112 protein-coding genes and 1 other RNA gene (2 of these 113 cut by a window edge) are annotated in these 114,640 nt (G+C 55.0%); 49 read left to right on the plus strand and 64 right to left on the minus strand.

All coding sequences use genetic code 11. The annotated features are described in order from the left end of the window. The 3 genes in view from glcF to OU789_RS11930 are tightly spaced (at most 22 nt apart) and all read right to left on the minus strand, a layout consistent with a single transcriptional unit that may run on beyond the window. Positions 1-1,176, minus strand: the 5' portion of a protein-coding gene (gene glcF / locus OU789_RS11920) for a glycolate oxidase subunit GlcF (RefSeq protein WP_274655800.1). It extends 135 nt beyond the left edge of the window; the window shows 1,176 of its 1,311 coding nt (coding positions 1-1,176); it begins with the start codon at positions 1,174-1,176; its stop codon lies off the left edge, out of view. Between the two features lie 3 nt (positions 1,177-1,179). Further along, positions 1,180-2,316 carry an FAD-binding protein gene (locus tag OU789_RS11925; protein WP_274655801.1) on the minus strand — a complete coding sequence of 379 codons (1,137 nt, stop codon included), beginning with the start codon at positions 2,314-2,316 and terminating at the stop codon, positions 1,180-1,182. A 22-nt stretch (positions 2,317-2,338) separates the two neighbouring features. After that, positions 2,339-3,772, minus strand: a complete 1,434-nt coding sequence (locus OU789_RS11930; protein WP_274655802.1) for an FAD-linked oxidase C-terminal domain-containing protein — start codon at positions 3,770-3,772, stop codon at positions 2,339-2,341. 89 nt (positions 3,773-3,861) lie between these two features. Here OU789_RS11930 and OU789_RS11935 point away from each other — a divergent pair, with 89 nt between their 5' ends. Both OU789_RS11935 and OU789_RS11940 read left to right on the plus strand, forming a co-directional pair. After that, the gene (locus tag OU789_RS11935; protein ID WP_274655803.1) at positions 3,862-4,566 is read left to right on the plus strand and encodes a DUF599 domain-containing protein; all 705 of its coding nucleotides are present in this window, start codon (positions 3,862-3,864) and stop codon (positions 4,564-4,566) included. After that, positions 4,563-4,919, plus strand: a complete 357-nt coding sequence (locus tag OU789_RS11940) for a hypothetical protein (RefSeq protein WP_274655804.1) — start codon at positions 4,563-4,565, stop codon at positions 4,917-4,919. Before OU789_RS11935 ends, OU789_RS11940 begins: the two co-directional genes overlap by 4 nt. On the opposite strand, the gene OU789_RS11945 is transcribed toward OU789_RS11940, so the two are convergent. Genes OU789_RS11945 through OU789_RS11960 form a run of 4 tightly spaced genes read right to left on the minus strand, consistent with a single transcriptional unit; the run spans position 4,920 to position 11,663 of the window. After that, on the minus strand, positions 4,920-6,998 hold the full coding sequence (locus tag OU789_RS11945; RefSeq protein ID WP_274655805.1) for a hypothetical protein: 2,079 nt from the start codon (positions 6,996-6,998) through the stop codon (positions 4,920-4,922). Continuing rightward, entirely contained in the window at positions 6,998-9,781 is a 2,784-nt protein-coding gene (locus OU789_RS11950; RefSeq protein WP_274655806.1) for a DUF4159 domain-containing protein, read from the minus strand. Before OU789_RS11950 ends, OU789_RS11945 begins: the two co-directional genes overlap by 1 nt. Then, positions 9,781-10,659: a DUF58 domain-containing protein gene (locus OU789_RS11955; RefSeq protein WP_274655807.1), complete on the minus strand. Its 879-nt coding sequence runs from the start codon at positions 10,657-10,659 to the stop codon at positions 9,781-9,783. Before OU789_RS11955 ends, OU789_RS11950 begins: the two co-directional genes overlap by 1 nt. Next, entirely contained in the window at positions 10,656-11,663 is a 1,008-nt protein-coding gene (locus tag OU789_RS11960; protein WP_274655808.1) for an AAA family ATPase, read from the minus strand. The genes OU789_RS11955 and OU789_RS11960 overlap by 4 nt, the downstream gene beginning before the upstream one ends. Before the next feature lie 60 nt (positions 11,664-11,723). Between OU789_RS11960 and OU789_RS11965 the strand changes: the two genes are divergently transcribed. The 3 genes from OU789_RS11965 (at position 11,724) to OU789_RS11975 (ending at position 13,506) form a co-directional block, all read left to right on the plus strand. Continuing rightward, positions 11,724-12,344 (plus strand): DUF1285 domain-containing protein, encoded by a 621-nt coding sequence (locus OU789_RS11965; protein WP_274655809.1) that lies wholly within the window; start codon positions 11,724-11,726, stop codon positions 12,342-12,344. 95 nt (positions 12,345-12,439) lie between these two features. Then, complete coding sequence (locus tag OU789_RS11970; protein ID WP_274655810.1) at positions 12,440-12,817, plus strand: VOC family protein; 378 nt, start codon at positions 12,440-12,442, stop codon at positions 12,815-12,817. After that, positions 12,817-13,506 (plus strand): helix-turn-helix transcriptional regulator, encoded by a 690-nt coding sequence (locus tag OU789_RS11975; protein ID WP_274655811.1) that lies wholly within the window; start codon positions 12,817-12,819, stop codon positions 13,504-13,506. Before OU789_RS11970 ends, OU789_RS11975 begins: the two co-directional genes overlap by 1 nt. A gap of 14 nt (positions 13,507-13,520) precedes the next feature. On the opposite strand, the gene polA is transcribed toward OU789_RS11975, so the two are convergent. Then, positions 13,521-16,322 (minus strand): DNA polymerase I, encoded by a 2,802-nt coding sequence (polA, locus tag OU789_RS11980; protein WP_274655812.1) that lies wholly within the window; start codon positions 16,320-16,322, stop codon positions 13,521-13,523. A gap of 76 nt (positions 16,323-16,398) precedes the next feature. Continuing rightward, positions 16,399-16,578: a zinc-finger domain-containing protein gene (locus OU789_RS11985; RefSeq protein WP_274655813.1), complete on the minus strand. Its 180-nt coding sequence runs from the start codon at positions 16,576-16,578 to the stop codon at positions 16,399-16,401. A 107-nt stretch (positions 16,579-16,685) separates the two neighbouring features. Here OU789_RS11985 and OU789_RS11990 point away from each other — a divergent pair, with 107 nt between their 5' ends. Continuing rightward, the gene (locus tag OU789_RS11990) at positions 16,686-17,624 is read left to right on the plus strand and encodes an ABC transporter ATP-binding protein (RefSeq protein ID WP_274655814.1); all 939 of its coding nucleotides are present in this window, start codon (positions 16,686-16,688) and stop codon (positions 17,622-17,624) included. Positions 17,625-17,629: 5 nt separating this feature from the next. Here OU789_RS11990 and OU789_RS11995 read toward each other — a convergent pair whose 3' ends face one another. Together OU789_RS11995 and OU789_RS12000 are read right to left on the minus strand one after the other, a co-directional pair. Then, positions 17,630-18,010 (minus strand): HIT domain-containing protein, encoded by a 381-nt coding sequence (locus tag OU789_RS11995; protein WP_263952232.1) that lies wholly within the window; start codon positions 18,008-18,010, stop codon positions 17,630-17,632. Positions 18,011-18,039: 29 nt separating this feature from the next. Next, the gene (locus tag OU789_RS12000; RefSeq protein WP_274655815.1) at positions 18,040-19,617 is read right to left on the minus strand and encodes a DUF5928 domain-containing protein; all 1,578 of its coding nucleotides are present in this window, start codon (positions 19,615-19,617) and stop codon (positions 18,040-18,042) included. Between the two features lie 145 nt (positions 19,618-19,762). Between OU789_RS12000 and OU789_RS12005 the strand changes: the two genes are divergently transcribed. Next, complete coding sequence (locus OU789_RS12005) at positions 19,763-20,581, plus strand: sulfotransferase family protein (protein ID WP_274655816.1); 819 nt, start codon at positions 19,763-19,765, stop codon at positions 20,579-20,581. Between the two features lies 1 nt (position 20,582). After that, positions 20,583-21,560 carry a threonine ammonia-lyase gene (locus OU789_RS12010; protein WP_274655817.1) on the plus strand — a complete coding sequence of 326 codons (978 nt, stop codon included), beginning with the start codon at positions 20,583-20,585 and terminating at the stop codon, positions 21,558-21,560. A 5-nt stretch (positions 21,561-21,565) separates the two neighbouring features. Here the strand turns inward: OU789_RS12010 and denD are convergent, their stop codons facing one another. The 3 genes from denD to nth form a co-directional block, all read right to left on the minus strand. Continuing rightward, a complete protein-coding gene (gene denD, locus OU789_RS12015) occupies positions 21,566-22,552 on the minus strand; it encodes a D-erythronate dehydrogenase (RefSeq protein WP_274655818.1) in 987 nt (328 codons plus the stop codon). A 66-nt stretch (positions 22,553-22,618) separates the two neighbouring features. Then, positions 22,619-23,605, minus strand: coding sequence for an adenosine kinase (locus OU789_RS12020; protein ID WP_263952227.1), 987 nt, complete (start codon positions 23,603-23,605; stop codon positions 22,619-22,621). Beyond that, positions 23,598-24,245, minus strand: coding sequence for an endonuclease III (gene nth, locus OU789_RS12025; RefSeq protein ID WP_263953266.1), 648 nt, complete (start codon positions 24,243-24,245; stop codon positions 23,598-23,600). The genes OU789_RS12020 and nth overlap by 8 nt, the downstream gene beginning before the upstream one ends. Before the next feature lie 117 nt (positions 24,246-24,362). Here nth and OU789_RS12030 point away from each other — a divergent pair, with 117 nt between their 5' ends. From OU789_RS12030 to OU789_RS12040, 3 genes are all read left to right on the plus strand, one after another. Continuing rightward, entirely contained in the window at positions 24,363-25,226 is an 864-nt protein-coding gene (locus OU789_RS12030; protein WP_274655819.1) for a bifunctional helix-turn-helix domain-containing protein/methylated-DNA--[protein]-cysteine S-methyltransferase, read from the plus strand. Positions 25,227-25,329: 103 nt separating this feature from the next. Further along, entirely contained in the window at positions 25,330-25,989 is a 660-nt protein-coding gene (locus OU789_RS12035; protein ID WP_274655820.1) for an OmpA family protein, read from the plus strand. Positions 25,990-26,100: 111 nt separating this feature from the next. After that, on the plus strand, positions 26,101-26,868 hold the full coding sequence (locus OU789_RS12040) for a FadR/GntR family transcriptional regulator (RefSeq protein ID WP_263952225.1): 768 nt from the start codon (positions 26,101-26,103) through the stop codon (positions 26,866-26,868). Here the strand turns inward: OU789_RS12040 and OU789_RS12045 are convergent. Further along, positions 26,865-27,110 (minus strand): hypothetical protein, encoded by a 246-nt coding sequence (locus OU789_RS12045; RefSeq protein WP_263952224.1) that lies wholly within the window; start codon positions 27,108-27,110, stop codon positions 26,865-26,867. The two genes, OU789_RS12040 and OU789_RS12045, sit on opposite strands and share 4 nt — an antisense overlap. A 133-nt stretch (positions 27,111-27,243) precedes the next feature. Between OU789_RS12045 and OU789_RS12050 the strand changes: the two genes are divergently transcribed. From OU789_RS12050 to OU789_RS12080, 7 genes are all read left to right on the plus strand, one after another. Next, positions 27,244-28,425 (plus strand): NnrS family protein, encoded by a 1,182-nt coding sequence (locus OU789_RS12050; RefSeq protein ID WP_274655821.1) that lies wholly within the window; start codon positions 27,244-27,246, stop codon positions 28,423-28,425. A 171-nt stretch (positions 28,426-28,596) separates the two neighbouring features. Then, complete coding sequence (locus OU789_RS12055; protein WP_263952222.1) at positions 28,597-29,049, plus strand: c-type cytochrome; 453 nt, start codon at positions 28,597-28,599, stop codon at positions 29,047-29,049. A 14-nt stretch (positions 29,050-29,063) separates the two neighbouring features. After that, positions 29,064-30,428 (plus strand): cbb3-type cytochrome c oxidase subunit I, encoded by a 1,365-nt coding sequence (locus OU789_RS12060; protein WP_263952221.1) that lies wholly within the window; start codon positions 29,064-29,066, stop codon positions 30,426-30,428. Then, positions 30,428-31,234 carry a CbbQ/NirQ/NorQ/GpvN family protein gene (locus tag OU789_RS12065; RefSeq protein WP_274655822.1) on the plus strand — a complete coding sequence of 269 codons (807 nt, stop codon included), beginning with the start codon at positions 30,428-30,430 and terminating at the stop codon, positions 31,232-31,234. The genes OU789_RS12060 and OU789_RS12065 overlap by 1 nt, the downstream gene beginning before the upstream one ends. 3 nt (positions 31,235-31,237) lie before the next feature. Then, positions 31,238-33,181, plus strand: a complete 1,944-nt coding sequence (locus OU789_RS12070; protein WP_274655823.1) for a nitric oxide reductase activation protein NorD — start codon at positions 31,238-31,240, stop codon at positions 33,179-33,181. Positions 33,182-33,501: 320 nt separating this feature from the next. Continuing rightward, positions 33,502-34,716, plus strand: a complete 1,215-nt coding sequence (nirK, locus tag OU789_RS12075; protein WP_274655824.1) for a copper-containing nitrite reductase — start codon at positions 33,502-33,504, stop codon at positions 34,714-34,716. A 27-nt stretch (positions 34,717-34,743) separates the two neighbouring features. After that, positions 34,744-35,475: a formylglycine-generating enzyme family protein gene (locus OU789_RS12080; RefSeq protein WP_274655825.1), complete on the plus strand. Its 732-nt coding sequence runs from the start codon at positions 34,744-34,746 to the stop codon at positions 35,473-35,475. On the opposite strand, the gene OU789_RS12085 is transcribed toward OU789_RS12080, so the two are convergent. Beyond that, positions 35,472-36,344, minus strand: a complete 873-nt coding sequence (locus tag OU789_RS12085; protein WP_274655826.1) for a LysR family transcriptional regulator — start codon at positions 36,342-36,344, stop codon at positions 35,472-35,474. The genes OU789_RS12080 and OU789_RS12085 overlap by 4 nt on opposite strands. A 144-nt stretch (positions 36,345-36,488) precedes the next feature. On the opposite strand from OU789_RS12085, the gene urtA reads away from it, so the two are divergent. The 5 genes from urtA (at position 36,489) to urtE (ending at position 42,446) form a co-directional block, all read left to right on the plus strand. Further along, on the plus strand, positions 36,489-37,751 hold the full coding sequence (gene urtA / locus OU789_RS12090) for an urea ABC transporter substrate-binding protein (RefSeq protein ID WP_446719183.1): 1,263 nt from the start codon (positions 36,489-36,491) through the stop codon (positions 37,749-37,751). Positions 37,752-37,823: 72 nt separating this feature from the next. Continuing rightward, positions 37,824-39,776 carry an urea ABC transporter permease subunit UrtB gene (gene urtB, locus OU789_RS12095; RefSeq protein ID WP_446719176.1) on the plus strand — a complete coding sequence of 651 codons (1,953 nt, stop codon included), beginning with the start codon at positions 37,824-37,826 and terminating at the stop codon, positions 39,774-39,776. A 3-nt stretch (positions 39,777-39,779) separates the two neighbouring features. Continuing rightward, positions 39,780-41,012, plus strand: a complete 1,233-nt coding sequence (urtC, locus tag OU789_RS12100) for an urea ABC transporter permease subunit UrtC (protein WP_263952214.1) — start codon at positions 39,780-39,782, stop codon at positions 41,010-41,012. Continuing rightward, positions 41,009-41,749 (plus strand): urea ABC transporter ATP-binding protein UrtD, encoded by a 741-nt coding sequence (gene urtD, locus OU789_RS12105; RefSeq protein WP_274655829.1) that lies wholly within the window; start codon positions 41,009-41,011, stop codon positions 41,747-41,749. The genes urtC and urtD overlap by 4 nt, the downstream gene beginning before the upstream one ends. A gap of 1 nt (position 41,750) precedes the next feature. After that, positions 41,751-42,446, plus strand: a complete 696-nt coding sequence (gene urtE / locus OU789_RS12110) for an urea ABC transporter ATP-binding subunit UrtE (protein ID WP_263952212.1) — start codon at positions 41,751-41,753, stop codon at positions 42,444-42,446. Here urtE and OU789_RS12115 read toward each other — a convergent pair. Further along, the gene (locus OU789_RS12115; protein WP_274655830.1) at positions 42,443-43,069 is read right to left on the minus strand and encodes a response regulator; all 627 of its coding nucleotides are present in this window, start codon (positions 43,067-43,069) and stop codon (positions 42,443-42,445) included. The genes urtE and OU789_RS12115 overlap by 4 nt on opposite strands. A gap of 248 nt (positions 43,070-43,317) precedes the next feature. Between OU789_RS12115 and OU789_RS12120 the strand changes: the two genes are divergently transcribed. The 4 genes from OU789_RS12120 (at position 43,318) to OU789_RS12135 (ending at position 47,053) form a co-directional block, all read left to right on the plus strand. Beyond that, positions 43,318-43,731 (plus strand): Hpt domain-containing protein, encoded by a 414-nt coding sequence (locus OU789_RS12120; RefSeq protein WP_274655831.1) that lies wholly within the window; start codon positions 43,318-43,320, stop codon positions 43,729-43,731. A 151-nt stretch (positions 43,732-43,882) separates the two neighbouring features. Continuing rightward, on the plus strand, positions 43,883-44,911 hold the full coding sequence (locus OU789_RS12125) for a TRAP transporter substrate-binding protein (RefSeq protein WP_263952209.1): 1,029 nt from the start codon (positions 43,883-43,885) through the stop codon (positions 44,909-44,911). Positions 44,912-45,032: 121 nt separating this feature from the next. Then, positions 45,033-45,596 carry a TRAP transporter small permease subunit gene (locus tag OU789_RS12130; protein ID WP_263952208.1) on the plus strand — a complete coding sequence of 188 codons (564 nt, stop codon included), beginning with the start codon at positions 45,033-45,035 and terminating at the stop codon, positions 45,594-45,596. Beyond that, positions 45,596-47,053, plus strand: coding sequence for a TRAP transporter large permease (locus tag OU789_RS12135; protein ID WP_274655832.1), 1,458 nt, complete (start codon positions 45,596-45,598; stop codon positions 47,051-47,053). The genes OU789_RS12130 and OU789_RS12135 overlap by 1 nt, the downstream gene beginning before the upstream one ends. Positions 47,054-47,087: 34 nt before the next feature. Here OU789_RS12135 and OU789_RS12140 read toward each other — a convergent pair whose 3' ends face one another. After that, the gene (locus OU789_RS12140; RefSeq protein WP_274655833.1) at positions 47,088-47,756 is read right to left on the minus strand and encodes a GntR family transcriptional regulator; all 669 of its coding nucleotides are present in this window, start codon (positions 47,754-47,756) and stop codon (positions 47,088-47,090) included. A gap of 162 nt (positions 47,757-47,918) precedes the next feature. Between OU789_RS12140 and OU789_RS12145 the strand changes: the two genes are divergently transcribed. Continuing rightward, complete coding sequence (locus tag OU789_RS12145) at positions 47,919-49,325, plus strand: FAD-binding oxidoreductase (RefSeq protein ID WP_274655834.1); 1,407 nt, start codon at positions 47,919-47,921, stop codon at positions 49,323-49,325. Here OU789_RS12145 and hemC read toward each other — a convergent pair. Next, positions 49,322-50,269: a hydroxymethylbilane synthase gene (hemC, locus tag OU789_RS12150; RefSeq protein ID WP_274655835.1), complete on the minus strand. Its 948-nt coding sequence runs from the start codon at positions 50,267-50,269 to the stop codon at positions 49,322-49,324. The genes OU789_RS12145 and hemC overlap by 4 nt on opposite strands. Positions 50,270-50,384: 115 nt before the next feature. On the opposite strand from hemC, the gene hemE reads away from it, so the two are divergent. Then, positions 50,385-51,416 carry a uroporphyrinogen decarboxylase gene (hemE, locus tag OU789_RS12155; protein ID WP_274655836.1) on the plus strand — a complete coding sequence of 344 codons (1,032 nt, stop codon included), beginning with the start codon at positions 50,385-50,387 and terminating at the stop codon, positions 51,414-51,416. On the opposite strand, the gene hemF is transcribed toward hemE, so the two are convergent. The 4 genes from hemF to clpS are packed head-to-tail and all read right to left on the minus strand — an operon-like array spanning position 51,413 to position 54,560. After that, positions 51,413-52,303, minus strand: coding sequence for an oxygen-dependent coproporphyrinogen oxidase (gene hemF, locus OU789_RS12160; RefSeq protein ID WP_274655837.1), 891 nt, complete (start codon positions 52,301-52,303; stop codon positions 51,413-51,415). The two genes, hemE and hemF, sit on opposite strands and share 4 nt — an antisense overlap. A gap of 36 nt (positions 52,304-52,339) precedes the next feature. Further along, positions 52,340-53,146, minus strand: coding sequence for an SDR family NAD(P)-dependent oxidoreductase (locus tag OU789_RS12165; RefSeq protein WP_263952200.1), 807 nt, complete (start codon positions 53,144-53,146; stop codon positions 52,340-52,342). A 51-nt stretch (positions 53,147-53,197) separates the two neighbouring features. Further along, positions 53,198-54,199 (minus strand): class I SAM-dependent methyltransferase, encoded by a 1,002-nt coding sequence (locus tag OU789_RS12170; RefSeq protein WP_274655838.1) that lies wholly within the window; start codon positions 54,197-54,199, stop codon positions 53,198-53,200. A 16-nt stretch (positions 54,200-54,215) separates the two neighbouring features. Next, the gene (gene clpS / locus OU789_RS12175) at positions 54,216-54,560 is read right to left on the minus strand and encodes an ATP-dependent Clp protease adapter ClpS (protein ID WP_263952196.1); all 345 of its coding nucleotides are present in this window, start codon (positions 54,558-54,560) and stop codon (positions 54,216-54,218) included. 367 nt (positions 54,561-54,927) lie between these two features. Between clpS and OU789_RS12180 the strand changes: the two genes are divergently transcribed. After that, positions 54,928-56,448, plus strand: a complete 1,521-nt coding sequence (locus OU789_RS12180; RefSeq protein ID WP_394358466.1) for a D-alanyl-D-alanine carboxypeptidase family protein — start codon at positions 54,928-54,930, stop codon at positions 56,446-56,448. Positions 56,449-56,523: 75 nt separating this feature from the next. Here OU789_RS12180 and ccoS read toward each other — a convergent pair whose 3' ends face one another. From ccoS to ccoN, 8 genes are all read right to left on the minus strand, one after another. After that, entirely contained in the window at positions 56,524-56,682 is a 159-nt protein-coding gene (ccoS, locus tag OU789_RS12185) for a cbb3-type cytochrome oxidase assembly protein CcoS (protein WP_263952195.1), read from the minus strand. 3 nt (positions 56,683-56,685) lie between these two features. Next, entirely contained in the window at positions 56,686-58,878 is a 2,193-nt protein-coding gene (locus tag OU789_RS12190) for a heavy metal translocating P-type ATPase (protein WP_274655839.1), read from the minus strand. Beyond that, positions 58,875-59,342, minus strand: a complete 468-nt coding sequence (locus OU789_RS12195) for a FixH family protein (protein ID WP_274655840.1) — start codon at positions 59,340-59,342, stop codon at positions 58,875-58,877. The genes OU789_RS12190 and OU789_RS12195 overlap by 4 nt, the downstream gene beginning before the upstream one ends. Then, positions 59,339-60,772, minus strand: coding sequence for a cytochrome c oxidase accessory protein CcoG (gene ccoG, locus OU789_RS12200; RefSeq protein WP_263952191.1), 1,434 nt, complete (start codon positions 60,770-60,772; stop codon positions 59,339-59,341). The genes OU789_RS12195 and ccoG overlap by 4 nt, the downstream gene beginning before the upstream one ends. 257 nt (positions 60,773-61,029) lie before the next feature. Further along, complete coding sequence (ccoP, locus tag OU789_RS12205) at positions 61,030-61,896, minus strand: cytochrome-c oxidase, cbb3-type subunit III (protein ID WP_274655841.1); 867 nt, start codon at positions 61,894-61,896, stop codon at positions 61,030-61,032. 2 nt (positions 61,897-61,898) lie between these two features. Further along, on the minus strand, positions 61,899-62,093 hold the full coding sequence (locus tag OU789_RS12210) for a cbb3-type cytochrome c oxidase subunit 3 (RefSeq protein ID WP_263952187.1): 195 nt from the start codon (positions 62,091-62,093) through the stop codon (positions 61,899-61,901). An 8-nt stretch (positions 62,094-62,101) separates the two neighbouring features. Beyond that, entirely contained in the window at positions 62,102-62,827 is a 726-nt protein-coding gene (gene ccoO / locus OU789_RS12215; RefSeq protein WP_274655842.1) for a cytochrome-c oxidase, cbb3-type subunit II, read from the minus strand. A gap of 13 nt (positions 62,828-62,840) precedes the next feature. After that, positions 62,841-64,436, minus strand: coding sequence for a cytochrome-c oxidase, cbb3-type subunit I (gene ccoN, locus OU789_RS12220; protein ID WP_263952183.1), 1,596 nt, complete (start codon positions 64,434-64,436; stop codon positions 62,841-62,843). A 186-nt stretch (positions 64,437-64,622) separates the two neighbouring features. On the opposite strand from ccoN, the gene OU789_RS12225 reads away from it, so the two are divergent. Next, positions 64,623-65,462, plus strand: a complete 840-nt coding sequence (locus OU789_RS12225) for a universal stress protein (RefSeq protein WP_263952182.1) — start codon at positions 64,623-64,625, stop codon at positions 65,460-65,462. A 50-nt stretch (positions 65,463-65,512) separates the two neighbouring features. Here OU789_RS12225 and fnrL read toward each other — a convergent pair whose 3' ends face one another. Next, complete coding sequence (gene fnrL, locus OU789_RS12230) at positions 65,513-66,259, minus strand: transcriptional regulator FnrL (protein ID WP_263952181.1); 747 nt, start codon at positions 66,257-66,259, stop codon at positions 65,513-65,515. A gap of 64 nt (positions 66,260-66,323) precedes the next feature. Here fnrL and hemN point away from each other — a divergent pair, with 64 nt between their 5' ends. Beyond that, positions 66,324-67,679, plus strand: a complete 1,356-nt coding sequence (gene hemN, locus OU789_RS12235; protein WP_274655843.1) for an oxygen-independent coproporphyrinogen III oxidase — start codon at positions 66,324-66,326, stop codon at positions 67,677-67,679. Between the two features lie 5 nt (positions 67,680-67,684). On the opposite strand, the gene OU789_RS12240 is transcribed toward hemN, so the two are convergent. From OU789_RS12240 to OU789_RS12260, 5 genes are all read right to left on the minus strand, one after another. Beyond that, positions 67,685-69,286, minus strand: coding sequence for an ABC transporter ATP-binding protein (locus OU789_RS12240; protein ID WP_274655844.1), 1,602 nt, complete (start codon positions 69,284-69,286; stop codon positions 67,685-67,687). Further along, positions 69,283-70,389 carry an ABC transporter permease gene (locus tag OU789_RS12245; protein WP_274655845.1) on the minus strand — a complete coding sequence of 369 codons (1,107 nt, stop codon included), beginning with the start codon at positions 70,387-70,389 and terminating at the stop codon, positions 69,283-69,285. The genes OU789_RS12240 and OU789_RS12245 overlap by 4 nt, the downstream gene beginning before the upstream one ends. Position 70,390: 1 nt before the next feature. Beyond that, positions 70,391-71,488 (minus strand): microcin C ABC transporter permease YejB, encoded by a 1,098-nt coding sequence (locus tag OU789_RS12250; protein WP_274655846.1) that lies wholly within the window; start codon positions 71,486-71,488, stop codon positions 70,391-70,393. Positions 71,489-71,497: 9 nt separating this feature from the next. Beyond that, positions 71,498-73,402, minus strand: coding sequence for an extracellular solute-binding protein (locus OU789_RS12255; RefSeq protein ID WP_274655847.1), 1,905 nt, complete (start codon positions 73,400-73,402; stop codon positions 71,498-71,500). Positions 73,403-73,572: 170 nt separating this feature from the next. Further along, positions 73,573-74,094, minus strand: a complete 522-nt coding sequence (locus tag OU789_RS12260; protein ID WP_263952174.1) for a c-type cytochrome — start codon at positions 74,092-74,094, stop codon at positions 73,573-73,575. Positions 74,095-74,214: 120 nt separating this feature from the next. Here OU789_RS12260 and OU789_RS12265 point away from each other — a divergent pair, with 120 nt between their 5' ends. Then, positions 74,215-75,060, plus strand: coding sequence for a prephenate dehydratase (locus OU789_RS12265; protein ID WP_274655848.1), 846 nt, complete (start codon positions 74,215-74,217; stop codon positions 75,058-75,060). Positions 75,061-75,166: 106 nt separating this feature from the next. Beyond that, positions 75,167-75,562, plus strand: coding sequence for a VOC family protein (locus OU789_RS12270; protein WP_274655849.1), 396 nt, complete (start codon positions 75,167-75,169; stop codon positions 75,560-75,562). Here the strand turns inward: OU789_RS12270 and OU789_RS12275 are convergent. Both OU789_RS12275 and nudC read right to left on the minus strand, forming a co-directional pair. Further along, entirely contained in the window at positions 75,551-76,027 is a 477-nt protein-coding gene (locus tag OU789_RS12275; RefSeq protein ID WP_274655850.1) for an SRPBCC family protein, read from the minus strand. The genes OU789_RS12270 and OU789_RS12275 overlap by 12 nt on opposite strands. 42 nt (positions 76,028-76,069) lie before the next feature. Beyond that, positions 76,070-77,032, minus strand: coding sequence for an NAD(+) diphosphatase (gene nudC / locus OU789_RS12280; RefSeq protein WP_274655851.1), 963 nt, complete (start codon positions 77,030-77,032; stop codon positions 76,070-76,072). A 201-nt stretch (positions 77,033-77,233) separates the two neighbouring features. Here nudC and OU789_RS12285 point away from each other — a divergent pair, with 201 nt between their 5' ends. The 6 genes from OU789_RS12285 (at position 77,234) to recR (ending at position 83,550) form a co-directional block, all read left to right on the plus strand. After that, positions 77,234-79,213, plus strand: coding sequence for a bifunctional 2',3'-cyclic-nucleotide 2'-phosphodiesterase/3'-nucleotidase (locus OU789_RS12285; RefSeq protein ID WP_274655852.1), 1,980 nt, complete (start codon positions 77,234-77,236; stop codon positions 79,211-79,213). Between the two features lie 103 nt (positions 79,214-79,316). Continuing rightward, positions 79,317-79,415, plus strand: an RNA gene (gene ffs, locus OU789_RS12290) — signal recognition particle sRNA small type. 167 nt (positions 79,416-79,582) lie between these two features. Then, complete coding sequence (rsgA, locus tag OU789_RS12295) at positions 79,583-80,632, plus strand: ribosome small subunit-dependent GTPase A (protein ID WP_274655853.1); 1,050 nt, start codon at positions 79,583-79,585, stop codon at positions 80,630-80,632. Positions 80,633-80,762: 130 nt separating this feature from the next. Beyond that, on the plus strand, positions 80,763-82,547 hold the full coding sequence (locus OU789_RS12300) for a DNA polymerase III subunit gamma/tau (protein WP_274655854.1): 1,785 nt from the start codon (positions 80,763-80,765) through the stop codon (positions 82,545-82,547). A gap of 58 nt (positions 82,548-82,605) precedes the next feature. Then, complete coding sequence (locus tag OU789_RS12305; protein ID WP_263952166.1) at positions 82,606-82,950, plus strand: YbaB/EbfC family nucleoid-associated protein; 345 nt, start codon at positions 82,606-82,608, stop codon at positions 82,948-82,950. A 3-nt stretch (positions 82,951-82,953) separates the two neighbouring features. Beyond that, positions 82,954-83,550 (plus strand): recombination mediator RecR, encoded by a 597-nt coding sequence (gene recR / locus OU789_RS12310; protein ID WP_263952165.1) that lies wholly within the window; start codon positions 82,954-82,956, stop codon positions 83,548-83,550. Positions 83,551-83,616: 66 nt separating this feature from the next. Here recR and OU789_RS12315 read toward each other — a convergent pair whose 3' ends face one another. Then, positions 83,617-84,375: a DUF1013 domain-containing protein gene (locus OU789_RS12315; protein ID WP_274655855.1), complete on the minus strand. Its 759-nt coding sequence runs from the start codon at positions 84,373-84,375 to the stop codon at positions 83,617-83,619. 139 nt (positions 84,376-84,514) lie between these two features. On the opposite strand from OU789_RS12315, the gene OU789_RS12320 reads away from it, so the two are divergent. Next, positions 84,515-85,171: a ribonuclease T2 gene (locus tag OU789_RS12320; RefSeq protein WP_274655856.1), complete on the plus strand. Its 657-nt coding sequence runs from the start codon at positions 84,515-84,517 to the stop codon at positions 85,169-85,171. Here the strand turns inward: OU789_RS12320 and OU789_RS12325 are convergent. Further along, positions 85,164-86,153, minus strand: a complete 990-nt coding sequence (locus OU789_RS12325) for an NAD(P)H-quinone oxidoreductase (protein ID WP_274656040.1) — start codon at positions 86,151-86,153, stop codon at positions 85,164-85,166. The two genes, OU789_RS12320 and OU789_RS12325, sit on opposite strands and share 8 nt — an antisense overlap. A gap of 15 nt (positions 86,154-86,168) precedes the next feature. Continuing rightward, a complete protein-coding gene (locus tag OU789_RS12330; RefSeq protein ID WP_274655857.1) occupies positions 86,169-86,873 on the minus strand; it encodes a COQ9 family protein in 705 nt (234 codons plus the stop codon). 114 nt (positions 86,874-86,987) lie between these two features. On the opposite strand from OU789_RS12330, the gene rpsU reads away from it, so the two are divergent. After that, on the plus strand, positions 86,988-87,194 hold the full coding sequence (gene rpsU, locus OU789_RS12335; RefSeq protein WP_263952161.1) for a 30S ribosomal protein S21: 207 nt from the start codon (positions 86,988-86,990) through the stop codon (positions 87,192-87,194). 92 nt (positions 87,195-87,286) lie between these two features. On the opposite strand, the gene OU789_RS12340 is transcribed toward rpsU, so the two are convergent. Then, positions 87,287-87,730 (minus strand): hypothetical protein, encoded by a 444-nt coding sequence (locus OU789_RS12340; protein WP_274655858.1) that lies wholly within the window; start codon positions 87,728-87,730, stop codon positions 87,287-87,289. A 155-nt stretch (positions 87,731-87,885) separates the two neighbouring features. After that, complete coding sequence (locus tag OU789_RS12345; RefSeq protein ID WP_263952159.1) at positions 87,886-88,344, minus strand: Lrp/AsnC family transcriptional regulator; 459 nt, start codon at positions 88,342-88,344, stop codon at positions 87,886-87,888. 136 nt (positions 88,345-88,480) lie between these two features. On the opposite strand from OU789_RS12345, the gene ald reads away from it, so the two are divergent. Next, positions 88,481-89,596, plus strand: a complete 1,116-nt coding sequence (gene ald / locus OU789_RS12350; RefSeq protein ID WP_274655859.1) for an alanine dehydrogenase — start codon at positions 88,481-88,483, stop codon at positions 89,594-89,596. Between the two features lie 58 nt (positions 89,597-89,654). On the opposite strand, the gene mscL is transcribed toward ald, so the two are convergent. Then, a complete protein-coding gene (gene mscL / locus OU789_RS12355) occupies positions 89,655-90,095 on the minus strand; it encodes a large conductance mechanosensitive channel protein MscL (protein WP_263952157.1) in 441 nt (146 codons plus the stop codon). Between the two features lie 154 nt (positions 90,096-90,249). Between mscL and OU789_RS12360 the strand changes: the two genes are divergently transcribed. After that, a complete protein-coding gene (locus tag OU789_RS12360) occupies positions 90,250-90,978 on the plus strand; it encodes a glutathione binding-like protein (protein WP_274655860.1) in 729 nt (242 codons plus the stop codon). Positions 90,979-91,176: 198 nt separating this feature from the next. Next, complete coding sequence (locus OU789_RS12365) at positions 91,177-92,376, plus strand: hypothetical protein (protein ID WP_274655861.1); 1,200 nt, start codon at positions 91,177-91,179, stop codon at positions 92,374-92,376. 97 nt (positions 92,377-92,473) lie between these two features. Here the strand turns inward: OU789_RS12365 and OU789_RS12370 are convergent, their stop codons facing one another. The 7 genes from OU789_RS12370 to pyk form a co-directional block, all read right to left on the minus strand. Then, a complete protein-coding gene (locus OU789_RS12370; protein ID WP_274655862.1) occupies positions 92,474-92,923 on the minus strand; it encodes a YtoQ family protein in 450 nt (149 codons plus the stop codon). A gap of 59 nt (positions 92,924-92,982) precedes the next feature. Next, positions 92,983-95,394 carry a phenylalanine--tRNA ligase subunit beta gene (gene pheT / locus OU789_RS12375; protein ID WP_274655863.1) on the minus strand — a complete coding sequence of 804 codons (2,412 nt, stop codon included), beginning with the start codon at positions 95,392-95,394 and terminating at the stop codon, positions 92,983-92,985. Positions 95,395-95,443: 49 nt separating this feature from the next. Continuing rightward, the gene (pheS, locus tag OU789_RS12380) at positions 95,444-96,517 is read right to left on the minus strand and encodes a phenylalanine--tRNA ligase subunit alpha (RefSeq protein WP_263952151.1); all 1,074 of its coding nucleotides are present in this window, start codon (positions 96,515-96,517) and stop codon (positions 95,444-95,446) included. Between the two features lie 129 nt (positions 96,518-96,646). Further along, positions 96,647-97,012, minus strand: a complete 366-nt coding sequence (gene rplT / locus OU789_RS12385) for a 50S ribosomal protein L20 (protein WP_263952150.1) — start codon at positions 97,010-97,012, stop codon at positions 96,647-96,649. Positions 97,013-97,024: 12 nt separating this feature from the next. After that, the gene (gene rpmI / locus OU789_RS12390; RefSeq protein WP_263952149.1) at positions 97,025-97,225 is read right to left on the minus strand and encodes a 50S ribosomal protein L35; all 201 of its coding nucleotides are present in this window, start codon (positions 97,223-97,225) and stop codon (positions 97,025-97,027) included. A 117-nt stretch (positions 97,226-97,342) separates the two neighbouring features. Next, positions 97,343-97,567, minus strand: a complete 225-nt coding sequence (locus OU789_RS12395; protein WP_274655864.1) for a hypothetical protein — start codon at positions 97,565-97,567, stop codon at positions 97,343-97,345. 32 nt (positions 97,568-97,599) lie between these two features. Continuing rightward, the gene (pyk, locus tag OU789_RS12400) at positions 97,600-99,048 is read right to left on the minus strand and encodes a pyruvate kinase (RefSeq protein ID WP_274655865.1); all 1,449 of its coding nucleotides are present in this window, start codon (positions 99,046-99,048) and stop codon (positions 97,600-97,602) included. Between the two features lie 211 nt (positions 99,049-99,259). Here pyk and OU789_RS12405 point away from each other — a divergent pair, with 211 nt between their 5' ends. Continuing rightward, positions 99,260-99,595 carry a DUF1244 domain-containing protein gene (locus tag OU789_RS12405; protein WP_274655866.1) on the plus strand — a complete coding sequence of 112 codons (336 nt, stop codon included), beginning with the start codon at positions 99,260-99,262 and terminating at the stop codon, positions 99,593-99,595. A gap of 45 nt (positions 99,596-99,640) precedes the next feature. Here the strand turns inward: OU789_RS12405 and OU789_RS12410 are convergent, their stop codons facing one another. From OU789_RS12410 to dgcN, 3 genes are read right to left on the minus strand one after another with little or no spacing between them, the layout of a single operon-like run. Continuing rightward, entirely contained in the window at positions 99,641-100,504 is an 864-nt protein-coding gene (locus OU789_RS12410) for a D-amino-acid transaminase (RefSeq protein ID WP_274655867.1), read from the minus strand. Positions 100,505-100,513: 9 nt separating this feature from the next. Continuing rightward, complete coding sequence (gene dgcA / locus OU789_RS12415; protein ID WP_274655868.1) at positions 100,514-101,479, minus strand: N-acetyl-D-Glu racemase DgcA; 966 nt, start codon at positions 101,477-101,479, stop codon at positions 100,514-100,516. Between the two features lie 9 nt (positions 101,480-101,488). After that, complete coding sequence (gene dgcN / locus OU789_RS12420) at positions 101,489-102,490, minus strand: N-acetyltransferase DgcN (RefSeq protein WP_274655869.1); 1,002 nt, start codon at positions 102,488-102,490, stop codon at positions 101,489-101,491. 278 nt (positions 102,491-102,768) lie between these two features. On the opposite strand from dgcN, the gene OU789_RS12425 reads away from it, so the two are divergent. Continuing rightward, on the plus strand, positions 102,769-103,734 hold the full coding sequence (locus tag OU789_RS12425) for an L-malyl-CoA/beta-methylmalyl-CoA lyase (RefSeq protein WP_274655870.1): 966 nt from the start codon (positions 102,769-102,771) through the stop codon (positions 103,732-103,734). A 120-nt stretch (positions 103,735-103,854) separates the two neighbouring features. Continuing rightward, a complete protein-coding gene (locus OU789_RS12430) occupies positions 103,855-104,817 on the plus strand; it encodes an acetyl-CoA carboxylase carboxyltransferase subunit alpha (RefSeq protein ID WP_263952141.1) in 963 nt (320 codons plus the stop codon). Positions 104,818-104,877: 60 nt separating this feature from the next. On the opposite strand, the gene OU789_RS12435 is transcribed toward OU789_RS12430, so the two are convergent. Genes OU789_RS12435 through OU789_RS12450 form a run of 4 tightly spaced genes read right to left on the minus strand, consistent with a single transcriptional unit; the run spans position 104,878 to position 108,446 of the window. Then, the gene (locus OU789_RS12435) at positions 104,878-106,068 is read right to left on the minus strand and encodes an MFS transporter (RefSeq protein WP_274655871.1); all 1,191 of its coding nucleotides are present in this window, start codon (positions 106,066-106,068) and stop codon (positions 104,878-104,880) included. 52 nt (positions 106,069-106,120) lie between these two features. After that, the gene (locus OU789_RS12440) at positions 106,121-106,873 is read right to left on the minus strand and encodes a lysophospholipid acyltransferase family protein (RefSeq protein ID WP_274655872.1); all 753 of its coding nucleotides are present in this window, start codon (positions 106,871-106,873) and stop codon (positions 106,121-106,123) included. Beyond that, positions 106,873-107,778 carry a cell division protein FtsX gene (locus OU789_RS12445; RefSeq protein WP_274655873.1) on the minus strand — a complete coding sequence of 302 codons (906 nt, stop codon included), beginning with the start codon at positions 107,776-107,778 and terminating at the stop codon, positions 106,873-106,875. Before OU789_RS12445 ends, OU789_RS12440 begins: the two co-directional genes overlap by 1 nt. Then, on the minus strand, positions 107,775-108,446 hold the full coding sequence (locus tag OU789_RS12450; RefSeq protein ID WP_263952136.1) for a cell division ATP-binding protein FtsE: 672 nt from the start codon (positions 108,444-108,446) through the stop codon (positions 107,775-107,777). Before OU789_RS12450 ends, OU789_RS12445 begins: the two co-directional genes overlap by 4 nt. Before the next feature lie 163 nt (positions 108,447-108,609). On the opposite strand from OU789_RS12450, the gene OU789_RS12455 reads away from it, so the two are divergent. Beyond that, positions 108,610-109,647, plus strand: a complete 1,038-nt coding sequence (locus OU789_RS12455) for a zinc-ribbon domain-containing protein (RefSeq protein WP_274655874.1) — start codon at positions 108,610-108,612, stop codon at positions 109,645-109,647. 19 nt (positions 109,648-109,666) lie between these two features. Here OU789_RS12455 and OU789_RS12460 read toward each other — a convergent pair whose 3' ends face one another. From OU789_RS12460 to argH, 5 genes are all read right to left on the minus strand, one after another. Further along, positions 109,667-112,258, minus strand: coding sequence for a DUF4175 domain-containing protein (locus OU789_RS12460; RefSeq protein WP_274655875.1), 2,592 nt, complete (start codon positions 112,256-112,258; stop codon positions 109,667-109,669). A gap of 70 nt (positions 112,259-112,328) precedes the next feature. Then, positions 112,329-113,594 (minus strand): diaminopimelate decarboxylase, encoded by a 1,266-nt coding sequence (gene lysA / locus OU789_RS12465; protein ID WP_274655876.1) that lies wholly within the window; start codon positions 113,592-113,594, stop codon positions 112,329-112,331. Positions 113,595-113,700: 106 nt separating this feature from the next. Beyond that, complete coding sequence (locus OU789_RS12470; protein ID WP_274655877.1) at positions 113,701-113,925, minus strand: hypothetical protein; 225 nt, start codon at positions 113,923-113,925, stop codon at positions 113,701-113,703. Between the two features lie 33 nt (positions 113,926-113,958). Further along, positions 113,959-114,108: a hypothetical protein gene (locus OU789_RS12475; RefSeq protein WP_263952130.1), complete on the minus strand. Its 150-nt coding sequence runs from the start codon at positions 114,106-114,108 to the stop codon at positions 113,959-113,961. 14 nt (positions 114,109-114,122) lie between these two features. Beyond that, on the minus strand, positions 114,123-114,640 hold the 3' end of the coding sequence (gene argH, locus OU789_RS12480) for an argininosuccinate lyase (protein ID WP_263952129.1). 886 nt of this gene lie beyond the right edge of the window; only the last 518 of its 1,404 coding nucleotides appear in the window; its start codon lies beyond the right edge, outside the window — the gene reads right to left on this strand; the stop codon is at positions 114,123-114,125.

Below are 114,640 nucleotides of genomic sequence, written 5' to 3' on the forward strand. Positions count from 1 at the left end.
GTTCCCTGCGGCAATAACGTCAGGCTTTTTCGCCGCGAGTGTTGCCACTTTCCGCTTCTTGAGTTCGCCGGAAATTTCAGGCTGCATCAGGTTGTAAGTCCCAGCAGAGCCGCAACACAGGTGTGGATCAGCAGGCTCGACAACTTCATACCCCGCATTTTTCAACAGGGTTTTCGGGTGTGTCTTAACTTGCTGACCGTGTTGAAGCGAACAGGCCGAATGATAGGCAACGCGTAATCCCTGTTCTTGTTGTTGGGGAAGGTCGAGCGTCATCAACAGCTCACTCACGTCCATCGCCAATTCCGAGACCTTCGCCGCATCTGTTGCAAGCGGATCGTTGCGGAACATATGGCCGTAATCTTTGACCGTTGTGCCACAGCCAGAGGTATTGATCACAACCGCATCGAGCCCCTCACCATTTACCTCGGCCATCCAAGCGCGGATGTTATTGGCTGCTGCCGCGTGGCTCTTGTCTTCTTGCCCCATATGGTGCGTGAGCGCGCCACAGCATCCCATACCTTTGGCAATCACAACATCACAGCCTAACCGCCGCAGAAGTCGGATTGTTGCATCGTTGATATCCGTGTTCAGCGCCTTTTGCGCACAGCCCGTCATCAGCGCCACACGTTTTTTGCGCACGCCAATCGCCGGAAAGACCTGTTCATCATCATTGCGCGAAACAGGGGGAATCTTCTTGGGCGCCATCTTTAGCATCGCCTTGAGCCGCGCATCGGGCATTAAGAACGCGAAAGGTCGTCCGATTTTGGCTCCTAGCAACGCCAACCGGAACCGCGTTGGATAGGGCAATATCTGTGCCAACATCCACCGCAAGGCGCGATCCATGAATGGGCGCTTGTAGGTTTGTTCAATATAGGCGCGCGCTTGATCGACAAGGTGCATATAATGCACGCCCGAGGGACAGGTCGTCATGCAGGCAAGGCAACTTAAGCAGCGATCAATATGCTTCACCGTCTTCGCATCCGCTGGTCGACCGCTTTCGAGCATATCCTTGATAAGATAAATTCGCCCGCGCGGAGAATCCAACTCATCGCCCAACACCTGATAGGTCGGGCAAGTGGCGGTACAAAACCCGCAATGGACGCAGGCCCGCAAAATCTCGTTGGCCCGTTCAATCGCGGGGTCTTTAAGTTGTTCGGGGCTGAAATTCGTTTGCATAGATTACCCCATCAGGCCTGTGTTAAATATCTGTTTCGGGTCAAACCGGTCCCGCAGGCCTTGCGCCATACGGGTAAGAATTTCGTTTTGCGGCTCAAAAACAGAGAGCGCGTCGCGCGTTTTGGCACTCGCACGCACAAGAGTCGCGTGCCCGTCATACGGAGAAAGCCGCGCGCGCAAGTCTGTTCCTTCTGGCAGCTGCACCCAAAGTAGCCCTCCGCCCCAATCCAGCAACGCCTCGCCGCCAGCCTCCTTAGCCAGCCGCGGCGCATCACTTGGCTTACACGACACCCTCCAGACATCGCCCTGACTGCCGTGAAATGCCTCTACATTTCGGACCCAGTTCCAACCGGCCTTTGTGCGCGCGGGGTCGTCTTCAATCTGACTTTCACCGAACTCCGCAAGAAGCTTTTGCAACGCCTTTGCGCGATAGGCCACGGACTCGGCAAATCCCTCCACGCGCAGCATCGTTACCGGATGTCCGTCCAGCCCCGAAGGCGTATGCGCCGCACCGCTTACCTCGTAAGGCGAGCCAAGCGCGCGCGACATGGCCGCAACCGCGTCTGCAACAGATAAGCCGTTGATAAGAAGAACAGCGCGCGCCTCCACTTCGGGCAGAACCTTGAGCGAAACTTCAGTCAAAACACCGAGCGTTCCGAAACTTCCCGCCATCAGCTTCACGAGATCATAGCCCGTGACATTCTTCATCACGCGACCACCGTTTTTGATGACCTTCCCGCCGCCATCAACAAAGCGCACGCCAAGCAAATGATCACGGCACGCCCCAACCGCAACGCGGCGCGGACCAGAAACGTTAGCCGCGACAATCCCGCCTATCGTCGGCTCCCCTGTCGTACCCATCAATCCGCGATGGTCCATCGGTTCGAACGCAAGTCGTTGTTTTTTCTCGGCCAAAAGCGCCTCAATCTCGGCAACAGAGGTTCCGGCTCGCGCCACAAGTGTAAGCGCGCCAGGTTCATAAAGCGTGACACCGCTCAAGCCAGAGGTCGACAATTGCTGCCCTGTTAGCCCCGATGTAATCCCACGCGTTCCGCCGCCCGTGACGCACAACGGCGTTTCCGCACTTGCAATAACTTCGGCCAGCGCAGCTTCGCTCTCTGGTTTTAAAATATCGGTCATTCTTGAATGTATCCTTGAATAATCAAGCAGAGCGGCGCGATTGCGTTACGTCGAGAGGGAAGACTTTGGCCGCATTCAGCAGCCACTTCGGGTCAAACACATCCTTCACCAGAAGCTGCGCCTCAAGATCATCGGCAGTATATTGGCTCGTCATCAAATCACGCTTTTCAACGCCAACGCCGTGCTCACCCGTCAAACAGCCACCAACCTCAACGCATAAGCGCAAGATGTCTGCCCCTAATGCTTCGCATTTTTCAAGGTCGCCATCCTTGTTTGCGTTGAACAGGATCAGCGGGTGCATATTGCCGTCGCCTGCGTGAAACACATTGGCAACCTCAAGCCCGTAGCCTTGGGAAAGCTCGCGAATACGGCCCAACACAAGCGGCAATTCCGACACAGGGATTGTCCCGTCTAGGCACATGTAGTCGTTGATCTGCCCCATCGCGCCGAACGCCGATTTCCGCCCAAGCCAGATCGCAGCGCTTTCTTCGGCAGAGCCGCTCTCACGGAATTCTACCGGATTATGCGCCGAGGCAATGTCTTTGATTAGGCCAAGCTGATGATCAATTTCGGCGTCGCTCCCCTCAACCTCGACAATCAGAAGCGCCTCGCAATCAGGATAGCCCGCTTTTGCGAATTTCTCGACAGCGCGGATACAAGGGCGGTCCATGAACTCAATCGCAACGGGCAAGATACCCGTCTGAATAATGTCACTCACACAAGCACCAGCGACTTCGTTGCTGTCAAAACCAATCAACACGGGGCGCGCACCCTCGGGCTTGTGCAAAATCCGCAATGTTGCCTCTGTGACCACGCCAAGCTGCCCCTCGCTACCACAGATCAGGCCGAGGAGATCAAGACCCGCCGCATCCATATGCGCGCCACCGATCTCAACGATTTCGCCCTCCATGGTCACGAGCTTCACCCCCAAAAGATTATTCGTCGTGACGCCGTATTTGAGGCAATGCGCGCCACCCGAATTCATCGCGATATTACCCGCAATGGCGCAGGCAAGCTGGCTGCTCGGGTCAGGGGCAAAGAAAAATCCGTTCTCCTCCACGGCGCCAGAAACACTCAGGTTCGTGCGACCCGTTTGAACGCGGATGAAGCGGTTGTCGTAATCAGTTTCAAGCACCTCGTTCATGCGTGCCACGCCAAGGATCACGCAGTCGGCCGTTGGAAGCGCTCCGCCTGCAAGCGAAGTTCCGGCACCCCGCGGCACAACAGGCACATTGTTTTCCGAGCAAATCCTAAGGACTGCCGCCACCTCTTCGGTGCAAGTGGGCAGCGCTACGCACATAGGAGGGCACTTATATGCCGTCAGCGCATCGCATTCATAGGCACGCGTTTCGTTCTCGTCATGAATGACTGCACCTTCTGGCAGCGCCTCGGCAAGGAGTGCCACGATGCGGGATTTTCGCCCTAGGACGTCCTGATTTGGCTGGGGCATTTGCATGGAATCTGGCTCCTCCGCTGGATTGGTAAGAAAATATAACCAATTTTTCAGACTAGCAAGCCACAATCCCCGCCGTTATGCTCGCTCTCATGGAACTACTTGTCAGACTTGAATATTTTGACCTTCTAGACGCCTTTGCGGTGTTGTTTTTTCTCGTTAGCTGGGTCGCAATCGGCTGGCATATCGAGAATCCGCCGCGCTCGAAGCCCTCTGTATCCAGCCTCATGGCGAATTACCGTCGCGAATGGATGGTGCAATACGTCACGCGGCAGCCCCGCATTTTCGACGCAACAATCCTTTCCACACTTCGTCTTGGGACAACCTTCTTTGCGTCTGCCTGTATGATCGGGATCGGCGGTGGGCTCGCACTCATTGGCAATCAGGAACAATTGCGCGGCCTTGCGCAGGACCTGTCGCTTGAAAGTGCGCCAGCGCTTGTTTGGGAGGTGAAGATCCTGTTGATTTTGCTGTTGCTGGCCAGTGGGTTTCTCAAATTCGTCTGGTCGCACCGTTTGTTCGGCTACGCAGCCGTTGTGATGGCTGCTGCGCCAAATGACGAGGATAACCCGCTTGCATTGCATCGCGCCCAACAATCCGCAGAGATTAACATTACCGCCGCACGCAGCTATAATCGCGGTTTGCGGAGCGTATATTTCGCGCTTGCGGCCCTTGGATGGATGCTCGGTGCGATACCGCTCATTGCGGCAACTGTATTTACCAGCCTTGTCCTTTGGCGGCGCGAATTTGCTTCTCATTCGCGTGTTGTTCTGTTGGACAAGGAGGTTCGGAAATGAAGCGCTTACTTGGACTTTTGCTTGCAACGCTGGCTTCCCCCGTGATGGCCGATCCAATCGAGATCACCGAGGTCGTTGCCCAAAAAGGTACAAACGGCTGGCGTTTTGACGTGACTATCCTACATCCAGATACAGGCTGGGATCATTACGTTGATGGCTGGGTTGTTCGGACCGAAGATGGCACAGAGCTTGGCGCCCGCCCGCTGGCCCATCCGCATGAAACCGAACAGCCCTTTACCCGCTCGGTCTCTGGTGTCGTCATTCCCGAGGATATCGAAACGGTTTATATTTTTGCCAACTGCTCGCAGGATGGAGAGACAAGCCCGCCATTTGCCGTGAAGCTTAGCCCGTAATTAACGCCGCCCTTCGCGCAACCAGCCCCATAGGGTGAGTGCGGAGGCAAGCAACAACACAAGCCACGCGGGCGCAAACGGGTGAACTGTAATATCTGTGGTCAAGAAAGCCTCGCGCTGCCAAAAGCCCGCCCAGTTCGTCCCTGCTGCAGGTCTTCCCTCTCGAACGAACCTGAAATCCGGCACACCCTCTTCTGCTCGGAAACTGCCGCCGCGATTTTGCGATGAGAGCGGCTCGAGCGCTTCGGCGGACGCCACGGTCTCGATGAATTCGCGTGGCGCTGTAGGCCCTAGGGCGACAACGGCGGAATGCTCGCCTTGGGTCAGGCGATAAAGGCCCAACTCATCGCTTGAATACCGCGCCTCGAACCGCCCTGGTCGGGCTTGAGAAAGGGAAAGCGCAATTTCCTCTCCACTCGGCGTTGTTAGAGTTACTGGCGGGAGAGTTTCAGCCGCGTCTGGCTCAAGCGTGCGGCGCGTGATTGTCATCTCTTGGCCGATTGCTGTGGCCCAAAGCCCCTCCTCCTCAAGCTCTGGCTCTTTCATCATCCAATGGGCAAGGCGGCGCAGCAATTCCAACTGCGGTCCACCCCCGTCAAAGCCACGATGCCAGAGCCACGCGTGATCGCTTGCAAGGAGCGCAATGCGCCCCTCGCCTACCCGATCAAGCATCAGAAGCGGCGCGTCATTTGCGCCCGTAAGGATCGTTTGCCCACCAAATGGAGCGACCTCAACCATACGAAGCCAGCGTCCCCAATCAGGCGTTTCGCCAGCTTGAAGCCCTTCGGTGACGGGGTGCATCTGCCCGAGTTCACTCACGCGCGGCAGGAACTCTTCCTCGATCAAGCGGGACGTCGGCGCTCCGGGAAGGACTTCTGACAGCGACGAGTAAAACAGGCTGTCCACAGACGCAAAATCAGGTCCAGCCGCCACAAGAACCGCACCACCGCGCAAGGCATAATCGCGCACGTTATCAAGATAAACAGACGGCAAAATACCCCGCCGCTTGTAGCGATCAAAAATGATGAGATCGAAATCATCGATCTTTTCAAGGAACAATTCCCGCGTTGGGAACGCGATCAGAGAAAGCTCGCTTACGGGAACGCCGTCTTGCTTATTTGGGGGGCGCAGGATGGTGAAATGGACAAGGTCCACCGAGCTGTCAGATTTCAAAAGGTTGCGCCATGTGCGTTCGCCCGGATGCGGTTCACCAGAAACAAGCAACACACGGAGCCGATCACGCACGCCGTTAATCTGAAGGACGGCGCTGTTGTTTCGGTCTGTTAACTCACCCTCGGCGGTGGGCACTTCGAACTGCACTACGTTCATCCCCGCGTGATTCAAAACCAGGGGTACCTCAAGCTCCTCGCCCACAGGCACCTGATAACTTTCGGGCGCGCCACCGTCGATTGACACGATGAGCTCCGCCATATCACCGACAGCGGCAGGAATGTTGCCTTGATCCTCGACCTTGAGCGTGAGCAAAACAGGCTCGCCAATGATCCCGAAGGCCGGAGCATTGGACACAGAAAAGCGGCGGTCCCAATCCTCTTCACGGCCGGTTAAGACAGTTTGAAATGGCGCGGGCAAAGCGAATGTCGCCAACGCTTCTTCTGTCGGAATATCATGGGCGCGGCCATCAGTGATGGCGATGATCCCCGCGATACGCGATTGAGGCAGTTCCGCGAGCGCAGCCACGAGTGCCGAGAAAATCGGCGTACCGCCATCTTGCTCGGCCTCCTCAAAGGTTACGACCTTAACTTCGGTGTTAGGCAAAGCCGCAGCCTTTGCACGAACCTCTGCAAACGCAGCCGCGGTTTGATCCGGTCGATCAGAGATACGTTGGCTCGCCGAGTTATCAACGAGCACGAGCAACAGATCAGAAAGCGCCTCTCGGTTTTCGCGCTGGATCGACGGGTTCAGAACCGCCACAAGCAGTATTGCAGCCACCAATCCGCGCAGCCACCACCCCGAAAGCCCACGCAGCGCGGCGATCACGAGTACAACCCCAGCAAAAACGGCAAGCACACCAACAAGCCAAACCGGTAAAAGCGGATCAAACAGGATCTGTTCGCGCATCACTGACCCAGCCTTTCCAGCAGGTCGGGCACATGCACCTGATCGCTTTTGTAGTTACCCGTCAGCACATGCATCATCAGGTTCACACCAAACCGAAATGCCAGTTCGCGCTGCCGTTCGCCGCCACGCCCTCTACCAACGGTAAACATACGGTTGCCGTTTTCCGTCATGGCCCAAGCTGCGGCCCAATCATTTCCGCCAATCACAACAGGTGTCACACCATCGTTGAGATTGCGGAAGGGCATCCCCTCGGCGCGTTCGGCATCGGCGGGGGCGGCCTCGACCCAGACATCCGGCCCGTAGTAGCGACCGGGAAGGTCACTCAATAGATAGAATGTCCGGCGCAACACGTGATCATCAGGAACAGGCTCAAGCGGTGGAATATCAAGCTGCCGCGCCAGTTGCTGCAGCTTTCGCGCATTTTCTGATGTACCGCGATACGACACGCGATCCGCGTCCCGCGTATCAAAAAGGATAAGCCCGCCTTTCTGCATATAGCGGTTCAATTTGGCGTAGGCTGCGGGCGTGGGGAGCGGTTGTTCCGGCGTGATCGGCCAATAAATCATCGGATAGAACGCAAGCTCATCCTCCTCCAGATCAATCGCAATCGGCTCCGCTGGCTCAATAGATGTCCGCAGGTTCAGCACAAGACCAAGCCCGTACAGCCCCGCATAGGACACTTCATCAACTGCTGTGTCACCTGTTTCCACATAGGCCATCACAACCTCTCGGGTCGCGGCATAGGCCTTGGGGTCAAGGGGGGGCAACTCTTCCTGCGCTCGCGCATCTTCTGCGGCAAACAGCATAACCGCTGCGGCAGCGAAAGCGCCATGCACCACCTCACGGCGAAGCTTGCCGGAAAGCATCAGCGCTGCCAGCGCATCCGCCAAAAGCGCGACAAGCGCCGCCGCAAGAAGTATGCCCTTCAACGGCTGCGGGCGTTCAACTGCAACGCCATCAACGGGAATTCGCGTGGGCCAATCCATCGGCAAGAGCTGCTCTGTATCAACACCGACATTGCGGGCGATCTGGCGGTCTTCGCTGGTATAAACGCCAGGCGGTACTTCCGCACTCAGCGGCGCCTCTGCCAATTGTTCACCTTTGACGCCAGCAAGTTCCGCAGAGGGCAAGCCGATTTGGCCGAACCCATCAAGAACCTGCTTCGGGGTCCAGACCGTACCTTCCAGTTTCTGCTCCTCAATCGGCATCCCCTGACTGGAAATCGCCAGCCTTTCCATCATCTGAACAAACAATCCCGAGAGCGGCAAAGTCGACCAACGCGCGCTCGCGGTGACGTGGAACAAGACGACGTGACCGTTGCCAAGCTCTTTGCGCGTAACCAGTGGCGTGCCATCCTTGAGCGATGCGAGAACACGGGCAGAAAGCGTCGGGTCTGGCTCTGCGATCACCTGCGCGGTTATGGCAACATCATCAGGCACTTCTAGCCCGAAAAAGGGCGACTCGGCAGCAAAGGGCGCAAGTTCACGCGGTTGCCCCCAACTCATCGCGCCCCCAACTGTCCGCCCTCCTGCACGCAAGCGAACGGGCATCAGCGGGTCTTCTTCTGCGCGGCTCAGGTCACTTGCCGCAAGGCGTGGCCCCGCAAACCGAACAAGCAAACCGCCCTTTTCAACCCACTCAATCAACGCGGCATTGTCTTCATCCGCAAGTCGGGCAATATCCGCAAAAATGACGACATCCGGATTGGCCAGAAGTGTTTCGGCAACTGCGCCATCAATCAGATCAGTGGACGGCACCAAAGCTTGGCGCAAGTAATGCAGCGGATCGAGAACCGCGAGCGCCTCCTGTTCGGATTGCGCAGAGAAAAGAGCGACCTCGCGCCGCTTCAGCGCATCATCCGAAAGCCAGACCGCACCAGCGTGGTTTTGCCCAGTTAGCGTTAGACGGGTTATGCGATTGCGAATTTCGGGGGGGAGCTCAAGCACAACCTCGGTTTCCATAGAACCGCCATCAAATTCCACAGGTGTTTGCAAAAGAACGCGCTCAACGCCGCTCGGGTCCGGCCCGATCACGGCAACGGAGAGCCCCTCCGCAGAAACGGCAACATCCCTCAAAACAGGAACAGTAATAGCACGATCTTGGAATTCTGCGGGGCCAAGCGCGAATATTGGCGCGCCAGTTTCATAAACGCGCACGGGGCCAAGCTCCTCCAGCGCGGCCAATACCTCCTCACGCCCTTGCCAGTTCCGCCCGTCCGACATCCAGAACACATCTAGCTCGTTGCCTTCGATCCCCTCGATCCGTTGGAGAACCTGATCGACACCAACCTCATAGGGGTGTGGAACAAGCGACGGCACAGCCGCAAGCCAATGCTCCGCTGTGTTGAATTGCGGCGCTTCGGTGGTCCCATCCGTTAATTGAAGAACAGCAACACGCCGCCCAGCGCGGCTTGCGGCCTCAAGTTCGGCTTCTAGTGTCGTGCGCGTGCGGCTCCAACCAGCCGCGCTCGCCCATGTGGAGTCCATCACAACCAGCAAATCACCGCGCCCTTCCGCTGGCGGCGTCTGGGGATCAAGGACGGGGCCGGCGAAACCAACAATAACCGCCGCCAACGCAAATATTCGCAGCGCAAGCAGCCACCATGGCGTTCTGTCGGATTGGGCTTCGTCGTCCTTTAAGCCCAGCAACAAACCGACCGCCGGGAAGCGTTGCAAAACAGGAGCAGGCGGCACCGCGCGCAAGAGCCAGATCAACAACGGCAGCGCCAGTAAACCCAACAAAAGCCAAGGGTAGGCAAAGCTGATGGGAAGCAGACCAGCCATCAACTCCCCCTTTCAAGCGCTTGGTAGATCCACATTAGCGCCGAAGCCGCAGAGGTATCGGTAAGGTGGGTTTCGAAAAGCCAGCCGGCTCGTTTCGCCAAATCCTTAAGGTCGAACTGTCGCTCTTTCAAACGGTCAGAATACTGGGATTTCAGCGCATTTGCTTTTTGCGTTTCGAACCGAATAGAGCCTCCGATGCTCTGGAATACCGTTCGGCCTTCAAAGGGAAACTCGACCTCCATAGGATCAAGAACCTGAACCATCGCGCCGCGCAATCCTCGCGCCATTGCGCGTTCGATCACCAGCTCGAGCGAGGCAAGATCGCCTAGGAAATCTGAAACAAGGACAAGCTGCGAATTGGATTGTAACTCCGGCGCATCGGGCGCGCCGTATTCCGCTTCTGACCCCATAACAAACAGTGTTTCCGCCATACGAAGAAGCGCGGCTTTATTTGCGCTTGGCGGGTTAGCATCACCCAGCAGGCCAACACGTTCGCCGCCGCGCTGAAGCAAGATCGCCGTCGCCATAACAAGCAGTCGCGCACGACGCGCCTTTGTAGTGAGGTCTTTGGAACTGGCGAAATTCATGCTTTGCGAGGGGTCTGCCCAAAAGCGCACCGATTGCATCGCTTGCCATTCGCGTTGGCGAACGAAATGGATGTCGGACCGCGCCGAACGCCGCCAATCAATCAGTCGCACCGGATCGCCCGGCATTGCAGGCCGGTATTGCCAAAATTCATCGCCTGCGCCGCTACGGCGGCGGCCATGCTCGCCCATCTGGATCGTCGCCGCCAGATGCTCTGCCTCGGCCAGTAAGCCGGGGAGCGGGGCGGCGAGCTCTTCGGCCCGCTGCCTGAATCTGAGCGGCTCGGAACTCATGCCGCGCGCGTCTGCGCACCTATCACGTCTGCAGCCTTCCCGATCACTTCTTCAAGCGTCACGCCCTGCGCCCGCGCGCCAAAGCCAAGCGCCATGCGGTGTTGCAACACGGGCTCAGCCATGCGCAATACATCCTCCGCCGTCGGGGCAAGACGCCCTTCAAGCAAGGCCTGCGCTCGAACAACCATCATCAACGCCTGTGCCGCGCGCGGACCAGGCCCCCACGCAACTGCGTCCCGCACAAACTCCGGCGCGGTTTCATCCTCAGGACGACAGGAGCGCACGAGGCTAAGGATCAATTCAACCACAGACTCGCCTACAGGCATCCGACGCAGCAAGGTTTGCGCCGCAACAAGATCGGCAGCCGTAAACACTTGTTCTACCTGCCCATCCTCAATGCCCGTCGTGGCAAGGACGATCTCTCGCTCTGTGTCGCGGTCTGGATAATTAACGTTGATTTGAACAAGGAAGCGATCAAGCTGCGCTTCGGGGAGCGTATATGTCCCCTCCTGCTCGATCGGGTTCTGCGTTGCCAGAACGTGGAAGGGCGCATCAAGTGCGCGCTCCTGCCCTGCGATTGTAACCTGCTTTTCCTGCATCGCCTGAAGCAATGCGGATTGAGTGCGCGGGCTGGCGCGGTTGATCTCGTCAGCCATAAGAAGCTGACAGAAAATCGGCCCCGGTACGAATTTGAACGCACGTTCTCCGGCGGCATTGGTATCCAGTATTTCAGAACCGAGAATATCCGCGGGCATCAAGTCTGGCGTGAACTGAATTCGATTACCCGTGAGGCCCATGATCGTCGAAAGCGACTCGACAAGGCGCGTCTTCCCAAGCCCCGGTAAGCCAACCAAAAGCGCGTGCCCCCCACAGAGCAGAGCAGCAAGCGCCAGATCAACCACCCGCTCCTGCCCGATGAATCGCTGTGTCAGGCTCGCTTTTGCCTTCGCAAGCTGCGCAGAGAGGGCTTCGATTTCGGCAACAAGATTCTCGGTATCGGACATGGAATGACTCCGGCTTAAACTATATACTGCATTAAAGGCCAAAAACGCGGTGGTGTACAAATGACAAAAGCAAAACCAGATGAAAAGATTGTGAAATCTGCGTCATCGGACGCGCCTAAAGCCACTGCTGCGTCGCTTGAAACGGCTGCGCGCGCCGCAACGAAAAAGGGGCCCGCGCCAGTTCATCTCTGGAATCCACCGTTTTGTGGCGACCTCGATATGAGGATCGCGAGGGATGGAACATGGTTCTACCTCGGGACCCCAATTGGCCGCGCGGGACTTGTGCGGCTATTTTCCTCGATCATCCGCAAAGATGGGGATGATTACTTCCTTGTGACCCCCGTTGAGAAGGTCGGGATTCAAGTTGATGACGCGCCCTTCGTGGCGATTGATTTCAACGCCGAAGGGAAAGATGAGGCACAAGTTTTGACCTTTGAAACCCATGTAGGCGATACGGTTGTAGCGAGCGCCGAAAATCCGATCCGCGTATCCTTTGATCCTGACACAAAGGAGCCATCGCCCTACATCCTTGTCCGCGCGAACCTTGAGGCGCTGATAGATCGCAAGAGCTTTTATCGGTTGATTGATCTTGGCCAACACCATGATGTTGAAGGGAAAAGCTGGTTCGGACTGTGGTCTTCCGGTACATTCTTCCCGATTATGCCATCAAAAGACATTTGAAAAACCTGTATTTCGCCAAACGCTCCTGACACTATGCTGTCAGGAGGGGTATGTCAGAACATGGGTATCGGAAATTTCAACAAAGGATAATTCAAATGTCTGATACCGTAACAAATGCCCTCGTATGGTGCGAAATCCCTGTGACTGACCTGAACACAGGCGTGAAGTTCTATAGCGCTGTCTTCAACACCAAACTCGAGCCAACAGAGTTCGATGGCGGAGAGATCGCCTTTTTCCCTCATGAGGGGGACACAGACTCATCGGGCCACATTTACGTGGGAAAACCAGCCGAGAAGGGAACAGGCGGGACTATCCACCTAAATGCGCCGGATAATCTGGAAGCCACAGTCGCACGCGCTTTTGACGCTGGTGGTGAAATTGTTGGCGAGCCCGTGACAATTCCATCGGGGCGTTTCCAATACATGCTCGACCCAGACGGCAATTCCATCGGCATCTTTGAATTGGCCGCCTAATGAGACGCGCCGACCGCCTTTTCCAGATTGTGCAGTATCTGCGGGGCGGTCGGCTACTTACGGCACACGTCTTGGCCGAACGACTTGAGGTCAGCGAGCGCACGATTTACCGCGATATTGCCGACCTCATCGGCTCCGGCGTCCCGATTGATGGCGAAGCTGGCGTCGGATACCTAATGCGCGAGGGGTATGACCTACCGCCTCTGATGTTCAACACCCAAGAGATCACCGCACTTGTCGCAGGGGCACGCATGCTGCGCGCATGGGGCGGCGCATCGATGGCGTTGGCCGCAGAAGAAGCCCTTGCCAAAATCGAAGCGGTCTTGCCAGATGACGCGCGGAAAGAAGCGGAGAACGTTCAAATTTTCGCGCCCAATCCGTTCTGGTTTACTGATGAAGAGCGCGCTCAGATCGACCGAATTGAAGCCGCCGTTAACACTCGCATGAAACTCGAAATGCTCTATGAAACCGCCGACGGCACCCGAAGCACCCGAGTTGTCCGCCCGCTCGGGTTGTGGTTCTGGGGGCGTGTCTGGACGCTGGTCGGCTGGTGCGAACTTCGGAATGATTTTCGGATGTTCCGACTTGATCGCATCTTACACCTAACCGAGGGCGCCCCGTTTGAAACGGAGCGCGGCAAGACCATGGCGGATTTCTACCGCATTGAAAAATGTAAGCCGTCGCCTTAGCTCGGCAACCTAGCTTAATGCGCCTCGGCCCAGTTCGCGCCCTGCCCTGCATCAACCAAAAGCGGCACATCAAGTTTGACCGCTGGGAGCGAGGCGCTTTCCATCACATCCCGCACCACTTTGATCGTGTCATCGACAGCCGCTTCATCCACCTCGAAAATCAGTTCGTCATGAACCTGTAGCAACATCTTGGCCGGCAGGCCGTTAATTGCATCGGGCATACGGATCATTGCGCGGCGGATCACATCGGCGGCGGTCCCCTGAATGGGCGCGTTGATCGCGGCACGTTTGGCAAAACCGGCATGCGGCCCCTTGGCATTGATTTCCGGCGTGTTGATTTTGCGGCCAAAGAGCGTTTGAACATAGGTGTTCTCTTTGGCGAACTTCACGGTTTCGTCCATATAGGCGCGAATGCCAGGGAAACGCTCGAAATAGCGGTCAATGAACCCTTGCGCTTCTTTGCGCGGAATACGCAAGTTGCGCGCGAGGCCAAAACCAGAAATGCCGTAAATCACACCAAAGTTGATACCCTTAGCCTGTCGGCGAATATCGGGTGTCATTTCGTCAAGCGGCACGTCAAACATCTCGCTTGCGGTCATCGCGTGAATGTCGTGGCCATCCTTGAATGCCTGCTGAAGCGTTTCGATACCCGCGATATGCGCCAGAATACGAAGCTCGATCTGGCTATAGTCGAGACTAATCAGGCGCTTTCCTTCATCAGCGATAAACGCCTCACGGATACGGCGGCCTTCTTCGGTTCTGATTGGAATGTTTTGCAGGTTCGGATCGGTCGAAGCCAATCGCCCTGTGTTGGCGCCCGCGATGGAATAAGACGTATGAACCCGCCCTGTTTCTGGGTTGATGTGAGTTTGAAGGGCGTCAGTATAAGTTGACTTGAGCTTGCTCAACTGCCGCCAATCCAGAACACGCGCGGGCAAATCATGGCCCTCCGCGGCGAGGTCTTCGAGGATATCCGCGCCAGTAGCATAGGCGCCGGTTTTCCCCTTCTTCCCGCCTTCAATGCCCATCTTGTCAAAGAGGATTTCTCCAAGCTGTTTCGGAGAGCCGACATTGAACGTCTCGCCCGCCATCTCGTGAATCTCCGCCTCAAGACCAGCCATTTTCTGGGCAAAAGCGTTGGACATTCGGCTAAGGGTATCGCGGTCAACCTTAATGCCATTCATCTCCATCTCGGCCAAAACCGGCACCAACGGACGTTCTAGCGTTTCATAAACGGTGGTGACCTTCTTGCGGTGAAGTTGTGGCTTGAACAACTGCCAGAGGCGCAGAGTGATATCCGCATCCTCGGACGCATATTTCACGGCCTCCACCACCGGAACCTTGTCAAAAGTAATCGCGGATTTGCCTGTTCCCAAGAGCGATTTAATCGGGATTGGAGAATGATCAAGATAGCGCTGCGAGAGCGTATCCATGCCATGATTATGCACGCCTGCATTCATTGCATATGACATCAACATCGTGTCATCAATCGGAGCAACATTGACACCGTAGCGCGCAAAAATTTTGGCGTCGTACTTCATGTTCTGGCCGATTTTCAGGATCGACGGGTCTTGAAGCATAGGTCGCAGGAGGTCGAGGCAATTCTCCATCGGCATCTGACCATCTGCGAGCGTATCATCGGCAAAGAGGTCATCGCAGGCATTGGCACGGTGCGCGAGCGGAATATAGCAGGCCTCTCCTGCTTCGACACACAGCGAAATACCAACCAGATCAGCGGTCATTTCGTTCAGGCCGGTTGTTTCAGTATCAACCGCAACCCAACCACGCCCATATATTCTGTCGATCCAACGCTCAAGCGCGGCCGCATCAGAGACGCACTCATAGCTTTCGGGCTCAAACGGAATGGCCTCAACCGGTTGCGCCTCTTCGGCTTCGGCAACCTCTTTGGGCGCGGGTGGCTCAACACCGAGATTATCGGCAATGCGCTTGGTGAGTGTGCGGAACTCCATCTCGGTAAGGAAGCCAAGGAGCGCCTCTGGCTCAGGTTCCCGCACCTCAAAATCATCAAGGGTGAAATCGAGGTCCATATGCGTATCGAGCTTCACGAGCCGTTTGGAAACTTCGATCAACTCGCGATTATCAATCAGAGTCTGGCGGCGCTTGGGTTGTTTGATTTCTTCGGCGCGGTCCAACAGCGTTTCAAGGTCGCCATACTCGTTGATCAAAAGCGCGGCTGTCTTGATCCCGATCCCCGGCGCCCCAGGCACGTTATCAACCGAATCCCCTGCGAGCGCCTGAACATCAACAACACGCTCAGGCCCAACACCGAATTTCTCCTCAACACCCTCGCGGTCAATGCGGCGGTTTTTCATAACGTCGAGCATTTCAACGCCGCCGCCTACAAGCTGCATCATATCCTTGTCGCTTGAAATAATGGTACAGCGCCCACCGGCCTCATCGGCTTGACGGGCGAGCGTGGCGATAATGTCATCGGCCTCGAAATTTTCGATCTCGATACAGGCAATGTTAAAGGCGCGCGTAGCATCACGCGTGAGCGGGAACTGCGGGCGCAGGTCTTCTGGCGCTGGCGGGCGGTTGGCTTTGTATTTGTCGTAGATGTCGTTGCGGAAGGATTTTCCGGAATGGTCAAAGATTACCGCAACGTGCGTGGGCGCGTCGGGGCCTTTGTTGTCCTCGACCTGCTTGAACAGCATGTTGCAAAATCCGGCCACTGCGCCAATCGGCAGGCCATCGGATTTGCGGGTCAGCGGCGGCAGCGCGTGGTAGGCGCGAAAGATGAATGCCGAACCATCAATGAGGTGAAGATGACACCCCTTGCCAAAAGCCAAACCCATGCTACGCCCTTCCCGAATTCAATGCCGGAAAAGTTTTACATGTTTGACCGCGCTACGCCACCCGAAACAGGCGGGTTTAGGAGTCTGCGGGGCCACCTTTGAGAATGAACTTCTTGTCGCAATAGCCGCATTCGACAAAGCCAGTCTCTTCGGGAATACTCAGCCACACGCGCGGATGGCCAAGTGCTCCTTCGCCGCCATCACAGGCAACGCGGGATTTCTCAACGATCTCGGTTTCGGGGGCTTCAATTGTCATAGTGGCTCCGTATGGCTTGTCGAAGGCGCGCTTCGGGCTTAAGTCTGGCGCATGATAGCGATCCACGCCATAGGGGCAAGATCGAAAACCCGACGAAAGAGCGCCAAATGGTTGAGAATGCCATCGAAATTTCCGGTCTTAAAAAGACCTATGCCGCACATGGCAACCAACCTCCGAAAACAGCGCTCAAGGGAATTGATCTGGCGATTCCAAAGGGAAGCATTTTTGGACTACTCGGCCCCAACGGCGCGGGGAAATCGACACTGATCAATATCCTTGCGGGTTTGGTTACGAAAACCGAAGGGCAGATCAACATCTGCGGCTTTGATCAAGACACCAACCCACGCCATTCCCGCGCTTCAATCGGGGTAATGCCACAGGAACTGAACGTCGATCCCTTCTTTTCGCCGCGCGAGGCGCTTGAGGTTCAGGCGGGTCTTTATGGCATTCCTAAGTCGAAACGAACAAGCGATGAGATCCTCGCTATGATCGGCCTCACCGATAAAGCGGATGCCTATGCGCGCACGCTCTCAGGCGGGATGCGCCGCAGGCTCCTTTTGGGCAAAGCGCTGGTGCATCATCCTGATGTGCTGGTTCTTGACGAGCCAACAGCGGGCGTTGATATCGAAATCCGCCAGATGCTTTGGGATAACGTCCGCAAGCTGAATGAACAGGGCGTGACGATCATCCTGACAACGCATTACCTCGAAGAGGCGGAGGATATGTGTGACGAGATCGCCATCATCAACCACGGCGAGGTTATCGTTCAGGATAAGACACCCGCTCTCCTTGGGCGGCTCGATCGCAAGACTTTGGTGATCACCCCCGAGATCGAAGTAACCGGCCTTGCCGCACCCGAAGGTACAGAGCTGGAAAAACGCGCGGACGGAAGCCTTGCCTTCACCTATTCAAGCGGAACAACCAGCGCCAACAGCATTTTTGGCGCGCTGAGCCGCGAGAATGTAACGATCAAGGATGTCAGAAGCGAAGAGCCGGACCTTGAGGAGGTTTTCGTGAGCCTCACAAGTAGCAAGTCCGGCTCCTGATTTATTTAAGCTGGGTTGAGCATCCGGCCAAGCGGGCGTCCAGCAAGGATATGCACGTGCATATGCGGCACCTCTTGCACGGCGGCCTCGCCCGAGTTCGCAATTAGACGATAGCCATTGCCACCCTCGCCTGGTTGCACGCCAAGCTCTTTGCAAATCTCGCCAACCGTACGGTTGAAATCAATAATTTCGGCGTCGCTTGCCTCAAGCGCGAAGTGGTCGAAGCAAACGTATGGCCCTTTCGGAATCACCAACACATGGTCGGGCGCCTGTGGGGTGATATCGCGAAACGCAAAGCTATGCTCTGTTTCAGTAACCTTAGTGCTTGGAATCTCACCGCGCAGGATTTTGGCAAAAATATTTTCGGGATCGTATGCGTATGCCATGGTTAGGCTCCTTCTTGCGGTTCTGTTTGTTAGTCGACAAACAAGTGTTCGGTTTTGGCAATATCTAGAGCGCGTTCCATCGGGATATCAAGGAAATCCGACAACGCTTGCGCGTTTGCTTCGGGCAAAGCGTCCTCTCGAAGCCGATAGTGATCAGCGAATTCCTCATCGCGAATGCGGTCAACTTCGTGGTGAATATCTTGCCGGATTGTGGGAAGTAATCGCGCAAAAGTCTCCTCTGCTGCCTGCTCTCCAAGAAGCCCTACTCTAATGGCGTGCCCATGTAAGTAGTCGTCGGTAAAGCTACACTCGATCTCGAGCAGCTTTGTTTTGCTGCGGTCGGCATAAAAATCATGGATGAGCTCAATGTTGCTCGTATCCATACAGATCACCATGCGATCAGTTTCATAGTAATCAAACAACATCCGTGTCAGCGCGCGCCGATGGCGGGTACGTTTTTCAAGCGACGCTTGGATGCCGCCAAGATCCGGCAGTGGGGTATGCTCTTCGTTAAAGAGATAATCGACAACAGGATAGTTGGTACTATTGCGAATGCTTTCGGCCAGCCGCTTCGCCACGTGCCATTTTTTGCACGCGATGATCATCAATTCCCGACCGCGCCCGAGTGTTGCCTCAGACTCCCAGAACCGAGGCGCAAACCGCCGCCCTTCGCGCCCACGCCCTGTCAGGAAACGAAACAGGTTCTGCCCCTCGTTCGAAACGATGAAATCCTCCCGCTCGCTCGCATAAAGCGCCCCGAGGCGTTTTTTGAGCTCATCAGCTTCGGGGCTAATTTTACGTGCGAACAAGAAATCCTGCCCGAGCAGCATGTCATAGTGATCGTTATAAAACGTAACGGGCATGCCGTAATCTGAGAACATCAGGAACGTCAGCGTTCGACATTCGATTTCCTGGGCAGGCACCAAATGCCGCACAAGCGTTTGGAAAAAGGTTTCGTCCGGAATCCATGTTGTTTTGAAAAACCGCATCACATCTTTGCGCTTGCGGGTGAAGTCGAGAATCCACTCGATGGTCCGCCGCCGCAGACACCACCACTGGCTCCCGATCTGCACCTGTATATCGGCCGGAATTTCGCGCTTAAGTCCCAGCTTCTTTTGAAGATCCAAACAGGCATAGAATGCCCGCTTGTTGTTCCGCTCGTTGAAAAAATGGCGATAGAGAAGCCTGTCTTCTTTGAGGCCCGTTTTGATCCAGTCGCTCTCGAAAAAATCATAGCATTCAATGAAATCCGCATCCCGATCATCAAGATAGGTATGGGCATAGGCAGCGGATTTGATCGCCATACAGTCGCCGGACAGCATGTAAAAATGGGTCGCGCGCGGAAAGGCCACCGTGGCGCTTTCGATGGCATTAAGCGTGGCTTGCACCAAAGACCATTCGCCCCAGCCACATTTGATCCGCTTCTTTGCAAAAACGACATTCGGATTTCCATCCAGCGCGTTGCGAAGCTGTTGATATGCCTCTGAGCTGGCGCTTGCATCAAAATGGATCGCCATATAATCGCCAGCCGCCGTAAGCTGGAGTGCCTGCTGGATAATGGCATCCGGGTCTTTATGACATAAAAGTATGAAGGCTATTTTTGCCATATTGCGAACCTGCGCATGCGAAAGTCTTGATTGTTTTCCTGTTTAACGCCAAGAGACGTTGAATAAACAGCATTTCTTTGATCTCATAAGCGAAATTAATCTCGGTGTGTTGGCAAACGCCGAGAGTTTACGGAGGCATTTTCATATGGGCTTTCCCGGTGTCTGGATGACCGAGAGCGAGAGCGTCGTGTATCGCGTGGTGCCTAAATGCGCCTGCTCAACCATTGGTCAGATCATGTATTACTCTGACAATGGCGAATTTTTCGACGGTGACATTCATGACGCAACCAGCGGCATGCACAAATGGGCGTTCGAAGATAGCCAAGCGCTGATCGAAACGAATATCACCACCCACAAGAGCTATACCTTTACCTGTGTGCGCAACCCTTACACGCGCATCCTCTCGTCTTTCTTTGACAAGATTTGCGGTATCCAGCGCAACGGCAAACGCTATCGCGGCAATCTGGTGCCTCTGCTGGCCCAGAAGTACGGAATCGAAGTTGGCAGCCCTGAAACAGGGTTTGAGTTTGATCAGATCAAAAGCTTCCGCCGTTTCCTGCTTTTTGCACGGGACACCATTCGCTGGCGTCGACCGATGGATCCGGACATTCATTGGTCTGCAACATCTGGGCATGTCTCGACGCTGATTCAGAATGGCGGTCAGTACGACGCCATTGTCCACACCGAAAACTTTAACGAGGGGATGCAGCGGGTGATCGACGCAATCGAAACGCCGCATGCCGTCAATCTTGCCGAAATTCCACGTTTTAATGAGAGCGAAGGCCACGGCCCCAAACGTTTGCATCCGGTCGAAGATTACTTCGACGACCTGTCGATGCATCTAATGTTTGAGATCTACAAACGCGATTTCCGCCTGTTCAAATATGATTTCGAGAACCCCACAAACAAAATGCCAACGGGTGAGATCGACCTTGACGAAATCCATGCAAAGCTCGGTCAATAATATGCCAAACGCCCCAACGCTCGACGAAATCAAAGCAGCAAGCGAAACCCTCGCCGGCCAGATCATCCGCACACCAGTCGTGCGCCTAAGCCACGACCGCATCCCTGCGCTTCCCAATGGGGCGACAGTTTCCTCCAAGCTTGAATTGTTTCAGGAAACCGGGACCTTTAAGGCGCGCGGTGTGTTGCTGGCCATCATGGCCGCAAGTAGCAAAGAAAAAGAGGCTGGCTTTGTAGCGGTGAGCGGCGGCAATCATGCCCTCGCTGTTGCTTATGGTGCGAAAAAATTCGGCATCCGCGCCCGTGTCATCATGCCCAAAGCCACCGATCCTGCCCGCATCGAAGGATGCCGTTCGCTTGGCGCGGAGGTTGAGCTTGCTGAAGATATAGCCACGGGCGTGGCGCGCATGGAAGAGCTCGCGGCAGAAGGAGCCACGGCGCTACATCCGTTTGAAAGCCCGTATATGACCCTCGGAGCCGCGACCTGCGGGCTCGAGATTATGCAAGACATCACCGAACTCGACGCGGTTGTCGTCCCAGTAGGTGGCGGCGGCTTGATCAGCGGCATTTCGCGCGCTGTTAAGCTCATCAACCCGTCCTGTGAAGTAATCGGAGTAGAGCCGTTTGGCGCGGACACTATGACCAGAAGCTTTGCCGAAGGCACACCGCAAGCCATCGAAAAGGTACAAACAATCGCTGACAGCCTTGGCGCGCCTTCAGCACAGCCCTACTCATTTTCGCTCGCCAAAGACCATGTTGACCAGATGATATGCGTTGACGATCAGGCGCTCATCAACGCGATGGGGCTGCTTTATGATGGGCTGAAAATCGTGGCCGAACCCGCTTGTGCAGCGACGACAGCAGCGGCAACCGGACCATTGCGCGAGCATCTTGCAGGCAAAAACGTGGCGCTTGTGGCTTGCGGTTCAAACATTGGCCCCGCGCGTTTTCACGAGCTTCTGTCACAGCGCAGCGTGTAACAGCATCAAGCGATCTTGCCGCCGAGCTCGTCTTCGATATGGGCTTGGATGATCTCATCAAAATTGCTCTCTGCTTCAAACCCGAGCGCCAAAGCGCGTTGCGGATCAAATGCGCGGGGCCATCCTGCAACGATATGCGCGATCTTTTCGTCTGGCTGGTATTTGATCAGTCTAGTGGCTTTGGCCCCAGCAACGCGTTCAAGCGCGTCGATCTGTTCCTGCACCGTCGCCGCAACGCCCGGCATGCTTAAACACCGCCGACCGCCAAGCGGCCCCGTGTCGATTGCTGCTGCATGAAGCAGAAACCCGACTGCCGCGCGAGGGCTGGCGTGCCAATGCATGACGTCGCGATCGACAGGAAGAATGGCTTCTTGCCCCACCAATGGTTCGCGCAAAATATTAGAGAAGAAACCACTCGCCGCGAGGTTCGGTTTTCCTGGGCGGATACAGATCGTCGGCAAACGGATACCCACGCCATCAACCAGCCCTTTGCGTGAGAAATCATTCAGCAGCAGCTCGCAAACCGCTTTTTGCGTCCCATAGCTTGTTAGTGGTGCCATGAGGAAATCATCGCCAATCACATCAGGGAAAGGCGCGCCAAAAACAGCGATCGAGGACGTAAAGACTAGGCGCGGCACATATGGAGCCTCAATCGATTGCCGCTCAATCGCGCGCAAGAGATGCTGAAACCCTTCGAGATTTATCGCATAGCCCTTGTCGAAATTTTCTTCCGCTTCGCCCGATACAACCGCGGCAAGGTGAAATATCACATCTGGTCGTTCCTGCACCAACCTCGGGGCCGTTGCGGGGTCCGCGATATCGACCTCAAGCGTGCTTACATCTCCGGCAAAAGCCGCAGGAAAATCTGGGCGCACGACATCGGCCAACGTAAGTTTGGTGAGCTCCGCCCCTGCGAGGCCACCGTCTGCCACCAATCGATCAACTAGCTTGCGGCCGACCATTCCGGCCGCACCAATTATCAAAACGTGCATATCGCCTCCCCGCGCTTCTCCTCACGAGTGCGCAGTGTAACGGCAATTTGCGAAAGGGAAAGCGGCCTAGAGACCTGCTGCGGAAAAGAGCGCCTTTACGTCTTCTTGTGGCCGTGGGCCAACATGGCTGATGACCTCAGCGGCGGCGATACAACCCATTTTACCAGCGACGTCGAGGCTCTGTCCGGTTGCGATGCCATAAAGGAACCCGGCGGCAAATTGATCGCCCGCGCCGGTTGCATCCACCGGCACCACGCGATTTACCGGAATCACAGCCTGATCTTCTTTGTGGAGCACAACAACTTCGGATCCAGAGCGGGTGCACGCCACCAACCCGCATTCTTGAACCGCATGGCGAAGCGCCGATTCCAGATCATCGGTTTGGTAAAGCTCAAGCCACTCTTGCTCGTTGCCCAGCACGAAATCCAACTCACGCGATAGACGACGGAAATCCTCACGATGGCGCGTCACGCAGAAAGGGTCCGACAGCGCGATACCCGCTTTGCCGCCCGCCTGCTGACAGGTTTTCGCGGCAAGCTCGAACGCTTCTTTCCCCTTGGGTTTGTCAAAGAGATAACCTTCAAGGAACAGGAGCTCCGTATCGGCAACAACCTCTTCCGAGACATCATCAGGACCAAGATCCGCTGAAATGCCGAGGTATGTATTCATCGAGCGTTCGCCGTCTTCGGACACAAAAATCATAGAACGCGATGTTGGCATGTTTTGGTCGGCTACAGGATCATTGACGAAATCCGTCCCGCCTTTGGTGAGTTCATCGGCGTAGAAACGGCCAAGCGCGTCGTTGTGTACCCGCCCGATGAATGCTGTCTTGAGGCCAAGAGCACCAAGCCCCGCCAGCGTATTTGCAACAGAGCCGCCCGGAGTTTGAACCCTATCTTCCATCGCGGCGTATAGGACTTCGGCGCGTTCGCGCTCCACCAACTGCATGATGCCCTTCTCGATGCCCATGATATCGAGGAAACTGTCGTTTGCGTGCGAGATCACATCGACAATCGCGTTTCCGATGCCGACGGTTTTGTATTGTTTAGTCATAGATTTTGTCCTCGAAAGCGCAAAGGTCCCGAATAAGGCAGGTGCCGCACATCGGTTTACGGGCTTTGCAGGTATAGCGCCCATGCAGAATCATCCAGTGATGTGCATGGCGCTGGAATTCAGCGGGGATGTTGTCTTCGATTGCGCGCTCGACGGCCACAACGTCTTTGCCCGGAGCGACACCAGAACGGTTCCCGAAACGGAAAATATGCGTATCAACCGCTTGGGTCGGGAGATGCCACCACATATTCAAAACAACATTCGCGGTTTTGCGCCCAACACCGGGCAGCGACTCGAGAGCGGCCCGCGACGAAGGAACTTCACCGCCGTAATCGTTCACCAGAATTTCGCTCATGCGGATGACGTTTTTTGCCTTTTGACGGTAAAGGCCAATTGTCTTGATATGCTCAGTCAGCCCCTCAAGGCCAAGGTCGAGCATTTTCTGCGGCGTGTCGGCGATCTTGAACAGCTCTTTTGTGGCCTTGTTAACGCCCACATCCGTCGCTTGCGCCGAAAGAGCAACTGCCACCACAAGCGTATAGGCGTTGGTGTGATCCAACTCGCCCTTCGGCTCCGGCTCCGCCTCTTGAAATCGCTCAAATATCTCGACGATCTGGTGATAGGTCATCTGTTTTGCCATGGGCGCAGGGTATGCATGTTTGTGCCTAAACGGGCAAGGACAGAACAGACAGAATTGCGCAAGAAATGGATCGACGTTCTGCGGCATTTGCCTATTCTGTTTGCAAAGGAGCTGCAAATGACCAAGATCGACATCGAAACAAGCTATCATTACGGCGTCATTAAACGCGCGATTGAGGCTGTTGATGCCGCCGGAGGCACCCCCCTTGCGCTCGATGATCTGGCGCGAGAGGTCGGGATGAGCCCAGCGCATTTGCAACGGGTGTTTTCAGCTTGGGTCGGTGTTTCTCCAAAACGCTATCAGCAATACCTCACGCTCGGCCACGCAAAGGCGTTGCTGCAAGAGCGGTTCACAACCCTCGATGTCGTGAATGAAGTCGGCCTTTCAGGAAGCGGGCGCTTGCACGACCTTTTCATCAAATGGGAAGCTATGAGCCCCGGTGAATTTGCGCGCAAAGGTGACGGGCTAACTGTTTACTGGGGGTGGTTTGAAAGCCCCTTTGGCGATTGCCTTGCAATGGGAACGGACAAGGGGCTTTGCGGCCTTGGGTTCGCCGATGAAATACCGCGCGACGAGACCTTCGCAGACCTTGCAAGCCGCTGGCCTAACGCAGTCTTGCGCGAAGCTCCTGAGCGCATTGCAGCATGGGTCGAGGCTGCCTTCCAACAAAACGGAACAGCAAACCTACACCTGCTCGGCGCGCCATTTCAGATTAAAGTTTGGGAGGCGCTACTTAATATTCCATCCGGCCACGTCACCACATATTCCGAAATCGCCACGCGTGTCGGCAGCCCAAAGGCCGTTCGTGCCGTTGGTACAGCCGTTGGACGAAATCCGGTGAGTTGGATCATCCCCTGCCATCGCGCATTGCGCAAATCTGGCGGGTTGGGTGGATACCATTGGGGATTGCCCGTCAAACGGGCGATGTTGGCTTATGAAACCGCCCTCAATGAGGAACAAAGCAGCAAAGTTACCCGTTAATTTCCAACATATGGCATCACTTCGCCGAGAAATAACTTTGCATTCTTTCACTTTTGCAACTTTTCTGCTGTAATTCAGCCAGAGCAGACAAAAGGCAGAAATAATGCAAAAAAAGATTCAACTCACACTTGCAGGCGCGGCCGTTGCGGCACTTGCTGGCTGTACTGATCCCGCGTACATCACGGGCCAGCCGGCGGCCAACCCCAAGACAACTGGAGGCGTCGCGCTTGGCGCGGCTCTTGGTGGTTTGATCGGTTCCACAATCGGCAGCAAAGACGCAACAAGCATTGCAGCAGGCGCAGTGGCGGGTGCGGTTGTTGGTGGTTTGGTTGGGCAGCAGCTTGATAAACAAAAACGCGAGCTTGAAGCCGCGTTGGCGAATGACGAAATCACAGTAACCAACACCGGTGACGAACTTATCGTTCTGATGCCGCAAGGAATCTTGTTTGATACCGATAGTTCAGTTGTGAAATCTTCGCTCTATGGCGATCTTGGCGCACTGTCTGCTAACCTGCGGAATTATCCGGACTCTACCGTTCTAATTGCGGGTCACACAGACAATGTCGGCGCGGCGGATTACAACCTGACTCTCTCACAGGAACGCGCTTCCGCGGTATCGCGGATATTGCAATCTGATGGCGTTGCAGCGGGACGCATTTCGGCGGTTGGCTATGGTGAAGACCAGCCCGTTGCCAGCAACCTTAACGAAGAAGGCCGCGCCCAGAACCGCCGTGTTGAAATCGTAATCCGGCCAAACGCCTAACAAGTTTGCTAAGCTATTTCCTGATGCGCCTCTCGGGGCGCGTCAGGTTTACGGTTGTCCTCTCCCCTCACTGGTCATATATTTTTACCAATTCCAGAGGGGCAAACGCCGATGCCATTTCAAAAAGTCCAATCCGAAAAGCTTTCGCAATCCGTTGTCGTTCAGATTGAGCGGCTCATCCTGCGCGGGATTCTTAGGCCCGGCGAGAGGCTCCCAGCGGAGCGCGAACTGGCAGAGCGCATGGGCGTATCGCGCCCATCCCTGCGCGAAGCAATTTCAGAGTTGCAAGATGCGGGCCTTTTGACAAGCAAGGCAGGGGCTGGAATCTACGTTTCCGAAAGCCTTGGGAGCGCTTTCTCCAGCGCTTTGGTCCAGCTTTTCGGCCGCCATGATGATGCGTTTTTCGATTACGTTTCGTTCAGACGGGATATGGAGGGGCTCGCCGCAGAGCGCGCCGCGGGCAACGGGTCGGAGACAGACCTCAAGGTGATTGACGCGATTTTCCGCAAGATGGAAGCGGCCCACTCAAAGCGCAACCCAACAGAAGAAGCCGCGCTTGATGCGGAGTTTCACCTCGCAATCATCGAGGCGAGCCACAATACTGTGATGCTTCATATGATGCGGGCAATGTATGCGCTTCTGCGCGAAGGTGTGTTTTATAATCGGCAGGTTATGTTCAAACAACGCACAACACGCGACACTATCCTTGAGCAGCACCGCGCCATCAACAGCGCCATTCAGAACCGTGACCCAGAGGCAGCGCGGCAAGCGACAACCGCGCATTTGGATTATGTCGAAGAGTCGCTATTCGAAAAGACCCGCGACGAAAAGAACGAAGCCATAGCAAAGCAGCGTTTAGAGCAGGAATTGAGCCGCTAACCGGGTTTGCGCTCTGCTTCCATGATGAGGCCACGAATCCATTTGGCCGCGAGCCAGCTAAAATACGGCCCCGTGACCAACCCAAAGATAAGCGCGACCACTGGCGAAATCGCCACGATGCCCAGCGCCTGAAGCAACAAAAACACCATAAAGATATTGATCGCCGCCGCAGTTGAAGCGAACGGATAAAAGACCACGGCAAATTTCCAAAGTGGCCAAATTCTGCTGGTGTCGGTGCTCATAGCGCGCTCATTTTCCTAGGTTGTGTTGGGTTTTATTTCCGTTTCGCGTGGATTGCTTTGATTTCGGTCAAGGTTCTTGCAACCGAGGAGCAGATACTGCGCCATAGATTTCATTATTGATCAGGTTCCAATCATGTCGCAGTTTCGTCAGCTCTTTACCGAGGGATTTCGGTTCTTTTTCCTCGCAGCAGGTATTTTCGGCCTTGTCGTTATCGCGCTTTGGACGGTGTCGCTTGCAATGCCTAACGCGCCGTTGGTTCTTCCGGGCGACATGTCGATATCTGCGTGGCACTCCCACGAGATGATCTTCGGATACGGGACCGCTGCTCTTGGCGGCTTCTTCTTAACGGCCGTTCCCAACTGGACGAAGGGCAAGATGGCGCCTGCCTCATTCGTGACCTTGCTGGCTGTAATCTGGTTTGCCGGTCGCGTAGCAATGTTTTTTGCGGGCGTACTTAATCCTTACGTGTTGGCGGCCATTGACCTGTTATTCATTCCTGTCATGGGCGCGAACATTGCCCATCAACTCATGCGCAATCCTAAACCGGCAAACCTCATGTTTCTTGTTTTGCTTGCGCTGATCTGGTTCGGAAACCTTCGGGTTCACCTTGACTGGATGGGGTTCAGCTGGGGCGATGCATATGCAGGATTGCGAGCGGGCATGATGGGTATCTGTGCGATGATCGCGATTCTGGGCGGACGCGTAACGCCAGCATTTACACGCAACGCCATGCGTAAACTCGGCATTGAAAGCAACTTGCCCGTTTCGCGCAAACCCTTCGAGATTGCGGGGGCTGCAAGTGCGGTTTTATTGCCGACAGTTATCCTTCTTTCCGCGCCGGATATGCTCGTGGGCTTTGTTGCGATCATTGCAGGCATCGCGCAAATGCTGCGTCTATCAGGATGGCGGAGCGATTGGACACGCCACAATCCGATCATTTGGAGCCTACATCTCGCATACGGCATGCTGGCGCTCGGCTACTTCCTTTATGGTCTGTCACTCACGGGACTCGGAAGCGAAGTCGGCGCATTGCATGTGTTGGCAATTGGGGCCGTCGGCGGCATGACACTCGCGGTGATGAGCCGCGCATCCTTAGGGCATACCGGGCGCGAACTTATCGCAACGCCAGGCGTAAGCGTTGCCTATGCGATTCTCCCTTATTCGGCTCTCTTGCGTTGGATCGGCAGTCAACTTGGAGGAGAGTTAGCACAAATGGCTATTCTTGGCTCCGGCGTGCTCTGGTGTGTCAGTCTGTCACTCTTTGTTAGGATGGTTTGGCCCGTTGTCTCGCGCCCTCGCGTTGCAAGAGCCTGATATTCAACTACAAAAACAAAAGCGGCCCCAATTCGGGGTCGCTTTTACGTTTCGAGAATAACAGTCACAAAAAACTGACAAAATTCCTTCTAATTGAGATTGATCAAGGCGAGCGCATCTAACTTCCCGCATTTCAGCACCATCTGAAACCCTCCGAAGAAGGAGAGCGCAATGCGCGAAGTCATGACCAAAAGCATGGCCCGAAACATATTCTATGGCGGGTCATTGTTTTTCATAGCCATCTTTATTGGCCTCTCGATCCACTCTCACAACTACATCGTAACGGAATCGACGGATGCCGAAGGCCTCACTGAAAGCGTGGCCCACGGTAAAGCAGTTTGGGAACACCATTCCTGCATCAACTGCCACTCCATTCTTGGCGAGGGTGCGTACTTTGCCCCCGAAGTCGGCAACGTGATGATCCGCTGGGGCGTGGACGATGACCCAGAGACCGCTTTTGAGGCTCTCAAAGGCTGGATGGAAGCTCAACCAACAGGAATCGAAGGGCGTCGCCAGATGCCGAACTTCAACCTGAGCGACGAAGATATTCGCGCGCTTTCGGACTTCCTGCTCTGGACAGGAACAATTGACACCCAAGGCTGGCCGCCAAACGAGGCAGGCTAGGAAAGGACACCGAGATGAAATATCAAACCCAAAAAATCGCCTACGCGTATTTTATCTGCGCTCTCGGGCTATTTGCGATCCAAATCCTCGGCGGTCTGCTGGCGGGCTGGATCTATGTCATGCCCAACACTCTATCGGAGTTGTTGCCCTTTAACATTGTGCGGATGCTGCACACAAACAGCCTTATCGTCTGGCTTCTGCTGGGCTTCTTCGGCGCGGCTTACTTCCTTATCCCTGAGGAAGCAGAACGCGAAATTCACTCACCTAAACTGGCCTATATCCAGCTTGCCATTCTTGTGATCGGCACGCTTGGTGTGGTTCTGACCTATGTGTTCAACCTGTTCGAAGGCAACTTCTTCCTTGGGAAAGAGGGCCGCGAATTCCTTGAGCAACCCAAATGGGTCAAGGCCGGTATCGTCGTTGCGGCGCTGATCTTCCTCTACAACGTCACAATGACTGTGTTGAAAGGTAAGAAAACAGCCATTACCAACATTCTTCTGTTGGGGCTTTGGGGCCTTGCGCTTCTGTTCCTCTTCTCCTTCTACAACCCTGAGAACCTGTCACTCGACAAAATGTACTGGTGGTATGTTGTTCACCTTTGGGTGGAAGGCGTCTGGGAATTGATCATGGCGTCGATCCTTGCGTACCTGATGCTCAAGCTTACAGGTGTTGACCGCGAGGTTGTTGAAAAGTGGCTCTATGTGATCGTAGCGGCTGCGCTGTTCTCTGGCATCCTTGGAACAGGTCACCACTACTTCTGGATCGGTGCGCCTGGTTACTGGCAGTGGCTCGGTTCTGTTTTCTCTGCACTCGAGGTCGTTCCATTCTTCGGCATGATGGCATTTGCCTTCGTGATGGTATGGAAGGGTCGACGGGATCACCCCAACAAAGCCGCGCTTCTCTGGTCGCTTGGTTGTGCCACATTGGCGTTCTTTGGCGCTGGTGTCTGGGGCTTCTTGCATACTTTGCACGGTGTGAACTTCTACACACACGGCACCCAGATCACAGCGGCACACGGCCACCTCGCCTTCTTCGGCGCATATGTATCGCTGAACCTTGCGATCATGGCCTATGCGATGCCGATCCTTAAGAACCGCGATCCCTATAACCAAGTGCTCAACATGGCGTCGTTCTGGCTCATGTCTGGCGGTATGGTCTTCATGACATTCGTGCTGACTTTCGCCGGTACAATCCAGACCCACATGCAGCGCGTGATCGGGGACTACTACATGGATGTTCAGGATTACCTCACACTCTTCTACTGGATGCGCTTCGGCTCTGGCGTTGTCGTGTTCCTTGGTGTGGCCCTGTACCTCTATGCCATTTTCGTACCACGCAGTGAGGTTATCTCTGCATCTCCAACAGAGGCGGCTGAATGATGGCTAAGGACACACTCGAAATGGAAGGGGCAACCGCCCCTTTCTACCTCCCCCAAGGGGATGAATGCGACGTATTCGCAGCAGCGGCAGAGAACAATCTGCCCCTGCTCCTCAAGGGGCCAACCGGCTGTGGTAAAACACGTTTCGTAAGCCACATGGCCGCAAAACTTGGTCGGCCGCTCTATACTGTGGCCTGCCATGACGACCTCTCCGCCGCTGACCTGATCGGGCGTTACCTTCTTAAGGGCGGCGAAACGGTTTGGGTTGACGGGCCGCTGACTCGCGCGGTGCGTGAGGGCGCGATTTGTTACCTCGATGAGGTGGTCGAAGCGCGCAAGGACGTGACCGTTGTGCTTCACCCGCTGACGGATGATCGGCGCATCTTGCCGATTGACCGCACAGGCGAGGAGCTTGAGGCCGCTGATGGGTTCATGCTCGTGGCATCCTATAACCCGGGTTACCAAAACATCCTCAAAACGCTCAAACCTTCGACACGTCAGCGCTTTCTCTCGGTTGCATTCGACTTCCCCGATGCAGAGCGCGAGATCGACGTTGTTGTGCGCGAAACAGGCATCGATGCGGATCGCGCCAAAGGGTTGGTGAGGCTTGCGAATAAGCTGCGTGCGCTCAAGGGCCAAGACCTCGAGGAAGGTGTCTCGACCCGTTTGATCGTTTATGCGGCAACGCTTGTCGTTCAAGGAATGCCCATTGAACGCGCCATCGAAGCGGCAATGATCGAACCGCTCACCGATGACGAAGATGTAAAGACCGGCCTAATGGATCTGGTCACAGCAGTGTTTGGATAAATCATGGCCCTTGTCGAATTTGAACCTTGGGAACCCGAAGAAACCGTAGGCAAGATCTGGCACGGCCTCGCCAGCCGGATCGACGCGCCCCAACGCTATCCCGAAGCCTCCGTGGAGCTTGGCGAAGTGTCGGGGCGGCTGGCGGTCTTTTTCCGCGCGCTTGGCGGTGCCCCATCCGTTGAAATTCGACCAACAGAAGACGAGAGCAGCCATCACCGGCTGTCCTTCAAGCGGCGCTTGGGCACCGAAGTTGAAGCCCTGCCGCGCACCAGTTTCGACGGGGAGGCACTACGCCTTCCCGCTCGACTGGCCCTATTTCCCGCGCGCGAAGCAAACGCCGCGCTTTATCTCTGGCTAACCGCCGCAAGCGCCCACGCAGGCCGCTACGTCGAAGCCGAGAACCCGCTCGAACGCGATCTTCGCGCCCTTGCTGAAGCGCATAAAATGTGCGGCGCTGTTGTTGAGGATTGCCCCGGTCTTGCCGGCTTGCACCGCGATCTCTCCGCTGCGTCCGTTGCCGCGCGCAAAATCGCGAACCTTCCGAAATACGAAGCTGCCGTTGAAGCCGCCCTTTGCGGTCTCCTGATCCGCGAAGCGCCCGAACGCGCCCTTGCGAAGTCCTTTTACGAAGCGGCCCTCTCTGGCAGCATTCCCGCCGATTTGCCCGTGCCTCGCGGATATAAGCCGTTTCAGCCCGTGCCAATCTGGCCGGAGCTGCGCGACGTGACATTCAGCGCTCCTAGCGACCTAGAGACACGCGATACAGAAGGCACGCCCGAAGAGAACACCTCCGGCAAGACACACCGCGCCCGCCGCCGCAAATCGGATCAAGCGGAGCGCAAAGACAGCCTAATCCTACACAAATTCGAAGGCATCCTAAGCTGGGCAGAGTTCCTTAACCTTAACCGCCGCGTTGATGATGACGATAACGACGACGCCAAAAAAGCCGCCGACGACCAAGAAGAAATCGGCCTTGGCCAGATCAGCAAGGCGCCCGCAACCAAGCTTAAACTGCACCTTGATCTCGCGCCCGAGGATGTGGACCGCGAAGCCATTTCGGGACAGTTCACATATCCTGAGTGGGACGCTCGCACCGGCGCTTATATGCAGGACCACACCTGTGTATTTGACGCGCCCGCCGAACCAAGTGATGCGCAAGCTGCCTTTCAAACAGACCCGCGCGCCAAGCGCCGTATTCAGGCCGTGCGCCGCCAATTCGAAGCCCTGCGCCCTGGTCGCGTTATCCTTCCTGCCCAGCCAGACGGTGAAGACCTCGACCTCGAAGCCGCGGTGAGATCCTATGTCGACATCTCGGCCTGCGGCCACGGCAGCAACCGCATCTGGCGGCAATCCCGCCCAGAGGCGCGAGACTTGGCGGTATCGATCTTGCTCGATACGTCCCGCTCAACCGAAAGCGTTATCGCGGGCCGCCCTGTAATCGAAATTGAACGCGAGGCGATGGCGGCACTGTCTTGGGGGCTGAATGCTTGCGGCGACACTTTTGCGATCAACTCGTTTTCTTCGCTGAAACGTAACCGTGTCTATGTGAACCGCTGCAAAACGTTTGACGAAGATATGTCACTAAATGTCGAAGCCAAGATCGCAGCGCTTCGGCCCGGCTTTTACACACGCCTTGGCGCTGCAATCCGCCACGTCAGCGTTGACCTTCAGAAACAGAGCCAGCAACGCAAGCTTCTCCTGATCCTGACAGACGGTAAACCCAACGATCTGGACCATTACGAAGGCCGCCACGGCATCGAAGATACCCGCATGGCAATCCGCGAAGCGCGGCGCGGAGGTGCGGCGGTTTATGGCATGACGATTGACGCCAAATCCAAGGCTTGGTTCTCGCGGATGTTCGGCTCTGGTCGGTTCTCGGTCATACCGAACCCTGACCACCTGACTGCGGCATTACCGCAAATCTATCGCCAACTCACGGGCGCATAATTTAGAAAAGAAACTCTCCAATATTGAAAGTCGCAGCGCAACGGGACAACCTATTGCGCTGCGACTTAATTAAATTTTAAAGATTATTTTCAATATCTTAACACCGAGCGAAATCGACTCCCATCGCACCATTTGAACGAGTTGATCTATGTCAAGAATCCGGTTGATGTCGATCAAAGCGCGCAAATGATTCTTGCAGCAATGTCCCTTCCAACGACCAGAACAAACCGAATCTGGTCGGGATAATGACCGGTAAAATCCGGCAATAATCCGAATGAAGCTGCGCGATGACAGCGCGGCATAGTTGGAAGGACATTGAAATGACCGCCTCTAAAAAGATTGGCTTCAAACCTAGCCGCCGCTCTGTTCTGACAGGGTCCGCTCTCGCAGGTGCTGCGATGCTCTCCGGTGCTGTTCCTGCAATGGCATCCGCACGACGCGCTGCTCCTAAACTCTCAAAAACACGCGAAGGCATGGTCCTTCCCGTTGCTGAAAAACAAGAAGTGTCCGGTAAAGCCGTTGACCTTTCCCACCTCCCTCGCGTCAAGCAGGAAATGGTGATGCCTCCTTTTGCTCCTGAGCATGATCAAGTTGCAACTGGTGGTCCGAAAATCGTCGAAGTGCGCTTTGACATTGAAGAAAAGCTGATGACCGTTGACGAAGACACAGACGCAAAAGTCTGGGCGCTGACATATAACGGTTCTGTTCCTGGTCCGCTGATCATTGTTCATGAAGGCGACTATGTTGAACTGACACTCTCCAACCCAGAATCCTCTGTGTTCGAGCACAACATCGATTTCCACTCATCCACAGGTGCGCTTGGTGGCGGTGGCCTAACCCACGTTCTCCCAGGTGAAGAAACTGTCCTACGCTGGAAAGCAACAAAACCAGGCGTGTTTGTTTATCACTGTGCCCCAGGCGGCGCGATGATCCCTTACCACGTATGTAAAGGTATGAACGGCGCGGTTATGGTTCTGCCACGTGACGGTCTGAAAGACGGCGAAGGTAACCCACTCCGGTACGACGAAATCGCATACATCGGCGAGCAGGACTACTACCTGCCAATGAACGAAGACGGCGAATACATCCAATACGAAGACGCTGGTGAAGATTACTCCGACGCACTCGATGCGATGCGCGGCCTGATCCCAACTCACTCCGTCTTTAATGGTGCTGTTGGCGCCTTGACCGGTGAAAATGCGCTGAAATCCAAGGTTGGCAACACCGTCCTTATGATCCACGCCCAAGCGAACCGCGACACACGTCCTCACCTTATTGGTGGCCACGCGGATTACCTCTGGGAAGGCGGCAGCTTTACTGACGCGCCACAAACCGGCTTTGAAACATGGTTCATCCGCGGAGGCTCTGCCGGCGCAGCGATGTACACTTTCCTTCAGCCAGGTGTGTACGCCTATGTGAACCACAACCTGATCGAAGCAACCTTGCTCGGTGCATCCGCACACTTCGTCGTCGAAGGCGAATGGGACAACGACCTAATGGAACAGGTCGTCGCGCCAAAGCCAATCGGCAGCTAAGAGCCACACACTAAGAAAGTCGCAGCTATGTCTATTGCTTCTAAAAAACTAATCCTTGGGCTAACAGCCTTGGCTGGTTTGGCAATGGGTGTGGCTGCGATCACCGTTGGGCCTCTTCGGGGGCCTAACCTCGAATACATTCCTCTTATGGCGCCTGTTGAATTTGCCGATGGTCGCCGCGTGTATGTTCAGAAATTCAGCGTCACCACCTCAGAATGGAACCGATGCTATGAGGCTGGTGCGTGCAGTATTCAGATGCGAGAGCGGAAATCAGGCGATGATTACCCCGCGACCGGTCTGAACTGGATGGACATCAACGAATATGTTGCATGGATCAACGAAACATCCCGCCACGAATTCCGTTTGCCGACTTTGGCCGAGTGGAACGAGATGGCCGCCGAGGTTCTTCCGAAGAAGAAAGACCCGATCTTTACCGATCCGGAGCTAACCTGGGCGTCCGCATATCTCATGGAGCCACAGATCAACCGAAGCTTGCGCCCAACTGGCAGCTTCAAAACCACATCCGCTGGCATCTCCGACCTGAACGGCAATGTTTGGGAATGGACCTCCGATTGCTATGCCGGCGAAGAACTGGGCCTTAATGCAGACAACTGTCCGGCCTTCTGGATGGGCGGCGAGCATGTTGCGGCCATGTCGATCTTTACCCGCGACCCTGCGCGCGGCGGCTGTGCGGTGGGCACTCCTCCTGCCCATCTCGGCCTTCGCCTTGTCACCGACAAACCGGTTCCCGGCGTTTAAACTCCGATCTTTTCACTCAAGCGCCCCGCAAACCGCGCTGCTGCAATCGGGAGCGGTCTCCCTTCCATTTGGCACAGCGCCAACCGTGTTCGTGGCATGCCGTTCATAATCCCGACCTGTCCGCCCATTTGCTGAACCAGATCAGCCGAGAGCCCGCGCGCAGGCCAGAATTGAAAACTTGGACGCGGAGATAATCGCGGCGGCAGCAATACATCCGCTTCCATAGCGGGGCGTACACTTAGTCGCTTTGAGGCGAAATGCGTATCCAAAAGCCGCCGCAACCCTGTCCCGCGACTTGGCAAGATCACATCGTGGTCTTCCAACTCATGCGGATACAAGACTGTCTTGCTGCCGATTGGCAAAACAAGCGAAAGCGAAATATCGTTGCTCGCTAGCATCTCAACACCGGATCGCTCCGTTGGCTCTAGGATAAGACCGAGGTCGGCCGAACCCGCCAAGAGCATCGTGTTTGCCTCTTCGCCGCCTGTCGAAATGGTCGAAAAGCTCACACCGGGATGCTCTTCGCGAAACGGGGCGATTTCATTCGGCAAGAAGCTTATCGCCATTTGCGGACTTACGGCCACCGAAACACTCCCGATTCTCATCCCCTTCATGTCGGAGACGATTCCATTTGCGCGTTCTATTTCAGCAAGGTGCCCAATAAAGTGGCGATGATAGATTTCTCCGACCGTCGACAGCCGAACACCGACTGGGAGCCGGTCAAAAAGCTCAGCTCCAAGCTCATCTTCCAGAGCCTTCACTTGCCGCACCAAGGCAGAAGGGGAAATTGCTAATAATTCCGAGGCCTTACGGAACGATCCCTGTTCTGCGATTGTCTTAATTGCACGATAGATTTGTAGGTGGCGCACTGTGTTGTCATTTCTGTATGTTGCGTTTTTTGCAACGCATATACGCAGAAATTGTTACAGACAGCAACACTGCACAAGTTTTACCCCTTTTCTCAGGCACCGGACCGATTTCGATGCCACAGGACACAGGGAACCTCAGACATGATGAAGAAACTCCTCTCAACTGCCGCCGTAGCCGCTACTGTAGCCTCTGCAGCGCACGCCGACATCAAGGTCGGTATCCTCCATTCGCTTTCCGGCACGATGGCGATCTCCGAAACAACTCTCAAAGACACTATGCTGATGCTGATCGAACAGCAGAATGCAAAAGGCGGTGTAAACGGCGAAATGCTCGTTCCCGTCGTTGTTGATCCGGCATCCGACTGGCCTCTCTTTGCTGAAAAAGCACGCGAACTTCTGACTGTTCACGAAGTTGACGTAATTTTCGGCAACTGGACATCGGTTTCGCGTAAATCGGTACTACCGGTTATCGAAGAATTGAACGGCCTTCTCTTCTACCCCGTTCAATACGAAGGTGAAGAAAGCTCCAAAAACGTATTCTACACAGGTGCGGCTCCAAACCAACAAGCGATCCCCGCAACTGATTACTACCTCGAAGAGCTTGGCGTTGAAAAATTCGCCCTCCTCGGTACAGACTATGTGTACCCACGTACAACAAACAAAATTCTCGAGCAGTACCTCAAAGATAAAGGCATTCCAGCCGAAGACATCTTTGTAAACTACACGCCTTTCGGTCACTCCGACTGGTCCAAGATCGTTGCTGACGTTGTTGCGCTTGGCGCAGACGGCAAAAAAGTTGGCGTGATCTCGACAATCAACGGCGACGCAAACATCGGCTTCTATAAAGAACTCGCTGCTGCTGGCATTTCCGCTGACGACATCCCAGTTGTTGCATTCTCCGTTGGTGAAGAAGAGCTTTCCGGCCTTGATACATCCAACCTCGTTGGCCACCTCGCTGCTTGGAACTACTTCCAGTCCGCAGAAAGCGAAGCAAACGAAGAGTTCATCGCCGCTTGGAAAGCTAAGATGGGCGAAGATCGTGTTACCAACGACCCAATGGAAGCGCATTACATCGGCTTCAACATGTGGGTGAACGCTGTCGAAGAGGCAGGCACAACTGACGTAGACGCAGTTCGCACAGCAATGTACGGCCAGGAATTCCCGAACCTCACAGGCGGCACTGCCGTTATGTTGCCAAACCATCACCTGGCCAAGCCAGTTCTGATCGGTGAAATCCTTGAGGACGGCCAGTTCGACATCATCAGCCAGACTGAAGAAGTTCCTGGCGATGCTTGGACAGACTTCCTGCCAGAATCCGCAGTTCTTAAGTCCGATTGGAAAGACCTCGGCTGCGGCATGTACAACGTCGAAACAGAGTCCTGCGTACAGTTGAAGTCCAACTACTAATCGCACCGCTCATATGAACGAAGGGGGCAGAAACTTGCCCCCTTCTTTGCCCCAAATTCCAGCCAGGCTGTCATGAAAAATATCTTTCTCGCACTCTTCGTGGCCCTGCTCATGACTATTTCCCCAAAATCGTCGCAAGCAGAGACAATTCAGGACATCCTGAATACCCATGAGGCCGCTATCGCTAAGGGCTCTCGCAAAACGATAGAGCCCGCAATCGCCGCCCTTCGGGACTCCGGTCTTCCTGAGGCCCAGAAAATTCTCGAAACCTGGCAAGCCAAGGAACTTTGGCAACGGAAGGCGGACAAAGCATTCTTTACCGCCGAGAAAGACAGCGGCTCAACCTACAACCTCTTTGACGTGGTGACTGGCGCTGCAGAGGGTCAAGCAGACAAGAAAGAACTGAAACAGATCAAGCCAAACTCTGGTGTGCGCGGATTGATCGGCGCAGCGCTTGTTCAATTCCAACTTCTTGATGCGGACATCGAGAAACGCCGCGAAGCTTTGGTCGCAATTGGACGAGACCCAAATGCAAGCCATCTTCCCGCTCTACGTGGTGCAATTGATGGCGAGCCTGATCCGCAGATTAAAGCCGAGAAGATTCGCCTAGAACGGCTCCTTTCGGTCCAATACGAAACTGACCCCGAAGCGCGTATTGCCGCCATCCAATCGCTTAAGGGCGACCTTGGTGTAGATGCCCGTGCAGCACTAAATCCGCTCCTCGCCACAAAGCGGATCGCTGTACTTGGTGAGGCCGAAGGCAACATTGCGCGCGAACTTGAGCCTGGTGACGATGATTTCAGCCAAAACGAAGCTTACGCGCTTCTTGTGAATTCCGGCCTTGCTCAACCTGTGCCAAGCAGCGACGACATCCGCAATGCGCTAGCCGCAAACATCGATCAAGGCTCTGTTTCAGGTATCCCAACTGCGCAACTCTCAAACGAAGAAACGCGCCTTAGGGCTTACAATACCCTCGCAGAAAACGGCATCGTCCCGCCCGCTATTACAGCTGCGGAGCAACGGGCACTTGTCGCGGCTCATAAGTATTTCGAAGTCTATGATATCGCCGACAGCCGGATCACCGACGCTGCGCAAGACACGCTCGACTCTATCGAACTCAAGGTGGGAATGAGCCAAGCCATTGACCTCGGACTTGATGGCTTGTCGCTCGCATCGATCTATTTCCTTGCGGCAATCGGGCTTGCCATCACATTCGGCGTTATGGGTGTGATCAACATGGCCCATGGCGAATTCATCATGATGGGCGCCTATACCGGCTATGTGGTTCAACAAATCATTCCCGATTATACGTTGTCGATCATCGTGGCCCTGCCCGCAGCCTTTGCTGTGACCTTTGCTGCCGGTGTGGCGATGGAGCGGCTTGTGATCCGCTTCCTTTACAACCGTCCGCTTGAGACACTTCTGGCAACGTTCGGTATCTCTGTCGCGCTGCAACAACTTGCCAAGAACATCTTCGGCACGCAGGCCCGCCCGCTGACGTCTCCTGCGTGGCTCGACGGCGCTCTGACATTCAACGATGTCGTCTCGATCAGCTATATTCGCATCGCGATTTTCGTGCTCGCACTGGTGTTCCTCGTGCTGTTCCTCTTTATCATGAAGCGGACGCGCCTTGGCCTCGAAGTCCGCGCTGTAACGCAAAACCCGCGCATGGCATCTTCGATGGGGATCAATCCTGATCGCATCAACATGCTCACCTTCGGGCTTGGCTCGGGCATCGCGGGGATCGCTGGCGTTGCCATCGGCCTCTTCGCCAAAGTGACCTCCGAACTTGGTTCCGACTATATCGTACAAAGCTTCATGACGGTCGTCGTTGGCGGTGTCGGCAACATCTGGGGAACGCTTGCGGGCGCCGCGATGATCGGCGGATTGCAAAAAGGCATCGAGTGGATGAACCCATCCAATACGCTTGCCGCTCAAACCTACATGATCGTCTTTATCATCATATTCATCCAATTCCGGCCCAAAGGCATCATTGCCCTCAAAGGCCGCGCGGCAGGAGATTAAGCCATGAACAAGAGCTTTTTTGCCCGTAACCCTTCGGTCTTGATTTTCATCGCTTGCCTCGCGCTCTTTACGCTTACAGTTTCGGTTCTGGCCGACGGGTTTGGCGCTGGCGTGATCTCGACCAGCTTCGTGAAAACCCTCGGCAAAACGCTGTGCCTCTGTCTGATCGCCATCGCGATGGACCTTGTTTGGGGCTACTGCGGGATCTTGTCTCTGGGCCACTTCGCTTTCTTCGGGCTTGGCGGATATATGATCGGGATGTGGCTGATGTATGCCCGTACCGAGTTAATCGTGGCGAATTCGTTGGCGGAGGCGGAAATTCCACCGACTGCCCAAGAAATCTCGGATGCTATCGGCAACCAGATCTTCGGCGTGGTCGGCGGCAGCGATATCCCGTTGATCTGGAGTTTCGCCGACAGCCTTACGATCCAACTCGCTTTCGTCGTACTTGTTCCTGGCCTACTCGCGCTTGTCTTTGGCTGGCTCGCCTTCCGCAGCCGCGTAACAGGTGTTTACCTTTCGATCCTCACGCAAGCCATGACACTGGCGCTTTCGCTCTACCTCTTCCAGAACGAAAGCGGGCTGCGCGGCAACAACGGACTCTCGGGTTTGCAAAACCTTCCCGGTCTCGACGATGTTCCGCAAAGCACCGTATCGCTTTGGTTCTTCTGGGCCTCGGCACTGGCACTCGGCCTTGGGTATATGCTCGCCGCTTGGGTAGTTTCGGGTAAGTTTGGCAGCGTAATCCGCGGCATCCGCGATGATGAAGCGCGCGTACGCTTCCTTGGGTATTCGGTTGAGGGGTACAAACTCTTCGTCTTTACATTGACCGCTGTGATCGCCGCCATTGCTGGCGCGCTCTATTACCCACAGGCCGGTATCATCAACCCTGGTGAAATGGCGCCAATCGCGTCCATCTACCTCGCGGTTTGGGTGGCTATCGGCGGTCGCGGGCGACTCTATGGCGCCGTGATCGGCGCGGCACTGGTTTCGCTTCTGTCGACATGGTTCACGGGCGGGCAAGCGCCTGACATCCCGCTTGGCTTCTATACAATCCAATGGGTCGATTGGTGGCTCGTGTTGCTTGGCTTCTCCTTTGTTGCAGTCACACTCTTTGCCCCACGCGGTATTGGTGGACTATTCGATCTCTACACTGGGCGGCATGCCCCAAACCGCCACGGCGCAGACCTCGGCCCCGATATGGGCTCCCTGCGTGAGAAGGAGGCTGACGAATGAGCACACTTCTTGAAGTATCCGGCGTTTCCGTAACCTTTGACGGGTTCCGCGCCATCAATAACCTTTCCTTTCAGATTGCGGATGCCGAATTGCGCGCCGTGATCGGGCCCAACGGTGCTGGCAAAACGACCTTTATGGATATCGTAACCGGCAAAACCCGCCCAGATGAGGGCCGCGTTCTGTTTGGTGAGAAATCCGTCTCCCTCCTACGGATGTCGGAAGCCAAAATCGCCCAAGCAGGCGTAGGGCGAAAGTTCCAGCGCCCCACCGTGTTCGAAGACCAGAGCGTATTTGACAACCTGCTCATGGCGCTAAAAAAGGATCGCAAGCCTTGGTCGGTATTGTTCTATCGCAAGTCAAAGCGCGATACCGAACGTGTTGAAGAACTGGCGGAACAGATCGGGCTAACCGCGCAAATTCACCGCACCTCTGGCGAGCTTTCCCACGGGCAGAAACAGTGGCTCGAAATCGGTATGCTCCTCGCTCAGGAGCCGCGCCTGCTCCTCGTAGACGAACCTGCCGCCGGTATGACGCTCGCCGAACGTGAACAGACAACCGATATCCTTAAGGAAGCCGCCAAAACCCGTGCCGTCGTTGTTGTTGAACACGACATGGAGTTCGTACGGCGGCTAAATTGCAAAGTCACCGTACTACACGAAGGATCGGTTTTGGCCGAAGGCAGCCTTGACCACGTGACTGCAAACCAAGACGTCATCGACGTATATCTGGGACGATAACATGCTGGAAATCAAAGACCTCACCCTGCATTACTCCGGATCGCAAATCCTCTATGGGATCGACCTCACAGCGGACGTTGGAAAAGTCACCTGCGTGATGGGGACGAATGGCGTCGGGAAAACAAGCCTGCTCAAGGCCATTTCCGGCACTCATCAGCGCACCAGCGGCACCTACCGCCTCAATGGCGAGGAGCTTGGCAAACCACCTGCGAATGTCCTAGCGCATAAAGGCGTTGCGTATGTTCCTCAGGGGCGCGATGTTTTCCCACTGATGACAGTGCGAGAAAACCTCGAGACTGGCTATGCCTGCTTGCCAAAATCAGAGCATCACGTTCCGGATTACATTTTCGAGCTGTTCCCCGTTCTTAAAGAGATGGAAGGGCGGCGCGGCGGCGACCTTTCCGGCGGACAGCAGCAACAGCTTGCGATCGCACGCGCGCTTATCACCAAGCCTAAGCTTCTGTTGCTGGACGAGCCGACTGAAGGCATTCAGCCCAACATCATTCAGCAAATTGGTCGCGTCATTGAATTCCTGCGTGATCAGGGTGACATGGCGATCATCCTCGTCGAGCAGTACTTCAGCTTTGCCTATGACCTCGCAGACGACTTTTGCGTTCTGACACGTGGTTCGGTTTCTCTGGCTGGCTCAAAGAAAGAGCTGAAAAAATCTGAACTGATGAAATCTGTCTCGGTCTAAATCAACTCGCGATCCCTACCGATCATTGCGGCGTGCGTACGATTGCGCGCGTCGAGCTTTCGGCTCAAGGTTTTGACGTGCAGCTTTACGGTGACTTCTTGTAGATCAAAATCACGGGCTATTTCCTTATTAGATTTCCCTGCGGCGATGCCCTTCAGGACTTGATGCTCGCGCCGCGTGAGATATGCGTACCCTGCCTCCGGATCGCTCTGGTTTTGCATGAAATTGAAAGGGGCAAACACCTCTCCGCTGGCCATGAATTTTGCTGCCATCACCATTGATTTCGATCCAAGCGTCTTTGGAACAAACCCAGCGGCCCCTTTTTCAATCGCCTCTTCTGCAATTGCTTTAGTGGCTGAGCCTGACAGGATCGCCACCGGTTTCTGCTGGTTTGCGGCAAGCGCGTTTTTCAGCCCTTCAAGCCCGTGCATTCCAGGCATGTTGTAGTCAAGAAGGACAAGGTCAAAAGGCCCGCTCTCTTTGATCAACGCAAGCGTATCACTCAGATCGGCGGCCAAAACGACATCAACATCCCCCTCGGACTCGATGAAAGAGCCGATGGCTTCACGCACGAGATCATGGTCATCTGCAACCAGAAATTTCAGTCTTTCACCGTGTGACATCGCATTTCCATTATGACCATTTGGCACAACCTGCGCCCAAACGAAGAGCTGTTTTACCCGAACGTAGAGCTTACCTTGCACTATTGTGGGCCAAAGGATTTAACAGAAAGCTAATAGGCATATCGTGCGCATGAGAGCGCTCTGTTTCGCGTCGTTGCCCTATACCAATGAGCCGCTCCTACTTAACGAAATAGAAATGCCTCACGCTGCATCCTATCGCGCGATTAACACAGGAACAGAGGCTTCGGATGGACCCAAAGCACCAGGCTGCGCATGCCACGCTGGAAGCTGCCATTGCTGAAGCTACTCACCTTCCAGTGCTTGACGCGCTTGTCGTGGCGCAGTTTGTGGAGCTTCTTGGAGAAAAGCGTGCGGTGTTCCTCGTGAGCGAATTCACGAGCGAAATCGAAGCACTCAGCACTCGCTTAGAAAACGTACTCCACCTAAACGAACTGACCCCCATGCGCAGCGATCTACATCAGGCATCTGGCGCGGCCGCGACTTTCGGGTTGCGACGCCTCCGCGCGATAGTGTTGGCACTAGAGCAAAACTTTCATTCGCGGGGCGCGGTTTGCTTCGTCGAATTGGCCGCACTTCTCAGAGGCCTAATGCAAATCTCTTCTGTAGAGTTTCGCGCTGCAGCCTCTAACTCTGCAAACTAATCCTTCGTTCAACACCATCATTTCGCTCCCGTGACGTCCATTCAAATGTCCTAAATGCAATTGTATATTTGACTGTGGATTTTTTAATGCATACATTCTTTGTGTGCCCGTGATTCCAAGAAATTACGGCAACCAACAGGGAGGAATAATAATGAAAACTATCGTAACGGCAGCAACGGCTGCCTTAATGCTTGGGTCTGCCGCCTCGGCTGACGGCGTAAAACTGAACATGCCATCGACTTTCCCCGGCTCTTTGATCCAGCTGGGTCAGGCTGGCGTGCGCTTCCAGGACACTGTGAATCTCATCTCTGGCGGCGAGGTCGAGGTCGAGTTCTTCGAGCCCAACGCGCTTGTTCCGCCGCTCGAAATCTTTGACGCTGTTTCATCTGGCGCCGTCGACGCGGGCTGGTCGGTTTCAGGTTACTGGGGTTCCAAAAACTCAGCTCTGAACCTTTTTGCTGCGGTTCCGTTTGGACCAGCTGCCGGTGAGTACCTCGCTTGGATGTGGTACGGCGGCGGCGAAGATCTAATGAATGAAGTTTATCACGCCAATGGCATTCACGGACAAGTTTGCGGCATCATCGCGCCGGAAGCGTCTGGTTGGTTCCGCAAAGAAATCAACAGCGTAGAGGACCTTCAGGGTCTCAAGATGCGCTTCTTCGGCCTTGGTGCGAAGGTAATGCAGAAACTTGGCGTCGACACACAGCTTCTGGCGGGTGGCGATATCTATCCGGCCCTTGAGCGGGGCACAATTGATGCCACGGAATTCTCCATGCCTGCGATCGATTTGAACCTCGGTTTCTATAACATCGCGAAACACTACTACTTCCCGGGCTGGCACCAGCAGTCCACCAACCAAGAGCTTCTGATCTCGCTCGCGAAATGGGAAGGCATGACAGATCAACAGCGTGGTATCATCCAGACGGCTTGCCGCGCCAACGTCGCGACACAGCTTGCCGAAGGCGAAGCGATTCAAGGCAAAGCACTTGCGGAGATCGAGGGCCACGGTGTGACAATCCACCAGTGGGATCCTGCAATTCTCGAGACTCTTCAAGCAACTTGGGATGAAGTGGTTGCCGAAGAAGCGGCTGCAAACCCTGACTTCCAGAAAGCCTGGGACAGCCTGCAAGCATTCCGCGCAGAATACGCAGCTTGGAATGACCTCGGCTACCTAGACTAATCTAGACCGAAGAAAATCATTGGCCCGGCCGTAGTTTTACGGTTGGGCCTTTGAAGTGTGGAAACACACCCAAACCATCCAGTCGACATCAAGATCGCCTCGAAACAACAGGAATATCGCCATGCAGGGTCTTCTCGCCGTCAGTAGATCAATTGATCGAATACTCAAGTTTTTTGCAACAGTAGGGGGATGGCTTGGCGCAGTTCTTGTCTTTGTTGTCTGCTACGACGTCGTAACTCGCTATTTCGGTGTTCCCAAATTCTTCGGCTTCACATCGACAATGCTTCAGGAGTCCGAATACTGGCTGCATAGCTTCCTTATCGTGTTTTGCGTTGGCTGGGCCTACACGCGCAACGCCCATGTGCGCATTGACCTACTGCGCGACGGCTTTTCAAACAAAACCAAATACCGCATCGAAATCCTCGGCAACCTGTGTTTCTTGCTCCCCTATACGGCGGTCGGCGTTTGGATCGCGTGGCCCTATATGACGCGCTCCTTTCTGTCCGGAGAGATATCGGATTCTCAAACGGGGCTCTCAAACCTGTGGATCCTCAAGGCTGGTCTTCTGGTCCTGTTTATCCTTTTGGCGCTGGCCTCAATCTCGCAACTCATCAAATCATTCGCAGGCCTCCGCGGCGCACTCACGCCCGATGAAGAAGCCAATCTTCTTGGAGGCGGCCACTAATGGTACTTGTCGATTTACTTCCTATTTTCATGTTCGTTGCTCTTGGGGTTTTGCTTTTTACGGGCTTCCCAGTGGCATTCATTCTTGGCGGTGTCGGTTTGGCCTTCGGCTTTATCGGCATCCTCGTAGGCGAGTTCGCCTTTGTTCGCTTCATGCTTTTGCCCAACCGGATATTCGGCGGCATCATGACCAACCTGATCCTCACGGCGATCCCCATGTTTATTTTCATGGGAACCATGCTTGAAAAATCGGGTATCGCACGTGATCTCTTGAATTGCCTTCAAGTGTTGTTGCGGCGCGTTCCGGGCGGGCTCGCGCTTGCGGTGACATTGATGGGGACGATCCTTGCGGCGACAACCGGCATCATCGGCGCCAGCGTCATCATGATGTCTCTGCTTGCACTGCCGGTTATGATTGAACGCAAATACGACCACTCCCTCGCGACTGGCACAATCGCCGCTTCGGGTACGCTAGGCATCCTGATCCCGCCGTCGATTATGCTGGTGATTATGGCTGATCTTCTGTCGCGTTCGGTTGGAAACCTGTTCGTGGCCGCGGTCTTCCCCGGCCTCATGCTCGCAAGTTTCTATGTGATCTATATCGTCGTGCGGTGTTGGATGAATCCAAAGCTCGCGCCGCGTCTTGACGGTATGCTCGGGCCCCAAACGGGTTGGGGCGTGTTCTGGATGGTGATCCGCAGTTTTGTTCCGCCCGTTATTTTGATCGGTATGGTTCTTGGCTCGATCCTCGGCGGCTTTGCCACGCCAACGGAAGCGGCAGGGGTTGGCGCGTTTGGGGCATTGCTCCTCGGGTTCATCAACCTTGTTGTCCTGCCATCTGTGGGGGTTCAGGAGTTTTCTCTCGAACCAACGGACCATGTTTTCGAAGCCCCAAAACGTTCGTTCTGGGCAGAGCTAAAATCCTATTACAAAACAGTCGCCACGGTTGTGGAAAGTACTGCTCTGACCAATGCGATGATCTTTGGGATATTCATCGGTGCAACGCTGTTCTCTTATGTATTCCGCGCGCTCGGTGGCGATCATCTTGTGATCGACCTTGTCAACTCGCTCGGACTTGGTGCATGGGGGCTGCTGTTCCTGATTATGGGGATCGTGTTCATTCTGGGCTTCTTCTTTGACTGGATTGAAATCACGCTGATCGTGCTGCCCGTATTTGCCCCGATCATCGCCCAAATGGATTTTGGCGATCACGTGAGCAAATTCGAAATGACCTACTGGTTCGCAATTCTCCTCGCGGTAAACCTGCAAACCAGCTTCCTGACGCCGCCGTTTGGCTTCGCTTTGTTTTATCTCAAAGCGGTCGCGCCGAAATCAGTCAAAATTCAGGAAATCTACGCGGGAATCATCCCATTCGTCCTGTTGCAGCTGACGGGTCTGGCTTTGGTGATGCGCTTCCCCGAAATTGCGCTGTGGCTGCCACGCGTACTCCTCGACTAGGATGGGGACCTAAAGAGGAGAAAGCCTGCCGTGTTTAAAGACGCGGCAGGCGAAACTTTTTCAGAATATCAAGAAGCTCACGCGCAGCATCTTTGCGATGCTCGCGAAAGAGCTCCGCTACGCCAACATCATCGCCCTCGGCAATTTTTTCGAGGATGTCACGATGAACCTGTGTGGAGTTTTTGGGAATTTCGCGCAGCCGCAAAGTTACCATCCGCGCGCGGTGGGCCTGATCAAACAAGAGCGAAACCATCGCGAGCATCCGCTTGTTTCCGTGAAGTTCAAGCAACAACCGATGGAAACGGTCATCTGCATCTGCCCACGCTTCAAGATCACCCGTTTCAAGCGCAGTTTCCATCTCCTGTGTCGCGGCTTCCATTCCGGCAAGCTCGTCTTTGCCAGGGCGTCGACGCGCAAGTGCTGCCGCCGCTTCGGGCTCAAGCGCGGTTAGGATTTCGTAAATCTCGGCCATGTCCTCGGTGGATACGGGAAGAACCCGTGCGCCACGGCGCGGAATAAGCTGAACAAGCCCCTCTGCTTCAAGTTTTATGAGCGCCTCGCGAACAGGCGTACGGCTCATGCCAAGAAGCTCGGCAATCTCTGGTTCAGGCGCTTGAAATCCAGACGGCATCCGGTTTGTCAGAATCTCTTCCTTAAGCCGGTTATAGGCATCAGTTACGCGTGTTTGCTTGATTTCAGACACAGAGTCTTTCCTGCTCGCATAGATAAGTTTCCAATGTATGCATTATGCCTGATCCAGCAAAAAGACACCAGCCTCTGGCAAGCGAATTAATGGCCTTCAAACACTGGTCATCACGATATTTTTACGTAACAATCCGCCGCAAACCAAAAAGGACTAACCGCAATGGAATTACTGCCGCTCTTTAAATCAATCGTCGGCGAGAACCATGTTCTAACCGGACAAGACACATTGCGGTATTCCGTTGATTTTACAAACAAATACAAGGGCGATGCGCTTTGTGTTGTACGACCAAACACAACAGAACAGGTGAGCGAGATCGTCAAAATTGCGGCGAAAACCAAAACGCCGTTGATCCCGATTGGCGGCAACACTGGCCTCACCGGTGCGACCTACTCTGAAGGTGCGGTTCTGCTCTCGCTTGAGCGGTTAAATCGCGTGCGCAAAATCAACACTGAAGCCCGCCTTGCCGAAGTTGAAGCGGGCGTCATTCTGGCCAATTTGCATGACGCCGTCTCCGAACACGGGCTAAGCTTCCCGCTCATGTTCGGGGCGCGAGGTTCGGCCACAATCGGCGGAAATCTGGCCACGAATGCGGGCGGTTCCAACGTGGTCAGGTACGGCAATACGCGTGCACTCTGCCTTGGGCTAGAGGTCGTATTGCCATCAGGCGAGATCATGGATCTTCTGACGGAACTTCACAAAGATAACTCCGGCTATGACCTCAAGGATTTGTTCATCGGGGCCGAAGGCACGCTCGGTATAATTACCGCCGCGACACTGAAACTCACACCAACACCGTCCGCATTCGCAACAGCCATGGTTGCCTTGCCCGACCTATCCATTGCCCTTGAGCTTTTGAACAAAATCCAAAAAGAGACTGGCGGCGCTGTTGAGGCATTTGAATACATGCCGGCCCGTTACATGGACCTCCACGCAGAGCTGTTTCCACAGGCCCGTCCGCCCTTTAAAACCACCTATCCAGTCAACATCATGCTCGAAGTGGGCGCCACCGCCCCGCGCGATACGAAGCCGGATGAAACCGGTGAAATCCCAATTGTCGCGATGGTTGAAACGATCCTTGGCGAGATGATCGAAAATGGCGCAATCCTTGACGCGGCTGTTGCCCAGAATGAGGCCCAACGGCGCGAAATGTGGGAGCGGCGAGAGCAAGCGGCCGAATTAGCCTTTCACAAGCAGCCATTTGTAAACCACGACATCTCGGTGCCACTTGATAAGGTTGCCGCATTCCTTGAACGAATCGAGGTGCGGATGGCCGCGCTTGATCCCGCCTTTGATGCCTTACCCGTGGCCCATCTGGGGGACGGGAACGTTCACTATACCGTGTGGCCAAGCGAAAGCGCGCATGTCAGCCATGACGCGATCACCGAAGCCGTAGAGGATGTTGTGCAGGAACTTGGCGGGGCTTTCTCTGCCGAACATGGCATTGGTGCATCCAAGCTTGCTTCTATGTCGCGGCGCAAGAATCCGGTCGCTCTTGCAACCATGCGCGCGATCAAACAAGCGCTTGATCCGCAGAACATCATGAACCCGGGGAAGCTGCTTCCCTAAGTTTGCCAATCAAAGAAATCAGCGGGCGCTTGTTCGCGCAACTGTTTGGCCAAGGTACGGCCAAGAGATACGCCGTCCTCTATTGGGCCAGAGATCTCGCCGGAAATACTCTCGCTTCCATCGGGGCGGATAATCTCACCACGAAGACGGATATTCGCACCATCAAGTTCTGCAAGCCCAGCAATCGGGGTTTCACACGACCCGTCAAGCTCGGCCAAAAATGCTCGCTCTGCGGCGAGGCGTTGGCCTGTTGGCGCGTCATGAATGGGCTGAAGAAGCTCGGAGACTGCGCTGTCATCCTGCCGTTGTTCGATGCCAATTGCCCCCTGTGCAACAGCGGGGAGCATATCATTCACATCAATTGGCGTTGCAGGAACATCGTTCATTTTCAAACGGTTGATGCCCGCCATCGCCAAAAACGTACACGTTGCGACGCCTTCAGACAACTTGCGCAAACGCGTTTGCACATTGCCACGAAACTCAACAACCTCAAGGTCAGGGCGCACCTGTTTGAGCTGCGCATGTCGGCGCAAGCTGGACGTGCCAACAACGGCGCCTTTTGGCAAGTCAGCCAATCCGTTGAACTCCGGTGAAATGAACGCATCGCGCACGTCTTCGCGGGGAAGATAGGTCGTGAGAGCCAGCCCATCCGGCTGTTCCACTGGCATATCTTTCATCGAGTGAACCGCGATATCAATCCCGCCCGACAGCAGCGCCTCTTCGATCTCTTTCGTAAACAATCCCTTGCCGCCAATTTCACGCAGCGCGCGATCCTGTACTCGATCACCGGTGGTTTTAATCACAATGACCTCAAAGGCCTCTTCAGGAAGATCATGTGCCGCCATCAAGCGCGCACGTGTTTCATGCGCTTGTGCAAGAGCCAAAGGCGAACCACGCGTGCCGATTTTAAGGGGGGCGTCGGGAGAAGGGAGTGCATGTGTCATGCCCTGTGTTTACGCGCGGCATATCCGCCTGACAATAGGTCAGATTCGCCGCACACCTTGACATCAGAGCCGCAACGCGAAAGGTGACTGCAGAGATTTGATGGAAGGGCGAAACATGGCGGAACAAAAGAAGCTGCTTCGGGCATTGGCTGGCGAAATACAAGACGTACCACCGGTTTGGATGATGCGCCAAGCGGGGCGTTACCTGCCTGAATATCGCGCCACTCGGGCCGAAGCTGGCGATTTCCTGTCGCTTTGCTACAACCCCGAACTTGCCGCCGAAGTCACGCTTCAGCCCATTCGCCGATATGGGTTTGATGCCGCGATCCTCTTTGCCGATATCCTTCTACTGCCCCAAGCGCTCGGCGCGAAAGTTTGGTTCGTTACGGGAGAAGGCCCACGGCTTTCTACCATAAAAAACCAAAGTGATTTCAACGCATTGGGCAGTGTGGAAGCCATCCACGAAACCCTTTCTCCGATCTATGAAACGCTGAAAATCCTCAAGTCCGAACTACCCAAAGAAACCACGCTTATTGGTTTCGCAGGGGCGCCATGGACCGTTGCAACCTACATGATCGCTGGGCGTGGCACGCCAGATCAGGGGCCAGCTCACGCGCTCAAAGACACCGACCGCGCAACGTTTCAGCAGCTGATCGACCTCATCACAGACGGAACCATCGAATATCTCGCAAAACAGATCGAAGCGGGTGCCGAGGTCGTTAAGATTTTTGACAGCTGGGCTGGATCGCTCAAAGGGCAGGACTTTCACGATTTCGCTCTGCTCCCTGCCAAAAAGATCATTCAGGCACTAAATGCACGCCACCCTAACGTGCCGATCATCGCATTCCCGCGTGAAGCAGGGCCAGCATACGAAGGGTTCGCCAAAGCCGTCGGCGCGCAATGTTTGGCAATTGATACGAAGGTTGATCTGGAATGGGCGGCCAAAGTGCTACAGCCGGATAGCTGCGTTCAGGGCAATCTTGACCCAAAGCTTATGGTCGAGGGCGGCGACAAACTGATTTCAGAGACAAAACGCATCAAAGAGGCGCTCGGAAACGGGCCGCATATCTTTAACCTCGGCCACGGGATCACTCCAGATGCGGACCCCGCAAATGTCGATGTGATGCTAAAGGCGTTGCGCGGCTAAACCCATTTCGCCAGCGGCGGCAGACTCATCAATACGGCCTCGGGATCATGTCCGGTTTCGAGGCCGAATTTCGTTCCGCGGTCATAAACGAGATTGTACTCCGCATAGAGGCCGCGATGCACAAGCTGCGCGTCTTTGTCTGCCTCTGTCCAAGGCGTATTGCGGCGGCGCTCAGTGACGGGCAAGAAAGCCGCGAGAAACGCGCGGCCAACATCTTGGATGAAGGCAAAATCCGCCTCCCAATCACCAGTATTGTGATCATCAAGGAAGATACCGCCAACGCCGCGTGCTCGTTTGCGATGCGGGATATAGAAATATTCGTCCGCCCATTCTTTAAAGCGCGGGTAGTAAGCGGGATCGTGACGGTCGCAATGCTCTTTCTGAGCGGCGTGAAAACTCGCGGTATCCTCGCCATATTCGATACATGGATTCAGGTCTGAACCGCCCCCGAACCACCAGCCATGTGGCGTCCAGAACATGCGCGTGTTCATGTGAACGGCGGGCGTATGCGGGTTTTGCATATGCGCAACAAGGCTAATTCCCGACGCCCAGAACCGTGGATCGGATTTCATTTCAGGAAATCCTTTTCGCGCGGCCATGGCCGCTTGCGCGCGCTCGCCAAGTTCGCCGTAAACCTCGGAAATATTTACGCCAACCTTTTCGAATACACGGCCACCGCGCATAACAGACATCAGGCCACCACCCGCATCAGAGCCGTCATCCGCTGTGCGTTTCGTTTCGCGAAGCTCGAACTTTCCAGCTGGATTCCCAGCAAATGGGCCGGTTTCCTGCGTCTCTTCCAACTGCTCAAAAGCGGCGCAAATCTCATCTCGCAAGGAGCGGAACCACGTTGCCGCACGGCGTTTTTCTTCGGTCATCATGTCCATAACGAAACTCCTCAGAACGCGGGAAAACCCCGCCGTTTAATGTGCGAATGAGGTCACAGGATCGAGGAGCGAGCGCCCCCCATCAAGCGTTACGATCTGGCCGGTCATAAATTCCGCCGCATCGCTGGCCAAAAACTGGAATGTCTCGGCGATCTCGGCTGCACTTGCGATCCGGTCGAGCGGCGTGTGGGCGATGATATCGTCGCGAAGCTCGGTATCTTCCCTAAGTGTCTTTTTAAGGCTTGCGCTCATGACACTACCGAAAGCGACGGAATTGACCCGAATACGCTCCGGCGCGAGGGCTACAGCAAGTCCGCGTGTCATCTGGTCTACCGCGGCTGAACTGATCGAATGGGCAAGCAATTCAGGATGAATGCGCTGCGCAGAGATCGACGACATGTTGATGATCGACCCGATGCAACCTTCTTCCTGTCCGCTTTCTTTAGCCTGTTTAATCATGCGCTTTGCTACAGCTTGGCTCAGGCGAAGCGAGGTCATCAGGTTCTGTTCGAGGAGCTTGCTTACGCCGTCATCCAACGGATTTAGCGGCGATGACACCATCGTTTGGCGGCTACCGTTGACGAGAATGTCGATCGTCTCGAATGCATCGATTGTGGCCGAAAGCAAATTGGCAATCGTCAGCTTCTTTCGCAAATCTCCGGCGAAAAAACGCACCGGGCCATCATCCGGCAAATCGCCAAGCTCGGCCTCAAGCGCCTCATCATCAACATCAGCGAACATAACGTTCGCGCCGGCTTGCTCGAAATGGCGGGCAACCGCGAGGCCAATGCCATTGGCTGCTCCGGTAACGATGGCTGTTTTTCCGGCAATCGAAAATGACATATTGGCGCCTCTTGGTTCGGTCCCGATTCTCGGTGGAGACTAGCAGAATTATCAGATGTTGCGAGTTTTCTGCGCGGGTTGGCTGGCGTGGAAAACCTTGAACCGATTATCACCGCCGACTTCTTCGACATTGCGATAAAGTTCATTCAGGTCAGCTTCGTATGGCAGGTGCCGATTGGCCACCACCCAAAGGTGCCCACGCGGTTTCAGGAAACGCGCGGCAGCGGCGAGAAAGGCCTTCCCAATCGCGGGATCCGCAGCTCGGCTGGTATGAAACGGCGGGTTCATTACGACCGTGTCAAACGCCGGCAGGCTTTTGTAACGCGTTACGTCGGCCCAATGGAATTCGGCGCGTGGATCAGCGATATTTTCACGCACGCATTCCAATGCGGCATGATCGGCCTCAACCAGGTGCAGCGATTTCACACTCTCTCTGGTCAAAACCTGAGCGGAGAGCCAGCCCCAACCCGCGCCAAAATCGGCTACATCAGCACCCAGTTTTTCCGGCAATAGATCAGCCAGAATTTTGGAGCCCGGATCAATGCCATCCGCAGAAAACACGCCGGGACGCGTAACAAAGCCTGGCGCAACTTCGGTGGGATCTTGCGGAGCTGCCCAATCTTCGAAGGCGCGCACGGCGGGAAACCAAAAGGTTTTGCCATGGGATTTTGAAAACGCAGACGAACAGTCGGCAACCTTGCGACAAGCCTTATAGATACCGTCAATTCCATCTGTTTTCTGGCCATCGACGACAACGAGGCCATCTGGGCAAAACCGCGTCGCGGCCTCGATCATCGCACGCGCTTCCGCCTTGGCACGAGGAAGAAACACAATCGCCATCGCATAGGTTCCCTCAGGTGCGGTAACAACTGAATATCCAGCGCCCGCCAAGGCATCATAATCCGGCTTAAAACCCTGAACCGCAACAACACGTTCCTTGGGCAAGCTATCGAGATCGCTCTCGGGCGTTGCGTTGAAAACGAGAATCTGCCCCTCTTCGGGAAGGGACAACCCGCCCCCCTCAAGGCTCAATGTGATACGTTGATTTTGCATAACGGGGGCCGCGCCCCTATTCCTTTTCCATCGTGCATTGCAGCGGATGTTGATTCTGGCGCGCAGCGTCCATTACTTGCGCAACCTTGGTTTCCGCCACCTCGTGGGAAAACACTCCGACCACAGCAATTCCCTTTTTGTGGACCGTCAGCATGATTTCATACGCCAACGACGAAGACACGCCAAAGAACCGCTCCAGAATATAGATCACAAACTCCATCGGCGTGTAATCATCATTCAGCAACAGTACTTTATACATCGGAGGCCGAGCGGTCTTCTGAACTGTTTTTGTCAGAACTCCGGCGTCACCATCTTCGGGTGCGTCGTCGTCGGCCATCATATATGTGGTAAAAAATTCCATCGACGTTTTAGGCAATCCAATTCACGTGTAGGCAGATTATATAGAGCCTCTACCGCTGGTGAAAAGGGGGAGGCGCGGTTTGCTCGACCAAAATTGAATAAAATATCAACCTTTTTTCTAGAGCAACGCCCGCAAAATTCCGCCTATTTCCCGAATATTCGGCATTCACCCCACCAGCAGGGACACATGTAGCGGTTGAGCGGCAAAGCGCCACTAAATCAAGTCTGTTACAAATTTTCACCAGCGATTCAACTGTTCTGAAAAAAGAGTTTCTCCAAGTGAATCCCGTGTGTTACGATTCTTGCAATTACAAAAAATGTCAGCCGAAAAATCGGCGGCAAGAGGCAGTTAAAATAGCGAGGCCGACGTGCGAACACGGCTCGGGCAGTTCGTCCAAAACACAGTATTGGTGGCGGCATTCTTGTGCGCCACCCTGATCGGTACAATTCCGGCTTTGGCCGCGCCTTACGCGGCGATGGTCATGGATGCACGAACCGGTGAGGTTCTGCATTCGCGAAATGCCGACACTCGATTGCATCCCGCGTCATTGACCAAAATGATGACGCTCTACATCGTTTTTGAAGCCGTTAAGCACGGTGAATTGGACCTTGATCAGAAAATCCGAATTTCGAAAAAAGCCGCTGCAGAACCCCCTTCCAAGCTGGGTCTGCGGGCAGGGCAACGTATTGCCCTTCGGTATCTCATACGCGCCGCTGCCGTTAAATCGGCAAACGACGCGGCGACTGCCCTTGGCGAGGCGGTATCAGGCAGCGAGGCAGCGTTTGCTCGACGGATGAATCGCACCGCCAAAGCCTTGGGTATGTCGCGAACTACGTTCAAGAACGCGCACGGACTTACTGAATCCGGCCACCTCTCGACCGCGCGAGACATGACAACACTTGGGCGTCATCTCTTTTATGACTACCCCGAGTACTACAACCTGTTCTCCCGCCGCTCGACCGACGCTGGGATCAAGGCTGTCTACAACACGAACCGCCGTTTCCTTGCCGCCTATCGCGGCGCCGACGGAATCAAAACAGGATACACGCGCGCTGCAGGCTTCAACCTTGTGTCCTCCGCTCAACGCGGAGAAGAGCGCATCATCGCAACTATGTTCGGCGGCAGCTCCACAGCGGCTCGGAACAAGCGCGTTGCCGAGCTTCTCGATATGGGGTTCAAACGCGCGCCAACACGCGCAGCGGTTCGGAAGCCTCGCCCTCCTGCTTATGTGGGTAATGCGGGCACCAAAGTTGCCGAAGGCGCAACCGGCAAAACCATTCGTTTGGTGACTGCCGTTTCAAAGAGTATGCGCCCCCTCCCCCGGCCAACGCTCGCGATTGCTGCCAATCTTGAGGTTGAACCGCCGTCAGAGTCCGCAGCAGCAAGTCTTAAAACAACGATTCAGGATGCGCTTCAGGAAGCAATTGTCGTTGCCGACGGCAGCACCGCAGTCGTAACACCAGAGCCGCGCCCGGAAGTCACCAAAGCAGAAACTATCGAAGCGTCCCAAATCGCCGAGATTCTGCCGCCAGCTGTACGCCCTGACGAGAAAGAAGCCATCAAGGAAACTCTCCTTCTCGCGGCTGTAACGCCCGAAGTGCACGAGATTGACGACACGCCCGTAATCGTAACCAAAATCTCTAACACGTCAGAAAAGTTCTGGGGTGTGAATGTAGGCAACTATGCGTCGCGCTATGCCGCCGAACGTGCGTTGTTGAAAACTGCACTGCGCGAATTGGCAACTCTTGACGGAACGGATCGCAAGGCAGTGAAAACAAGCAAAGGTTTTGAAGCCAATTTCACGGGCATGTCCCGCGAGGCAGCCGAGCTTGCCTGTCGTCGCCTCGCTGCGCGCAACACTGAGTGTTCGGTGATTTCACCTTCCTGAACCTAAACGTTTAAGACTTATGAGCAACGGCACCTCACGGGGTGCCGTTTTCATTTAACGCTGTCTTACGGATGCTTAGGGGCGCGGATCGTCGTCCCAATCATCGTTGAGAAAACGCGCACCATCGCCTTTCGGATCATCAAACTGCCCGTGCTTCAGCGCCCAAAAGAACGCCGCAAGCCCAAGACCTCCAAGGCCAAGCGAGATCGGGATGAGGTAGGCGAGAATTTCCATGGATTACCTAAGACGTAGCGCGTTTAGTGAAACGGTGATCGAACTAAGCGACATTGCCAGCGCAGCAGCAAGCGGAGTTGCAAGCCCTGCGACGGCAATAGGCACTGCGATGAAGTTGTAAAGCGTCGCGATGCGGAAATTCTCTCTGATCCGTTTGGTCGATTTCTGCGCGGTCGTTAGCGCCTCTGGCAGCGAGCTTAGGTCACTTCCAAGCAAAACGATATCCGAAGCGACTCGTGCGGCATCTAAAGCAGACGCTGGTGATATCGAGACATGCGCCGCCGCGAGCGCAGCAGTGTCGTTCAAACCGTCACCCACCATCAACACGGGGCCGGATTGCGAGAGGTCGTTGATATATCCGGCCTTCTCTTCGGGCAATACGCCCGCTTGCCAATTGGATATCCCAAGCTCGCGTGCAAGTGCAGCAACTGAAGGCTTGGTGTCGCCAGAGATCAGATGGACAGGCACACCGCGCGCCAATAGCTCGCTCACTGCTTCGCGTGCACCGGTGCGCAGCGTATCGCGGAAACCGAACCGAACTGGAGCATTTTCCCCAATGCGAAGCCATGTGGTTGGGCCTTCGAAACTCTCATCCGTTGCCCCAACCCAAGCGCCGCGGCCAAGCCGAACACGCTGCCCATTCCACTGGCCCTCGACACCATAGCCCGGCACTTCTTTAATCTCTTCAATCAATGCCGCTGGCTTTCCCGATTGGACCAATGCCTGTGCAAGCGGGTGAGCTGATGCCTTGGCAAGACCGATGGCAACCGCGAGATCATCGGCGTTTTGACCCTCATCGAGGAAAACAGGCGTGCCATTGGTAAGCGTACCGGTTTTGTCAAAAACAACCGACTTCACCTCGGCCAATCGCTCCAATGCGGTCTCGTGCTTGATGAGCATGCCACGCTTAAAAAGCCGCCCAGAAGCCGCCGTTGTCACCGCAGGAACAGCAAGGCCAAGCGCACAGGGACAGGTGATAATAAGAACAGCCGCCGCGATGTTGATCGCCGTGCGCATGTCTTGGGTAAAGATATACCAGCCAATAAACGAAAGCCCCGCAAGGATGTGCACACCGGGCGCATAGAGTTTGGCGGCCTTATCGGCAAGCGAGGTGTATCGATTGCGGCCACTTTCAGCGATCGCAACAAGGTCCGCCATCCGATGCAGGGATGTATCGCGGCCGAACGCGGTTGTTCGAACCACAAGCGGGCCAGTCAGGTTCACCTCTCCCGCGCTAACCAACTGCCCCTGCTCAACAAAGACAGGAAGCGTTTCACCGGTCAGCAGCGAACGATCAAGCTCGCTTTTCCCTTCAACAACCTCACCGTCCACCGGCATTCGACCACCAGGCTTAACAAGAAGCAGATCACCCTTGGCGAGGTCAGAAATCAGAACCGTTTCTTCGATCTTTTCACCATTTGGGCCAAGGACAATCCGCAAAGCACGCGGCACCTCCAACGCAGCAAGTTCTTCGGCGGCGGATCGTGCAACCGCGCGCGTGCGGTGATCAAGGTAGCGGCCCGCAAGAAGGAAGCAGGTTAGTGTAAGCGCCGCGTCAAAATAAGCATGCTCGCCCGAATGGGCCGTTTCATAGAGAGATGTTCCAAGCGCGAGCGCGATCGCCAAAGCAATCGGAACATCCATGTTCATCCGCTTCTTGGAGAGCGCCGCCCATGCGTTTTTGAAAAACGGCTGCGCAGAGAATCCAATGGCCGGAAAGGCAATCGCAGCAGATATCCAGTGGAACATATCCCGCGTGGCATCTTCGGCGCCTGACCAAACAGCTACGGACAGAAGCATTACATTCATCGACGCAAAGAAAGCAACCGCAAGCCGCATCAATAGGTCACGGCCCGCCTTGTTGGTTTCGGTGGCGGCGATGGCACTCGCATCCAGTTCATGGGCTTCGAAACCGGCGTTTTCCAGCGCGGTTGTCAGGTCATCAATCCCGACAGATGGTTCAGCCTCAACCGATGCCCGCTTGAGCGTGAGATTCACACGCGCAGAATTCACGCCGCTCATCGCGTTTAGGGTACGTTCAACAGATGAGATACAGGCCGAGCAATGGATTGTCGGCAAGGACAGCAAAATCGCACCTGCAGGCGCAGCGGCATCCACCCGCGCCGCAACCTCGGTTGCGGCAGGTGCAACAACACAGGCCGGACACGCCGACGAATTTGCTGTCAGGTCACTCATTTCTGCTTTCTTACGTGAATGACAACGCGCTGCTGAAAGGGCGTTCCATCGGGCGCAGTTGCCTGCATCCGAAAATTCCAATTCCCACGATCAAGCTCTACCGGAGTACTGTATACGCCATTGGCGAAAGTGAATTCCGGTGTCATATCCTGCCGCGTATGCGTTGCGCGCCCAAGAATGCCCCTGAGGTTCAAAACCTCAACCGGCGCGCCGTCTGCATCCGTTACAGCAAGCTCAAGCACGCCATCTTGATATGTCGGCTCAACCGTCCAGCCAAGCGCCTCTTGCGCGGCGCGCACCTCGTCGTATTTCTGGCTCGCCACGTATGAGTTCTTAACCTCCAGTCCTGGAAAGGTTTTGACGGCATTATAGGCGAGCGTCAGATTCACACCGATCACAATCGCAAAAGCGCCCGATACAAAGAAAAAGACCTGTCGTCCTGTGATTTCGCGTTGTTTGGTCATTTTGCGTTTCCGTTGAATACCGTGTCTTTTGAGGCTCTATCTTCATTCACAACATCTGTGATCCAAAGCCGCAGAGGAGCGGATTGCATTGTTGTTGCCTGCGTTCCACTCGGCGCAGTGACATAGACCCGCTGAAGGAACGTTGAGTCCGCAGGGACCCGAACAGTTAGATCATCCTCCCCTTCCAGCGAAAGTTCAAGCTGCTCTTCGCTGGTCAGCGACATCGCAAAGTCTCGATCCTCGCCGTGTTTGTTCCGGAGCCGCACATCGTATGTATTGCGGATTGAGCCGTCAGACAGGGTTACAAAGGTCGGGTTTCGAACAGGGGAAACAGTGATGTTGATATCGCTGCGAATAAACAGCGCAAACACCAGCGCGAACCCGACAGCAGACCAAAGCCCTGTGTACAGAAGCGTGCGCGGCCGCAGGATGTGTTTCCAGATGTTTCGCGGCTCTTCGCCTGCGCGTTCGGCTTCCTCATCCTTAAGAGCCATGTAATCGATGAGCCCGCGTGGCTTACCGATCTTGTCCATGATGTCGTCGCAGGCATCGATGCAAAGCGCGCACGTGATACACTCCATTTGCTGACCGTCGCGGATATCGATGCCAACGGGGCATACATTCACGCAAGCCATGCAATCGATACAGTCTCCCAGCGGCTCCGCCTCTGGGTCTTGCTTCTTGCGATGCTTGCCGCGCGGCTCTCCGCGCCACTCACGATAGGCAACGACCAATGTGTCTTCGTCCATCATCGCCGCCTGAATACGCGGCCAAGGGCACATGTAGATACAGACCTGCTCGCGCATGAAGCCACCGAACACAAAGGTGGTGAGCGTAAGAATCACAATGGTCGTATAGGCAATCGGGTGCGCGTTCAACGTAACCAGATCGACGGCCAATTGCGGCGCGTCAGTAAAGTAGAAAACCCATGCGCCCCCAGTGGCGACCGCAATCAACAGCCAGACAACCCACTTAAACAGCCGTAGCCTGATTTTTCGCAGGTCCCATTTTGCATTCCAAAGGCGTACGCGCGCGTTACGGTCGCCCTCGATCCAGCGCTCAACAAGGATGAACAAATCTGTCCAGACCGTTTGCGGGCAGGCATATCCGCACCACACGCGCCCAAGCGCCGAGGTAAACAGGAACAACCCAAGGCCCGCCATAATGAGCAGCCCCGCAACGAAATAGAACTCGTGCGGCCAAATCTCGATCCAGAAGAAAAAGAAGCGCCGATTGGCAAGATCAACCAAAACAGCCTGATCGGGCAGCTTATCGCCACGATCCCAACGAATCCACGGAAGTAAATAGTAGATTCCAAGCGTTACCGCCAAGATCCACCACTTCAGTGTTCGAAATGTGCCGTAAACCCGCTTCGGGAATACCGGTTCGTGAGCTGCATAGAGCTTCGGTGGTGTTTCTGACGCACTCATAGCGCCTCCATTGTCCTGTTTCGCGTTGCCTTCGTGGGTTGAATCACGAGGAACTTCCTTGATGTGTATCAAAGTTTCACGGGATTTCCGAATTGTCCCTGCGACAGGTCGTGCATGCGCCGCTTGGCCGCAGACAAAAAAGTGGCGAAGCCCAGGACAGAGCTTCGCCACTTAGTTTTTTGGTGCCAACCCCCAGGAAACGCGCGAACAGGACGGGCGGTCGGCACCAACCAGAGGTTTCCCTCCGGAACTTGTTGTTATTCGCCGCCGCCCAAGTTGTGGACGTAGAAGGAGACGGCGCGAATATCTGCTTCGGACAAGCGATTAGACCAACCAGGCATAACCCCGTACCGAGCGTTTACGACAGTGTCCGTAAGGGACTCACGATCACCACCGTAAAGCCAGATTGCATCAGTCAGATTCGGTGCGCCTTGACTTCGGTCACCTGTGCCATCTTCTGCGTGACATGCAGAGCAATTATCTTCGTAGACAACCGCACCAGCAGAAGCGAGCGTTGCGTCATGTTCCTGCCCAGAGATGGACAGCACATATTCAACCACTTGTTCGATTTCCTCATTCTCGAGAATCTCGCCGAACTTGGGCATTTCGGAGTAACGCGCATCGTCGTAGTCTTCGTTGCGGATACCATGGGCGACAGTTTCATAGATCGCCTCGATATCACCACCCCAGAGCCAGTCATCATCCAGCAGGTTCGGATATCCAACCGCGCCAGCCGCACCAGAACCGTGACATTGTGCGCACCATGTGCGGAATACCGCGGCGCCACCAGCTGTTGCAAAGCGTGTCAGGTCAGCATCGTTTTCAACTTCAGTTAGGTCGGTTGAAACGAGCTTGGCACGGATTTCCGCGTTCGCCTCGTTAAAGGATGCGATATCCTTGGCAACTTCTTCACGAGTGGAATACCCAAGAACCCCCTGAGTAGCTTTGTTCACAAGCGGCCATGCCGGATAGGCGATGGTATAGGCAATGCCCCAAATGATGGTAGCATAAAAAGTCCAGAGCCACCAACGCGGAAGCGGGTTGTTGAACTCTTCGATCCCATCCCAGGAGTGGCCTGTTGTTTCCGGATCTTCGTGTTGTTTTTTGACAGGTTTCTTTGACATGTTCACGCCTCCTTGTTCTGGGCGTTTTGCGGCGCATCGGCCAGCGGAGAATCCTCATGGCGGAACGGTATATCTGCCGTATCGCTATGAACCTTTTTGCTACCGGGACGGAATACCCAGACGAACACCCCTACAAAGAAGAGGAACATCAGGAGCAAGACCCAGCTATCTGCAAATTCACGTAGGATGCTATACATGGTGCCTCCTAGCGGGTTGGGTCGGGTGTAAAGGTCGAGAAATCAACCAATGTCCCCAACATTTGCAAATAGGCAATCAACGCGTCGGTTTCGGAAACGCCGGGCTTGCCGTCAAAGTTCCGTACCTGTGCGCCGGGATAGCGTTCGAGCATATCGTCGTAATCGCTATCCGGATCAGCTTGGGCCATGAAGTCGGCATGCGCATTTTCCAGCATCTCTTCGGTATAAGGCACGCCAACCATCTTATGAGTTTTTAGAAGGTCACCGATGTATTTACCGTCAAGAAGCTTGTCTTCGAGGAAGCCGTATTTAGGCATGATTGATTCCGGCACAACCGATTGAGGGTCGCGCAGGTGATCGACATGCCACTCATCCGAGTAGCGGCCGCCGACACGAGCGAGGTCTGGCCCCGTCCGCTTTGACCCCCACTGGAACGGGTGGTCATACATGCTTTCCGCTGCCAGAGAATAGTGCCCGTAGCGCTCTACTTCGTCGCGCATTGGGCGAATCATCTGGCTGTGACAGACATAGCACCCTTCGCGAATGTAAACTTCGCGGCCCGCCAATTCGAGCGGAGAGTAAGGGCGCATGCCTTCAACGTCTTCAATAGTATTTTCCAGATAGAACAGCGGAGCGATTTCCACGATCCCCCCGACCGACACGACCAAGAGGCTGCCGACCAGAAGGGCTGTTGCGTTCTTTTCCAGAAACTTGTGTTTGTCGAGAATTCCCATTTCTGAATCCCCCTTATTCTGCCGGTGCCATTGCGGCGGCGGGCTTAGGCTCGCCTTTCGCAACAGTCATCCAAAGGTTATAGGCCATGATCAGCGAGCCAACGAGGAACAGAACCCCACCAAGGCCACGCACAACCAACATCGGGAACTTCGGTCCGAGAGTGTCGGCGAAAGCGTTCACAAGGAAGCCTTGCGCATCAACTTCACGCCACATCAGACCTTCCATAATGCCGGTGACCCACATGGACGCCGCGTAGAGAACGATACCGATTGTCGCCAGCCAGAAGTGCCAGTTAACAAGCTTGAGGCTATAGAGACCGGTTTTGTTCCACAGTTTCGGGAAGAGATAGTAGAGCGCACCGAAGGTGATCATACCGTTCCAGCCAAGCGCACCAGAGTGCACGTGCCCGATAGTCCAGTCGGTGTAGTGGCTGAGAGAGTTCACAGCTTTGATCGACATCATCGGACCTTCGAAAGTGGACATGCCGTAGAAACCGATCGACACAACCATCATACGGATAATCGGGTCGGTGCGGAGTTTGTCCCATGCGCCTTGCAGCGTCATCAGACCGTTGATCATACCACCCCAGCTTGGCATCCAGAGAATGACCGAGAAGACCATACCGAGTGTCGAAGCCCATTCCGGCAGCGCTGTATAGTGAAGATGGTGTGGACCAGCCCAGATATACAGGAAGATCAGCGCCCAAAAGTGGATGATCGACAGCTTGTAGGAGTACACAGGGCGCTCTGCTTGTTTCGGCACGAAGTAGTACATCATGCCAAGGAAGCCCGCAGTCAGGAAGAAGCCCACCGCGTTGTGGCCGTACCACCATTGTGTCATCGCATCCTGAACACCTGCAAAGAGCTGAACCGAGCGCGAACCGAAGATCGAAACCGGGAGGCTCAGGTTGTTGACGATGTGAAGCATCGCAACAGTGACGATGAAGCCGAGATAGAACCAGTTCGCAACATAGATGTGCTTTTCTTTGCGGTTCATAATCGTGCCGAGGTACACCACAAGATAGGCAACCCAAACGATTGTGAGCCAGATATCTACATACCACTCAGGCTCTGCATATTCTTTGGACTGGGTAGCACCGAGAAGGTAGCCCGTCGCCGCGAGAACAATAAATAGGTTGTACCCCCAAAAAACGAACCACGCCAGATTGCCACCCCAGAGACGTGCGGCAGACGTTCGTTGAACAACATAAAAACTTGTACAAATCAGCGCATTACCACCAAAGGCAAAAATAACCGCCGATGTATGGAGCGGGCGAAGACGGCCAAAGTTGGCATATCCTTGGGCCCAATCAAAGTTCAGGACAGGGAAAGCAAGCTGAAACGCGATGAACGTACCGACCAAGAAACCGACGACACCCCAGAACACCGTGGCAATCGCGCCTGCCCGGATAACACCGTCCATATAACCGGTCGGGGTTGGCGGTTTTGGATCGCCGGTTTTGCGAACGGACCACAAAAACAGCCCCCCCGCGACAAGCATGACCAGTATGGCATGCACCTGATATGCAAAATCACGTGCATAGTTTGCGGCTATGGCGGCAAGTACCGTCACGAGCGCAAGCACGATCAGCTTAAGATAGTCCCACATTTTGTGTCCCTTCGTCCTTTCCCGACGCGATTCTAGCGCCCGGGTGCGTTCTTTGATCTCGGTATGTTTGCGAGCGTACTCACTCGCTTTGATCCATGTCAATTTTTACCATAGTATTGGTTGATCGAGGTCAATGTGACACAAAAGCAAATTTTATATTTTGCAAACAGAATGAAGGAGACATTTATGTCGTATAAATCAATTCTCTGTATTGCCTCAGCCCCAGCCACATGCGCAGCCGCGCTCGATTATGCCTGTGCATTGGCTAATCAGAACGAGGCTCATCTCGATGTTCTAAACCTCGGCGTAGACCGCACCCAAACGGGATATTACTACGCCGGCGCCAACGCGCTTATTCAGCAAGAGACAATTGAGCGCGCCAGCGCGGATGCCAAGGAAGTTGATGAATGGGCCCGCAAACGCCTTGAGGGCGAGACTTTCCCATGGGCCGCAGAACAAGCCGTCGTTCAAATTTCCGGTCTCAATCGCGTTGCAGCTCACCGCGCGCGATTTGCGGATGCTGTTGTATTGCCGAAACCCTATGGTGAGGCGCGCGACAGCGTAGACGAAGGTTTGGTCGAAGCCGCTCTGTTTGAAGGGAACGCGCCAATAATCGTTGTGCCAGATGCTCCCAAAGCACTCGGCGCGCCGAAGAATGTTGTGATCGGCTGGAACGAAAGCGTTGAGGCGCTTAACGCAGTTCGCGCTGCAATGCCGTTCTTGCTTGAGGCCGACCAAGTGAATATCGCCGTGATTGATCCGCCAACCCACGGGCCAAACCGTTCCGACCCCGGCGGGCTGCTTTCACAACTGCTGTCGCGTCATGGCATCCATGCCGAAATCTCGGTTCTGGCAAAATCGATGCCTCGCGTCGGGGATATCATGCTGCGTCACATCAGTGACCAGAACGCAGACATGCTGGTTATGGGCGCCTACGGGCACTCGCGCTTCCGCGAAGCAGTTTTAGGCGGCGCAACCCGCTACATGCTTGAAAACGCAGAAGTTCCGGTCTTCATGCGTCACTAATCACGCTTGGGTCGGGCAAGAAATTGCCCGCCCGCACTCATCGCGCGAGTTTAGATCGGCAATCCACCGTCGGCGTCATCACCGGACTCAAGCACCAGCTTTTGGAAATCCGGCACAATGATGTGACGCTTGCCTTGAAGTTCGATTAAACCGTCTTTCTTCAGAGCGGAAATCTGGCGGCTTACTGTCTCGAGTGTAAGTCCGAGGTAGTCGGACATTGCCTCTCGCGTAAGCGGCAGGTCGAAGCTCATCGAATCGCCAACGGTCTGGGTCGCAAGCATCGAGTTGCGGCGGGCGATAATTGCCAGCAGGCTGGCGATCTTTTCACGCGCGGTTTTGCGGCCAAGTAATAGCATCCACTCGCGCGCGGCATCCAACTCGTCCAACGTCATTTGCAAGAGTCGCTGCGCAACACGCGGAGTGGTCGAAACCAGTTCCTCAAACGGCTTCTTACGAAAACAACACATCACAAGATCGGTTGTTGCCACCACATCATAAGGCGCCGAATCGCGCCCTGGGCGACCGACAAAATCTGAAGGCAGAAGCAACCCGACCATCTGTGTGCGCCCGTCTTCGAGCGTTTGGGTCAGCGAGGCAATTCCAGACACCACCGACGCCACAAAATCCATACGGTCACCAGACCAAACCACCGTTTGGCCAGCTTCAAAGCTGCGGTAGTACTTCATTTCTTCAAGCAGAATGAGTTCTTCGGTCTCGCAGTGTGCACAAACCGCGCGCTTCCGAATGGGGCAATCGCCGCATTTATTGAAGTTTTTCGTCAGGTCAGGTGCAAACATTAAGGCGTCCGGTAATTGATATGTGTCAAAGTATGTGACCTTAACGGGGTCTATAGATACCCGCATGGAAACGAATATACAACTTGCCCGACACGGCCTTTTTGACGCGCGTGTCCCCCGCTACACAAGCTATCCGACATCACCGCATTTCGCGGGAAATGTTGGGCCTGATCTGTTTGCAGATTGGATTGGTGCGATCCCCGAAGGTGGGCAGATTTCGCTCTATATCCACGTGCCCTTCTGCCGTCGTTTGTGTTGGTTCTGCGCCTGCCGTACGCAAGGTACCTCTTCGGATGCGCCTGTGCGCGCTTATCTTGAAACGCTCAAAGCAGAAATCGAGATTCTGCGCTCCCGCCTTCCTCAGGGCGTCACTCTTGAGCGACTACATTGGGGCGGAGGAACACCAACGCTTCTGGCGCCCGATATGATGACAGAACTGGCCGAGGCAATCTATTCCGTTGCGCCTCTTGCTGAGGATGGCGAGTTTTCGGTTGAGATCGACCCTAACGAAATCGACGGTGCGCGCCTTGATGCCCTTGCCGCCGCAGGCCTGAACCGCGCTTCTATTGGTGTGCAGGATTTTGACCCTGAAATTCAGAAAGTCATCGGCCGCGAGCAAAGTTACGAGCTTACCGCCGAAGCCGTTCACGCGATTCGCGCGCGTGGCGTGAAGTCGCTCAACACCGATATACTCTATGGTCTGCCCTATCAGACTCCGGAGAAAATCACCGAAAGCGTACAGAAGCTTCTCTCGCTCGCGCCTGATCGCGTGGCGCTCTACGGTTATGCCCACGTCCCATGGATGGCGCGCCGTCAGACCATGATCCCAGAAGAAGCGCTGCCAAGCGCCGAGCAACGACTTGGGTTGTTTGAAACCGCGCAGAAGCTCTTTAAATGGGACGGCTATGATGAAATCGGTATCGACCACTTTGCGCTACCGAGCGACAGTTTGAGCATTGCCCAGAAAGCAGGGCGCCTGCGCCGCAACTTCCAAGGCTATACCGAGGACACTTCTGAAGTTCTTGTCGGGCTTGGCGCTTCGTCAATTTCAAAGTTCCCGCAGGGTTATGCGCAAAACGCTTCTGCCACATCGCAACACACAGCCGCCATTCGAGCGGGCGGGTTCTCCACCAAGCGCGGGCATCGCTTTACCGCCGAAGACAAACTCCGCGCGCGTCTGATCGAAGTTTTGATGTGTGATTTCGTGGTCGACGCCGCCGAGATTGCTGCCGAGCGCGGGCTGGCCAAAGCAGAGGTTGAAAAGCTAATCGCGCCGGTTGCCGCACAGTTTAGCGATGTTGTGAGCTACAAGAACGGACGCCTCGAGGTTCCACCATCCACTCGTCCGTTGACACGGGTGATTGCACGCAGCTTCGACGCCTACGAACTCTCAAAAACCGGCCATAGCTCCGCCGTGTAAAACGATTATCGCGCGACGTTCAAATCAAGGGCCGCCTTGATGAGCGTGCGCGTATATTCGGTTTGCGGATTGTCGAAAATCTGCTCCCGCGTGCCGGCCTCAACAACATCACCCTGCTTCATTACCACAACATTGTGGCTTAGAGCGCGTACGACCTTCAGGTCGTGACTGATGAACAGATAGCCAAGCTGATAACGATTTTGCAACTCGCGCAGGAGCGCAATGATTTGCTGCTGTACGGTACGGTCAAGCGCACTTGTCGGCTCGTCCAAAACAACCAGCTTGGGACGCAAAATCATAGCGCGTGCAATCGCGATCCTCTGGCGCTGCCCACCGGAGAACTCATGCGGGTAACGATCGATCGTTGCCGGATCAAGCCCCGTCTCGCGCATGATGTCCTGCACCAATTCGCGTGGGTCACGTCCTTTGCCAACGTCATGGATCGCAAGCCCCTCCGCAATAATCTCGCCCGCTGTCATTCGCGGCGAAAGAGAGCCGAACGGGTCTTGGAATACGATCTGCATATCCTTACGCAGCGGGGTGATATCACGGCTCTTGAGCGCATCAATCGCGCGGCCATCAAATTCGATACCGCCTTCCGACTGAATGAGCCGCATAATCGCCAGCGCCAGCGTCGTTTTGCCAGAACCGGATTCGCCCACAATCCCCAGCGTTTCGCCCGCACGCACCGAAATGCTCGCGGCATTCACCGCCTTTACATGGCCCACCGTGCGCTTGAGCAATCCACGATGGATAGGGAACCAAATACGCAGATCATCCGTCCGCACCAGCGTTTTCGCATCAGGCGCAACAGGCTCCGGTGCGCCGCTCGGCTCTGCATTCAGAAGCATTTGCGTATAGGGATGTTGCGGATTGTCAAAAATCTCTAGCGTCGGGCCAGTTTCAACAATCTCGCCATCCTTCATCACACACACACGATCCGCAATTTTGCGCACAATACCGAGGTCGTGGGTGATGAACAAAAGGCTCATCCCCTCGCTTTTCTTGAGGTCCGCAAGCAATTCGAGGATCTGGGCCTGAATGGTCACATCAAGTGCGGTTGTCGGTTCGTCCGCGATCAGGAGTTCTGGCCCGTTCGCAAGCGCCATGGCAATCATCACACGCTGACGTTGCCCGCCGGAAAGCTGGTGCGGATATGCATTCAACCGGCTCTCTGGGTCGTGAATACCCACCTTGGTCAACAGCTCAATAACCGCGTCGCGCGCCGCGTCACCTGTTTTGCCCTGATGGAGCAGAATACCTTCGGTAAGCTGCTTTTCGATGGTGTGAAGCGGATTAAGCGATGTCATCGGCTCTTGGAAAATGAAGCTGATATCATTGCCTCGCACACGGCGAAGCTCTTTCTCACTCGCGCCGATCATTTCGCTGCCGAGGTACTTCGCAGAGCCGCTCACTTCTGCATTATCCGACAAAAGCGATACTGTGGACAGCGCAGTGATGGACTTACCAGAGCCGGACTCCCCCACGAGAGCCACGGTTTCGCCCTCATCAACGTGGAAAGAAACCCCCTTCACGGCTTCTTTGCTTACGCCTTCCTGACGGAAGCTGATCCGCAGGTCTTTGACCTCAAGCGCGCGTTTTGTCATTGAAACACCTTCCGTGGGTCAAACGCATCGCGGATGCCTTCAAAGATAAAGACCAATAGCGACAGCATGATCGCAAAGGTAAAGAACGCCGTAAACGCCAACCATGGCGCTTGTAGGTTCTGTTTTGCCTGCTGGGTCAATTCACCAAGAGATGGTGCCGAAGGCGGCAATCCATACCCAAGGAAATCAAGCCCCGCCAGACCGCCAATCGCTCCCGTAATGATAAACGGCAGGAGCGTCAGCGTCGCAACCATCGCATTGGGCAGCATATGGCGGAACATAATCACACGATTTGACACGCCCAGCGCCTTGGCGGCCCGAACATATTCAAAGTTGCGCGCGCGCAGGAACTCTGCCCGTACCACGCCAACCAGCGCCGGCCAGCCAAACAGCACCGAAACAAAGACAAGCAGCCAGAAACTTCGCCCCAGTATCGAGAACAGGATGATAATCACGTAAAGGCTCGGCGTTGCGCCCCAGATTTCCAAAAGCCTCTGGAAAATGAGGTCTGTACGCCCGCCGAAATACCCCTGAACCGCACCAGCAATAATACCGAGCACAGAGGAAGCGCCAGTTACAATCAGCGCAAAGAATACCGAGAGCCGGAAACCATAGATCACCCGCGCCAACACGTCGCGCTTGGTGTCGTCTGTGCCGAGCCAGTTGTAGCTATCTGGCGGTGACGGTGCAGTTCCTGGGCGATCAACGGGGTTGCTGTAGCTGTTCGGAATAAGCGGCCAGATCATCCAGCCACGATCAATTTTCTCGCCATCAATCACGCCATCCTTGGCGTCTTCGATAAGCTCTTCGGGGCGGTCGAAACAATCAATATTTCCGCCCGTCGCAATAAGGCATTCCTGCCCTTCCCAAGCATAATCCGCCTCGCCCGGAAGGTCGCCACCGAATTGCGTTTCTGGATAAAACTTGAAAATCGGCATGTAGTATTCGCCCTGATACTTCACGAGGATCGGGCGGTCATTGGCAATGAACTCGGCAAAGCACGACGCAATGAAGAGGAACGAGAAGATGATAAGCGAGTAGAACGCGCGTTTATTGCGGCGGAAGTTACTCCAGCGGCGTTGATTAAGCGGAGAAAGTTCCACGTCAGCTTCCCCGCGATTCAAAGTCGATGCGCGGATCGACGAACACATACATCAAGTCCGACAAGATACCGATCACGAGGCCAATAAGCCCGAAGAAGAATAGCGTGCCGAACACCACCGCATAATCGCGTGAAACGGCAGCCTCAAATCCGAGACGGCCAAGACCATCGAGCGAGAATATGGTTTCGATGATAACAGAGCCGGTAAGGAAGATGCTGATGAAGAGCCCTGGAAAACCCGAGATCACAATCAGCATAGCATTGCGGAATACGTGGCCATACAGCACACGGCTCTCCGAAAGCCCCTTCGCGCGGGCCGTGATGACATATTGTTTGCGGATCTCGTCAAGGAAGCTGTTCTTAGTCAGGAGCGTAAGGCCCGCAAAGGCAGAAATGGTGCTGGCGATAATCGGCAGCGCCATATGCCAGAAGTAATCCGCGATTTTCATTGGCCAACTCAAATCGGACCAATTGTCGGATACGAGCCCACGCAGCGGGAAGATCTGCCAATAGGACCCCCCTGCAAACAGAACGATCAAAAGGATCGCAATCAAGAAACCCGGAAGCGCATAGGCCACGATAATCAGACCACTTGTCCAAGTATCAAAAGAGCTTCCGTCACGTACAGCTTTGCGAATTCCAAGCGGTATGGAAATGCAATAAGCAATCAGAGTGGACCAAAGCCCAAGCGAAATTGAAACGGGCAGCTTGTCTTTTACAAGTTCAAGAACTGGTTTGTCTTGGTTGTAACTCTCGCCAAAATCGAAGCGGATGTAGTTCCACATCATACTGAAAAAGCGCTCGACCGGAGGTTTATCAAAGCCGAACTGCCGCTCTAGCTCCGCGATTGCTTCGGGCGGTAAACCTCGTGCTCCGATGTACTTGCTTTCAAAGCCCCCGCCGACGTCGGATTCCTGAAACCCCGCGTCTCCTCCACCTCCAGAGATGGTGGCAAAGGCGTCGCCCTCCCCTTCGAGTTCAGCGAGGATTTGTTCAATTGGGCCGCCAGGCACAAATTGAACGAGCGTAAAGTTCACTACCATTATCCCGAACAACGTCGGAATAATCAGCAAGAGCCTTCGGAGTATGTAAGCGCCCATTGTGGTTCCCTATTTCAGCGCGCCCGAGGCCTTGAGCTTGGCCTCCTTTTCGGCGTCCTGCCACCAGAAGTCGAGGTATCCGAAATCAAAGGGCGGCAAGTCTTCGGGATAGGCGTACTTATCGTAATAGGCAATCGTATGAACGTCTTTGTACCATTCTGGCACCCAAATCCGCTCAACTCGCAACACACGATCAAGCGCGCGGACCGCAACATGCAGCTCCTCGCGGGTTTTGGCCGCCTTGATAATGTCGATGAGCCGATCCGTCGCCTCGCTACTGAAACCGGTTGGGTTAAAAATCGAAACTTCTGCTGTTTCGCTGCCCCAACGCTGCTCTAGGCCATCGCCCGGCTCGTATCCACCACCAAGGTGAGACGTGATGATATCGTAATCAAACGTCTGACGCCGCTCGGAAAACTGCGGGAAATCCACGCGATTGAGTGAGGCATTCACGCCAAGTTTTTTGAGGTTATCTACATAGGGCAGGATCACGCGATCAAAGGTCGGAGAGCGCTCGAGGAATTCAACGTCAAGCGTTTGCCCCTGTGCGTTGCGGCGCAAGCCGTCATTGCCAACAACCCATCCAGCCTCGTCCAACAGTTGTGAAGCGCGGCGCAGGTTGGTGCGATCAAGTTGGCGGCTTCCAGAGACAGGCGCCATCGGAACTTCTTCGTCAAACACTTCAGGGCGCAAAATATCGCGCATCGGCTCGAGCAGCGCCAATTCCTCGCCTTCGGGCAATCCTGTGGCCTGAAGCTCGGAGTTCTCCCAGAAGGAATTCACCCGTGCATAGAGCCCGTAAAACAGCGTTTCGTTGGACCATTCGAAATTGAACATCAGGCCAATTGCCTCGCGGACACGGATGTCCTGAAACTTTTCACGACGCAAGTTGAATACAAAGGCCTGACCAGAAGCGATGTTGCCATCAGGAAGCTCCGCCTGAACAACAGTGCCATTCTTCACGCCGGGAAAATCATATCCAGTTGCCCATTGTTTGGAGGAGTTTTCATTGCGGAAATGAACAACGCCTGATTTGAATGCCTCGAACGCTGCTGTCTGGTCACCGAAATATTCAATGCGAATTCGATCGAAATTGTTTCGGCCTTTGTTGATTGGCAAATCCGCGCCCCAATAATCGGGGTTCCGCTCGTAAACAAGCCGACGCCCAACATCCATATCCGCGCGCATGTAGGGGCCAGAGCCGGGAGGTGTTTCAAGGCGGCTCTCATCGAGAATAGCGCCGGTTTCTTCAAACCAAGCCGCTTTGAAAATCGGAAGGCCGCCTACGTTTTCAATAACATCGCGCTTTTCGATTCCGTCCTTGAAGGTGAATTTGATCGAATGCGGTGAAAGAACTTCGGCGGATTCAACCTGCTTGGCGAGGATCGTGCGATAAGAGGTCAGCCCTTCCTTTAGGAAAAGGTTGTAGACGAAGAACACGTCTTCCGCCGTTACAGGCGTGCCGTCGGAGAACTTCGCCTCTGGGCGCATGTGGAACACAACCCAGCTCTTATCCTCTGGGTATTCGAGCCGTTCAGCAAGAAGTCCATAGGAGCTTCCGATTTCGTCGGCTGTTCCTGCTAACAGCGATTCATACATTATAGTCGACAGTGCGCCGCCCGTCCCTTTGCGCGAATATGGGTTCATGGAGTCAAAGCTACCCACGACAGCGAGCGACATTTCCCCGCCCTTCGGGGCGTCTGGGTTCACATAATCGAGATGTTCAAAGTCGGCGGAATATTTCAGCTCACCAAAAGTCGAAACGCCGTAGGAGGAAATGACCTTTTCATCGGCCTGCGCAAGAGTCGCGCCAAGAAGAGCAACCAAACTGGCAACTACGAATGTCCAGAATTCCAACTGCTTAAGTCTGTTTGTTTTCGGGACTACTCTGGCAACTGCACTTGGCTTGGACATGTTCTCTCCTCCGAACGCGTTTCTTTTTATGTAGCGTTTGGGATAGCCTAATTACCATCGGCAAACATTCAAGTTGAGAATACGTGAACACTTCGTGTTTTTGCCGATAAACACGAAAAAGGGCTGCTCCCAGCGGAAACAGCCCAAAATCAGATCAATTGTTCAGCAGCTTAGCCGCCGATTGTTTGCATATACGCAATCAGGTTGGCGCGGTCTTGGGCCTTTTTCAAACCAGAGAAGCCCATTTTTGTTCCTGGCGCATAGCCTTTTGGATTCTCAAGGAAGCCGTCAAGCGCCTCAGGTGTCCAGTTTCCTTCCATGCCTGTTAGGACGTCGGAATAGGAGAAGCCTGCAACCGAAGCGATGTCACGGTCAACAGCACCATAGAGGTGTGGGCCTGTGCCGTTCGCGCCATCTTCGATTTTGTGGCACGCCTTACATTTACCGAAGACTTTTTCGCCTTTGCCTGCGTCAGCAGTAGCAAGAAGCTCTTCAAAGGTCGGGCCGTCATCGGCGACTTCGGCAACGTCGCTGCCACCGGTTTCAATCAGGTAACCCTGTGCAGCGTGATCGTCACCATGGCCACCGCCAGTGTGATACAGCGCTTCCGCAGCCCAGCTCCCAAGAAGGAAGAAAAGAAGAGCGCCACAAAAAGCGCCCAGAATTTTAGTCATAGTCATTGTGTCGAACATGTCGCGTTCCATCTCGATCGAAGTTTGTCGATGTGTAGCCCCTTCCATATGCAAAGAGCAAGATGTAGTTACCGCGACCAATCGCCCTTTTTAGGAAAACCGCCCCGGAGACCCTGTTTTATGACAAAACGTATCGCATTTCAGGGGGAACCCGGTGCTTATTCGCATCAGGCTTGCCGGGAATCACGCCCCGATTACGAGCCTTTGCCCTGCCCGACCTTCCAATCTGCCATCGAAGCGGTGCGCCGTGGCGACGCTGATTTGGGCATGATTGCGGTTGAGAACTCCACTTACGGGCGCGTCGCCGACGTTCATTCTTTGCTTCCATCGAGCGGGCTGCAAATCATAGGCGAGGCCTTTGTACGGGTGAACATCAACCTCATGGCGTTGCCCGGAACCAAACTTGCGGATGTGAAGCGCGTCCGCTCGATGGGGATTTTGCTCGGCCAATGTCGCACATTCTTGCGCGACAATGGCATCGACACGCTGAACTGGTCGGATAATGCCGCCGCCGCGCGCGAGATTGCGTCCCTTGGCGATCCTGCCGAGGGCGCACTTGCAAGTGAGCTGGCTGCGGAGATTTACGGGCTGGATGTTTTGGCTCGAAACATCGAGGACGAGGGTAACAACACCACGCGATTCCTAATTATGGCGCGCGAGGCCGACCTAAGCCGCCGCGGCAAACACGGGATGATTACGAGCTTCGTGTTCCGCGTCCGCAACATTCCTGCTGCGCTCTATAAAGCCATGGGCGGATTTGCCACCAACGGCGTCAACATGACCAAGCTCGAAAGCTACATGGTCGGCGGCAAATTCACGGCAACGCAGTTTTATGCCGAGATCGAAGGCCATCCCGACGATCGCAACGTAAAACTTGCTCTTGAGGAGCTGGACTATTTCACGGACCACATCGGCTTGATGGGTGTGTTCCCTGCCGATCCGCGCCGCAACCAGACCCACGGATAGCAACGCAAACGCCGTGCAACCAAATTGTCCACTGTGGCTTTCGCGGCTACGGCGTTTCCATTAATGACCCAAGTCTCTATGTTGTGGCGACGAACAGGAGGCGCATATGGCAGTCCGTCGGATCGTTGCAAACATCAAAACAGACAAGCCGAGCAAGGTGCAAACCTTCTATAAAGAGCTATTCGATCTAACTGTACTGATGGATTTCGAATGGATCATCACGCTTGGCACCGACGAACACTGTTCGCCTCAAATCAGCTTGATGAACGAAGGCGGCTCGGGTGCTTCTGTTCCGGATTTATCCATCGAAGTTGATGACGTGAACGCCACATTTGCCCGCGCCAAGGAGTTGGGCTTTGACATCACTTATGACCTAACTGATGAGCCATGGGGCGTTCGGCGGTTTTTTTGTTACAGACCCAACAGGCAAGACCCTCAACGTTTTGTCACACACGACTTGAGCGCATACTTCTCTGACCCGCTTACGCAGCTAAGAAGGTGACATCGCGTTGTATCGATCTTCGATATCCTGCGCGACCTGACCGACGCGCCTTCTAAAGCGGCGATAAATTTTGGCGCGTGTGAGCTTTGCAGTCTGTAGCAAAAGCCTTGCAGTTAGCGACTTGGCGCGCGTATCAACACAGACAGTGAGCCTTGTGCGTGTTCGCGACAAGGGGACCAGATCGATGATCATGTCACCTTCAAGCCCACCAACAGCGCCATTCACAAGATACCCCTGAGCAGGGTCAATACGCACTAAAGCTGCCTTAAGCCGCCTTTCACGCCCACGATAATTGAACTTGGCATCCCAACTCCGCTCAGGTTCGCCTTTCTCGGGATCACCTGTTGCGACACCCACCTCGATTCCCCGACGAAATGCGAGGCGCTCAAACGCAGGGAAATCTGAAACGGCCTGAAAAACCACGCTCAAGGGGGCTTCGATATCTTCACGGCTCTCAAGTTTCATGGCGACCTTCGCGTTCCAATCCTATTGCGTGCCTTTTTTGCGTCATTCCAGCTTGTCTGCAAGCCAATTTACAATCATGAAATGCGCGATCGAGCCAACACGCGGCGCATAGATTTCCGCGTTTTCGCCGGCAACTATCGCCGCCATCTCCTCGCGCGTGACCCAACGGGCGTCTTCGATTTCAACAGGATCGATAACGATGTCTTCGTTCTCGGCGAACCCATGACATCCGATCATCAGCGAGGACGGAAACGCCCACGGCTGACTGGCAAGATAATCAACGCGCCCGACGCGAATGGCGGTTTCTTCAAAGACTTCGCGGCGCACGGCGGCCTCAATCGGCTCTCCTGGTTCGACAAATCCGGCAAGTGTTGAATACATCCCTTCCGGCCAAAACGGGCTGCGGCCAATTAAGAGTTTATTGCCGCGCGTTACCAACATGATCACGACGGGATCGGTGCGCGGAAAATGCGGAGCGGAACAAGCCGGACAGTTCCGTTGCCAGCCGCCCATTGCCATAACCGAAGGCGCCCCACATTTTGCGCAAAATTTGTGGCTCGCATGCCAGTTCAACAGCGCCTTAGCCGTTGATAGCAATTCAGCGGATCGCGGATCTAAAACTGACATGATCGCGCGTAACTCGGCAAGGATCGCGCCCTCCCCACATGGGGGGCATGCCTGCTCGCTCGCATCGAAATTATCACCGACTGTGGCAAGATCTTGCTGCTCAGGTTCCCATAAAGAAACGTCGGTTGCGAAGATCGCGCGATCTCCTTCAAGCCCAAGGAAAAGATACTCCCCAGTGCTATTCTCAAGAAACGGATGCCCGCAATCAAGCCGAAGCGCCGCTCCCCGCGCATCCTCATGCACCAAAACTTTGCCGCGCCATATTGGAAGGATATCACCCTTAGAACGAAGCGCCTCGAGCTTCTCTGCGTCCGCACGCAATTGTGCGGCACGGTCAAGTTTGGAGCCGCCAAATACGACCTGTTCTGAAATTTTCACCGCCCGCATGCTCCTGTCTGTTCGGCGGTACAATCGTGTCTAGCATCAGGAATGACAAGAGACGTTGCAGAATAATCATAGTTGAGCAAAATACCTCAAACACAACTTAAAGTTGATTGTGATAGTTGCCCAATTTTGAGAATTGTTATTTCCGTGTCATGCTCACCCGATATTTGAAGTCCACATTTCGGGAGAATTTTCATGACACACACAAAACAAATACCACTTAGCCGGCGTCATTTTCTCGCTGGCGCCGCCGCAGGAACAACAGTGCTTACACTCCATCCCTACTCCGTACATGCAGCGTCAAATCAAGCGCATTTGCGGATTATGGAAACGACTGACTTGCATGTTCATGTGTACCCATACGATTACTATTCGGACAAACCGATAGATACAGTTGGCCTTGCCCGTACGGCCGCACACATCGTGGATATTCGGAACGAGGCAACAAACTCGATCCTGCTCGACAACGGAGATTTCCTACAAGGCAACCCGATGGGCGATTACATCGCATATGAACGCGGCATGGCCGAAGGAGATATGCACCCGGTTATTGCGGCGATGAATGCAGTTGGCTTTGATGCCTCTACGCTTGGCAACCACGAATTCAACTACGGCCTTGATTTCCTGATGAAATCTCTGGCGGGGGCGAACTTCCCGATTGTCTCGGCCAATGTGGTGACAGAGCGTGGCGCTTCTCCGCGCGAGGATAAAACGCTGCTCAAGCCTTACGTGATCCTTGACCGCATGGTGACAGACGGCGCAGGCGCTGAGCATTCGATCAAGATCGGTATGATCGGCTTTGTGCCACCTCAAATCATGAACTGGGATCGCCGCCATCTAGAGGGCAATGTCTCGACCCGCGACATCCTCGAAGCTGCCCGTGCCTATGTGCCGGAAATGAAAGAGGCTGGAGCCGACATTATCATCGCACTGAGCCATTCCGGCATCGGGTCTGCGGATGAAACCGAACTGATGGAAAACGCATCCGTGCCGCTGGCCCAAGTCGAGGGAATCGACGCGATCATGACCGGCCACAGCCACCTTGTATTCCCCAGCTCGCGCTATGAAGGATTTGCTGGTGTGGACGCCGAAAAGGGCACAATTCATGGCAAGCCCGCAGCAATGGGCGGCTTCTGGGGAAGCCACCTTGGCGTAATTGACCTTATGCTCGAAAATTCGGGCGGCGAATGGAAGGTCGCAGCCAGCGCGAGCGAAGCCCGCCCGATTTCCAAACGCAACGAAGACCGCTCAATCACCCCGCTTGTGGAAAGTCAGGATTTCGTGCTGGCCTCTGTTGCCAAGGACCACGAAGAGACCCTCGCCTATGTCCGTCGTGCAGTTGGTAAAACCAGCGCACCGCTTCACAGCTATTTCGCGCTTGTGGCGGATGACCCTTCGGTTCAGATCGTCTCGATTGCCCAGAAATGGTATATTGAAGAGATGCTGAAGGGCACCGAGCACGAAGGGCTTCCGGTACTTTCGGCTGCCGCTCCATTCAAAGCGGGTGGTCGTGGTGGGCCAGAGTATTACACCGACGTTCCCGCTGGCGACGTTGCAATCAAAAACGTGGCCGACCTGTATCTCTATCCGAATACCGCCCGCGCGGTTCGGGTAACGGGAGCGCAACTCAAAGACTGGCTTGAGCGCTCTGCGGGAATGTTCAACCAAGTCGAGGCAGGCAAGGCGGATCAGGTTCTGCTCAACCCCGAGTTCCCGAGCTACAACTTCGATGTGATCGACGGCGTGAGCTATCAGATTGACCTGTCGCAGCCATCGAAATACGGCCCGAAAGGCGAGCTTGAAGCGCCAGATGCGAACCGCATTGTCGACCTCACATATGATGGCGCACCTGTCACGCCAGATCAGGAGTTTATCATCGCCACCAACAACTACCGCGCAAGCGGCGGCGGTGATTTCCCTGGAGCGAAGGGCGACACCATCGTGTTCGAAGGGCCAGACACCAACCGCGACGTTATCGTGCGCTATATCGTCGAACAGGGAACGATCAATCCTTCCGCCGATGGCAACTGGTCGTTCAAACCACTCGCCGACACAAGCGTACTTTTTGATACCGGACCAAAGGCCAAAGACTACCTCGATGATCTGACCACGCTGAACATTGAGGCCGCAGGCGACGGACCAGACGGTTTTGCGCGCTTCCGCATCACGCTCTGAACCTTAATTCAAACGAAAAATGCAAAGGGCGGCGCGTAAGCCGCCCTTTTTCCGACCACCGACAGGGCTTGAATAACATCGCGACTCGGACTATCTGGTGGGTCGAGAGGTTGGCGCGGGCGAACGCCTCGCCAACTCGGTCAGGTCCGGAAGGAAGCAGCCGTAACGAGTACCGTTTGGGTCGATGTCCAATCTCTCACCTAAGTTCAGACATGAGCGACTTTCAGAAGGAGGCCATTTTTCATGAGTGTTACATGCCTCCGGGCCATCGCGCGCTGACGCGGGGCCGCCGTTTTTCCCTAATCTTTACCTCACACTTCGTGAGCGGTTGCCGTTATAGTAAAGCAACTGCCCGAAACGGGATTCAAAATGTCTGAAGAAAACACTCTTTCCGACCTTGGATGGTCGCATCATTTCCAATCGCAACTTACCGACGAAGACGCGGGCGCGCGCCCCATGCGCGTATCCGAAGTACACCGCAGCAGCCTAACGGCACTTGATACTGCTGGCGCACATTTCATCGTCTTTTCCGCACAGATCACCTCCGGCGATGTTGCCGTGGGGGACTGGATACTCGTCGAAGCGGATGCGGATCGCATTATCCGTGTACTTGATCGCAAATCACACTTATCACGCCGCGCCGCAGGGCCTGAATTGCGCGAACAGCTTGTGGCAGCCAATGTCGATACACTGTTCATCGTCACGTCCTGCAACGCGGATTTCAACGAAGCGCGACTTGAGCGGTTCATTTCGATGGCATTCGAAGCCAACGCGACCCCGATCATCGTCATCACGAAGGCGGATCAAACGGATGATAACGGTGCAGACTATGTGCGCCGCGCCGAGAAGCTCTCGCTTGGCCAAGTTGCGATCCCTATCAATGCCAAAGACCCCGCCGACCTAGAACGATTAATGAGTTGGTGCGGCCCGAAAGAAACCATTGCCCTTCTTGGCTCTTCGGGTGTGGGCAAAACCACGATCACCAACGGAATTGCAGGAACAAGCGAGGCAACATCCGACATTCGCGAGGATGACGCCAAAGGCCGCCACACCACAACGGCGCGGTCGCTGCATCGTATTGATGGCGGTGGCTGGCTGGTGGACACGCCAGGTATGCGGGAGTTCGGTTTGTTCGAAGCCGCTGACGGCATCAATGCGGTTTTTCAGGATGTTCTAGAGTTTGCTGAGAACTGCAAGTTCCGCGATTGCGCTCATGAAAGCGAGCCGGGATGCGCGGTGCGGGCAGCGATTGAGCGTGGTGAACTTGATGCGGATCGGCTGGAGCGTTGGCGCAAGCTACAACGCGAGGATGCCCATCAAAGCGAAACAATTGCTCAATCCCGCAAGCGCGGCAAAGACTTTGCGCGCATGGTCAAAGACGTGAAGAAAGTTAAACACCGCAAATACCGCGGCGATTAACGTGCTTTCGCCTATGGCCTCCGATGGAATACGCGGAGGCCAATCTGCCTGCTGCAAACAAATTTCCATCACGGCGCTGGACGTTCAACGGCCACCCCTTTAACCTGCATTCGACACAAACGGGGGTTCCATGAGCGACAGCGAAGCCAGTCAGCAAAGCGGCAGTAAATATCAGGTTCTGGCGCGGAAATACCGCCCTGAAGTCTTTGCCGATCTCGTTGGCCAAGACGCCATGGTCCGCACCCTCAAAAACGCATTTGAAGCGGACCGGATCGCGCAAGCCTTTATCATGACCGGTATTCGCGGCACGGGGAAAACCACCACTGCGCGGATTATTGCAAAAGGCATGAACTGTATCGGCCCGGACGGCACAAGCGGCCCGACAACAGAGCCCTGCGGCGAATGCGAGCACTGCGTTGCCATCATGGAAGGCCGCCACGTTGACGTGATGGAGATGGACGCCGCCAGCCGCACGGGCGTCAACGACATTCGCGAAATTATCGAAAGCGTTGCCTATCGCGCCGCTTCTGCCCGCTATAAAATCTATATCATCGACGAGGTGCACATGCTCTCGACGAGTGCGTTTAACGCGCTCCTCAAGACCCTCGAAGAGCCGCCAGAGCATGTGAAATTCATCTTTGCGACAACCGAAATCCGCAAGGTTCCGGTAACTGTTCTATCTCGCTGTCAGCGATTTGATCTTCGCCGGATCGAACCGGAAGTGATGATCGCACTGATGCGCAAAATAGCAAAATCAGAGGGTGCCGAGATTTCTGATGACGCGCTCGCGCTTATCACGCGCGCTTCCGAGGGCTCGGTGCGGGATGCGACCTCGCTTCTGGATCAGGCGATTGCGCATGGCGCAGGTGAAACCACCGCCGATCAGGTACGCTCAATGTTGGGTCTTGCCGATCGTGGACGGGTGCTTGATCTTTTTGACATGATCGTACGCGGTGATGCGGCCTCTGCCCTCGCGGAGCTATCAGGCCAATACGCCGATGGTGCCGATCCGATGGCCGTTCTGCGCGATTTGGCGGAGATCACCCATTGGGTTTCCGTGATTAAGATCACCCCAGAAGCCGCCGAAGACCCAACCGTCGGGCCGGACGAGCGCAACCGTGGGCAGGCCATGGCAGAAAAGCTCCCCATGCGCGTGATGACGCGGATGTGGCAGATGCTCTTGAAAGCACTTGAAGAGGTTTCCGCGGCGCCCAACGCGATGATGGCCGCCGAAATGGCCGTGATCCGCCTCACTCATGTTGCCGACCTACCGACATTCGGCGAATTGATGAAACAGGTCTATGATGCGCCAAGCTTCCCGCCCAGCGGTGGCGGAGGTGGCGGCGGCCACGCAATCTCGAATGGCGCACCAACCAACGCTGGCGCAACGCAAGCTGTTTCGCCTTCCTCTGCGGGCAGCGAAACCCGCATGATTGCTGGTGGCGGCGCAGTTACGGACAATTCGCCCGAAGCAGCACTCGCGCATTACGGCAGCTTCCAGAGGGTCGTGGACCTTATCAGTGCAAGCCGCGATGGATTGCTGAAGGTCGAGATCGAGAAATACATACAGCTTGCGAATTACTCCCCCGGCCGCATCGAGTTCCAACCAACCGATGATGCACCGCGAGACCTTGCCCAACGGCTCGGCCAAAAACTTCGCGCACTGACGGGCGTTCGTTGGGCGGTTACATTGGTGAACGAAGGCGGCGCGCCGACGATAGAGCAAGTTCGCGACGCCAAAGAGCTTGAAACCAAAGCCAAGGCCGAGGCGCACCCGCTGGTTCAGGCGGTGCTCACCAAATTCCCTGGTGCGGAGATCGCCAAGATCCGTACTCTCGAAGAAATCACAAAAGAAGCGGCGGAATCTTCGCTGGCCGAAGTTGAGGACGAATGGGATCCTTTCGAGGACCAATAGCCTTGCACCCCGCCTCACAGGCCCCTATCTCGGGGGCAACGGAATAAGGAGAAATACAATGTTCAAAGGTCTCGGCGGCATGGGCGACATGGCAAAGATGATGAAAGCTGCGCAGGACATGCAAAGCAAAATGGGCGAGATGCAAGAAGACCTTGCTTCGATTACTGTCACTGGCGAAAGCGGCGCGGGGCTTGTCAAAGCAACGGCAACCGCGAAGGGCGAACTCACCGGCCTTGATATCAACCCGCAAATCTTTGACCCGAACGAGAAAGAGGTCGTCGAAGACCTGATCCTCGCCGCGATCAAAGACGCTCAGGTTAAAGCCGCAGAGCGGACACAGCAGGAAATGGCAAAACTCACCGAAGGTCTTGGCCTTCCGGCCGATATGAAGCTGCCGTTCTAAACCGTGACAGAAAACAGCACCCGCGACATCGAACATCTGATCGACCTCATGGCAAAATTGCCAGGGTTGGGGCCGCGTTCGGCGCGACGTGCGGTGCTACACTTGATCAAAAAGCGTGGCCTTGTGATGGCCCCGCTTGCCCAGGCGCTGCAAACGGTCTCCGAAACCGCGCGCGAATGCGTAACCTGCGGCAATATCGGCACCGAAGATATCTGTGATATCTGCACAAGCCCCAAACGCGCCACCGGCCAAATCTGTGTGGTCGAGGATGTGGCTGACCTTTGGGCAATGGAGCGCGGCAAAGCATTTGCAGGGCGTTATCACGTTCTTGGCGGCACGCTCTCTGCCCTTGATGCGGTAGGGCCGGACGAACTCCGCATTCCCAAGCTGGTATCGCGGATTGCGGACGAAGGTATCACCGAAGTGATCCTTGCGCTCAACGCCACAATCGATGGCCAGACAACCGCGCATTATATCGCCGATCAACTCGGCGACGTGACTGTTACCTCACTTGCGCAGGGCGTACCGATTGGTGGCGAGTTGGATTACCTCGACGACGGAACCATTCAGGCCGCTCTGAACGCACGAAAATCATTCTGATCACCAGTCAAAGAAAAACCCCGCTCCAGATGGAACGGGGTCAATTCTTTTGCATTGGCAACCTGATTAAGGCTGCTCGTCGTCCGTACCGCTTTCAGGCAGGTTAAAGAACGCATCTGCATCTGGCACGTTCTCTTCTTTTTCCTCGGCCTCGTCATCTTCGCGTGGATCACCAGAAAGGCTGAAAGTCTCAAGACCTTCAATCGCGGTTGGCATACGTGGCTCGGCTTCCATACCAAGGCTCTGCTCAGTAGAGACAAGCTTGCGGCGCTCATCGTCCGACATCACGTCGCCTTCTTTTGCGCGTTTAGCAGCGGCCTTTTGAACGGCAAGGTCAAGCTCGCTTTGCTTACATAGGCCAAGCGCAACAGGATCGATCGGCTGGATGTTTGCAATGTTCCAGTGTGTCCGCTCGCGAATTGCCTGAATTGTTGGCTTGGTTGTACCGACAAGCTTGGAAACCTGACCGTCTGTAAGCTCTGGGTGGAACTTCACCAGCCAAAGAATAGACGCAGGACGATCCTGACGCTTGGACAGCGGCGTATAGCGCGGACCACGGCGCTTTTCCTCGCCAGCAGCGGCTGCATAAACCTTGAGCTTCAGTTTGTGCAGCGGATCGGCTTCGCCCTTTTGAATTTCTTCTGCGGTGAGCTGGTTGTTGGCGATCGGGTCAAAGCCCTTCACGCCTGCGGCCACGTCGCCATCGGCGATGCCCTGAACCTCAAGCTCGTGAAAGCCACAGAAATCTGCAACCTGCTTGAACGTCAGCGTTGTGTTGTCCACAAGCCAGACTGCTGTTGCGCGCGCCATAATCGGTTTGGCCATGATGCATCTCCTTCAATACTCTTCCCGAAAAACACGCCTTCCCTACGCCCTGAAATGGGCAACCCTTATTCGGGCGGGCTCTCGTTGTCGGGGAACTTGATCCGTATATAGTGCGCCTGAAGCGAAGAGGAAAGAGTAAATGCGCAATCTCCTGATCCTGCTCCTGTTCGGGATAATACCAGCAGCACACACAGCTAAGGCGGACAGTAACGCAGCGGGCGAGTTTGATTACTATGTCCTGTCGCTGAGTTGGTCACCCAATTGGTGCCTGCGTGAAGGAGACGACCGCGATAGCCCACAATGCGAACCGCGCACGGTTGAAGAAACAAAACTCGGCTGGATTTTGCACGGGCTATGGCCGCAATTTGAAGAAGGTTGGCCGCAGTATTGCCAAACCGCGCATCGCCCGCCAAGTCGTGCAGACACAGCAAAAATGGCAGATATCATGGGGACTTCCGGCCTTGCGTGGCACCAGTGGAAGAAGCACGGCACCTGTGCGGGAAAGCCTTCGGAAAGCTATTTCTCAATGGCAAGAGAGGCTTATGACAGCATAAACCGCCCCGAAGTCCTGCGGAAATTGCCACGCTCAGTAAAGCTCCCCGCACGCGTTGTTGAGGAGGCATTTCTTGAAGCCAACCCCCAGCTCACATCCGATATGATAACAATCACCTGTAAAGCAGGGCAGATACAGGAAGCGCGCATCTGCCTGACCAAGACCCTAGAGCCGCGGACCTGCGGGATGGATGTTCTTCGCGATTGCACGCAAGACGACGCGTTGATGGCCCCGCTTAGGTAGCGTCAATCTTCAGCACAATTTTGCCGATATGGGCCGAACTCTCCATTCGTTCATGCGCCTTTGCGGCTTCCGCCAGAGTAAACTCCGAATCCATCACAGGCGCAATGCGGCGGCTTTCCAATAGCGGCCAAACCTTATTGCGAAGGTCTTCTGCGATACGCGCCTTGGCCAAATCGCTCTGCGGACGCAGCGTACTTCCCGTTAGTGTTAGCCGCCGCGTCATCACGGGCATCATGTTCACTTCGGTTTTTAAGCCTTGTAAAAAGGCGATCTGAACAAGGCGACCGTCCTCGGCCAGTGATTTGATATTCCGGTTGATATAGTCGCCACCAACCATATCAAGGATCAAATCCGCGCCACCCTCGCCGCGCATCACCTCTACGAAATCCTCGTCACGATAGTTGATCGCCCGGTCCGCGCCGAGTTTCTCACAGGCCGCGCATTTCTCTGCATTTCCAGCAGTTGCAAACACCCGCGCACCAAAGACATTGGCCAGCTGAATTGCGGTTGTGCCGATGCCCGAACTGCCGCCATGTACCAAAAACCGCTCTCCAGCTCGCAAGCCGCCGCGCATGAACACATTGCTCCAGACAGTGAAGAAAGTTTCCGGCAAACAAGCCGCCTCGCGCAGACCCAATCCAGAAGGAACAGGAAGGCAATGCGCCGCAGGGGTCACCACATATTCGGCATATCCACCCCCCGGTAAAAGCGCGCAAACAGAATCACCCACAGCGATTCCCGAAACGCCTACCCCCACCGCGACAACTTCTCCGGCCCCCTCAAGACCAGGCAAATCACTGGCGGTTGGCGGCGGATTGTAAAGCCCCGCGCGCTGTAGTGCGTCAGGCCGGTTCACGCCTGCATAGGCAAGCCGGATCACCACATCGCCAGCGTCTGGAACAGGCACGGGCCGTTGGGTAAGGCGCAATTTATCTGGGCCGCCATGCTCGGAAATCTCGACCGCGCGCATCGTCTTGGGCAGTGTCATGCTCTGTCTCTACTCTGTTGTATCCTGATGTGCCCATGTGCCGGGCAAATCTTGCGTACGCGCTTTGCTTGGAGCTTTTACACCCGACAAGACCGCTGCCGGACCAGCCCAAAGGCGGCTCAAAACGGGGTGCTTGCGCACATTGGCTTTCAGCTTTTCAAACTGCATAACATTCTCGATCCGCCGATCCAGAAAAGCCCATGTCGCCGCGCTATCGGGGCTATCATCACCAAGCCAATACAAAACCGTAGAGCCGTAAACACCTGAAAGAGTTGCTCTTTTTGTGTACCAATTCACATCATCTGATGTATCACCCAATGCGTTCCAAATCGCATCGCAGGTACCCCAAACAAGTTTGCTTCCCGTTCCTGCATTTTGCGGCAAGGCAAAGAGAGCAGAGCCTTTACGCACGGCATCTTTATCTTCAACCGCTTCAATCCGAAGCCTAACCGCCAAAGCGATCTTATCTCGAAATCGCAACTCGTCCATGTCGGCCTCGGCAATACGGCGCAACATTTCCTGATCGCCTGCCTTGTGAAACGCCGCAGCCAGATCAACACCCGCGTTGGGATAGAGTTCCTTGGCGACCGCCGGATCAACACCCGCGTCTTTGGCGGCCTCTGCGAGGGTTGCTTCGCTCCAGCCATCAAACACCACATGCGGGATCGCTGCGGCCAGAAGTTGCACTTTTAATCCGGTTGTTTCACCCGACATGCTCGGCTCCTCATTCGGTTACTGCCATGAGTAGACATTTAGATGATTGCTTGCTATACGGCCACTTCCTGCAACTTTATGCAAACTCAAACTTAGAAAGGTGGTGAAAACCACATGCAGGTTTCTGTTCGTGATAACAACGTCGATCAAGCACTTCGTGCGCTGAAAAAGAAACTTCAGCGTGAGGGTGTTTTCCGTGAGATGAAGCTCAAGCAACATTTCGAAAAACCCTCCGAGAAGAAAGCACGCGAGAAAGCCGAAGCAATTCGTCGCTCCCGCAAGCTCGCTCGCAAGAAATTGCAACGTGAGAACGGCCTTTAGGCTTCCCACGGATCGCACTTAGCGAATAGACGGGATTTCCCGTTTCTCTAAACCCCCGCGGCCAGTCCTCGGGGGTTTTGTTTTGTCACGGCTCAATTGTCAGCGAAACGCGCCTTCAGGGCTTCGATATCGAGCTTGCGTTCTTCCAGCGCTTCCGGATCCCATTCACTCCGCTCCGCTTCAAAGAAATCGCCGCCATACACATGAATTGCACCAGTTAGGCGTGGAATCGGATTGGTGACGGAATGAATGATGTCTTTGCCGAGCGGTGTTACATCTCCGGTTGAAAGAGCCTTGGCGCCTGCTGCTTCGATGTGGCCATTAGGGTCGTCCTTTATTCGACGCCAGAAAATATTATCCTCGCGGCCGGAATAGATGCCGATATTTGCCCACATTTCATGGTTATGCGGCTGAAGCGTCATCTTTGGCAGCCAAACAACATTAACAATCGTCAGATCATCCGACTGAAACAGCGGCGTGATTCCTGATTTTTCAGGCTCGCCGAGCTCTTTGATTACGCCGTCAATGTCGGACATGTATTCGCGTAATATTTCAGTAACTTCTTTGCGGCCGTCCCCGCTGCGTACTGCATCTCTACATTGTTCTACAAATCTTTCTAAACTTGGCATTGCGTGTCCCCTTCTAGGGTTCAGGAACAGCTATTATACCACAGATCAGATTGAATCAGGACTCACACAGGCAGGGCCGTCGTTTTAAACACAGTCCGAAGCGCAAAGCTTGACTGCATCTGTGTCACACCAGGCAGCCGCGCGAGATAGCGCCGATGGATTTGTGCGAAGTCTTCTGTATCTCGGGCAACAACCTTAAGCATATAGTCAGCAGTTCCGGCCATGAGGTGGCATTCAAGAATATCAGGAACAAGCGCAACCGCCTTTTCGAACGCGTCTAATGTCTCGTCCGCTTGGCCGGAGAGCGTAATCTCGACAAACACTGTCGTTGGCCGCCCAAGCTTGCGCGGATCAAGCAGGGCGACATAATCGCGAATATAGCCCTCCTCCTCGAGGTTCTGAACACGTCGATGACACGCCGAAGGCGAGAGATTAACCCGCTCGGAAAGTTCAGAGTTCGTTATCCTGCCTTGTCGCTGCAAAACGTCCAGAATTCGTCGATCTATTTCATCAATTTTCATATTCACGCACATTTTTACGAAGAAGTTTTCACTTTGCCGAATATTTCACCAAATATCCAGCCCTACCCCCCCATAGAAACGTAAGCATTTGCACGGAATCGCGTTCAAGATGGGCCCCATAACGGAGGAAAATCCCATGCTTATCGGTTGCCCGAAAGAGATCAAACCACAAGAATTTCGCGTTGGCCTAACGCCAAACGCCGCCCGCGAGGCCATCGCCCACGGGCATAATGTGATCGTTGAAACGAATGCCGGATTCGGCTCTGGCTTTTCGGACCAAGATTACATCGACGCAGGTGCAAAAATCGAAGGAGCTGCAAGCGACGTATTTGCCAAAGCGGACATGATCGTGAAGGTCAAAGAGCCACAGGCCGTTGAGCGCAAGATGCTCCGCGAAGGCCAACTCCTCTTTACCTACCTGCACCTCGCCCCTGATCCCGATCAAACGCTCGACCTTCTGAAAAGCGGCTGCACCGCGATTGCTTATGAAACGGTGACAGATAACGCCGGCGGGTTGCCACTGCTCGCGCCGATGTCCGAAGTTGCGGGCAAACTCGCACCACAAGTCGGCGCTTGGACCTTGCAGAAAGCCAACGGCGGGCGTGGCGTCTTGATGGGCGGCGTACCGGGCGTTGGCCCAGCGCGGGTCGTTGTGATCGGCGGTGGCGTTGTCGGCACCCATGCCGCACGTGTCGCAGCAGGAATGGGAGCGGATGTGACCGTTCTTGATCGTTCGCTGGCGCGCTTGCGGTATCTTGACGATGTGTTCGGCCGCACCTTTAAAACCAGCTACGCCAATGCAGGAAACACTATTGAACTTGTTTCTCAGGCCGACATGGTCATTGGCGCGGTTCTGATCCCTGGTGCTGCGGCCCCCAAGCTTATCACCAAAGCGCAACTCTCCGAAATGAAGCCAGGCGCAGCAATCGTGGATGTTGCGATCGACCAAGGCGGATGCTTTGAGACCAGCCGTACCACAACCCACCAAGACCCGATTTACGATGTGGATGGCATCATGCACTACTGCGTGGCCAACATGCCTGGCGCTGTGGCGCGCACGTCTACAATCGCGCTTGGCAATGCAACCTTGCCATTCCTGCTGAACCTCGCGGACAAAGGCTGGAAACAAGCTTGTGCAGACGATCCAAACTTGCTGAACGGGCTAAACGTCCATGCCGGCAAGCTAACGTATTATGCAGTTGGCAAGGCACTCGGGATGGACGTTATCGCGCCCTCACTTGCCCTGAAGTGACCCTAAAATACGAAAGGCCCGCGAACACAGGCGGGCCTTTTCTTATTTAAGATAATGACTAGGCCTTCTTGGCCAGTGAATCTCGGATATCCTTGAGAAGATCGATCTCGCTCGGTCCTGCGGGCGCTTCTTCGGCGGCCTCTTCTTCTTTCGCTGCTTGTTCTTTGATGCGATTCACGCTCTTCACAAGCAAGAAAACGACCCAAGCGATAATCAGGAAGTTAATCAACGCCATAATGAACGCGCCATAGGCAAACACCGCAGCCCCTGCTTCGCGCGCCGCTTCAAGGCTGGTATAGACGACGCCCTCTTCGCCACCAGAGAGAATAATGAAGTTGTTGGTGAAATCTGCGCCGCCAAGGAACAGTCCGATAAAAGGGTTTATCAGATCGGACACCATGGACTTTACGATCGCCGTAAACGCCGCCCCAACAATGATACCGACCGCCATATCCATGACGTTGCCTTTGGCGATAAAATCCCTGAATTCACTTAACATTTGCGCGTCCCTCTTTTGTAACTTTGTCAAAAAACCATCACGCACAAGTCTCTGTGCGTATACGCATATTGGATAGCAGAAAAACGCATAGGGGAAGCCCCTTTTAAACGCGCGTGTGGTGCATATGTCCATGGTCCGACAAAGGAGCAGACAAATGACAATTCAAACACCAATCAAATCTTCACTAGACGAATTTCCGATTACCAATAAATGGGCCCCGAAGAATCCTGAGCATATTCAGCTTTACTCCCTTCCAACGCCAAACGGCGTAAAGGTTTCAATCCTCCTCGAAGAACTTGGATTGCCGTATGACGCGCATCAGGTCAGCTTTGCGACCAATGACCAGTTTTCGCCCGAGTTCCTATCGCTCAATCCAAACAACAAAATCCCTGCGATAATCGACCCCGCGGGACCGGGCGGCGCGCCAGTTGGACTTTTCGAAACAGGAGCAATCCTGACCTATCTGGCTGACAAAGCCGATACCGAAGGTAAGCTCCTGCCGCGCGAAGGCGCCGCACGCTATGAAACGCTACAATGGCTCTTCTGGCAGGTTGGCGGCTTCGGCCCGATGCTTGGACAGCTCGGATTCTTCCATAAATTCGCGGGCAAAGAGTTTGAAGACAAACGCCCCCGTGACCGCTACGTGGACGAAACAAAGCGGCTCTTTGGCGTGCTTGAAAAACAGCTTGAAGGCAAAGAATGGATCACCGGCACCTACTCCATCGCGGATATCGCCGTTGCACCATGGGTGCGCACGGTTGTCGATTTCTACGAAGCGGGAGACCTGATAGGTATCGACGATTTCCCGAATGTCTCCGCATATCTTGAACGCTTCCTTGCGCGACCAGCCGTTCAAGCAGGTCTGAAGCAACCTGCGAGTTAAATTCGAAAGGGGTGGGCGACGGCCTGCCCCTTTTTGGTTCACGACCTATTGCACATCGCGCCGGCTGCTTAATGTCGGCCACCCAAATCAACGAAATCGCAATTTCATTCAAACAATCGACGCCTGTAACACGTTAGCATTTGTAGCATCCTGAAAATCAAGCATACTAGCGGGAATTTCTTCAGGGAACGGAACAGCATGACGTCCATCATTTTCGGTGCTACCGTCGCAGTAAGTATTGCTTTACTGCTATTTGCGCCTTTCACCAAATCAGCTCTTTGGCGCGCAACAGTAACCCCTCTTGCCTCGATCATCGGCAGCGGCTTTCTGGTATCTGCGCCGCTGCTTGCGCGGGAATTTGGCGGCTATGCAGCACCCGCAATGGCGCTTCTGATCGCGGTTGCCATGCTCGTAGGGTGGACAATCCGCTACAACATTCGCAATGTCGAACCTGCACTTGGAAGCGACAAGGATAAGGCGCTCCAATCCATCGAGAGCCTAAGCCACATCGTGCTGGCATTCGCTTACTTCATATCTGTTGCCTATTACCTTTCACTGCTCGGCCATTTCATTCTTCAATCGATGAACGTGCAAAATGAACTTGTGGCAAACGGAATAGCTATCGGCTTGGAGGCGTTGATCGGTTTTCTTGGCTGGACGGGCGGAGCTGAAAAGGTGAGTTCGATCGAACGTTATGCCACTGCGCTGAATCTGTCGGTCATTGCCGGCTTGCTGGTTGCGCTCGCCGTATATGCCGTTCTTTTGATTGGCGATGGACAGTCGGTCCGGCCTCCACCTGGCCGATTAGAGGCGAGTTCACTGCCGGTCTTGCTTGGTTTGTTGATCGTCGTGCAGGGTTTTGAAACCACCCGCTTTATGGGAGGCGAATTTGATTTCGAGACTCGGCAGAAGGCCATGCGCATCGCGCAAATTGTGTCTGGGATAATCTATATCGCCTTTTTCATACTACTTTCGCCGCTGATGTCGGAACTTGCAAAAGGAAGCGGAGTGGCCGCAATTATCACAGTCTCTGGCGCGGTGGCTGTGGTACTTCCCCTTAGCCTCACAGCTGCAGCAGTGGCCAGCCAATTTAGCGCGTCTGTTGCCGACAGCCTTGGTGACGCCGGCTTAATCGAGCAGATTTCCGGAGGTAAAGTCGATCCACGGCATGGTTATGTGCTGATCTCAGGCGTTGGCATTGCGATTCTCATATCGCTGGACGTGAATGCCGTCATCGCGCTCGCGAGCCGCGCTTTCGCTCTGTTCTACGCATTGCAATGCATGGTCGCGTGGGAGCATGCGCGGAAACAAAAAGAGGAAAAACACAAAGCTTTGGCGTTCATGGCATTATCAATTCTTTGCGCCATGATCGTAATATTTGGTGTGCCTGCCGAATAGCCTTTACCGCTACTCGGCCGCATTTCTCGATGTCCGATATTTCTTGTGTCGCCTGAAACTTCGGTGTGTCGAAAAGTGGGCAAACTACCCACTTAACTTACTTCGGCAATTCACCAGAAAGTACGTACCGCAAGATCTGTACAACCTGCTCTGGCGTTTCTGTTACTGCGAGGGCGGCTGCATCCACCTCTTTCAAGGCGTGCTGGTGGTCTTGGCCATGCATCACGACCAGCGATTTCCCCAGTGCCGCAGCATAGCCCGCATCGAAGGCCGCGTTCCACTGGCGGTATTTCTCGCCAAAGCGCACAACAACAATGTCTGCCGCTTCGATCGCTGTGCGGGTGCGGATGGCATTGAGCTTTGCACCCTTGTTGTCATGCCAGAATTTGCTCGGCTCTTCGCCCATAATCGCAACGCCGCAATCATCGCTGGCGTCATGATCCGTAACAGGCGCGCTGAATGTCACGCCAAGCCCTTCGGCGCCTGCAATAATCTCGTCGCGCCAATCGGTGTGAATCTCGCCGGATAGGTAAACGTTTAACATCATTTGGATTTCCCCCTCATTGGCGGAATGCGCAACGCTGTGCCGCGCATTCCGAAGTTAGTTTAGCCGCGAAGTGTGCCGCCCGTGGCCTTTTCGACCTTGGCGATAATCTTGACGGAGACCTCTTCGATGTCTTTCTCTTTGAGCGTTTTGTCCTTCGGCTGAAGACGCACGGTGATCGCAAGGGATTTCTTGCCCTCGCCCATCTGACGCTCCGCAGTCTCTCCTGTGAACTGATCAAAGAGGTGCACGTTTGTGATGAGGTTCTTATCCACACCAGCGGCGGCATTTACCACGCTTGCGGCCTCAACACTTGTATCAACCACAAAGGCGAAATCGCGCTCTACTGCTTGAAGATCACTTGCACCAAGAGCGGCGCGTGTGGCCTTGGATTTGCGCTTAAACGGTGCTTCCTCAAGGTAAACAGTGAACGCAACTGCCGCGCCTTTGACGCCCATTTTCTCCAGCGTTTTCGGATGAACTTCACCAAAGCTCGCGAGGATTTTCTTGGGTCCAAGACAGATATTTCCGTTGCGGCCAGGATGCCACCACGCGTTCTTGCCGCGTAGGATTTGAGCCTTAGCAGGCGCACCGATAGCCGCCAGAACAGCCTCAGCATCGGCCTTTGCATCGAACAGATCAACTGTGCGACGTTCACCGTGAACATCCTTTGGGCCAGTCGCGCCCACAAGAAGGCCCGCGACCTGAATATGCTGCTCTTCCGGCTCGCCGCCATGGAAAGCGGGACCAACTTCGAAAAGCGCCAGATCAGCAACGCCACGCGCTTGGTTCCGCGCAGCAGCCTGAAGCAACCCTGCCAGTAGATCGGGACGCATGTGGCTCATTTCCGACGAAATCGGGTTGGCCAACATCGTTGCGTCCGACCCGCCTGCGAAAAGTTCTGCGGTGTCTTTGTCGATAAAGCTGTAGGTGACGCATTCGTTGTAGCCAAGTGCAGCTACGGTACGCCGCGCGATGCTTTCGCGTTTCTGCATTGGCGTCAGGATTGGACCGGGAACACCAACACTCGCGCGCGCCATTGGACGGCCTTCAAGCTTCGTAAGCGAAGCAACCCGCGCCACCTCTTCCACAAGGTCAGCAGCCCCCTGAACATCGGGCCGCCAGCTTGGAACGCTCGCCATGTCACCATCAAGCTCGAAGCCAAGCGCTGTCAACGTCTCACGCTGTGTATCAGCTGGAATGTCCATTCCCACCAGGCTCTGAACACGGTCAGTGTCAAGCTTATAGGCGCGGTTTGTGTCCGGCACTTCGCCCGCAACAACAACCTCGCTTGGCTCGCCGCCACAGAGATCAAGGATCATCTGAGTTGCCAGTTCAATCGCGACTGGATTGAATGCGGGATCAATGCCGCGCTCGTTGCGATAACGCGCGTCGGAATTAATCTTGAGCGCGCGTCCGGTTTTGGCAATCTGCACAACATCCCAAACCGCGGCCTCAAGGAACACATTCACGGTTTCCTCTGTGCAGCCTGTTTCAAGACCACCCATGATACCGCCGATACTTTCGACACCTTCATCGTCGGAAATCACAACCATTCCGGCGTCGAAGGTATATTCCTTCTCGTCCAGCGCCATGAGAGTCTCGCCGCCCTTTGTGCGATGTACACGAAGGTTGCCCTTCACCTTATCGGCGTCAAAAACGTGGAGCGGGCGGTTCTGATCGTACGTGAAGAAGTTGGTAATATCGACCAGTGCGGAAATCGGGCGAAGGCCAATCGCAGTCAGCCAATCCTGAAGCCACTGGGGGCTTGGTCCGTTCTTCACGCCTTTGATCAACCGTCCCATAAAGACTTCACAGCCGTCAGTGCGCGTATCTTCATCGATTGTTACGGAAATCGGGCTCTTGAACGTGCCTTCAACCTTGGCTTCGGGCGCGGGCTTCAGTTTACCCAATCCACGCGCGGCAAGATCGCGGGCGATACCACGAACACCAAGCGCGTCGGGGCGGTTTGGTGTGATCGCGATTTCGATCATCGCATCGACTTTGGCGGGATCATGCTCGGCCAGATAATCAACGAAACGGTCGCCAACCTCACCGCTTGGAAGCTCGATGATGCCGTCATGCTCGTCAGAAAGCTCCATTTCGCGCTCACTGGCCATCATACCATGGCTTTCAACGCCACGGATTTTGCCAACAGAAATGGTGATGTCGAGTCCGGGGATATACATGCCCGGCTTTGCCAGAACGACGGTGATGCCTTCGCGCGCGTTTGGTGCGCCGCAGACGATCTGCTTTTCGCCCTCATCGGTCAGAACATTACAAACCTTGAGGCGGTCAGCCTCGGGATGTTTCTCCGCACTCAGAACCTTGGCAATCGTGAAATCGCCGAGCCGCTCAGCAGGGTTATGGACCTCCTCGACCTCAAGGCCAAGATCGGTCAGCGCATAGAGGATGTCATCCAATGAGGCGTCAGTGTCCAGATGGGTTTTCAACCAAGATAGTGTGAACTTCATGCGCGTGCGCTCCCGTTAGATGCGAAGCAAATTGGTGTTTGTGCAGATGTCATCGGGAAAGCCCCCCTGCCAGTGTTGGCATATCAAGAGCCGAGAACCCGTAGTGGCGAAGCCAGCGCAGGTCGCTCTCAAAGAAGGCCCGAAGATCAGGGATGCCGTATTTCAACATCGCAATCCGGTCGATCCCCATACCAAAGGCAAAGCCCTGCCACGCTTCCGGATCAACGCCCGCAGCTTCAAGAACCTTGGGGTGAACCATGCCGGAGCCAAGCACTTCCATCCAGCCGTCACCTTCGCCAATGCGCAACTGCCCATCGACCCAGCTACACTGGATATCAACTTCGGCGGATGGTTCCGTGAAGGGGAAGTGGCTCGCGCGGAAACGAGTTTTGATTCCGTCGATCTCAAAGAACGCCGAGAAGAATTCCTCAAGCACCCACTTCAGGTTCGCCATCGAGATATCCTTGCCGATGGCTAGGCCTTCGATTTGGTGGAACATGGGGGTGTGGGTCTGGTCGTAATCGCTGCGGTAAACGCGACCCGGAGCAATAACGCGGATCGGCGCGCCGGTTTTTTCCATCGCGCGGATTTGAACGGGGCTGGTGTGAGTACGCAGGACATGCGGCGGGCGATTGTCGCCCTCGTCGCGGTGCATATAGAACGTGTCAAACTCTTGCCGCGCGGGGTGGTGCGGCGGGATGTTCAGCGCGTCGAAATTGTAGAAATCATTCTCGATCTGCGGGCCTTCGGCCACGGCAAAGCCCATGTCGGCAAAGATCGCAACGACCTCTTCGGTCACTTGGCTCACCGGATGGATCGTACCTTGCGGACGACCGCGCGCCGGCAGCGTCACGTCAAGCCATTCTTCGCTTAGGCGCGCATCAAGGGCCGCATCCGCAAGCGCCTCTTTCTTGGCGGCGAGGGCCGAGTTGATCTCGTCTTTCAGCGCATTGAGCGCAGGTCCGGCCACTTGCCGTTCTTCGGGCGTCATCTTGCCCAACTCCCGCATCTTCAGCGCGATTTCACCCTTTTTACCGACAGCAGCAAGGCGCACATCCTCAAGTGCGGCCTCGTCGGTAACAGAGGCAACTGCCTCAAGATATTTCTGCCTTAGATCGTCCATGCGCGGCCCCTTATTTTCAATCCCCGCTGTGCTATCACATCAGAGGTTAAACACAAGAAGCCGCGGACCCTTACGGGGGCCCGCGGCTTCAAAAATTTCTACTCTGTTAGAGTATCGCGAGCGAGTCGCTTAGGCTGCGAGTGCAGCCTGAGCTTTTTCTACGATCGCTGTAAAGGCTTCTGGCTCGTGAACGGCCAGATCAGCAAGCACTTTACGGTCCACTTCGATACCAGCCAGCGAAAGGCCGTTGATGAAGCGGGAGTATGTAAGGGATTCGTCATGTGCGCGCACAGCAGCGTTGATCCGCTGGATCCAGAGCGCACGGAAATTGCGCTTACGGGCCTTGCGGTCGCGTGTGGCGTATTGGTTCGCCTTGTCAACAGCCTGCGCCGCAGTACGGAACAGGTTCTTGCGGCGGCCATAGTAACCCTTGGCGGCCTTGACGACTTTTTTGTGACGGGCGTGAGTGACTTTACCGGAAGTAACGCGGGACATATCAACCTCTCCTTAGCGTGAATAGGGCATCATCGACTTGATGATTTTCTCATCAGGTGCGGTGAGCGTGGTTGTGCCGCGCGCGTTGCGCAGGAATTTGTTGGTGCGTTTGATCATGCCGTGGCGTTTGCCAGCCTGACCCGCAACAACACGGCCGGAAGCCGTCACTTTGAACCGCTTTTTGCAGCTCGATTTTGTCTTCATCTTGGGCATTTCCGTCTCCTATCTGGGTTCGGTTTAAGCGCGACTCGGCATGCCACTCAGGGCCGGTCGTGCAATTAGAGCGCGTCGTATAGGCTGGAAACCCCATAGTGACAAGAGCAAAAAGCCTTATCCTATGTATTTATTCACCACGCGCGAAACCACTTCGGGGATTTCGTTGATCGTATATCCACCTGGCTTCTGGCTTGAGGCCAACGCAATCATTCCGCCGGAAATCAGCACCATGATCGCCGCTGTGCGCGGCGACCGGCCATCAAACATCGCACCAAGGATCGGCGGAACAGTCAGAACACCTACCCCTAAACCAATTACAAAGAACAAATCCGCGTCCACACGTCCCCCTTTGGGATGAGTTACGACACCAATTATTCAGGATCGATGTTCAGAATCAAGCGTTCATCACAAGGCGCAACCCGCAGAATGTTGGTTGTACCGCGTACGTTGAATGGCACACCGGCAGTCACAACAATAAAGTCGTCCTTCGTCGCGTGACCGCTATCCAAGGCTGCACGTGCCGCACCGATAACCGCCATCTTGAAGCGCTCAACATCATCCGAATTATAACAGTTTGTGCCCCAGCTCAGGCAAAGACGGCGCAGCGTTGCTTTCACAGGAGACAGCGCAATAATCGGAACGCGCGGACGCTCGCGCGCCACGAGCAGCGCAGTTGTACCAGATTGCGTAAAGCAGCAGATCGCCTTGATGTCTGTTGTTTCCGCGATTTCCCGCGCCGCTGCGACGATACCGTCGGCAACAGTTACACCTTTGGAATTGCGGCTGGCTTCGATCACATCGCGATAAGTCGCGTCACTCTCGACCTCAATCGCCACGTTGTTCATGGTTGTGACCGCTTCGATCGGGAAACTACCAGCAGCAGATTCAGCAGACAGCATGATTGCATCCGCACCTTCGTAAATCGCTGTCGCTACATCGGAAACCTCGGCGCGTGTGGGCACGGGGCTGTCGATCATGCTCTCAAGCATCTGGGTCGCAACGATCACAGGTTTCGCAGCAAAGCGACACTTGCGGATCAACTGTTTCTGAATTGGCGGCACGTTTTGAACAGGAAGCTCAACACCAAGGTCACCGCGCGCAACCATGATCCCGTCGGACACTGCGAGAATGTCGTCAAACGCAGTTACCGCTGCGGGCTTCTCAATTTTGGAGAGAACAGCCGCGCGGCCTTTGGCCAATTCGCGAGCTTCAGCAACGTCTTCTGGGCGCTGAACAAACGACAGCGCCAACCAATCCACACCGAGTTCGCATACAAACTCAAGGTCGCGGCGGTCTTTTTCCGAAAGTGCGGCGAGAGGCAGAACAACATCAGGAACGTTCACGCCTTTGCGGTTGCTGATCGTGCCGCCAACTTCAACAATGCAGTTTGCGAAGTCCGCGCCGCATTCCTCAACGCGAACACGAATTTTACCATCATTCACTAGAAGGGTCGCACCGACTTCGAGCGCGTCGAAAATCTCTTTGTGCGGGAGGCAAACGCGAGTGGAGTCGCCCTCGGCTTTATCAAGGTCGAAGCGGAACTTCTGACCCACCTCAAGCTCTTCGCCTTCGTCATTGGCAAACACACCGCACCGCAGTTTTGGCCCCTGAAGGTCAGCCAGAATCGCGATCGGACGATCAAGGTCGGCTTCGATCTTGCGGATAATTTCATGACGGACACGAATTTCACTGTGGTCACCGTGGCTCATGTTCAAACGGAACACATCGGCCCCAGCTTCGAAAAGCGCCCGGATCATATCGTAGTCGTTGGATGCTGGCCCCAGTGTGGCCACGATTTTTACATTGCGAGCGCGTGTCATTCGGCGTCGATTCCTCAGGTTATATATGTCTTTTCCGGTGGGCCGCCTGCTATATGCCCCAATTCATAGGTAAACACAACGGTCAGCGCACCATTCCTATCGAAGGGTGTAAACCGCAATTGTCACGCCTTTGCGACGATACAGGCGGCGCATTGCAACCCGTCACCATTCCCTTAGACTATGCGCAGGAATTTCCACAAACGAGGTCATCATGGATTTCAACCGCCCCGACATTGACGCCCAGACGCAACTGGAACTTGAGGCCGCCGCCTTTCGGACCCTACGCGAACACCTGATGGAAAAGCGAACAGACGTGCAAAACATCGATATGATGAACCTCGCCGGCTTTTGCCGCAACTGCCTGTCGCGTTGGGTACAGGAAGCCGCTGCTGAACGCGGAATCGAGATTGGCAAGGAAGAAGCGCGGGAAGCCTATTACGGCATGACGATGGAACGCTGGAAGTCTGAATTCCAGACCGATGCCAGTCCGCAAAAGCAAGAAGAGTTCAAAAAATCCTTTGCCGAGAATGTCGGCGACAAGGGCTAATCGAATGCGGTTAGCGGCGCTTTATATCAAGCGCCGCTGCCAAACTTAAACGGCGGCCTTGCGGCTCTCTTCGAGATAAATCTCGCGAAGGCGCGTCGCAACTGGGCCCGGTGTTCCTTCACCGATTTGCGCGCCGTCGACTTCAACAACCGGCATCACGAAGGTCGAGGCTGACGTGACAAATGCTTCGTCAGCATCCTTGGCTTCGTCGATTGTAAAGCTGCGCTCTTCAACCTTCATCTGCGCCTCTTGAGCAAACCGAAGCACGGCGTTTCGGGTAATCCCAGCGAGGATTTCGTTTCCAAGGTGGCGTGTGATGATGGTGCCGTTCTTTACGATATAGGCGTTATTGGATGTGCCTTCGGTAACTTTACCGTCTTCAACCATCCATGCGTCATCAACGCCTGCTTTTTTGGCCATCATCTTCCCCATTGACGGGTAAAGAAGCTGCACTGTTTTGATATCGCGGCGGCCCCAGCGTACATCTTCAATCGAAATGACCTTAATGCCTGTTTTGGCGGCGGGAGACTCTGCAAGGCCAGGCTTGTTTTGCGTGAACAGCACGATTGAAGACGGAACCTCATCCGGATCAGGGAATGCAAAATCACGGTCCGCTGGTGCGCCGCGGGTGACTTGAAGGTAAACCATCCCCTCTTCAATTCCATTCAGCTCGACCAGCTTGCGGTGAATTTCGATCAGCTCGTCCATATCAACAGGAAGCGCCAGATCAAGCTCGTTTGCCGAACGCTCAAGCCGCGCAGCGTGTCCGGCAAAATCAATCAGCTTGCCATCAAGAACGCTCGTAACCTCATAGATCCCGTCCGCCATCAGAAAACCACGGTCAAATATCGAGATTTTCGCTTCATTTTCCGGCAGATATTCACCGTTGACGTAAACAGTGCGGGTCATAATCACTCCTTAGCCCCAGAGTGCTGCGCGCGGCGGATGCACCCCGAGATCATCAAATTGCAATGGGTTGTCACGGTCTTGCGCCAACAAAAGCGGGCCGTCAAGGTCTGTTACCATCGCACCTTGAGCAACCAGTGTGGCGGGCGCCATTGCGAGGCTACTTCCAACCATGCAGCCGACCATCACTTTATACCCCTCAGCCAATGCTGCTTGCTTCAAGGAAAGCGCCTCTGTAAGGCCACCGGTTTTATCCAGCTTAATATTTACAACATCATATTTCCCTGCCAGCTCAGGAAGGGTCGCGCAGTCATGAGCGCTTTCATCGGCGCATACCGGCAAGGGACGCTCGATTTCAGACAGCATCTCATCCTCTCCTGCAGGAAGCGGCTGCTCGACAAGATCAACGCCCAACCGAATGAGATGCGGCGCGAGCTCTTGATAGACCTCAGCACTCCACCCTTCATTCGCATCAACAATAATACGCGATTTCGGCGCGCCGTGCCGAACGGCCTCAAGCCGCGCCATATCATCGGGCGTGCCGAGTTTGATTTTGAGCAACGGTCGATGCGCTTGTTTTGCGGCGGCGATCCCCATCTGCTGCGGAGAGTCGAGCGATAACGTAAAGGCGGTTATCTCTGGGTGCGGCGCCGCAAGCCCTGCCAGTTCCCACACGCGTTTTCCAGCGCATTTCGCTTCTAGATCCCAGAGCGCGCAGTCCACTGCGTTGCGTGCCGCGCCGGACGGCAACAGCTCTTGTAATCGCGCACGATCAAGCGGCATCGGTAAGGCCAGTATCGCTTCCGAAACAGACTCAATACTTTCCCCATAGCGCGGATAAGGGACGCATTCGCCCCACCCAGTGTGCGCGCCATCGGTGATCCGAACGGTTAGGACATGCGCATGCGTTCGGCTCCCCCGCGAGATGGTGAAAACTTCGGCAAGCGGGAACACATCGGTTGTAACAGTCAGCTTCATGAGGCCACCCTATATCGCGGCCAACGCATCCACCAGACGTCCAGCGCCATGGCGGAACGGGTCAACCGCCGGAAGCCCCATCCGCTCCTCTAATTCAGCTAGATATGCATTTGCTTCATCATCCGACATCGCGGCGGTGTTCACCGAAATACCAACGACCTTGCAATCCGGATTCGCCACTTCTGCCAGCGGCATGCACATATCGCGCAGCGCTTCCAGCGATGGAATGGCATAGTCAGGCAGGCCGCGCATATGCTTACGCGTAGGTTCATGAGACAGGATGATCGCATCGGGCTGCCCACCGTGGATAAGCGCCAAGGTCACACCGGAATACGACACATGGAACAGGCTGCCCTGCCCCTCGATTACATCCCAATGGTCGGCATCATTTTCCGGCGAGATATATTCAACCGCACCCGCCATGAAATCAGCAATCACCGCGTCAAGCGGAACACCTTGACCCGTGATTAGAATGCCGGTCTGCCCAGTCGCGCGGAAATCAGACTTCATCCCACGCGCACGCATCTCCGCATCAATCGCAAGACCGGTGTACATTTTCCCGACCGAGCAATCCGTTCCAACAGCCAGAACCCGTTTGCCGCTGCGCTTCTTTCCGTTCGCAATAGGGTAATCAATGCCCGGAACACGCACGTCATGCAGGCTTGTGCCATGCGCCATGGACGCAGCAACAAGATCGGCCTCGTCGCGGAGCAAGTTATGTAGCCCACTGGCAATGTCAAAACCCGCCTCGATCGCTTCGATGAGCACCTTTTTCCATGTTTCGGAAATTACGCCACCGCGATTGGCCACACCAATGACAAGCGTTTTTGCGCCCGCCGCCTTAGCATCTTCTAGCGACATATCGGTCAACCCGAGATCCGCCTTGCACCCCTCAAGCCGCATCTGGCCAACTGCGTTTTCCGGACGCCAATCCTTGATGCCCTGCGCTACTTTGGCGGCGAGTTGATCAGGCGCATCGCCTAGAAAGAGAAGATAAGGTGTGGGAATCATACTGTGCTCCTTTGCTTTGCGTACTATGACGACATTGCATTGGGCATTGTTTGCGAATTCACCGATTTGTGCGTAAATTTTCGAACATTTCGTCGTAAGATTAATATTTCGTCGAATAATTATCCAAACTACAACTCAAAAACGCAAGAATAACCACCCATCTAGGGGCTATTTTCTGCGCCTGCACAATAGCTCTTGCCATCAGCCGCGCAAGATTATACCAACAGCAATAACAATTTCGTAATTTACTTACTCGCAGAATTCCCAACGAGGTCCACATGAGTTTCAAATTGCAACCCGCTGTCCCAGCCCGCCCGAACCGCTGTCAGCTTTTCGGCCCCGGCTCTCGTCCTGCGTTATTTGAGAAAATGGCCGCAAGTGCGGCGGATGTCATAAACCTCGACCTCGAAGACAGCGTTGCCCCTAGTGACAAGGACGCCGCACGCGCCAATATCATCGAAGCCCTCGGCGACGTGGATTGGGGCAGCAAAACACTTTCGGTGCGGATCAACGGGCTTGATACGCCCTTTTGGTACCGCGACGTTGTGGACCTTCTCGAAAATGCTTCCGAACGGCTCGACCAGATCATGATCCCCAAGGTCGGCTGCGCGGCCGATATTTATGCGGTGGATGCGCTTGTGACTGCCATCGAGTCCGCAAAGGGGCGCGAAAAACAGATCGATTTTGAAGTTATTATCGAAAGTGCAGCAGGCATCTCGCATGTCGAAGAGATTGCGGCCAGCAGTCCGCGTCTAGTTGCCATGAGCCTCGGCGCTGCTGATTTTGCGGCCTCTATGGGTATGCAGACAACCGGCATCGGCGGCACACAAGAAAACTATTACATGCAGCACGGCGAAACGCGTCACTACTCCGATCCTTGGCATTGGGCACAGGCCGCAATTGTTGCTGCCTGCCGCACCCATGGAGTTCTACCCGTTGACGGCCCCTTCGGCGATTTCAGTGACGACGAAGGGTATCGCGCGCAGGCACGGCGCTCGGCCACGCTTGGAATGGTCGGCAAGTGGGCCATTCATCCAAAACAAATTGCCCTTGCCAACGAGGTATTCACACCCTCGGATGCGCAAATCACCGAAGCCCGTGAAATCCTCGCCGCGATGGAAACCGCCAAGGCCAACGGCGAAGGGGCAACCGTCTATAAGGGGCGGCTTGTGGATATCGCCAGCATCAAACAGGCCGAGGTGATTGTGCGGCAATCCGAAATGATCGCCAATTCAGCGGCATAGCCCGAGCGAGCGCGAATTTTCGGCTTTCGGAGCCAAAAGTCGGGCAAAGCCTGCCCCTCGGTCATTGCAAACCGCGCATTTCATCGTCATATATCGTGTCAAATTGGCACGGAGACCCCGATGAATAATTATCTCGAGTTTGAAAAACCACTCGCAGAAATCGAAGGCAAAGCCGAAGAATTACGCGCTCTGGCGCGGTCGAATGAAGAGATGGACGTAGAGGAAGAGGCCTCTGCCCTTGACAAGAAAGCCGAGGCGCTCCTCAAGGATCTGTATTCTGACCTGACCGCATGGCGCAAATGTCAGGTGGCCCGCCATCCGGACCGCCCTCATTGCCTTGATTATATCAACCAGTTGTTCACAGATTTCACCCAGCTCGCGGGGGACCGCAATTTTGCTGACGATCTCGCGATTGTCGGCGGCCTCGCGCGGATCGGCGATCAGGCGGTTGTTGTGATCGGGCAGGAAAAGGGCTCGGACACGAAATCTCGCGTTGAACGCAATTTCGGCATGGCCCGCCCTGAAGGGTACCGCAAAGCGATCCGTTTGATGGACCTTGCGCACCGCTTCAAACTTCCTGTTGTCACGCTTGTAGACACAACAGGCGCGTTTCCCGGTAAAGGTGCAGAAGAGCGCGGCCAGTCTGAAGCGATTGCCCGCTGCACAGAGAAATGCCTGCAAATCGGTGTTCCGCTTATCACGGTCGTGATCGGCGAAGGCGGCTCTGGTGGTGCGGTTGCGCTGGCGGCTGGCAATAAGCTCGTGATGCTGGAACATTCAGTTTATTCGGTGATTTCGCCGGAAGGCTGCGCTTCGATCCTTTGGAAAGACGCCTCCCGCATGCGTGAAGCCGCAGAAGCGCTGCGCGTAACGGCCCAAGATCTTTCGGCGCTTGGCGTGGCGGATGAGATCATTCCGGAACCCATCGGCGGCGCGCACCGCGATCCGCAAACAACAATCAAATCTGTTGGCGCCGCGATTGAGAAGCACCTCAAAGACCTGTCCAAGAAAAAGCCTGAAACGCTCATCAAAGAACGTCGCAAGAAGTTTCTTGATCTTGGCTCTAAAGGGCTCGCGGCGTAAGGACGCCAGATCAGTATTATTTAAGGCGGGCCCGCATGTGGCCCGCCTTTTTTTGTGCAATCAGTTTTGGGCATTTGTCGGGGCAAGCGCATAACGGAACAGAATTGCGGACGCGACTGCCGCTAATGTAAACCCCCAAGCGATCGTCCAAACAGGGCCATTGACCGTGCTCTCAATCACAGTTGCAAAAATAAACGCAACCACGCTCGAAACAGACGCAATGAGCGAAGAGCCCAGCCCTGCCAACTCGCCAAGCGGGCGCATTGCGAGTGCGCCAAGGTTTCCAAACAACAGGCCGAGCGCGAAAAAGGCGACCCACGCCAAAGCAAGAAGCAAACCAAGCGGCGGCTGCCCATCAAAACCCAATGCGGCAATCAAAAGAGCGCCACCGGCGCCGCCCATCAGCAGCAAGCCAATCCAAATTGGTCGCTCTAACCCTGTTTGACCAACAAACCGCACATTCAACATCAAGGCCGCGCCCATTCCTGTGGCAAGCAAAGCGATGAGTGCAGGCATTTGTGACTGTATCCCATAAAATTCGCCGAACAATTCCGCGGCAACGGCGAAATAGGCAAGCTGCCCGCCAAACACAAAACCTGTCGCAACGATGATAGGAAACACATCTCTCCTACGCACAACAATCGCAAAATTGCGTAGTAGCGGTCTGAGCTTGAGCGGCACGCGATTTACCTTCGGGTGAGTCTCCGGGTGGCGCGCCCAAAGCCAAGTTCCAAGGATTGCCGCAAGCACCAGATACCCCCAAAGCACACCACGCCATCCAGTGATTGCAGCGAGCGCGGCCCCAAGAGCGGGCGCAATCATCGGTACGAAGACCAGCAGCGTGAATATCATCGACATGACCTTGGCCATATCCGCGCCTTCAAACTGATCTCTGATCATCGCGCGCGTTCCGATTTTCGGCCCCGCGACACCCACTCCCTGAAGGAAGCGACCAAGGATCAAAGCCTCAAACGAAGTTGCGATGGCGGCCAAAACCGATCCGATCACGAAAATGGCCAACCCTGCGATGACCGATGGGCGTCTGCCGACTGCATCACTGATCGGTCCGATGGCCAATTCACCAACGGCCATACCAAGCACAAAGGCGGTAATTATCTGCCCGACTGAAAACGGTAACCCCGCCGACAATTCGGCATCAATTGCCGGCATCACTGGCAATACACCATCAATCGCAAATGCCGTAAGCGCGGTGAGCGCGACGTATAGAGCAATGCATTCGGCGCGGCTCATGTCTTGCTCCTGTAATGAGGTCCTATCTCGCTAGACTTAGCGAAATAGCGCGCTATGCCTTACCTTGTTGGCCCGCAGCAACGTCAAAGCCCGCCTCCTTCATGAGCGCGTTAGACGCCGGTTCAATTGCGGTTTCAAGTTTTGCCATAAAGGATTTCGTATCAAGGCCAGGCTCGATCCGTGGCAAAAACTCGACAACAGCAGTACCCGGTTTGCGGTAAATTCCTCGGCGGGGCCAAAACACGCCCACGTTTGCAGCAGCAGGCACACAAGGCTGACCCGTTTGGTTATAAAGCACGCCGACACCAACCTTGTACGGCAAACTTGCACCAGGCGCGACGCGTGTACCTTGCGGATAGATAATCAACTGCCCTGCTTGCTGCACACCGGATTTTACATCTTCGACCATCTGCTTGATCGCTGCGCCTCGCTGTCCGCGGTTTACGGGAACGCAACCAATCCGCATTCCATACCACCCCAAAATAGGCGCGTATTTCAGAATGGCCTTCATGATGAATTTCGGGCGCGGAACGACCGACACAATCATGATGATATCAAGGAAACTCTGGTGTTTTGCCGCGATCAGAACTTCGTCTTGTGGTATCTCTCCGCGGATTTCGGTTTTCAGACCTATCATCCACGACGCGCTCCAGCGCACGTATCTACAATAGGTATGCACCGCTTTAAACGCATACTCGCGATTGAAAATAGCAAGCGGCGTAAAGAAAATCGCCAGCACAAGCATCATCAGATACATCTGGCCACTAAACACAAGAGACCGCGCCCATTGAATGGCATACCGCATTACGTAAGTCCTTTTAAAACGCGCAACGCCGCAAAGCGCGTGGCTGCATAGGCAACAAACCCTGCGAGGAACGGAACCGCAAGCGGTAAGAGCCAATTCCAGCCGACAAAACTCAGCCCCGTCAGAAAGCCGCCCGCTTCTTCCGTGTTCGGCAGGAACAGCAGCGCAATGGCCGCCAGAACCGCGCCGAGCACACCTCCGGCGAAGGCGCGGAAGGTAAAGCGCCGAACAAAAGCACGGGCGATAAAGATGTCACGCGCCCCGACAAGGCGCAGAACGCCTATTATTTGTGCATTCGCCGCGAGAGCCGAATTTGCCGCCAGCGTGATCATGGCCGCCGTTGCGCCCGCGATGATTACAATAGACACAAGCCCAAGCGTTTGGAGACGAGACGCTGCCGCAACAAGGGGGCGCCGCCAGCGGGTGTGATCATCAAAAATCGCACCTGGAACTTCAGCCGCGAGACGCAATTTTAGCCCCTCAGCATCCAGACCTTGCTCATCCTCGACGACCTCGATCAATTGTGGGATCGGCAATGTTTCGACAGGAAGGTCGGGCCCGAACCATGGCGTTAACAGCGCCATTTGCTCTTCGGCTTCAAAGGCGCGCGACTCGGCAACACCTGGTGTGGTTTCCAACACGCGAAGGGCGGCTTGGGTTTGCGCGGCCACCTGATCAGCAGGCGCCGAAATCCGCACCGTTGCCGTTCGTGCAAGCTCGCCAGCCCAATGATCCGCAAGGCGGTCTGTGGCCACAGAAAGAGCGATCGCAAAGACCGCAAGGAAGCTCATAGCCGCTGCGGTAAAGACCGTAAGATTGGCGGTATATCCAGAGGGCGGCACAACGCTGTGAGACGCGCGATCACCATCAAACAACGCCCGAATACGGGAAAGAAATGCGTTCACAGGTCTGCTCCCGCCAGTTGAAGTTTGTGGTTAGAAATCCGCAAAACTCTTGAATTTACTTGATTTTTGGCCGCTCGAATGAGGTTGAGATCATGGGTAGCGATCATAATTGTCTTGCCCATCTTGTTAAGCTCAACAAGCAAACGCAACAGGCGCTGCGACATCTCCCAATCAACGTTCCCTGTAGGCTCGTCTGCAAGAATGATGTCTGGCGCCATAATAACCGCCCGCGCCAATGCCGCGCGCTGACGCTCCCCGCCCGAAAGCTGCGGTGGCAAGCTATCAGCATGACCATCAAGCCCCACCCATGCCAACAGATCACGAAGGTCATCAGGATTCACTTCACGCCCCGTGGCGGTGAGGGGCAAACAGACATTTGCCGTCAGCGGCAGGTGATCAAGGAATTTACACTCCTGATGAACCACCCCAATACGACTTCGGGTCTTGGCGATCTCGTCGCGCGAAAGCGTGGTTACGTCTTTGCCAAAGACATTGACCTGCCCCGCGGTGGCCTGTAATTCCATGTAGCACAGTTTGAGAAAAGTCGTTTTCCCCGCGCCCGAAGGACCAGTCAGAAAGTGGAACGAACCCGGAGAGAGTTTGAGCGACAAGCCAGACAACAGGTCTCTTCCGCCATAGTTGTAGGCCGCATTTTTGAGCTCGATCACTGCGAATTCCCTATCGATTAAACTGCCACAGTTTTGCCTAAGGTGGTGAAAGGATTCAATGGCTCGCGGCAAAACCTTTGTTTTTTCTTGTGTGGGTGTTAATAGTTACCGCAAGAGTAGAAAAACAAGCGCGGTCAATGCGCTCCACAGGAAAGATGATGCGATGCGTCTGGTTTGCCCCAATTGCGAAGCACAATACGAGGTCGAAGCGCGGTTAATCCCTGACGAGGGCCGCGATGTTCAGTGCTCTAGCTGTGGCGATACATGGTTCCAGAAATCACAAGCAATGCTGGACGAAGAGGCCGCCGAAGCACAGGCCGATACCACAGAAATTGCTGAAGACTCTCCTGCTGAAGCACATGAGAATATTGCGGAGATTGACGGCATCATTGAAGACGAGCCTGCGGACGCCGCCGAAGATGATGCAACAGCGGATATTGACGAATCCTTCTTTGATAAAAGCCCTTCAAGCGCCGAGGAAACAGCCCTCGAAGACGACGAAGTTGCAAATTTCTACGAAGAAGTCGGGGAAGAAGAGCCAACAGAGCCTGACGAAGAGGCCTCCGCATCTGCCGAGCTTGAGCGTCCCGAACTCGACGCAGCTGTCCTTGATGTTCTGCGTCAGGAAGCGGAGCTTGAAACCCGCGCACGCGAAGAAGAAGGCACGGCAAACCTCGATATTCAGACAGACATGGGCCTTGAGGAGCAAGAAGCTCCCGCAGAGCGCGACGTTGCCGAAGCCATCGCCAGTTTGCCAGAAATAGAAGCCGCAGAGCCCGCAGATGATGTCGCGGCTTCTCGAAGTGGCCTGCTTCCGGACATTGACGAGATCAACTCAACGTTGCGCGCGGAATCCGATCGCAAGACAACCGAAACCGCAGACAGCGATGAAGAAGCCGCAAACCGCAGTGGGTTTAATTACGGGTTCAGCATTGTGATCATGTTGGTCGGTATCCTGTTCGGCGTCTATGTTCTCGCGCCACAGCTTGGCCAGAGCGTTCCTGCAATTGACGGCACTCTCAAAGTTTATGTCCGCACGGTTGATGCCGGACGTGTGCAGCTTGATCAGGCTATGGAAGCGGTCATTCGTAAGTTGAAAGAAGAGCCTGAAGTCACGCTCGGCGCAGAACCAGAGGCCGATAGCTCAGCCGAGAATACTGAAGCAACGGAAAGCTCTGACGCCGCCCCTGCGACCGAATAGGTTTCAGCAGAGCATCGCTTTAGAAATCATCCAACAAACGCTCTAAGTAATCTCGCTCGATCTGTGGGCGTGACTGATCTTGGTACCTGCGCTGGATTTCGTCCATGAGATCGCGCGCGCGCTCGTAGGCATCTGGATCATTGGCGAACTCACCATCACTCCCGACGCCACCACGCGTTCCAGGGGTGCGCCCAAGCGGATCACCAGAGTTGTTCCCTTCGTTCTGAGCGGAGCGGCCTGCCTGCCCATTTTGAGACCCTTGCCCATTTTCCGCGCGGGCTTCACCCAATTCGCGTAGACCGTCACGAAGCGCATCAATCGCTTCGGCTTGACGGTTTAGAGCGCCGGGGATGTTCGACTCTCCCAGCGCATCGCCAGCTTCATCCATCGCGCGCTCTGCTCTTCGCATGGCATCCTCGACCGTGTCGTTGCCACTGCCGGCGCCACCGCTTTGTTGATCGCGTAGCGCATCCGTTAACGCACGTTGCCGGTCTTCGAGCGATCCTCCACCTTGTCCACGGTCATCGCCCTCACCGCCGCCTTCTTGCGAACCGGCCTCGCCACCATCAGATTCTCCATCTTCGGATCGCGACTCTCCGCCACCATTTCCCGGCGCTTGGCCTTGCTGCTCGGATTGGCCCTGCTGCTGGCCGTTCGGGTTGGATGGGTTGTAGGATTCTTGCAATTCTCGGAAAGCTTCGTCAGAAAGTTCCTGTTGTTCGCGCAATGTCTCTTCGAGTGCATCCATGGCACGGTCGCTTGGCGTCTGGCCGCGTCCTTCGCCTTGGCCCTGCGCGATTTGCATATTCTCCATCATCTCCAGCAACATATCGAGGAGCTGCTGTGCCTCTGCCATGCGGCCCTCTTCCATGAGCGCCTCGATCTGCTCCAAGAGCGCATCTATCTCGTCTTGGGTGACTTCCTGACCTTGATCGTTCTGCGCAGTTTGCTGATCTTCGGCATTTGGAGCATTCTCCGCCAACTGGCGCATGTAATCATCCATGGCGTCACGAAGTTCCTCCATCAACTCGGCGATCTCTTCCTCGCCCGCGCCGCGTTCCATTGCTTCGGATAGCCGCTGCCGCGCGCGTTCAAGGCGCGCCTTGGCATCTTCTAACCCACCTTCCTCAAGGCGAAGGGCAACATCCCAAAGCGCATTTGCAATACTTTCCTGCTCCGCCTCATCAAGCCCATCCGCATTTGCGGTTTCAAGCTCGGCCAGCGCCGCTTTGAGCATCAAAAAACCGCTGCTATCAACGTCCATTTCTTCTGGAAGGTTGCTCACAGCACGCAAAACCTGCGCAACCATCGGCCCGTTAACCCGCGCCCAAAGCAAATCGCGGCGCAACTCTGCAACCGCGCTCGCAAGCGGATTGAAAAACGTTCGCTTCGGCAGGCTCATCGCAACGAATTCTTGGCCAAGTTGGCCAAGGCCGTCCTCAACCGAATACGCCAGCCGAACAGGAAGCCCCGCCCACGGGTGCGCCGCGAAGTCTTCTGCAAAAACATCTTCGAAGTCGTCGCGCCAGCGCGTCAACGGCATCGGTAGATCATAGGTTTCAATCTCGAACGGATCCGGCTCAACCATGCGCCCATAGCGCCGATCCACGGCCGCGAGATCAAGCTCGACGTCAACGCTTCCGCGCAGAACGCCAAAGTCGTCTATCCCGTGAAACGTTTGGGCCAGTTCACCATCAAGTGTGGTTTCTGCTGTTTCCGGCAGAATGATAATTGGCGTCTGATCCGGCAACATAGTGATGTCCCATCGCGCCGGAAAATCGCCTTCAACCTCTAGCAAACCAGACCGGCTGACAACGAAATCGCTGTTTTCCGTCGCACCATCCTGTCCGGTTTCATCAAGCGAATGGGTGATGCGAACCCCACCGTCCTGATCATAAAGCCGCAATTGGATAAGGCTCCCTTGCGCCACTTCGAGCGCATCTTCTCCGATAAGGTCGTTAAGATAGAGATTAGGAAGCCCTGTGTAGCGCGGCGGCTGTATCCACCCCTCCCACTTCGCGCCGGATGCGATTGGCCCTGTTACCATTGCACTGCGCGTTACAGGAACCGTGGTCAAGTTTCCGAGTGATCCGAAAAACACAGCGACCGCGAACACAAGGACAGCAATGAGGCGCAACGCGTATGGGTCTTTATCCGCCAATCGAAGATCGGGGAGTGGCACGCGGGCCTGCCTTGCAATTATCGACATGCGCGCAAGGTGGGTTTGCCAAACGGCTTTGGACGCCGGATCATCGGCGCCAATTGTTTGACTATCAGTCAGAGCGGCGAGCGGCCTGCCTTGTAGGGTTTCATCAAGTCGGTCCAGTGCGGCGCGGCGGCTTGGCGGTTTGAATGCCCGAACACCGACCACCAACAAGATGAGGCCAAGCAAAGCAACGAAACCAGCGCCAATCAGAAACACCGTTTCCGGCAACATCGCCGAAACGCCGAGCAAACCAAGCCCCATAACCAATAGAGCGAGCGACACCAAAGGCCAGAACGCCTGCAGCAATGCATCGGCGCACATTCCAACCCACGTCCAGCGCAGCCGCCAACGCAGGGCTTTCAGAACGGAATGTTGCGCGCGTTTGGGCGCATGGGATTGTTTCAAAACCAATCGCTCCCGCAATAACTTCGTGGCCCGAAATCATGCGGCATCGCGCCTAAATTCCGCGAATAGCCTAGAGCCACTCCGGAACTGTATCGCGCGCAATCATTTCTTGGAAGGTCGGGCGGGACCGAATGACAGCGAATTGATCGCCCGAGACGAGCACCTCTGGGATCAGGGGGCGCGAATTATACTCGCTCGCCATTACAGCGCCATAGGCTCCCGCCGAGCGAAACGCCACAACGTCGCCTGCCGCTAACACGGGCATGTTACGCCCTTTCGCGAAGGTATCACCGCTTTCGCAGACTGGGCCGACTATATCATAGGGCTGCTGTTCTGCTCCTGCTGCTGGCTCCTTCAGCGGGATAATATCATGGTGCGCGGAATACATAGACGGGCGCACGAGATCGTTCATCGCACCATCAATAATTAGGAAATCACGGTCCTCGCCGGATTTCACATAAATCACTGAGCTCACCATAATCCCCGCATTGCCTGAAATAAGCCGCCCGGGTTCGATCTCGATCTCACAACCCAAATCACCGAGGGTGCGTTTGATCAGTTCACCGTATTCAATTGGCAGCGGTGGCGCTTCGTTTGAACGCTCATAAGGAATGCCAAGCCCGCCCCCAAGATCAAGTCGCGTGATTTCGTGACCATCCGCGCGCAATACTTCAGTCAACTCACGCACCTTCTGATAGGCCAGCTCGAACGGCTCAAGCTCCACAAGCTGCGAGCCGATATGAACATCAATACCCATGATCTTCAGCCCCTTCAGCGAAGCAGCCAGCGCATAGACTTCCCGCGCTCGTGAAATCGGAATGCCGAATTTGTTTTCGCTTTTGCCCGTGGCGATTTTTTCATGGGTCTTGGCGTCGACATCAGGGTTGATACGGATCGCAATCGGCGCGACGGTTCCAAGAGAAAGCGCCACCTCGTTCAACGCCAACATCTCTGGCTCGCTCTCGACGTTGAACTGACGGATGCCGCCGGTTAGCGCCGCGCTCATTTCCTCGCGGGTTTTCCCAACACCGGAAAAAACAATCTTGTCTCCCGACACACCAGCGGCCCGAGCGCGCGCATATTCGCCGCCAGATACCACATCCATGCCAGCGCCAAGGCCCGCCAGGAGCTTCAGTACCGCTTGGTTGGAGTTTGATTTCATCGCGAAACAGACGAGGTGGTCTGTGCCTTCGAGCGCTTCGTCAAACAGCTTGAAATGGCGCGTTAGCGTTGCGGCAGAATAGATATAGCACGGTGTGCCGACGGATTTGGCTATCTCTGCAACGGGTACATCTTCGGCGAAAAGCTCACCGTTACGATAGAGAAAATGATCCATGTCGCGCCTTTCCTTTGCCTGCCCATACGATTGCATCACAGGACCCTTGCGCCGCTCTTAGCAGAGTCAGCACGGAATTCAATTGAAACAAAGCAAAGAGAGCGCGTTAGAAGCCGATCGACAGGCCGAAATTCCCAGAAGATATCCCGACACGTCCGCCCATACCGCCGGAACCGATATAAAGGTCACCGCCGACAACTGGACGGTTCGCATCGTAATAAGGATCGGGAATATAGGGGTCTTCAGGGTTTGCCGGATAAGGATAGGGATCAGGACGCGTGCAAGAAGCAAGCGCAGCAGCACAAAGCAGCACAACAATAGCCTGTTTCATCCTTGCTCCTTTCCCGCAACCGTCACGCGCCGCCTAGCGCATCACAACGCCAATTCGTGCCTCGCCCGAAATCGAAATCCCCGGTGGCGGGTTATCGTTAACCGACGGAGGAGGCGTAGGGCGACCGTCCACACCACAGGCAGACAGTGTTGCAGTCACAGCAAGAAAAGCAAGGATTCTCATCCGCTACCCTTTGTTTATGCGTCGCCGTTATCCAGCGTCGTGTTCCAACGTTCGATCTGCGCCCGCACGAGACTTGGTGCGGTGCCGCCATAGGATGTGCGGGACGCCACAGAATTGTGTACACCAAGCACGTTAAACACATCTTCGGTGATATGTTCGTGGACGGATTGCATATCAGATAGGGTCAGGTCTGGCAGATCGCAAGATTTGCTCTCGGCCAACGCTACCAGCGTACCTGTTACGTGATGCGCATCACGGAAGGGCATATTCAGCTCACGAACCAGCCAATCCGCAAGGTCCGTCGCGGTGGAGAACCCTGTGGCGGCCGCAATCTCGAGGTTTTCGCGGTTTGCTGTCATATCGGCCACCATTCCGGTCATGGCCGCAAGCGCGAGCATCAGGCTATCGGCAGCGTCAAACACCTGCTCTTTATCTTCCTGCATGTCCTTGGAATAGGTCAGCGGCAAGCCCTTCATCACAGTAAACAAACCAACCATCGCCCCAAGGATACGGCCAATTTTGGCGCGAATTA

It is taken from the genome of Halocynthiibacter sp. C4 (assembly GCF_028823805.1).
GTDB classification, from domain to species: Bacteria; Pseudomonadota; Alphaproteobacteria; order Rhodobacterales; family Rhodobacteraceae; genus Falsihalocynthiibacter; species Falsihalocynthiibacter halioticoli.

Bases quoted from the DNA above. Each gene is read 5' to 3' on its own strand.
- OU789_RS12080 (WP_274655825.1), top strand. From the start codon at position 34,744: ATGTCTATTGCTTCTAAAAAACTAATCCTTGGGCTAACAGCCTTGGCT.
- OU789_RS12195 (WP_274655840.1), bottom strand. From the start codon at position 59,342: ATGACCAAACAACGCGAAATCACAGGACGACAGGTCTTTTTCTTTGTA.
- OU789_RS12330 (WP_274655857.1), bottom strand. From the start codon at position 86,873: ATGTCGGGTGAAACAACCGGATTAAAAGTGCAACTTCTGGCCGCAGCG.
- OU789_RS12030 (WP_274655819.1), top strand. From the start codon at position 24,363: ATGACCAAGATCGACATCGAAACAAGCTATCATTACGGCGTCATTAAA.
- OU789_RS12275 (WP_274655850.1), bottom strand. From the start codon at position 76,027: ATGAAACTTGAGAGCCGTGAAGATATCGAAGCCCCCTTGAGCGTGGTT.
- OU789_RS12370 (WP_274655862.1), bottom strand. From the start codon at position 92,923: ATGATGTTAAACGTTTACCTATCCGGCGAGATTCACACCGATTGGCGC.
- lysA (WP_274655876.1), bottom strand. From the start codon at position 113,594: ATGGATCATTTTCTCTATCGTAACGGTGAGCTTTTCGCCGAAGATGTA.
- pyk (WP_274655865.1), bottom strand. From the start codon at position 99,048: ATGACACGCGCTCGCAATGTAAAAATCGTGGCCACACTGGGGCCAGCA.
- OU789_RS12020 (WP_263952227.1), bottom strand. From the start codon at position 23,605: ATGACTAAACAATACAAAACCGTCGGCATCGGAAACGCGATTGTCGAT.
- OU789_RS12435 (WP_274655871.1), bottom strand. From the start codon at position 106,068: ATGAGCCGCGCCGAATGCATTGCTCTATACGTCGCGCTCACCGCGCTT.
- OU789_RS12170 (WP_274655838.1), bottom strand. From the start codon at position 54,199: ATGCAAAATCAACGTATCACATTGAGCCTTGAGGGGGGCGGGTTGTCC.
- OU789_RS12270 (WP_274655849.1), top strand. From the start codon at position 75,167: ATGGCAGTCCGTCGGATCGTTGCAAACATCAAAACAGACAAGCCGAGC.
- ccoS (WP_263952195.1), bottom strand. From the start codon at position 56,682: ATGGAAATTCTCGCCTACCTCATCCCGATCTCGCTTGGCCTTGGAGGT.
- OU789_RS12040 (WP_263952225.1), top strand. From the start codon at position 26,101: ATGCCATTTCAAAAAGTCCAATCCGAAAAGCTTTCGCAATCCGTTGTC.
- OU789_RS12240 (WP_274655844.1), bottom strand. From the start codon at position 69,286: ATGACAAAACGCGCGCTTGAGGTCAAAGACCTGCGGATCAGCTTCCGT.
- OU789_RS12210 (WP_263952187.1), bottom strand. From the start codon at position 62,093: ATGTATAGCATCCTACGTGAATTTGCAGATAGCTGGGTCTTGCTCCTG.
- OU789_RS12125 (WP_263952209.1), top strand. From the start codon at position 43,883: ATGAAAACTATCGTAACGGCAGCAACGGCTGCCTTAATGCTTGGGTCT.
- OU789_RS12135 (WP_274655832.1), top strand. From the start codon at position 45,596: ATGGTACTTGTCGATTTACTTCCTATTTTCATGTTCGTTGCTCTTGGG.
- polA (WP_274655812.1), bottom strand. From the start codon at position 16,322: ATGGGTTTGGCTTTTGGCAAGGGGTGTCATCTTCACCTCATTGATGGT.
- urtD (WP_274655829.1), top strand. From the start codon at position 41,009: ATGAGCACACTTCTTGAAGTATCCGGCGTTTCCGTAACCTTTGACGGG.
- hemN (WP_274655843.1), top strand. From the start codon at position 66,324: ATGGAAACGAATATACAACTTGCCCGACACGGCCTTTTTGACGCGCGT.
- OU789_RS12190 (WP_274655839.1), bottom strand. From the start codon at position 58,878: ATGAGTGACCTGACAGCAAATTCGTCGGCGTGTCCGGCCTGTGTTGTT.
- OU789_RS12470 (WP_274655877.1), bottom strand. From the start codon at position 113,925: ATGAAACAGGCTATTGTTGTGCTGCTTTGTGCTGCTGCGCTTGCTTCT.
- rpsU (WP_263952161.1), top strand. From the start codon at position 86,988: ATGCAGGTTTCTGTTCGTGATAACAACGTCGATCAAGCACTTCGTGCG.
- urtA (WP_446719183.1), top strand. From the start codon at position 36,489: ATGAAGAAACTCCTCTCAACTGCCGCCGTAGCCGCTACTGTAGCCTCT.
- OU789_RS12035 (WP_274655820.1), top strand. From the start codon at position 25,330: ATGCAAAAAAAGATTCAACTCACACTTGCAGGCGCGGCCGTTGCGGCA.
- OU789_RS12065 (WP_274655822.1), top strand. From the start codon at position 30,428: ATGGCTAAGGACACACTCGAAATGGAAGGGGCAACCGCCCCTTTCTAC.
- nth (WP_263953266.1), bottom strand. From the start codon at position 24,245: ATGGCAAAACAGATGACCTATCACCAGATCGTCGAGATATTTGAGCGA.
- rplT (WP_263952150.1), bottom strand. From the start codon at position 97,012: ATGTCCCGCGTTACTTCCGGTAAAGTCACTCACGCCCGTCACAAAAAA.
- OU789_RS12050 (WP_274655821.1), top strand. From the start codon at position 27,244: ATGTCGCAGTTTCGTCAGCTCTTTACCGAGGGATTTCGGTTCTTTTTC.
- OU789_RS12365 (WP_274655861.1), top strand. From the start codon at position 91,177: ATGACGTCCATCATTTTCGGTGCTACCGTCGCAGTAAGTATTGCTTTA.
- OU789_RS11990 (WP_274655814.1), top strand. From the start codon at position 16,686: ATGGTTGAGAATGCCATCGAAATTTCCGGTCTTAAAAAGACCTATGCC.
- OU789_RS12165 (WP_263952200.1), bottom strand. From the start codon at position 53,146: ATGTCATTTTCGATTGCCGGAAAAACAGCCATCGTTACCGGAGCAGCC.
- hemF (WP_274655837.1), bottom strand. From the start codon at position 52,303: ATGGACATGATGACCGAAGAAAAACGCCGTGCGGCAACGTGGTTCCGC.
- OU789_RS11950 (WP_274655806.1), bottom strand. From the start codon at position 9,781: ATGGCTGGTCTGCTTCCCATCAGCTTTGCCTACCCTTGGCTTTTGTTG.
- pheS (WP_263952151.1), bottom strand. From the start codon at position 96,517: ATGGACGATCTAAGGCAGAAATATCTTGAGGCAGTTGCCTCTGTTACC.
- OU789_RS11955 (WP_274655807.1), bottom strand. From the start codon at position 10,659: ATGAGTTCCGAGCCGCTCAGATTCAGGCAGCGGGCCGAAGAGCTCGCC.
- dgcN (WP_274655869.1), bottom strand. From the start codon at position 102,490: ATGATTCCCACACCTTATCTTCTCTTTCTAGGCGATGCGCCTGATCAA.
- OU789_RS12145 (WP_274655834.1), top strand. From the start codon at position 47,919: ATGGAATTACTGCCGCTCTTTAAATCAATCGTCGGCGAGAACCATGTT.
- OU789_RS12060 (WP_263952221.1), top strand. From the start codon at position 29,064: ATGAAATATCAAACCCAAAAAATCGCCTACGCGTATTTTATCTGCGCT.
- OU789_RS12455 (WP_274655874.1), top strand. From the start codon at position 108,610: ATGCGTCTGGTTTGCCCCAATTGCGAAGCACAATACGAGGTCGAAGCG.
- OU789_RS12475 (WP_263952130.1), bottom strand. From the start codon at position 114,108: ATGAGAATCCTTGCTTTTCTTGCTGTGACTGCAACACTGTCTGCCTGT.
- OU789_RS12305 (WP_263952166.1), top strand. From the start codon at position 82,606: ATGTTCAAAGGTCTCGGCGGCATGGGCGACATGGCAAAGATGATGAAA.
- OU789_RS11965 (WP_274655809.1), top strand. From the start codon at position 11,724: ATGACAAAAGCAAAACCAGATGAAAAGATTGTGAAATCTGCGTCATCG.
- OU789_RS12340 (WP_274655858.1), bottom strand. From the start codon at position 87,730: ATGTCCGACATTGACGGCGTAATCAAAGAGCTCGGCGAGCCTGAAAAA.
- ccoN (WP_263952183.1), bottom strand. From the start codon at position 64,436: ATGTGGGACTATCTTAAGCTGATCGTGCTTGCGCTCGTGACGGTACTT.
- OU789_RS12055 (WP_263952222.1), top strand. From the start codon at position 28,597: ATGCGCGAAGTCATGACCAAAAGCATGGCCCGAAACATATTCTATGGC.
- OU789_RS12410 (WP_274655867.1), bottom strand. From the start codon at position 100,504: ATGACCCGCACTGTTTACGTCAACGGTGAATATCTGCCGGAAAATGAA.
- ccoP (WP_274655841.1), bottom strand. From the start codon at position 61,896: ATGTCAAAGAAACCTGTCAAAAAACAACACGAAGATCCGGAAACAACA.
- OU789_RS12010 (WP_274655817.1), top strand. From the start codon at position 20,583: ATGCCAAACGCCCCAACGCTCGACGAAATCAAAGCAGCAAGCGAAACC.
- fnrL (WP_263952181.1), bottom strand. From the start codon at position 66,259: ATGTTTGCACCTGACCTGACGAAAAACTTCAATAAATGCGGCGATTGC.
- OU789_RS11975 (WP_274655811.1), top strand. From the start codon at position 12,817: ATGAGACGCGCCGACCGCCTTTTCCAGATTGTGCAGTATCTGCGGGGC.
- ald (WP_274655859.1), top strand. From the start codon at position 88,481: ATGCTTATCGGTTGCCCGAAAGAGATCAAACCACAAGAATTTCGCGTT.
- hemE (WP_274655836.1), top strand. From the start codon at position 50,385: ATGGCGGAACAAAAGAAGCTGCTTCGGGCATTGGCTGGCGAAATACAA.
- dgcA (WP_274655868.1), bottom strand. From the start codon at position 101,479: ATGAAGCTGACTGTTACAACCGATGTGTTCCCGCTTGCCGAAGTTTTC.
- nirK (WP_274655824.1), top strand. From the start codon at position 33,502: ATGACCGCCTCTAAAAAGATTGGCTTCAAACCTAGCCGCCGCTCTGTT.
- OU789_RS12045 (WP_263952224.1), bottom strand. From the start codon at position 27,110: ATGAGCACCGACACCAGCAGAATTTGGCCACTTTGGAAATTTGCCGTG.
- OU789_RS12360 (WP_274655860.1), top strand. From the start codon at position 90,250: ATGACAATTCAAACACCAATCAAATCTTCACTAGACGAATTTCCGATT.
- OU789_RS12260 (WP_263952174.1), bottom strand. From the start codon at position 74,094: ATGTTCGACACAATGACTATGACTAAAATTCTGGGCGCTTTTTGTGGC.
- OU789_RS12000 (WP_274655815.1), bottom strand. From the start codon at position 19,617: ATGGCAAAAATAGCCTTCATACTTTTATGTCATAAAGACCCGGATGCC.
- OU789_RS12225 (WP_263952182.1), top strand. From the start codon at position 64,623: ATGTCGTATAAATCAATTCTCTGTATTGCCTCAGCCCCAGCCACATGC.
- OU789_RS12250 (WP_274655846.1), bottom strand. From the start codon at position 71,488: ATGGGCGCTTACATACTCCGAAGGCTCTTGCTGATTATTCCGACGTTG.
- OU789_RS12425 (WP_274655870.1), top strand. From the start codon at position 102,769: ATGAGTTTCAAATTGCAACCCGCTGTCCCAGCCCGCCCGAACCGCTGT.
- OU789_RS11995 (WP_263952232.1), bottom strand. From the start codon at position 18,010: ATGGCATACGCATACGATCCCGAAAATATTTTTGCCAAAATCCTGCGC.
- OU789_RS12405 (WP_274655866.1), top strand. From the start codon at position 99,260: ATGGATTTCAACCGCCCCGACATTGACGCCCAGACGCAACTGGAACTT.
- OU789_RS12115 (WP_274655830.1), bottom strand. From the start codon at position 43,069: ATGTCACACGGTGAAAGACTGAAATTTCTGGTTGCAGATGACCATGAT.
- OU789_RS11935 (WP_274655803.1), top strand. From the start codon at position 3,862: ATGGAACTACTTGTCAGACTTGAATATTTTGACCTTCTAGACGCCTTT.
- OU789_RS12300 (WP_274655854.1), top strand. From the start codon at position 80,763: ATGAGCGACAGCGAAGCCAGTCAGCAAAGCGGCAGTAAATATCAGGTT.
- OU789_RS12320 (WP_274655856.1), top strand. From the start codon at position 84,515: ATGCGCAATCTCCTGATCCTGCTCCTGTTCGGGATAATACCAGCAGCA.
- OU789_RS11940 (WP_274655804.1), top strand. From the start codon at position 4,563: ATGAAGCGCTTACTTGGACTTTTGCTTGCAACGCTGGCTTCCCCCGTG.
- OU789_RS12285 (WP_274655852.1), top strand. From the start codon at position 77,234: ATGACACACACAAAACAAATACCACTTAGCCGGCGTCATTTTCTCGCT.
- OU789_RS12120 (WP_274655831.1), top strand. From the start codon at position 43,318: ATGGACCCAAAGCACCAGGCTGCGCATGCCACGCTGGAAGCTGCCATT.
- clpS (WP_263952196.1), bottom strand. From the start codon at position 54,560: ATGGAATTTTTTACCACATATATGATGGCCGACGACGACGCACCCGAA.
- OU789_RS12315 (WP_274655855.1), bottom strand. From the start codon at position 84,375: ATGGCCAAACCGATTATGGCGCGCGCAACAGCAGTCTGGCTTGTGGAC.
- OU789_RS11985 (WP_274655813.1), bottom strand. From the start codon at position 16,578: ATGACAATTGAAGCCCCCGAAACCGAGATCGTTGAGAAATCCCGCGTT.
- OU789_RS12265 (WP_274655848.1), top strand. From the start codon at position 74,215: ATGACAAAACGTATCGCATTTCAGGGGGAACCCGGTGCTTATTCGCAT.
- denD (WP_274655818.1), bottom strand. From the start codon at position 22,552: ATGCACGTTTTGATAATTGGTGCGGCCGGAATGGTCGGCCGCAAGCTA.
- OU789_RS12430 (WP_263952141.1), top strand. From the start codon at position 103,855: ATGAATAATTATCTCGAGTTTGAAAAACCACTCGCAGAAATCGAAGGC.
- rpmI (WP_263952149.1), bottom strand. From the start codon at position 97,225: ATGCCCAAGATGAAGACAAAATCGAGCTGCAAAAAGCGGTTCAAAGTG.
- OU789_RS11930 (WP_274655802.1), bottom strand. From the start codon at position 3,772: ATGCAAATGCCCCAGCCAAATCAGGACGTCCTAGGGCGAAAATCCCGC.
- OU789_RS12005 (WP_274655816.1), top strand. From the start codon at position 19,763: ATGGGCTTTCCCGGTGTCTGGATGACCGAGAGCGAGAGCGTCGTGTAT.
- mscL (WP_263952157.1), bottom strand. From the start codon at position 90,095: ATGTTAAGTGAATTCAGGGATTTTATCGCCAAAGGCAACGTCATGGAT.
- ccoO (WP_274655842.1), bottom strand. From the start codon at position 62,827: ATGGGAATTCTCGACAAACACAAGTTTCTGGAAAAGAACGCAACAGCC.
- OU789_RS12130 (WP_263952208.1), top strand. From the start codon at position 45,033: ATGCAGGGTCTTCTCGCCGTCAGTAGATCAATTGATCGAATACTCAAG.
- OU789_RS12255 (WP_274655847.1), bottom strand. From the start codon at position 73,402: ATGTCCAAGCCAAGTGCAGTTGCCAGAGTAGTCCCGAAAACAAACAGA.
- OU789_RS12440 (WP_274655872.1), bottom strand. From the start codon at position 106,873: ATGCGGTATGCCATTCAATGGGCGCGGTCTCTTGTGTTTAGTGGCCAG.
- pheT (WP_274655863.1), bottom strand. From the start codon at position 95,394: ATGAAGTTCACACTATCTTGGTTGAAAACCCATCTGGACACTGACGCC.
- ccoG (WP_263952191.1), bottom strand. From the start codon at position 60,772: ATGAGTGCGTCAGAAACACCACCGAAGCTCTATGCAGCTCACGAACCG.
- OU789_RS12070 (WP_274655823.1), top strand. From the start codon at position 31,238: ATGGCCCTTGTCGAATTTGAACCTTGGGAACCCGAAGAAACCGTAGGC.
- OU789_RS11945 (WP_274655805.1), bottom strand. From the start codon at position 6,998: ATGCGCGAACAGATCCTGTTTGATCCGCTTTTACCGGTTTGGCTTGTT.
- rsgA (WP_274655853.1), top strand. From the start codon at position 79,583: ATGTCTGAAGAAAACACTCTTTCCGACCTTGGATGGTCGCATCATTTC.
- urtC (WP_263952214.1), top strand. From the start codon at position 39,780: ATGAACAAGAGCTTTTTTGCCCGTAACCCTTCGGTCTTGATTTTCATC.
- urtE (WP_263952212.1), top strand. From the start codon at position 41,751: ATGCTGGAAATCAAAGACCTCACCCTGCATTACTCCGGATCGCAAATC.
- OU789_RS12345 (WP_263952159.1), bottom strand. From the start codon at position 88,344: ATGAAAATTGATGAAATAGATCGACGAATTCTGGACGTTTTGCAGCGA.
- OU789_RS11970 (WP_274655810.1), top strand. From the start codon at position 12,440: ATGTCTGATACCGTAACAAATGCCCTCGTATGGTGCGAAATCCCTGTG.
- urtB (WP_446719176.1), top strand. From the start codon at position 37,824: ATGAAAAATATCTTTCTCGCACTCTTCGTGGCCCTGCTCATGACTATT.
- hemC (WP_274655835.1), bottom strand. From the start codon at position 50,269: ATGACACATGCACTCCCTTCTCCCGACGCCCCCCTTAAAATCGGCACG.
- OU789_RS11925 (WP_274655801.1), bottom strand. From the start codon at position 2,316: ATGACCGATATTTTAAAACCAGAGAGCGAAGCTGCGCTGGCCGAAGTT.
- OU789_RS11960 (WP_274655808.1), bottom strand. From the start codon at position 11,663: ATGTCCGATACCGAGAATCTTGTTGCCGAAATCGAAGCCCTCTCTGCG.